78 protein-coding genes, 2 tRNA genes, 1 rRNA gene, 16 pseudogenes and 1 riboswitch (1 of these 98 cut by a window edge) are annotated in these 95,395 nt (G+C 64.1%); of the genes and pseudogenes, 50 read left to right on the forward strand and 47 right to left on the reverse strand.

Annotation, left to right across the window (positions count from 1 at the left end):
* The 3 genes from AB8Z38_RS26760 to AB8Z38_RS26770 all read right to left on the reverse strand — a co-directional run.
* A protein-coding gene (locus tag AB8Z38_RS26760) for a cyclic nucleotide-gated ion channel (protein ID WP_369720721.1) crosses the window boundary here: on the reverse strand, positions 1 to 209 show its 5' portion. 901 nt of this gene lie to the left of the window's left edge; the window shows 209 of its 1,110 coding nt (coding positions 1-209); its start codon is at positions 207 to 209; its stop codon lies beyond the left edge, outside the window.
* Positions 210 to 342: 133 nt separating this feature from the next.
* The gene (locus AB8Z38_RS26765) at positions 343 to 561 is read right to left on the reverse strand and encodes a hypothetical protein (RefSeq protein WP_369726617.1); all 219 of its coding nucleotides are present in this window, start codon (positions 559 to 561) and stop codon (positions 343 to 345) included.
* A gap of 115 nt (positions 562 to 676) precedes the next feature.
* Positions 677 to 2,122 (reverse strand): TAXI family TRAP transporter solute-binding subunit, encoded by a 1,446-nt coding sequence (locus tag AB8Z38_RS26770; protein WP_369720722.1) that lies wholly within the window; start codon positions 2,120 to 2,122, stop codon positions 677 to 679.
* A gap of 403 nt (positions 2,123 to 2,525) precedes the next feature.
* Here AB8Z38_RS26770 and AB8Z38_RS26775 point away from each other — a divergent pair, with 403 nt between their 5' ends.
* Together AB8Z38_RS26775 and AB8Z38_RS26780 are read left to right on the forward strand one after the other, a co-directional pair.
* Positions 2,526 to 2,873, forward strand: a complete 348-nt coding sequence (locus AB8Z38_RS26775) for a DUF3307 domain-containing protein (protein WP_369726618.1) — start codon at positions 2,526 to 2,528, stop codon at positions 2,871 to 2,873.
* Between the two features lie 219 nt (positions 2,874 to 3,092).
* Positions 3,093 to 3,491 carry a hypothetical protein gene (locus AB8Z38_RS26780; RefSeq protein WP_369720723.1) on the forward strand — a complete coding sequence of 133 codons (399 nt, stop codon included), beginning with the start codon at positions 3,093 to 3,095 and terminating at the stop codon, positions 3,489 to 3,491.
* Here AB8Z38_RS26780 and AB8Z38_RS26785 read toward each other — a convergent pair.
* The gene (locus AB8Z38_RS26785) at positions 3,488 to 3,811 is read right to left on the reverse strand and encodes a YkgJ family cysteine cluster protein (RefSeq protein WP_369720724.1); all 324 of its coding nucleotides are present in this window, start codon (positions 3,809 to 3,811) and stop codon (positions 3,488 to 3,490) included. The two genes, AB8Z38_RS26780 and AB8Z38_RS26785, sit on opposite strands and share 4 nt — an antisense overlap.
* 5 nt (positions 3,812 to 3,816) lie before the next feature.
* A complete protein-coding gene (locus tag AB8Z38_RS26790; RefSeq protein ID WP_369720725.1) occupies positions 3,817 to 4,515 on the reverse strand; it encodes a helix-turn-helix transcriptional regulator in 699 nt (232 codons plus the stop codon).
* A gap of 114 nt (positions 4,516 to 4,629) precedes the next feature.
* On the opposite strand from AB8Z38_RS26790, the gene AB8Z38_RS26795 reads away from it, so the two are divergent.
* Positions 4,630 to 4,992 carry a hypothetical protein gene (locus AB8Z38_RS26795; protein WP_369720726.1) on the forward strand — a complete coding sequence of 121 codons (363 nt, stop codon included), beginning with the start codon at positions 4,630 to 4,632 and terminating at the stop codon, positions 4,990 to 4,992.
* Positions 4,989 to 5,717 carry a glutathione S-transferase family protein gene (locus tag AB8Z38_RS26800; protein WP_369720727.1) on the forward strand — a complete coding sequence of 243 codons (729 nt, stop codon included), beginning with the start codon at positions 4,989 to 4,991 and terminating at the stop codon, positions 5,715 to 5,717. The genes AB8Z38_RS26795 and AB8Z38_RS26800 overlap by 4 nt, the downstream gene beginning before the upstream one ends.
* A gap of 279 nt (positions 5,718 to 5,996) precedes the next feature.
* Here AB8Z38_RS26800 and AB8Z38_RS26805 read toward each other — a convergent pair whose 3' ends face one another.
* The 9 genes and pseudogenes from AB8Z38_RS26805 to AB8Z38_RS26845 form a co-directional block, all read right to left on the reverse strand.
* Entirely contained in the window at positions 5,997 to 7,148 is a 1,152-nt protein-coding gene (locus AB8Z38_RS26805; RefSeq protein ID WP_369720728.1) for an ABC transporter substrate-binding protein, read from the reverse strand.
* An 89-nt stretch (positions 7,149 to 7,237) separates the two neighbouring features.
* Positions 7,238 to 7,657 (reverse strand): acyl-CoA thioesterase, encoded by a 420-nt coding sequence (locus tag AB8Z38_RS26810; RefSeq protein WP_369720729.1) that lies wholly within the window; start codon positions 7,655 to 7,657, stop codon positions 7,238 to 7,240.
* A gap of 9 nt (positions 7,658 to 7,666) precedes the next feature.
* Positions 7,667 to 8,428 (reverse strand): SDR family NAD(P)-dependent oxidoreductase, encoded by a 762-nt coding sequence (locus tag AB8Z38_RS26815; protein ID WP_369720730.1) that lies wholly within the window; start codon positions 8,426 to 8,428, stop codon positions 7,667 to 7,669.
* Positions 8,429 to 8,453: 25 nt separating this feature from the next.
* Positions 8,454 to 10,337 carry a feruloyl-CoA synthase gene (locus AB8Z38_RS26820; RefSeq protein ID WP_369720731.1) on the reverse strand — a complete coding sequence of 628 codons (1,884 nt, stop codon included), beginning with the start codon at positions 10,335 to 10,337 and terminating at the stop codon, positions 8,454 to 8,456.
* Positions 10,334 to 11,143, reverse strand: a complete 810-nt coding sequence (locus AB8Z38_RS26825; RefSeq protein WP_369720732.1) for a crotonase/enoyl-CoA hydratase family protein — start codon at positions 11,141 to 11,143, stop codon at positions 10,334 to 10,336. Before AB8Z38_RS26825 ends, AB8Z38_RS26820 begins: the two co-directional genes overlap by 4 nt.
* A gap of 253 nt (positions 11,144 to 11,396) precedes the next feature.
* Positions 11,397 to 11,858 carry a DUF3237 domain-containing protein gene (locus tag AB8Z38_RS26830; RefSeq protein ID WP_369720733.1) on the reverse strand — a complete coding sequence of 154 codons (462 nt, stop codon included), beginning with the start codon at positions 11,856 to 11,858 and terminating at the stop codon, positions 11,397 to 11,399.
* A gap of 209 nt (positions 11,859 to 12,067) precedes the next feature.
* Positions 12,068 to 13,388: pseudogene (locus AB8Z38_RS26835) on the reverse strand (TRAP transporter large permease).
* Between the two features lie 2 nt (positions 13,389 to 13,390).
* Positions 13,391 to 13,900 carry a TRAP transporter small permease gene (locus AB8Z38_RS26840; protein ID WP_369720734.1) on the reverse strand — a complete coding sequence of 170 codons (510 nt, stop codon included), beginning with the start codon at positions 13,898 to 13,900 and terminating at the stop codon, positions 13,391 to 13,393.
* A 194-nt stretch (positions 13,901 to 14,094) separates the two neighbouring features.
* Entirely contained in the window at positions 14,095 to 15,111 is a 1,017-nt protein-coding gene (locus AB8Z38_RS26845; RefSeq protein ID WP_369720735.1) for a TRAP transporter substrate-binding protein, read from the reverse strand.
* Between the two features lie 252 nt (positions 15,112 to 15,363).
* Between AB8Z38_RS26845 and pobA the strand changes: the two genes are divergently transcribed.
* Positions 15,364 to 16,533, forward strand: a complete 1,170-nt coding sequence (pobA, locus tag AB8Z38_RS26850; RefSeq protein WP_369720736.1) for a 4-hydroxybenzoate 3-monooxygenase — start codon at positions 15,364 to 15,366, stop codon at positions 16,531 to 16,533.
* A gap of 245 nt (positions 16,534 to 16,778) precedes the next feature.
* The gene (locus tag AB8Z38_RS26855; protein WP_369720737.1) at positions 16,779 to 17,198 is read left to right on the forward strand and encodes a PaaI family thioesterase; all 420 of its coding nucleotides are present in this window, start codon (positions 16,779 to 16,781) and stop codon (positions 17,196 to 17,198) included.
* Between the two features lie 3 nt (positions 17,199 to 17,201).
* Here the strand turns inward: AB8Z38_RS26855 and AB8Z38_RS26860 are convergent, their stop codons facing one another.
* Complete coding sequence (locus AB8Z38_RS26860; RefSeq protein ID WP_369720738.1) at positions 17,202 to 18,086, reverse strand: LysR family transcriptional regulator; 885 nt, start codon at positions 18,084 to 18,086, stop codon at positions 17,202 to 17,204.
* A gap of 119 nt (positions 18,087 to 18,205) precedes the next feature.
* On the opposite strand from AB8Z38_RS26860, the gene AB8Z38_RS26865 reads away from it, so the two are divergent.
* Positions 18,206 to 18,838, forward strand: a complete 633-nt coding sequence (locus AB8Z38_RS26865; RefSeq protein WP_369720739.1) for a pyridoxamine 5'-phosphate oxidase family protein — start codon at positions 18,206 to 18,208, stop codon at positions 18,836 to 18,838.
* Here the strand turns inward: AB8Z38_RS26865 and AB8Z38_RS26870 are convergent.
* Together AB8Z38_RS26870 and AB8Z38_RS26875 are read right to left on the reverse strand one after the other, a co-directional pair.
* Positions 18,835 to 19,920, reverse strand: a complete 1,086-nt coding sequence (locus AB8Z38_RS26870; RefSeq protein ID WP_369720740.1) for an AbrB family transcriptional regulator — start codon at positions 19,918 to 19,920, stop codon at positions 18,835 to 18,837. The two genes, AB8Z38_RS26865 and AB8Z38_RS26870, sit on opposite strands and share 4 nt — an antisense overlap.
* A 99-nt stretch (positions 19,921 to 20,019) precedes the next feature.
* The gene (locus tag AB8Z38_RS26875) at positions 20,020 to 20,307 is read right to left on the reverse strand and encodes a PsiF family protein (protein WP_369720741.1); all 288 of its coding nucleotides are present in this window, start codon (positions 20,305 to 20,307) and stop codon (positions 20,020 to 20,022) included.
* Between the two features lie 187 nt (positions 20,308 to 20,494).
* On the opposite strand from AB8Z38_RS26875, the pseudogene AB8Z38_RS26880 reads away from it, so the two are divergent.
* Positions 20,495 to 20,994 (forward strand): annotated as a pseudogene (locus AB8Z38_RS26880) (hypothetical protein).
* Between the two features lie 47 nt (positions 20,995 to 21,041).
* Here the strand turns inward: AB8Z38_RS26880 and AB8Z38_RS26885 are convergent.
* A pseudogene (locus AB8Z38_RS26885) lies at positions 21,042 to 21,246 on the reverse strand (TetR/AcrR family transcriptional regulator); the annotation flags it as partial.
* Between the two features lie 46 nt (positions 21,247 to 21,292).
* On the opposite strand from AB8Z38_RS26885, the gene AB8Z38_RS26890 reads away from it, so the two are divergent.
* The 3 genes from AB8Z38_RS26890 (at position 21,293) to AB8Z38_RS26900 (ending at position 23,141) form a co-directional block, all read left to right on the forward strand.
* Complete coding sequence (locus AB8Z38_RS26890; protein WP_369720742.1) at positions 21,293 to 21,676, forward strand: CidA/LrgA family protein; 384 nt, start codon at positions 21,293 to 21,295, stop codon at positions 21,674 to 21,676.
* Positions 21,673 to 22,395, forward strand: coding sequence for an LrgB family protein (locus tag AB8Z38_RS26895; RefSeq protein ID WP_369720743.1), 723 nt, complete (start codon positions 21,673 to 21,675; stop codon positions 22,393 to 22,395). The genes AB8Z38_RS26890 and AB8Z38_RS26895 overlap by 4 nt, the downstream gene beginning before the upstream one ends.
* An 86-nt stretch (positions 22,396 to 22,481) precedes the next feature.
* Positions 22,482 to 23,141: a DsbA family protein gene (locus AB8Z38_RS26900; RefSeq protein WP_369720744.1), complete on the forward strand. Its 660-nt coding sequence runs from the start codon at positions 22,482 to 22,484 to the stop codon at positions 23,139 to 23,141.
* 84 nt (positions 23,142 to 23,225) lie between these two features.
* Here AB8Z38_RS26900 and AB8Z38_RS26905 read toward each other — a convergent pair whose 3' ends face one another.
* Positions 23,226 to 23,432 (reverse strand): hypothetical protein, encoded by a 207-nt coding sequence (locus tag AB8Z38_RS26905; RefSeq protein ID WP_148751656.1) that lies wholly within the window; start codon positions 23,430 to 23,432, stop codon positions 23,226 to 23,228.
* Positions 23,433 to 23,594: 162 nt separating this feature from the next.
* Between AB8Z38_RS26905 and AB8Z38_RS26910 the strand changes: the two genes are divergently transcribed.
* A complete protein-coding gene (locus tag AB8Z38_RS26910; RefSeq protein ID WP_369720745.1) occupies positions 23,595 to 23,909 on the forward strand; it encodes a hypothetical protein in 315 nt (104 codons plus the stop codon).
* Positions 23,893 to 24,549 (forward strand): nucleotidyl transferase AbiEii/AbiGii toxin family protein, encoded by a 657-nt coding sequence (locus AB8Z38_RS26915; RefSeq protein ID WP_369720746.1) that lies wholly within the window; start codon positions 23,893 to 23,895, stop codon positions 24,547 to 24,549. Before AB8Z38_RS26910 ends, AB8Z38_RS26915 begins: the two co-directional genes overlap by 17 nt.
* Here the strand turns inward: AB8Z38_RS26915 and AB8Z38_RS26920 are convergent.
* Entirely contained in the window at positions 24,544 to 25,626 is a 1,083-nt protein-coding gene (locus AB8Z38_RS26920; protein ID WP_369720747.1) for a phospholipase, read from the reverse strand. The genes AB8Z38_RS26915 and AB8Z38_RS26920 overlap by 6 nt on opposite strands.
* A 21-nt stretch (positions 25,627 to 25,647) precedes the next feature.
* Positions 25,648 to 26,619 carry a S1C family serine protease gene (locus AB8Z38_RS26925; protein WP_369720748.1) on the reverse strand — a complete coding sequence of 324 codons (972 nt, stop codon included), beginning with the start codon at positions 26,617 to 26,619 and terminating at the stop codon, positions 25,648 to 25,650.
* Between the two features lie 233 nt (positions 26,620 to 26,852).
* Here AB8Z38_RS26925 and AB8Z38_RS26930 point away from each other — a divergent pair, with 233 nt between their 5' ends.
* From AB8Z38_RS26930 to AB8Z38_RS26970, 9 genes and pseudogenes are all read left to right on the forward strand, one after another.
* A complete protein-coding gene (locus AB8Z38_RS26930; protein WP_369720749.1) occupies positions 26,853 to 28,715 on the forward strand; it encodes an ABC transporter ATP-binding protein in 1,863 nt (620 codons plus the stop codon).
* Positions 28,716 to 28,933: 218 nt separating this feature from the next.
* Positions 28,934 to 29,146, forward strand: a pseudogene (locus AB8Z38_RS26935) (ABC transporter ATP-binding protein/permease); the annotation flags it as partial.
* Positions 29,147 to 29,262: 116 nt separating this feature from the next.
* Positions 29,263 to 30,594: an ABC transporter ATP-binding protein/permease gene (locus AB8Z38_RS26940; protein WP_369720750.1), complete on the forward strand. Its 1,332-nt coding sequence runs from the start codon at positions 29,263 to 29,265 to the stop codon at positions 30,592 to 30,594.
* Between the two features lie 118 nt (positions 30,595 to 30,712).
* On the forward strand, positions 30,713 to 32,131 hold the full coding sequence (locus AB8Z38_RS26945; RefSeq protein ID WP_369720751.1) for a M20 family metallopeptidase: 1,419 nt from the start codon (positions 30,713 to 30,715) through the stop codon (positions 32,129 to 32,131).
* 261 nt (positions 32,132 to 32,392) lie between these two features.
* Complete coding sequence (locus tag AB8Z38_RS26950) at positions 32,393 to 34,183, forward strand: peptide ABC transporter substrate-binding protein (RefSeq protein WP_369720752.1); 1,791 nt, start codon at positions 32,393 to 32,395, stop codon at positions 34,181 to 34,183.
* Positions 34,184 to 34,211: 28 nt separating this feature from the next.
* Positions 34,212 to 35,171 carry an ABC transporter permease gene (locus tag AB8Z38_RS26955; RefSeq protein WP_369720753.1) on the forward strand — a complete coding sequence of 320 codons (960 nt, stop codon included), beginning with the start codon at positions 34,212 to 34,214 and terminating at the stop codon, positions 35,169 to 35,171.
* A pseudogene (locus tag AB8Z38_RS26960) lies at positions 35,137 to 36,053 on the forward strand (ABC transporter permease). Before AB8Z38_RS26955 ends, AB8Z38_RS26960 begins: the two are co-directional and overlap by 35 nt.
* The gene (locus AB8Z38_RS26965; RefSeq protein WP_369720754.1) at positions 36,053 to 37,033 is read left to right on the forward strand and encodes an ABC transporter ATP-binding protein; all 981 of its coding nucleotides are present in this window, start codon (positions 36,053 to 36,055) and stop codon (positions 37,031 to 37,033) included. The pseudogene AB8Z38_RS26960 and the gene AB8Z38_RS26965 overlap by 1 nt, the downstream one beginning before the upstream one ends.
* A complete protein-coding gene (locus AB8Z38_RS26970; protein WP_369720755.1) occupies positions 37,030 to 37,998 on the forward strand; it encodes an ABC transporter ATP-binding protein in 969 nt (322 codons plus the stop codon). The genes AB8Z38_RS26965 and AB8Z38_RS26970 overlap by 4 nt, the downstream gene beginning before the upstream one ends.
* Before the next feature lie 24 nt (positions 37,999 to 38,022).
* Here the strand turns inward: AB8Z38_RS26970 and AB8Z38_RS26975 are convergent, their stop codons facing one another.
* From AB8Z38_RS26975 to AB8Z38_RS26990, 4 genes and pseudogenes are all read right to left on the reverse strand, one after another.
* Positions 38,023 to 38,688: an HAD family hydrolase gene (locus AB8Z38_RS26975; protein ID WP_369720756.1), complete on the reverse strand. Its 666-nt coding sequence runs from the start codon at positions 38,686 to 38,688 to the stop codon at positions 38,023 to 38,025.
* A gap of 98 nt (positions 38,689 to 38,786) precedes the next feature.
* Positions 38,787 to 40,692: pseudogene (locus AB8Z38_RS26980) on the reverse strand (diguanylate cyclase domain-containing protein).
* 178 nt (positions 40,693 to 40,870) lie between these two features.
* Positions 40,871 to 41,092 carry a dodecin gene (locus AB8Z38_RS26985; protein WP_369720757.1) on the reverse strand — a complete coding sequence of 74 codons (222 nt, stop codon included), beginning with the start codon at positions 41,090 to 41,092 and terminating at the stop codon, positions 40,871 to 40,873.
* Positions 41,093 to 41,236: 144 nt separating this feature from the next.
* Positions 41,237 to 42,487 carry a glycosyltransferase family 87 protein gene (locus AB8Z38_RS26990; protein ID WP_369720758.1) on the reverse strand — a complete coding sequence of 417 codons (1,251 nt, stop codon included), beginning with the start codon at positions 42,485 to 42,487 and terminating at the stop codon, positions 41,237 to 41,239.
* A 315-nt stretch (positions 42,488 to 42,802) separates the two neighbouring features.
* On the opposite strand from AB8Z38_RS26990, the gene AB8Z38_RS26995 reads away from it, so the two are divergent.
* Both AB8Z38_RS26995 and AB8Z38_RS27000 read left to right on the forward strand, forming a co-directional pair.
* A complete protein-coding gene (locus tag AB8Z38_RS26995; RefSeq protein WP_369720759.1) occupies positions 42,803 to 43,417 on the forward strand; it encodes a hypothetical protein in 615 nt (204 codons plus the stop codon).
* Complete coding sequence (locus AB8Z38_RS27000; protein WP_369720760.1) at positions 43,402 to 44,427, forward strand: hypothetical protein; 1,026 nt, start codon at positions 43,402 to 43,404, stop codon at positions 44,425 to 44,427. The genes AB8Z38_RS26995 and AB8Z38_RS27000 overlap by 16 nt, the downstream gene beginning before the upstream one ends.
* A 42-nt stretch (positions 44,428 to 44,469) precedes the next feature.
* Here AB8Z38_RS27000 and AB8Z38_RS27005 read toward each other — a convergent pair whose 3' ends face one another.
* From AB8Z38_RS27005 to AB8Z38_RS27030, 6 genes and pseudogenes are all read right to left on the reverse strand, one after another.
* Complete coding sequence (locus AB8Z38_RS27005; RefSeq protein WP_369720761.1) at positions 44,470 to 45,027, reverse strand: HNH endonuclease; 558 nt, start codon at positions 45,025 to 45,027, stop codon at positions 44,470 to 44,472.
* Positions 45,028 to 45,242: 215 nt separating this feature from the next.
* Positions 45,243 to 46,217, reverse strand: a complete 975-nt coding sequence (locus AB8Z38_RS27010) for a peptidyl-alpha-hydroxyglycine alpha-amidating lyase family protein (RefSeq protein WP_369720762.1) — start codon at positions 46,215 to 46,217, stop codon at positions 45,243 to 45,245.
* Positions 46,218 to 46,300: 83 nt separating this feature from the next.
* Positions 46,301 to 48,059, reverse strand: a pseudogene (locus AB8Z38_RS27015) (flavin-containing monooxygenase).
* Between the two features lie 151 nt (positions 48,060 to 48,210).
* A complete protein-coding gene (locus tag AB8Z38_RS27020; RefSeq protein WP_369720763.1) occupies positions 48,211 to 49,734 on the reverse strand; it encodes an acyl-CoA synthetase in 1,524 nt (507 codons plus the stop codon).
* 22 nt (positions 49,735 to 49,756) lie between these two features.
* Complete coding sequence (locus AB8Z38_RS27025) at positions 49,757 to 50,935, reverse strand: ABC transporter substrate-binding protein (RefSeq protein WP_369720764.1); 1,179 nt, start codon at positions 50,933 to 50,935, stop codon at positions 49,757 to 49,759.
* A gap of 33 nt (positions 50,936 to 50,968) precedes the next feature.
* Positions 50,969 to 51,942: pseudogene (locus AB8Z38_RS27030) on the reverse strand (NAD(P)H-dependent flavin oxidoreductase).
* 179 nt (positions 51,943 to 52,121) lie between these two features.
* On the opposite strand from AB8Z38_RS27030, the gene AB8Z38_RS27035 reads away from it, so the two are divergent.
* Entirely contained in the window at positions 52,122 to 53,009 is an 888-nt protein-coding gene (locus AB8Z38_RS27035) for a LysR family transcriptional regulator (protein ID WP_369720765.1), read from the forward strand.
* On the opposite strand, the gene AB8Z38_RS27040 is transcribed toward AB8Z38_RS27035, so the two are convergent.
* On the reverse strand, positions 53,006 to 53,659 hold the full coding sequence (locus AB8Z38_RS27040; protein WP_369720766.1) for a DNA-3-methyladenine glycosylase: 654 nt from the start codon (positions 53,657 to 53,659) through the stop codon (positions 53,006 to 53,008). The two genes, AB8Z38_RS27035 and AB8Z38_RS27040, sit on opposite strands and share 4 nt — an antisense overlap.
* Before the next feature lie 174 nt (positions 53,660 to 53,833).
* Between AB8Z38_RS27040 and gluQRS the strand changes: the two are divergent.
* Together gluQRS and AB8Z38_RS27050 are read left to right on the forward strand one after the other, a co-directional pair.
* Positions 53,834 to 54,705 (forward strand): annotated as a pseudogene (gene gluQRS, locus AB8Z38_RS27045) (tRNA glutamyl-Q(34) synthetase GluQRS).
* 104 nt (positions 54,706 to 54,809) lie between these two features.
* A complete protein-coding gene (locus tag AB8Z38_RS27050; RefSeq protein WP_369720767.1) occupies positions 54,810 to 56,114 on the forward strand; it encodes an ATP-binding protein in 1,305 nt (434 codons plus the stop codon).
* On the opposite strand, the gene AB8Z38_RS27055 is transcribed toward AB8Z38_RS27050, so the two are convergent.
* Positions 56,041 to 56,934 carry a YihY/virulence factor BrkB family protein gene (locus AB8Z38_RS27055; RefSeq protein WP_369720768.1) on the reverse strand — a complete coding sequence of 298 codons (894 nt, stop codon included), beginning with the start codon at positions 56,932 to 56,934 and terminating at the stop codon, positions 56,041 to 56,043. The two genes, AB8Z38_RS27050 and AB8Z38_RS27055, sit on opposite strands and share 74 nt — an antisense overlap.
* Positions 56,935 to 57,225: 291 nt before the next feature.
* On the opposite strand from AB8Z38_RS27055, the gene AB8Z38_RS27060 reads away from it, so the two are divergent.
* From AB8Z38_RS27060 to AB8Z38_RS27085, 6 genes and pseudogenes are all read left to right on the forward strand, one after another.
* A complete protein-coding gene (locus tag AB8Z38_RS27060; protein WP_369720769.1) occupies positions 57,226 to 57,420 on the forward strand; it encodes a twin transmembrane helix small protein in 195 nt (64 codons plus the stop codon).
* The gene (locus AB8Z38_RS27065) at positions 57,421 to 57,993 is read left to right on the forward strand and encodes a cob(I)yrinic acid a,c-diamide adenosyltransferase (RefSeq protein ID WP_369720770.1); all 573 of its coding nucleotides are present in this window, start codon (positions 57,421 to 57,423) and stop codon (positions 57,991 to 57,993) included. It abuts the gene before it with no gap.
* A gap of 124 nt (positions 57,994 to 58,117) precedes the next feature.
* Positions 58,118 to 58,867, forward strand: a complete 750-nt coding sequence (locus AB8Z38_RS27070) for an electron transfer flavoprotein subunit beta/FixA family protein (protein WP_369720771.1) — start codon at positions 58,118 to 58,120, stop codon at positions 58,865 to 58,867.
* Positions 58,867 to 59,811 carry an electron transfer flavoprotein subunit alpha/FixB family protein gene (locus AB8Z38_RS27075; protein ID WP_369720772.1) on the forward strand — a complete coding sequence of 315 codons (945 nt, stop codon included), beginning with the start codon at positions 58,867 to 58,869 and terminating at the stop codon, positions 59,809 to 59,811. The genes AB8Z38_RS27070 and AB8Z38_RS27075 overlap by 1 nt, the downstream gene beginning before the upstream one ends.
* A gap of 207 nt (positions 59,812 to 60,018) precedes the next feature.
* Positions 60,019 to 60,899 (forward strand): annotated as a pseudogene (locus tag AB8Z38_RS27080) (3-hydroxybutyryl-CoA dehydrogenase).
* Between the two features lie 179 nt (positions 60,900 to 61,078).
* On the forward strand, positions 61,079 to 61,273 hold the full coding sequence (locus AB8Z38_RS27085; RefSeq protein ID WP_369726619.1) for a hypothetical protein: 195 nt from the start codon (positions 61,079 to 61,081) through the stop codon (positions 61,271 to 61,273).
* Here the strand turns inward: AB8Z38_RS27085 and AB8Z38_RS27090 are convergent.
* Positions 61,270 to 61,940 (reverse strand): annotated as a pseudogene (locus AB8Z38_RS27090) (TlpA disulfide reductase family protein). The gene AB8Z38_RS27085 and the pseudogene AB8Z38_RS27090 sit on opposite strands and share 4 nt — an antisense overlap.
* Positions 61,941 to 62,061: 121 nt before the next feature.
* Between AB8Z38_RS27090 and argH the strand changes: the two are divergent.
* From argH to lysA, 3 genes and pseudogenes are all read left to right on the forward strand, one after another.
* Positions 62,062 to 63,459 carry an argininosuccinate lyase gene (gene argH, locus AB8Z38_RS27095; RefSeq protein WP_369720773.1) on the forward strand — a complete coding sequence of 466 codons (1,398 nt, stop codon included), beginning with the start codon at positions 62,062 to 62,064 and terminating at the stop codon, positions 63,457 to 63,459.
* A 91-nt stretch (positions 63,460 to 63,550) separates the two neighbouring features.
* Positions 63,551 to 63,841 (forward strand): lipoprotein, encoded by a 291-nt coding sequence (locus AB8Z38_RS27100; RefSeq protein WP_369720774.1) that lies wholly within the window; start codon positions 63,551 to 63,553, stop codon positions 63,839 to 63,841.
* A 23-nt stretch (positions 63,842 to 63,864) separates the two neighbouring features.
* Positions 63,865 to 65,131, forward strand: a pseudogene (gene lysA / locus AB8Z38_RS27105) (diaminopimelate decarboxylase).
* A gap of 168 nt (positions 65,132 to 65,299) precedes the next feature.
* Here the strand turns inward: lysA and AB8Z38_RS27110 are convergent.
* Together AB8Z38_RS27110 and AB8Z38_RS27115 are read right to left on the reverse strand one after the other, a co-directional pair.
* Positions 65,300 to 66,208 (reverse strand): NAD(P)-dependent oxidoreductase, encoded by a 909-nt coding sequence (locus AB8Z38_RS27110; RefSeq protein WP_369720775.1) that lies wholly within the window; start codon positions 66,206 to 66,208, stop codon positions 65,300 to 65,302.
* A 133-nt stretch (positions 66,209 to 66,341) separates the two neighbouring features.
* Entirely contained in the window at positions 66,342 to 66,722 is a 381-nt protein-coding gene (locus tag AB8Z38_RS27115) for a carboxymuconolactone decarboxylase family protein (RefSeq protein ID WP_369720776.1), read from the reverse strand.
* Between the two features lie 177 nt (positions 66,723 to 66,899).
* Between AB8Z38_RS27115 and AB8Z38_RS27120 the strand changes: the two genes are divergently transcribed.
* On the forward strand, positions 66,900 to 69,527 hold the full coding sequence (locus tag AB8Z38_RS27120; RefSeq protein ID WP_369720777.1) for a TIGR02302 family protein: 2,628 nt from the start codon (positions 66,900 to 66,902) through the stop codon (positions 69,525 to 69,527).
* 137 nt (positions 69,528 to 69,664) lie between these two features.
* Here AB8Z38_RS27120 and AB8Z38_RS27125 read toward each other — a convergent pair whose 3' ends face one another.
* Both AB8Z38_RS27125 and AB8Z38_RS27130 read right to left on the reverse strand, forming a co-directional pair.
* A complete protein-coding gene (locus tag AB8Z38_RS27125) occupies positions 69,665 to 70,033 on the reverse strand; it encodes a response regulator (protein ID WP_369720778.1) in 369 nt (122 codons plus the stop codon).
* Positions 70,034 to 70,079: 46 nt separating this feature from the next.
* Positions 70,080 to 70,957: pseudogene (locus tag AB8Z38_RS27130) on the reverse strand (MJ0042-type zinc finger domain-containing protein).
* Between the two features lie 178 nt (positions 70,958 to 71,135).
* On the opposite strand from AB8Z38_RS27130, the gene ftsE reads away from it, so the two are divergent.
* The 4 genes from ftsE to AB8Z38_RS27150 all read left to right on the forward strand — a co-directional run bounded on the left by ftsE (position 71,136) and on the right by AB8Z38_RS27150 (position 74,319).
* Entirely contained in the window at positions 71,136 to 71,795 is a 660-nt protein-coding gene (gene ftsE / locus AB8Z38_RS27135; RefSeq protein WP_200513240.1) for a cell division ATP-binding protein FtsE, read from the forward strand.
* Positions 71,788 to 72,756 carry a cell division protein FtsX gene (locus AB8Z38_RS27140; protein WP_369720779.1) on the forward strand — a complete coding sequence of 323 codons (969 nt, stop codon included), beginning with the start codon at positions 71,788 to 71,790 and terminating at the stop codon, positions 72,754 to 72,756. Before ftsE ends, AB8Z38_RS27140 begins: the two co-directional genes overlap by 8 nt.
* A 73-nt stretch (positions 72,757 to 72,829) precedes the next feature.
* Positions 72,830 to 73,534 (forward strand): YdcF family protein, encoded by a 705-nt coding sequence (locus AB8Z38_RS27145; RefSeq protein ID WP_369720780.1) that lies wholly within the window; start codon positions 72,830 to 72,832, stop codon positions 73,532 to 73,534.
* A gap of 11 nt (positions 73,535 to 73,545) precedes the next feature.
* On the forward strand, positions 73,546 to 74,319 hold the full coding sequence (locus tag AB8Z38_RS27150) for a lysophospholipid acyltransferase family protein (RefSeq protein ID WP_369720781.1): 774 nt from the start codon (positions 73,546 to 73,548) through the stop codon (positions 74,317 to 74,319).
* Here the strand turns inward: AB8Z38_RS27150 and AB8Z38_RS27155 are convergent.
* Positions 74,316 to 74,927 carry a gamma-glutamylcyclotransferase gene (locus AB8Z38_RS27155; protein WP_369720782.1) on the reverse strand — a complete coding sequence of 204 codons (612 nt, stop codon included), beginning with the start codon at positions 74,925 to 74,927 and terminating at the stop codon, positions 74,316 to 74,318. The genes AB8Z38_RS27150 and AB8Z38_RS27155 overlap by 4 nt on opposite strands.
* A 110-nt stretch (positions 74,928 to 75,037) precedes the next feature.
* On the opposite strand from AB8Z38_RS27155, the pseudogene AB8Z38_RS27160 reads away from it, so the two are divergent.
* A pseudogene (locus AB8Z38_RS27160) lies at positions 75,038 to 76,221 on the forward strand (DUF2125 domain-containing protein).
* A gap of 473 nt (positions 76,222 to 76,694) precedes the next feature.
* Positions 76,695 to 78,266 carry a hypothetical protein gene (locus AB8Z38_RS27165; RefSeq protein ID WP_369720783.1) on the forward strand — a complete coding sequence of 524 codons (1,572 nt, stop codon included), beginning with the start codon at positions 76,695 to 76,697 and terminating at the stop codon, positions 78,264 to 78,266.
* Between the two features lie 117 nt (positions 78,267 to 78,383).
* Here the strand turns inward: AB8Z38_RS27165 and AB8Z38_RS27170 are convergent, their stop codons facing one another.
* From AB8Z38_RS27170 to AB8Z38_RS27180, 3 genes are read right to left on the reverse strand one after another with little or no spacing between them, the layout of a single operon-like run.
* Positions 78,384 to 79,319 carry a prephenate/arogenate dehydrogenase family protein gene (locus AB8Z38_RS27170; RefSeq protein ID WP_369720784.1) on the reverse strand — a complete coding sequence of 312 codons (936 nt, stop codon included), beginning with the start codon at positions 79,317 to 79,319 and terminating at the stop codon, positions 78,384 to 78,386.
* Positions 79,316 to 80,413 carry a histidinol-phosphate transaminase gene (hisC, locus tag AB8Z38_RS27175; protein ID WP_369720785.1) on the reverse strand — a complete coding sequence of 366 codons (1,098 nt, stop codon included), beginning with the start codon at positions 80,411 to 80,413 and terminating at the stop codon, positions 79,316 to 79,318. The genes AB8Z38_RS27170 and hisC overlap by 4 nt, the downstream gene beginning before the upstream one ends.
* A gap of 35 nt (positions 80,414 to 80,448) precedes the next feature.
* The gene (locus tag AB8Z38_RS27180) at positions 80,449 to 81,297 is read right to left on the reverse strand and encodes a chorismate mutase (RefSeq protein ID WP_369720786.1); all 849 of its coding nucleotides are present in this window, start codon (positions 81,295 to 81,297) and stop codon (positions 80,449 to 80,451) included.
* A 215-nt stretch (positions 81,298 to 81,512) separates the two neighbouring features.
* A riboswitch (SAM riboswitch) is annotated at positions 81,513 to 81,592 on the forward strand.
* A gap of 91 nt (positions 81,593 to 81,683) precedes the next feature.
* Between AB8Z38_RS27180 and AB8Z38_RS27185 the strand changes: the two genes are divergently transcribed.
* Positions 81,684 to 82,886, forward strand: coding sequence for a homoserine O-acetyltransferase (locus tag AB8Z38_RS27185; RefSeq protein WP_369720787.1), 1,203 nt, complete (start codon positions 81,684 to 81,686; stop codon positions 82,884 to 82,886).
* 2 nt (positions 82,887 to 82,888) lie between these two features.
* Positions 82,889 to 83,550: pseudogene (metW, locus tag AB8Z38_RS27190) on the forward strand (methionine biosynthesis protein MetW).
* A 122-nt stretch (positions 83,551 to 83,672) separates the two neighbouring features.
* Here the strand turns inward: metW and AB8Z38_RS27195 are convergent.
* Positions 83,673 to 84,535, reverse strand: a pseudogene (locus AB8Z38_RS27195) (alpha/beta fold hydrolase).
* A gap of 200 nt (positions 84,536 to 84,735) precedes the next feature.
* On the opposite strand from AB8Z38_RS27195, the gene AB8Z38_RS27200 reads away from it, so the two are divergent.
* Positions 84,736 to 85,491: a TIGR02594 family protein gene (locus AB8Z38_RS27200; RefSeq protein ID WP_369720788.1), complete on the forward strand. Its 756-nt coding sequence runs from the start codon at positions 84,736 to 84,738 to the stop codon at positions 85,489 to 85,491.
* A 120-nt stretch (positions 85,492 to 85,611) separates the two neighbouring features.
* On the opposite strand, the gene AB8Z38_RS27205 is transcribed toward AB8Z38_RS27200, so the two are convergent.
* Complete coding sequence (locus AB8Z38_RS27205) at positions 85,612 to 86,433, reverse strand: MOSC domain-containing protein (RefSeq protein ID WP_369720789.1); 822 nt, start codon at positions 86,431 to 86,433, stop codon at positions 85,612 to 85,614.
* A gap of 258 nt (positions 86,434 to 86,691) precedes the next feature.
* Between AB8Z38_RS27205 and clpB the strand changes: the two genes are divergently transcribed.
* Positions 86,692 to 89,331, forward strand: a complete 2,640-nt coding sequence (clpB, locus tag AB8Z38_RS27210; protein WP_369720790.1) for an ATP-dependent chaperone ClpB — start codon at positions 86,692 to 86,694, stop codon at positions 89,329 to 89,331.
* A gap of 89 nt (positions 89,332 to 89,420) precedes the next feature.
* Here clpB and AB8Z38_RS27215 read toward each other — a convergent pair whose 3' ends face one another.
* The 3 genes from AB8Z38_RS27215 to AB8Z38_RS27225 all read right to left on the reverse strand — a co-directional run bounded on the left by AB8Z38_RS27215 (position 89,421) and on the right by AB8Z38_RS27225 (position 92,313).
* Positions 89,421 to 89,675 carry a hypothetical protein gene (locus tag AB8Z38_RS27215; RefSeq protein WP_369720791.1) on the reverse strand — a complete coding sequence of 85 codons (255 nt, stop codon included), beginning with the start codon at positions 89,673 to 89,675 and terminating at the stop codon, positions 89,421 to 89,423.
* 81 nt (positions 89,676 to 89,756) lie between these two features.
* Positions 89,757 to 90,119, reverse strand: coding sequence for an SPW repeat protein (locus AB8Z38_RS27220; protein WP_369720792.1), 363 nt, complete (start codon positions 90,117 to 90,119; stop codon positions 89,757 to 89,759).
* 139 nt (positions 90,120 to 90,258) lie between these two features.
* Complete coding sequence (locus tag AB8Z38_RS27225; protein WP_369720793.1) at positions 90,259 to 92,313, reverse strand: peptidoglycan DD-metalloendopeptidase family protein; 2,055 nt, start codon at positions 92,311 to 92,313, stop codon at positions 90,259 to 90,261.
* Between the two features lie 976 nt (positions 92,314 to 93,289).
* On the opposite strand from AB8Z38_RS27225, the gene AB8Z38_RS27230 reads away from it, so the two are divergent.
* The 3 genes from AB8Z38_RS27230 to AB8Z38_RS27240 all read left to right on the forward strand — a co-directional run bounded on the left by AB8Z38_RS27230 (position 93,290) and on the right by AB8Z38_RS27240 (position 95,151).
* Positions 93,290 to 94,778 (forward strand): 16S ribosomal RNA (locus tag AB8Z38_RS27230).
* 187 nt (positions 94,779 to 94,965) lie between these two features.
* Positions 94,966 to 95,042: transfer RNA gene (locus AB8Z38_RS27235), tRNA-Ile, on the forward strand.
* A 33-nt stretch (positions 95,043 to 95,075) separates the two neighbouring features.
* A tRNA-Ala gene (locus AB8Z38_RS27240) sits at positions 95,076 to 95,151 on the forward strand.
* The last annotated feature ends 244 nt before the right edge of the window (positions 95,152 to 95,395 follow it).

The raw sequence follows: 95,395 nt of genomic DNA on the forward strand, positions 1-95,395 counted from the left end.
CGGACCACCCATTCGAACACGAAATAGGCGAGACAGGCCCAGAGCAGGAGATCGACCCAGCGGTGCGCCGTCTCATAGGCCGGGTTGACCGTCAGCAGCACCATGCTGAGCACGCCGATCGTCACCGCCACATAGGCCGCCTTGGTCATGTTGCGGCCGGCCGTGGCGGCCACGAACTGGGCCAGAGCGGGAATCATCGGCTTGGGCATTCGGGATGGCAGCTCGGTCTTGGCTCTTGCGGTCCCGGCTGGGACTTCGGCGCCAAAGTGCCCGCCCGCACCGAGCCCGTCAACGACGAGGCGGCCGCCGGGGGCTGGGCTGACGCGCTAGCGGGCCGAATCGCTATTTGAAATGCGGGGGCTCGTCATAGCCGCGACGGCTGCTGAAAAAGAGCAACAGCATCAAGCCGATACCGACGATTAAGGAGAATCCCGCACCCAGAGCCAATGCGACGTAACCTTCCGTCGGGATCGGGTCGCCCGCGACCGACATTGCCGAATAGGCGAAGTAACCAGCCGCGACCAGCATTCCAAGCAAGATGATGAGAAGGAGCAGACGCATGGCCCGTTCTCCGGTTGTATCGTGAACCAACGGTTGCATGCCCGGACGGTTCCCCGGCCCGGCGGCGGCATTCACCGGCAATGCCGCTGGCCTGGTCGCCAGACCCATCGACAGCTCAGGCACTCTGAGCTGTCTTCACCACCACGACATTGGTGTTGTCGTCCGGGACAGGGGTGGGTTCGGGGGCAGCCTTCTCGGTCTCGGCGGCGTGCCGCTTCAGGTAGCCCCGCCGCATGTCAATCTCATCGCGCACGAATTCATAGCCGAGCTTGAACGTATCGAGCCCGTCGGTGCTGATCGTGCCGTCCCTGAGGCCAATGACCGCGCCACGCAGAATCCCCTCGAGTTCGTCCTGGAGACATTCGAGCTGATCCAGCGAATGGGCGTGCTCGATGCGTTCGCCGATATCGAGGATGGCGGTGGCGAGCTCGCTGGCCTTCTCCGGCGCGATCCGGGTGATCTTGGCGTAGATCGCGGCAAAGATCGAACCGATGACACTGAGCGCGCCGGCGCCCAGGTACATCAGGTCGCTATACTTATCCATGAACGACTTGGTGTCGTCATTGATGTAGTCGGCAGCTCCCTGATGCGCCATCACGAAAGCATCCTTCTCGACGGAAGCCGGCTCGATGTGCGTCGCGAAGCCGCTGTCGAGCCCGAGCGCGGACTTGTTCTCGTAGACGATGCGCGCGAGGTCGCCGGCGGTGGTCGCCGACATCTTGGATTGCGCGACCAGCAGCCATTCCAGCCCGATCGTATCGAGATCATCGTCAGGAATCTCTGGCGAGGCGGATAGCGTGCCCGCCGTCAGAGTCTCGTCGGAAATCCCGGGGAATTTGCGCGCCAGCGCCTTTGCTTCGTCGATCGCGTTGAGCGTGAAGCCGCCGCGTCGGGCGACCTGCTCATAGGCCTTGTCCCGTACCGCCCTGGAGGCGTGGACGATGGCGATCACCGCGCCAAAACCGCTCGATGGCGCGAACAGCTTGTCCAGGGTAGCGCCCTGCGGCGCCATCTGGATTTTCGCTGCGTCCGGGCCGTCGGGAATGTCGAGAATATTGCGGACGAAGGCAAGCGAGGACTCGGTCTCGGCGACCACTGCGACCTTCTTCTTTTTCAGCTCGGCGAGCGACTTGATCTTCTTGTTGCCGGGACCGAGCAGGAGCACGAGATCGTGCTCGAGGATTGCGAGCGCCCGTGCCCGCAGCGGCACCTTGGCATCAGTGCGCAGGACGGCAAGGTCGGCCTGCTTGCGGTCGAATTGCGTGGTCGCCTTGGCGTTGTCGGGAGTGTTGACGACCTTGATGCGGAATCGCGAGGCGTTGTTCTTCAGCACGGCCGCGAGCTTGGTCGCGAACAGCGCCTCGTCGCTGTTGGGGCTGCCGACGGCAAAGATCAGCGTCTCCGAATTGTGCAGCATGGCCCGGCCGGCCCAGACGGTCGCAAGCGACAGCAGTAGGGTCAGCACGACGTACAGCAGAACCTGCTGCTGATTGGTCTTGATCACCTTGGGACGCCGGGGCGGCGGGAGCTCGGTGGACGAGGTCGGGCCTTCAGCACTCATGGCAGCACTCTGGCCTTATTTCCGGGATGCCGGGCGGCGCGGTATCGCCGGCCGCACGCGCAAGAAAATTCGTAAGCGTCTGAAAAAAGAAAGCTATTTCTCTAGCTGGGGATGATAGCGCTCTGGCAATAGAATGCAAATTCCGCGCCGAAGGTAACCTTACTCAAGGCGACCCGGACGATGGGTCGTCCTATCACCGTTTAGTCACAGTTGCCGATTTTCCGGTTCCCCCCGGCTGCATTCCGCGGCAGGAGATGTCATAAATCCTCCGTCCGATCGTCTGATCGGCCCAAGAAGAAGTTGCGCTGAACGCTCCATTTTCCTTTCGAAGCCAATGAGGGCGTCAGCTTTGTCGTTTCCACCCATGTCATCGGCGATTCCGGTTGAAGCGCTCATTGGCTGGATGTTGCTGCTCACGTTCAAGCACATCATCGCCGATTTCGTTTTGCAAACCGCCTGGATGGCGCACGGCAAGGACCAGAAGCACGGCTGGGCCCTGCCGCTTTTGGTGCACTGCCTGGTTCACCTTGCGGTTGCGCTGCCGCTGATCCTGATCGTCGCGCCCAGATTCTGGTTCGTGGCGCTGATCGATTTCGCCATCCACATCACGATCGACCGGGCCAAGGGACTGGTCTCGGCCAATCTCGGCGTCAACCATGAGCATCCCTGGTTCTGGACCCTGATCGGCGTCGACCAGGCGCTGCATCATCTCACCGGCTTCGGGCTCTCGATCTTCATGGCCGCGAACTGAAGGACGGCGGCCCTCTGGGCGTAGGTCATCGTCCATCGGCATCCACATTCTTCGCGCCTTTCGGCTTTCCGTGGATGGCCCGGACAAGCCCGGCCATGACGCCGGGGGCGCGCACTGATTCGCGGCCAGGGCGCAAGCACCCCGGGTAACTACCGGCCGGGGTGGTTAACCTTTCATTAGAGAATTGCACTGCATCTTCGGCATCGAGGGAGAACCGCAATGTTTTCAAGCCGCGACGCCTATGAAAGCGATTTCTGCCCGGTCCGCGACGAACTCCTTGGCGAAATGTATCGCGCCAACGAGAGTGGCCTGCCGAGGCTGGTTGAGACTGTTTCCCCGGACGTCCGCGCCATGCTGGCGCTGTTCTGCTATCGCCGCAGCCATCTGCACTCGCTGGCTGTCGCGATCGCGGCGAGCTGTAGCGAACGCGACCTGATCGAGAACGGCGGCCGCGTTGGCTCGACGCTCTACGCGCTGTCGCGCGAGCGCACCGCCAAATCGTCGCCCTCGCTGTCGGGCGGCCGCAAGCCGATCACGCTGTCGACCAAGCCGCTCTCGGTGCTCGCACCGTTGGAGGACGAGATCGACGACGAGATCACCGAGGCCGTTCCCGCCTAAGCGACCTCGATCACCGGCAGCCCGAATTTGCGGCGCGCCATCGCGCATTCGGCGTCGCCCGGCATGCAGGTGCGGCACACCTCCGGCCGCACTTCGTAGATGCCGCAGGCGGTCTCTTTCCCGATCTCTCCACGCAATGCCGAGCAGCGATCGCCCTCGCAGCGCATGCCGGATTGCCGTTCGTTGACGAACTTGTCAGGGATCAACGCGAGCTCCTCGTCGCTCTCGATCGAGAAGCGCGGCCAGTTCGCCGAATAGCTGCAGCAGGCGCCGCAGCTCTGGCAGCAGCTCGACAGGTCGATGGGGATCGCCTCTTCCATTGTCGTCACGTGTCCTTGGGCGGGCCCCAGACCAGGCTCTGACGCCATTTCGCGCGCAGCACGTCGCGCCGCTCCGGATATCTCTCGTCGAGGTAGGTTGCCTCCACGACGCGATCGGTGCGGAAGCTGCGGAAGTCGCTGCGCAGCTCGCACCAGGCCGCGAGCAGACGCACGGCTTCGAGATAGCCGATCGAAATCGGCCAGATCATTCGCTCGCTGGCGCGGCCCTGCTCGTCGCGATAGCGCAGCATGATCTTCTTGCCCTCGTGGATATGGGTGCGCGTGCGCGCCATATCCAGGCGGTCCGGCTCCCTGTTCCAGCTCGGCCGCGCGCGGCTTGCCGGCTCCAGCACGAAGGGGCGCAGGCGCTCCGGTACCGTGTCGGCGATCTTGGCCATCAAATCTTCGGCCGCGCGGGCCAGCGTTGAATCGGCATGGCCCGCGACCCATTGTGCGCCCAGCACCGCCGCCTCGATCTCGTCGGGTGTCAGCATGAGGGGCGGCAGGTCAAAACCTTTTTCCAGGATGTAGCCCATGCCGGCTTCGCCGCGGATCGGCACGCGCTGGCCCATTAGCGTCGCGATGTCGCGATAGATGGTGCGCTTCGAGGTCTCGAGCTCGGCGGCGATCGCATCCGCGGTCAGCGGTTTGCGGGTGCGCCTCAGCACCTGGATGATCTGAAACAGCCGGTCGGCGCGTCTCATGACAATTCTCTTATCGGTGATCGATTCCAAAAACGTCGCGCGGCTGCTGACAGGATGTTGGCAGCAGGGGAGTTCTATACCGGGGACAACACATCGACTGAAGAGGATTTGTCCATGATCATTCCAACCCGTTTCGGCCCGGTTGGTCCGTTGTGGCCGGCCCAGGCTTTCGACGGCCAGACCTTCAATTTCAAGATCTTCAGGTTCAAGGCGTTCGACGTCAACGCCTGGCAGGCCTGGGCCTTCTGCCGTCTCGTATCCGCTGATCTCATCAGTATCGACCTCCGGGTTACGCTCGTGAGCGTCATGACCCGTTCACTGGTTCAGGCCATGGACGCACTGGTCCACCACGTCATGGGCCGCGCCTGGCGAGAGGGCCCGCTTCGCAGAAGATATCACGGCTGCTGCCACCATGGTGGCAGCAGCCCGGCACTAGGTTCCGTCAACTCTTTCCGTCGTTCAGGAGAGCTATCATGATTACGCTTTACGGCTTTGGCGCCGGCTTCGGCCTGCCGGAGATCAGCCCTTTCGTCACCAAGACGGAGGTGCAGCTCAAGATGGCGGAACTGCCGTATCGAAAGGAGCGGGCGATGCCGCCGGCCTCGCCCAAGGGACAATTGCCTTTCATCGACGACGGCGGCGAGGCGGTGGCCGATTCCACGTTCATTCGCGCCCATCTCGAGCGCCGCTACGGCTTCGATTTCGACGCCGGCCTCTCCTTGCCGGAACGCGCGCAGGCCTGGGCGTTCGAGCGCATGATCGAGAGTCACGTCTATTGGGCGCTGGTCGGCGCACGCTGGGTCGATCCGGTGAATTTCGCCAAGGGGCCTGCGCATTTCTTCGATGGCGCGCCGGAACACAATCGCGAGAAGTTGCGTGAGGATGCGCAATTCCGCGTGGCCGAGAATTATCTGCTCTCCGGCCTCGGCCGCCACGGGCCCGATGACGACGTTGATCTCGCCGTGCGCTCGCTGTTCGCACTCTCGGTTCAACTCGGCGACAAGTCTTATCTGATGGGCAACAAGCCCAGCGGTGTCGATGCGACCGCGTTCGGCGCGCTTGCCGGGATTTTGACGCCGTTCTTCGAATCCCGCCTGCGCGAACGTGCCGAGGGATTTCCAAACTTGATCGCCTATGTCGATCGCATGATGGACAGTTACTATCCGGAATTCGCCTGGACGCCGCTGCGGCGGGCGGCGTAGCCGCCAGGCTGCGTGGCGGTTGGTGCATCCGCAGGCTCGCTGCAACCTCTCCCGCTTGCGGGAGAGGTCGGCGCCAAGCGCCGGGTGAGGGCTCTCTCCGCGTTGGTATTTTTTCCGTACGTCCGACAGTCCCCGCGCGGAGGCAACCCTCTCCCCAACCCTCTCCCGCAGGCGGGAGAGGGAGCGCAGCGACATCTGGGCTACAACTCGATCACAAAGACAAAAGCAAAAGAGCCGGCCCCATGGAGCCGGCTCTCGTCTTCGAAATCGTCGCCGCGTTTACCTCACCAGCGCGTACTTGCCGTTCTTCACGGTGAGCAGGATGCGCGAGCGGTCGTCGAGGCCGTAGCGGTCTTTTTCGGTGAAGTTGTAGACGCCCTGGCTCGCCGCCATTTCCTTCTCCGATAGGAGCGCCTGCCGGATCGCCTCGCGGAATTCCGGAGTGCCGGGCTTGGCCGTCTTCAGCGCCACCGGAATGACGCGCTTCAGGATCTCGAAGGCGTCGTAGGAATGGCCGGCGAACTGGCTGCGGCTGTTCGGACCATACTTGCCCTCATAGGCGGTGTTGAGCGCGAGGCCCGGCTTCTTGGTCGCGGCCTCGTCCGGCTGGTCTTCCGGGTCCATCACCGGGCCGGACGCCATCAGCACGCCTTCCGCTGCCTTGCCGGCGATGCGGATGAAATCCATGCTCGCTGCGCCATGGGTCTGGTAGATCAGGCCCTGATAGCCGCGCTCGCGCAGCTCGGTCTGCGGCAGCGCGGCGGCGGTGCCTGAGGCGCCGACCAGGATCGCGTCGGGATTGGCGGCAACGAGCTTCAGCACCTGGCCGGTGACCGACGTGTCGGGCCGTGCGAACCGCTCCTCGTCCACAAGGGTCATGCCCATCGGCACGCCCTGGGCCTTAAAGTCGTTGAACCAGAGGTCGCCATAGGAGTCGGAATAGCCGATATAGCCGACCGTCTTCACGCCCTTCGACTTCATGTGCTGATAGAGCACCTTGCCCATGATCGGAATCGGCTGCGGCATCGCCACCGACCACTTCATGCGTTCCGGCGTGATCGGGAACGGCGCGAGGCCGAAATGCGGAATGCCGGCCTCGTTGGCGACGTTGGAAACCGCGATCGTCGGTGGAGTCAGCGCCGAGCCCATGATGATGTCGGCCTTGGATTCCGTGACGAAGCGGCGGGCGTTGGTGGTCGCGGTGGTGGGATCACCGCCGTCGTCGAGTACGATCACCCTCAGCGGCACGCCGCCGATCTCTTTCGGCACGAACTCCAGCGCATTGCGCTCGGGAATGCCGAGCGCGGCACCGGGGCCGGTCGTGGTGGTGGTGATGCCGATGGTGATTTCATTGGTTTGGGCCAGCGCGGGCAGCGCCGGCAGCGCAAGCGTAGCCGCAGCGATGGCGGCGGTCAGGTAAAAGCGTTTCATTTATTCCTCCCTTGTCGTGTTTCCTTGAAAGCAGAAATCGGGGGTAATTCAGCCCCCTCTTTTGGCGATGTGGCGATTTAGCTCCAGACCTAACTTCCCGTGAATTTGGCTACCATTTCCGCCGGGAACGGTGCCGATTTCAGCTTGTCGGGGTTAACGGGATCGCGCCCGACCAGGACGCGGGTCTCGAAACCCTCAATCGCGAGATCCTCGCCCTTATAGACATTGTGCTTCACCTCGAAGCTCGAGCGCTTGATGCTCTCGATCTTCGTCTCGATGGTGATCCAGTCGCCATAGGTCGAGGGGATGTAGAACTTGGCCCGCGTGTCGACCATCGGAATCCCCACCAGACCATACTTGCGGACCAGGTCCTGCTTCGAGAACCCGGCCACCTCGAACAGAGTCGAGGTGGAATCATCGAACATCGCGAAATAGCGCGGGTAGTAGACGATGTTGGCGGGGTCGCAATCGCCCCACTGGATCTGGACCTCGCGCCGGTTCACGAACATGTATCGGGCCTATTTCGGCGCCATGCGCAGCGAGCCGTCAAGCCGGACCACTTCGCCGTTCAGATACGAATTCTCGACCATGTGCAGGGCGAGCGCGGCGAACTCGTCCGCGTGGCCGAGCCGGCGCGGGAAGGGGATCGCTGCGGCGAGCGAGTCCTGGGCTTCCTGCGGCAGGTTGGCGAGCAGGGGCGTGAGAAACAGGCCCGGCGCAATTGTCAGCACACGGACACCGAATTGCGCGAGCTCGCGCGCGATCGGCAGTGTCATGCCGACAATGCCGCCCTTGGAGGCCGAATAGGCCGACTGGCCGATCTGGCCGTCATAGGCGGCGACGGACGCCGTGTTGATGATGACGCCGCGCTCGCCGGTCGCCTGCGGCTCGAGCTTCGACATCTCGGTTGCGGCGAGACGCAGCATATTGAAGGTGCCGATTAGATTGACCTTGATCACCTTGTCGAAATCGGCGAGGGCCATCGGCCCGTCGCGGCCGACGACCCGCTTGGCGACGCCGATGCCGGCGCAGTTGACCAGCACGCGTGCCGGGCCAAGGGCTTTCGTCGCCTGCGCGATCGCAGCTTCAGCGGACGCGGCGTCGGAGACGTCGCAGGTCACGGCTACGCCCTTGATCTCGGCGGCAACACTTTCCGCGAGCTTGGCATTGAGGTCGAAGACCGCGACCTTGGCGCCCTGCGCCGCCAGCTTCCGCGCGGTCGCCGCGCCGAGTCCCGATGCACCGCCGGTGACGATGGCTGCCTGATCCTTCAACAACATGGCGTTCTCCTGGTGCGATGGTTTCTTACCCGACCGATATCACACGGTCTGAGGGATTGGCAGCGTAGAGCTCGTCGATCAATGCCGCGCGATGTTCCAGCACCGCGCGCTGGTTGATCGAGCCCTTGTCGGTGACCTCGCCCTTGTCGATCGAGAGCGGCGTATCCAGCAGGATCGCGCGCGTGATCCGGGTGGAGGAGCCGGTGGCCGAGGCAAGGAACTGCGTCAGGCGCTCGCGGAAGGCGTCGCGCACCAGCCGGTCGCGGGCCGTGACGGTGAGATTGTCGGCGGGCAGCGTCGGGTTGATCAGCCGGCAGCCATCGAGATCGAGCAGCACGAGCGCGGAGACCTCGTCGCGATTGATGCCGGCGATGACGACGTCGCGCACCAGCGGCGCACAGCCTGCGACGAAACGCGCGCGCAACGGGCCGACGCTGACCCAGGTGCCGCTCGCAAGCTTGAAATCCTCACCGATGCGGCCGTCGAAATCGAAGCCGGCATTGAGATCATTGGGGTCGGCGGGCTTGAGCGCGTCGCCGAGCTTGTAGAAGCCTTCCTCGTCAAAGGAGTTTGCCGTGATCTCGGGCTGGCGCCAGTAGCCGGGCATGACGTTCGGCCCCTTGCAGCGCACTTCCAGCTTGCCGTTGTTCGGCACCAGCTTTGCGTCGTTCCCTGATACGGGTAGGCCGACATGACCGGAACGGCTGGTGCGCGGGTTGACCGACATGAAGAACGGCGCGGTTTCGGTCGCCCCTAAGCCGGTCAGCATCGGCACGCGATAGCCCTTCTCCTTGACCGCGAGCTCGTCGAGGCTGTCCCAGACGAACGGCGAGAGCGCCGCGCCGGAGAAGAACATCGCGTGCAGCCGGTCGAAGAACTTGGCGCGCAGGCCCTGGTCGTCGCGCAGATAGGGCAGCAGCGACTCGTAACCCTTGGGCACGTTGAAATACACCGTCGGCGAAATCTCCTGGAGATTGCGCACGGTTTCCTCGATGCCGCCGGGCATCGGCTTGCCGGCATCGAGATACATCGAGCCGCCATTGTAGAGCGTCAGCCCGATATTGTGGTTGCCGCCAAAGGTGTGATTCCAGGGCAGCCAGTCGATGATGACGGGCGGCTCGTCCTTGAGGAAGGCGAGCGTCTCGCGCAGCATCACCTGGTTGGCGCAGATCATGCGCTGGGTGTTGATGACGGCCTTGGGATTGCCGGTCGAGCCCGAGGTCAGCAGGAATTTCGCGATGGTGTCGGGGCCGATCCTGCCGTGGACGTCGTCGAGATCGCCGCGGACCGGCGCCGCCATCAGGTCGGCGAGCAACGTGACGTCGCGGCCCGGCACGCTGCCGTAGGACGCCGCGATCTCGGTGCCGAGCGAGACGTTGGCGGCAAGCGCGTCGGCGAATTTGTCGGCGTTCTCGGCGAAGACGAGGCCCGGCGTCAGCAGCTTCATCAAATAAGACAGCTTGCCGTAGTCCTTTGACACCAGCGAATAGGCCGGCGACACCGGGCAGAACGGAATGCCGGCATAGAACGCGCCGAAGGCCAGCAGCGCGTGGTCGATCGAATTGCCGGAGAGGATCATGACCGGCCGCTCGGCCGACAGGCCGCGCTGGATTAGGCTCGAGGCAATGTGCCGGGTCGCGGTGAGCAGCTCCGCATACGTGATCTTGCGCCAGCCGCGGCCGCCTTCGCGCTCCGCCATGAAGACGCGGTCGGGCGTGGTCGTTGCCCAATGGTGCAGGCGGTCGGTAATGCGAACGGGATAGTCGCCGAGCGGCTGTTTTGGTCGCAGGTAAATCGTGCCGTCGTCGCGCCGCTCGATGCTGACGGCGGGATCGCCGAACGAGATCGGCCGCAGCGGAGAAGGGCTCGCGCCGCGCTCTGTGCTGGAAGAGGACGGCTGTGCGTTCATGACTTCGGCTTTACCTTGGCGGTCTTGTGTTCGAGAAACTCGCGGATCCTGCGCTTTGCTTCCTTGTCGCTCTGCGCCACCGTCGCCATCAGCGATTCCATCAAGAGGCCCGTCTGCGGATTGGCCTCTGCGATCATCGGCAGTGCCTGGAGCACGGCGAAATTCGTCAGTGGCGCGTTGGAGGCGACCTTGGTCGCAAGCTCCAGCGCCTTGCTGAGGCCGTTGCCGGCCTCCGTGACGTATTGCGCAAAGCCGTACGAGGCGCCCTCGGTCGCGGAATAGACGCGCCCGGTCAGCATCATGTCCATCATCCGCGCGACGCCGATCAGCCGCGGCAGCCGTACCGAGCCGCCGCCACCGACGAAGATGCCGCGTTGTCCCTCGGGCAAGGCAAAGTAGGTCGAAGGCTCGGCAACGCGAATATGAGCGGAGCAGGCAAGCTCCAGCCCACCGCCGATCACGGCGCCTTTCAGCGCAGCGATCACCGGCACGCGGCTGTACTGGATGCGGTCGAACACCCGGTGCCACATCTGCGAATGCAGGAGGCCGCCCGTGGCATCATGGTCCTGGAGCTCCGACAAATCGAGGCCGGAGGAGAAATGATCGCCGATGCCGTGGATGACGACCGCGCCGATTTCCTCGGGGAGGGAGGCAAAGCACTCGCCGATTTCCAGGATGATGCCGTCGTTGAGCGCATTGCGCTTGGCCGGCCGGTTCAGACCCACGGTCAAGACCCGGTCCACCCGCTCGATCCTCAACAGCCCGGAGGCGCCCGCGTCAGCGGTCTCGGCGTTTCCCTGCGTCATTTGCGTCCTTGTCAGAATAGTTATGTTGTATAACGAATTTTGGGGGAGTCAAGGAGGGGATAGGGCTGGGTATGGCTCCGGCTGGCCTGGCCGGCTGGCGCCTACGCCGTGGTCAGGGGCAAGGAGCGCGTTGGGATGCGCGGTCGTCGCCACATCCTCCGTCATTGCGAGCACAGCGAAGCAATCCAGAATCTTTCCGCGGAGGGGCTCTGGATTGCTTCGCTTCGCTCGCAATGGCGAGGTGGCAGCCGCGTCACATCACCTGGTGCACGTCGATTATCACGCGATCCGCGTGCCGGGCGGCGGAGGCAACGAAGATGTGCTGCATCAGCCAGCGATACTTCTCATGTCCCGTCTCGAACTTCGGCACCGTGCGGAAATAAATCAGCTTCGGGTCCACCGCTTCGCCGCGCTTCAGCTTCTTCAGCAGGTCGACCGGGCCGAAACGGATGCCCTTGTTCTCGACATAGACAGTAGCGCCGTCGTCGGTCTCGAAGGCGTATCTCGCCTCGAGATCGATCAGCTCGTTGGGGCGGACGGTCTGAAAATCGGCGCCCAACGGCAGCACTTTTCCGATGATCGCGCCTTTCACCTCGCCGCCGATGATCGGAATGATCCGGCGAACGCCGATGCCGGTCTCGCCGGCGGTGACGACCTCGCCGATCTGGGCGGTGACGGTGAAGACGTATTTGGTCTCAAGCGTCGGTGCGGTCATCGCTTCACCTCCTATCTGTCGAGCTAGCACCGGCGCCCTTCCTTCTCCCCTTGTGGGAGAAGGTGGCGCGAAGCGCCGGATGAGGGGTCTCTGTCGACGAGCGAGTCCGCGGAGAGAGACCCTCACCCGTCTCGCCGCTGCGCGGCGAGCCACCCTCTCCCACAAGGGGAGAGGGGACGACAGTGCGTCGCGTAGCAGCCATTGCATTCTCAATGCGCCATCATCCGCGTTGGCAGCCATGTCGCCAGCAGCGGGCAGGCGATCAGGATCACCAATCGCACCAGGTCCGTTGCCACGAACGGGATCACGCCCTTGAAGATGGTGGAGAACGAGACGTCCTTCACCACGCTCTTGATGACAAAGACATTCATGCCCACCGGCGGATGGATCAGGCCGAGCTCGACCGTCATCACGATGATGACGCCAAACCAGATCGGGTCAAAGCCAAGATGCGTGATCACGGGGAAGATGATCGGCACCGTGAGGATGATCATCGCCATCGCGTCCATCAGGCAGCCGAGCACCAGATACATCACCATGATCAGCGCCAGCACGCCGTAGGGACCGAGGCCGAGGCCGGTCAGGAATTCCGTCACCTTCTGCGGCGTCTGCGTCACCGTCAGGAAGTAACCGAAGATCAAGGCGCCGATCAGCACGGTGAACACCGCGGCCGCGGTGCGCGTTGCCTGGAGCAGCGATGCAAAAACCTTCTCGCGGTCGAGCCGGCCTGTGGCCACCCCGATGATGAAGGCGCCGGTGGCGCCGACGCCGCCGGCCTCCGTCGGCGTGAAGCGCGGCAGGAACGGCAGGCCGTAGAGGCCGCCGATCACGAAGACGAACAGCAGCACCGGCGCCCAGATCTCCTTCAACCCGGCAAGGCGCTCGCGCCACGGCAGCACCTTGCCCTTGGGCAGGAAGTCGGGCCGGAGATAGCCGATCAGGAAGATCGTGATCATGTACATCGTCATCGCCAGCAGACCGGGGATGATGCCGGCGATGAAGAGCTTGCCGATGTCCTGCTCGGTGATGATGCCGTAGACCGCAAGCACGGTGGAGGGCGGCAGCATCGCACCCAGCGTGCCTCCCGCCGCGATCACGCCGGTGGCGAACGACTGCGGATAACCGAAGCGGCGCATCTCGGGATAAGCAACCGCGGAGAAGGTCGCGGCGGTTGCCACCGACGAGCCGCAGATTGCGGCAAAGCCGCCGCAGGCGCCGACAGTGGCGATGCCGAGCCCGCCGCGGAAATGCCCGACGAAGCCGTTGGCGGCGCGGAACAGCTCGCGGCTCATGCCGGAATTGCTGACGAAGGAGCCCATCAGCAAGAACATCGGGATCACGCCGAAGGTGTAGTCGGTGACCGTGCGCATCGAGGTCTGGCCGACCAGCTTCAACGCCGGTGTGGCGCCGACCAGATAGGTGAATCCGGAGACGCCGACGAGCCCCATCGCCATGCCGACGGGCAACGCGCAGCAGCATCAGGACAAATAGGGAAACGAAGCCGAGAACGGCGACGGCATCGGTGCTCATGATTACTCCGTCGCCTTCAGCTTGGGGTCGAGCATCTCTTCGGGATGGAAGATCAGCCGGTAAGTGCGGATCGCGATCAGCAGCACCGCGGAGACGTCGCCGATCCAGGCGATCGCGAAGAACGGCCATGTCGGCATGTGCATGTCGAAGGTCTGGACGTTGTCGTTGTAGGTGCCGCGCACCTTGTCGAACAAGGTCCAGGTCTGCACGGTCACGACGAACAGCAGCACCAGGGTCGCGAACACGTCGATCCAGCGCTGATAGCGCGGCCCGACATTGCCCCAGACCAGGTCGACCGTGATGTGCGTACCGCGATACGAGGTCGCGGCGATGCCCCAGAAAATGAGGATGCCGAGCAGCATGCGGCCGATGTCGAAGCTGTCGGGGATCGAATAGTTCAGCGTATTACGCAGCAGCACCGACAGGAAGATGTCGAGCGCGACGATGCCGACGAAGCCGGCCGCGATCCATTCGATCGCATCGATAAAGCGATCCATCCAGACGCGCTTCATGGAAGATCCTTCCAACGAGTTCGAGGTGCGCCCGCGAATGAGGTGCGCTCCCTCCCCGCTTGCGGGGAGGGCTGGGGGAGAGGGTGTCTCCATAAGGAGACAATCTCCTAGAGGAGAGAGCCCCCACCCGGCGCTTCGCGCCGACCTCCCCGCAAGCGGGAGAGGCGCAGCGAGTTCGCGGTCGCAGCTCGGCGTCACTCCGCCAGCGCGTTGTACTTCTTCAGCGACGCCTTCAGATCGGCCAGCGCCGCGTCCGGATCGGCGCCGGCCTTCCTGGCGCCGTCGGACCAGGTCTTGACCAGCGGCTCGGCGGCTTTCTTCCAAGCGGCGGTTTGCTCCGGCGTCAGCTTGTAGACCTCATGGCCTTCTTCCGCCTTCACCTTGTCGATGCCGGCATCCTCGAACTTGCCCCAATGCTCGCCGACAACACCGGCCATCTCGGTCGTGCAGTTCTTGTCGATCGCGGCCTTTTGCTTGTCGGACATCGCATTGTACTTGTCCTTGTTGATCACGAACACGAAAGTCGTGGTGTAGAGCGGCGCGTCCATGTCGTACTTCGTCACCTTGTCGATGCCGAACAGCACCAGTGAGCCCCAGGGGAAGGTGACGGCGTCGGCAACGCCGCGCTCGATGATGTCGCGCACTTCGGGCGCCGAGGACTGCACATTGGTGCCGCCGAGGGCGGTGACGAAATTGGCCATGGTGGCGTGCGCGGGACGTATCTTCAGGCCCTTCACGTCTTCCGGCATCACGATCTTCTTGGTGCGGGAGTGAAAGGAGGAGGGGGAGTGGACGAAGGCGAGACAATATTTGACGTCCTTCATCTGCTTCTCGGCATATTTGCGATACCAGGCGTCCAGTCCCATCGAGCCGCCCTTGGCGTCGGAGATCAGGAACGGCAATTCGCCGGCGCCGATGATCGGGAAGCGGCCGGGCTGGTAGCCGGGATTGACGTAGGTGACGTCGGCGATGCCGTCGCGCGCCATGTCGTAATGGTCGAACGCCTTGCCGAGCTGCTGGGCCGGAAACACCTTGCCCGTGATGGTGCCGCCCGAATCCTTGTTCACCGCGGCCACCCAGTCTTCCAGAGACTTTTGCAGCGGATGCGACGCCGGCACCCAGTGCGAGACCTTCAGGTCGACGGTCTTGTCCTGCGCGAACGCAGGGTTCACGCTTGCTGCCAGCAGCAAAGCCAGACAGGCTTTCCTCATCACGCGTCTCTCCCTCTTTGCGACGGCGGGCTTCGATGGCCCGGTCTCATTAATTAACATGTTATCTAATTGGCTGGCGTGTTCAAGCCGGAACTGGCGGGTGATCTACGTCAGCCATGTTGCATGGATCCGTCCCGGATCGGGCGAGCAACCTCCTTTTGCCCAAACCGTTATATGTTATAATTATCGTGGGCGGACCGACGCGACAAGCGGATCCGTGCCGCATCCTAACAAGATCGGGAGGAGCGCGTATTGCGGACAAAAGTCGCAATCATCGGAGCCGGGCCGGCAGGATTGTTGCTCGGGCAGCTGCTGCATGCCTCCGGCATCGATAACTTCATTCTTGAGCGGCAAAGCCCGGATTACGTGCTCGGGCGCATCCGCGCCGGCCTTCTCGAGGAAGGAACCGTCGCATTGCTCGATCAAGTGGGCGCAGGTCGACGCGCGCATGCCGAAGGCCTCCTTCACGAGGGTATCGAGCTCGCCTTTTCCGGCCGTCGTCATCGCATCGACATGAAAGCCGCGACCGGCAAGACGGTCATGATCTATGGCCAGACCGAGGTCACGTTCGATCTCATGAATGCACGCCAGGCGGCCGGCCTCACGACGATCTACGAAGCGAAAGATGTGCAGCCGCACGATTTCGACGGCGGTCACCCACGCGTAACCTGGGTCAAGGACGGCGTCACTCACGAGATCGAGTGCGACTTCATCGCCGGCTGCGACGGTTTTCATGGCGTCAGCCGCGCCAGCGTTCCGGCATCGGCGATCGAGGAATTCGAACGGATCTATCCGTTCGGCTGGCTCGGCATCTTGTCCGATACGCCGCCGGTCAGCCATGAGCTGATCTATTCCAACCACGCCCGCGGCTTTGCGCTCTGCACCATGCGCTCGACCAAGCGCAGCCGGCATTACGTGCAGTGCTCGCTCGACGATCGTGTCGATCAGTGGCCAGATGAGCGCTTCTGGGACGAATTGAAGCGCCGGCTCGACCAGGAGGCGGCCGACAATCTCGTCACCGGGCCCTCGATCGAGAAGAGCATCGCACCCTTGCGCAGCTTCGTCGCCGAGCCGATGCGCTTCGGCAAGATGTTCTTGTGCGGCGATGCCGCCCACATCGTGCCGCCGACCGGTGCCAAGGGCCTGAACCTAGCGGCGAGCGATGCGCATTATCTCGCGAGCGCTCTTCGCGAATTCTACGACGAGAGGTCGAACGCCGGCATCGATGGCTATTCGGCGAAGGCGCTGGCGCGGGTCTGGAAGGCGGTGCGCTTCTCCTGGTGGATGACCTCGATGCTGCACAAATTCCCCGACACCGGCACTATCGGCGCCCGCATCCAGCTCGCCGAGCTCGACTACGTCACGCAGTCGCAGGCGGCGATGACGTCGCTGTCGGAGAATTATGTCGGGCTGCCGTTTTGACGCTGGCTGTCATGCCCCGCGAAAGGTCCCGTAGGGTGGGCAAAGCGAAGCGTGCCCACCACTTTCGTATTTGCGGAGAGACGGTGGGCACGGCGCGATGCGCCTTTGCCCACCCTACGGGACTTGCGCTCGCGACGACGAGAGCCGTTTCAAACACCCGCGCAAATTCCGTTTAAAACTTTGTAGGTGGTGCATTTGTCACGTCCGTCGCGTTCAATGGCCGCAGCCACTAACGCGAGCAACACATGACCAGCACCGACATCCCCGCTGGCTTCGAGCCACATTTCCGCAAGGCTCCTCTCACCGATCCCTGGGAGCCGCTCTATTCGAAGAAGACCGACAAGGCGGTGAGCATCGGTCTGCGCCTGGCCAAACCGCACACCAATGCGCGCGGGTTGATCCATGGCGGCCTGATCGCGGCGCTGGCCGACGCCGCCATGGGCTACAGCTGCGCACAGGCGACGGGCTGGACCACGTCGTTGGTGACGATCTCGCTGTCCGTCGACTATGTCGGAGCTGCCGAGATCGGCCAATGGCTCGCGGTCGAAGGCGAGGCCATCAAGACCGGCAGCACGATTTGCTTCGCGCAGTGCCTGGTCAGGGCCGACGACACCCTGATCGCGCGGGCCAGCGGCACGTTCCGGGTGGTGCCGAAGAAAGGATAGTTGTCACCCAAACCGCCAGTCCGCCGTCTCGACCACGAGATCGATGAACGCGCGCACCTTGGCCGAGAGCAGGCGCGAGGTCGGGTAGACGATGTGGATCGGCAGCGCCGGCTGCTCGTATTTCGCCAGCACGATTTTCAGGCGTCCGCGCCTCAAGCCTTCGGCGGCCTGATAGGCCAGCACCCGCGTCACGCCGCCGCCGGCCTCGGCATATTGCAGGGCGGCGTCGGCACTGTTGCTGATGAAGCGCGGAGTCGGCGCGATCTCGATGTCGCGGCCGTCGCGCAGGAAGCGCCACGCGGTCGAAGGCCCGAACAGGATGGTCTGGTGCTCCAGGAGCGCCTCCGGCGTCTTCGGCTCGCCGTGGCGCTTGAGATAGCGGGGCGCGGCCACCACGATCCGCCGCATCTCGCCGACCTGGCGCGCCACCAGCGAGGAATCGGCGAGATGGCCGATCCGCACCGCGGCGTCGACGGCATCTTCCACCAGGTTGACGAGGTGGTCCGACAGCCGCAATTCGCAGGCGACCTCCGGGTAGCGCTTGAGATAGGCGGTCATGACAGGTCCGACATGGAGCCGGCCGAAGCCGACCGGCGCCGACACCACCAGCCGCCCGCTCGGCCGATTGCGTTCAGCGCGGGCCGAGCCGTCGGCATCCTCGACATCGGCAAGGATGCGCCGGGCGCGTTCCAGATAGCGCGTGCCGACGTCGGTCAGGGTCACCTGCCGCGTGGTCCGCTGCAATAGCCGCGCGCCGAGATGCTCCTCCAGCGCTGCGATCAGCCGCGTCACTACCGAAGGCGACAGCCGCAGCTTGCGTGCCGCAGGCGCAAAGCCGCGCAGATCGGCGACGGTCACGAAGACATGCATGGCTTCAAGGCGGTCCATGAGGGTTATTGCATATTCCGCAACGATGAAGTGTCAAGAGGGATGATTGTTCTGGCCGCTGGAAGGTCCATTTTACGCGGCGAAAGACGCAGATCTGCGCCGGACCAGGAGATGCTCCGATGACAATTGCAGCCCGTATCTATGCCAGCGACGTGGCCTTCACGCCCGCGGTGAAGGAGATACAGACCCGCAAGGGCTCGCGCGAGGCCTATGCCCGTGCCGAGCAGCACGGCTGGCGCACCGAAATCGACGAGAAATTGGCTGGGTTCCTGGCCGATGCCAACAGCTTCTGTTTCGCCACGGCCTCGGCGGACGGCCAACCCTACATCCAGCACCGCGGCGGCCCGAAGGGTTTCCTCAAGGTGCTCGACAAGCAGACGCTCGCCTTTGCGGACTATGCCGGCAACCAGCAATTCATCAGCCAGGGCAATGTCTCCGAAAATCCCAAGGCCTACATCTTCATCATGGATTACGCCCATCGCCGCCGGGTGAAGATCTGGGGTGAAGCGCGGGTGGTCGAGCACGACGACGCATTGATGCAGTCCCTGATGCCGAAGGGCTATCGCGCGCGGCCCGAGCAGGTGATCGTGTTCAAGATCGCTGCATGGGACACCAACTGCCCGCAGCACATTCCGCAGAAATTCGACGCCGCCGATGTCGCGGCGGCGCTGGCGGCACGGGATCAGCGCATTGCGGAACTGGAAGCGGAGCTGGCGGCGTTGAAGGGACGGACGAGCGGCGAAGCCAGCTAATCGTCAACGTCGTCCTGCGTGCGGCCGAACAGGTGCACGATGCCGGGCGTCGCGATCGTGACGAACACGAATCGCGAGAGGTGATGGGCGCCGACGAAGATGGGGTCGATGTGCAGCGTCAGCGCCAGCGCCAGCATGGCGTCCATCGCGCCCGGCGCGAAGGCGACGACGACGTCGGAGAACTTCACCTGTGTGGTGAGTGCCACGATGCCGACGAAAATGGCGGAGACGGCGATCGCCACGGTAAACGAGCCCAGTGCTGCGTTGATATGGCCGGCCAGCGTCTTGATCCGCATCCGGGCAAAACGGCTGCCGATCAGCGCACCGATACCGACCAGCGCGACGCCGCGCACCCAGTTCGGCAGGCCGCCTTCGACCCAGCCTGCGCCGTGCAGCACGCTGGAGCCGATCATCGCGCCGAACATCCAGCTCGCCGGAAATTTGATCAACCTTAGCAGCAGCGATGCCGCCAGCGAGGCGGCGACCAGCTCCAAAAGCTCGAGCGGCGAGGCGATCACGGTCGTCAGCGACGGCGCGACGGACGGCGCCACCCCTGCGATCGCCAGCACCATCGGCAGCGCCGCGGTGAGGATGATCACGCGCATGGTCTGCACCACCGCGATGCCCGGCAGGTCGGCGCCACGCTCAACCGCCAAAATCGTGATCTGGGACAGCGCCCCGGGACTGCCGGCGAGAAAGGCCGAGGTGCGGTCCCAGCCGTGGACGCGCTGGAGGTAATAGCTCGAGCCGAAGGTCGAGCAGAACGTCGCGAGTGCCAATAATCCGATGGTCAGCGGATAGGCGCTGACCTGCTGGATCAGATGCCGCGAGACGACGGAGCCCAGCGAAATGCCGAGCAGCACCAGTACGGTCTGGGTCAGGAGCGGCGGCAGCGCGAGCTGGCGTCCGGCGATCGCGGCTATGCCGACCGCGATCATCGATCCAGAGATCAAGCCGCCCGGCAGGCCGGCCGCCACGAACGCCAGGCCGCCGGCGGCGCCGATGGCAAGCGTCTCCACGGTGCGCAACAGCTTGGCACGGCTCGGCAATTCGAATGGCAGGGAGGCGGTGATTTGCTTCACACCACCTTATTGCAAATCAGCGAGAGGCGCACAATTGCGGCCAGCTCATGCCGCAATGCGCGCGCCTCTCGCCAAAAGAGCGGGACGATTGTGACGGATTTACTTCTTGTCGGCCGCGGGCGCAGCAGTGGTCCCGGCCTTGGCTTCCTTCATGCATTCGGAGCGGAATTTCTTGCGCTCCTTGCCGTGCAGGCCCTTGGCGTCGGCCTGCTTGGAGCATTCCAGCGACTCGGCCGAGTGCTCCTTCGGCGCCTTCTTGTCCATGGGGGCGGCAGTTGTGGTCTTGGCGTCGGCCTTGGCAGCCGGCGCGGCGGTCTGGGCAAAAGCGGTGCCGGTTGCGAACAGGGAGGCAATCGCGACGACGGCGAGGCGGGAGGCGAGGGTCATATGATGCACTCTTCTTGAGAGAATTGCGGAGGGACGGGAACGTCGGCCCGCGTTGCTGAACGCGACATGAATGAGCTGAACGGCAGGACGACTATATTTTGGCCCCGAACGTCATCGCTTCCTTGTCGGAAGCTCCCGACACGCTAGGATAGCAATCCTCGTTTTGCTTCCCTGAGGGAGACCAAGGATGACGGCTCGAATGAAATTATTGTGTGCGGTTGCGGTGTCGGGATTTGCGGCGTTGGTGGCAACCGCACCGGCGCAGGCCCTGACCTCGCAGGAGTGTAGCGCGAAATATCAGGCCGCCAAGAAGGACGGCTCGCTCGGCACCATGAAGTGGAATGACTTCCGCAAGGCCCAGTGCGGTGCCGACGCAACGCCGGCCGCTGCGCCGACGGCCGCTGCCCCGGCTGCGCCGGCGGCTCCCGCCGAGCCGAAGGCGGCAGCGAAAAAGAGGCGGCCCCCGCGGCCGCCCCGGCGCCGACCATGCCGGTGGGTAACGCGATCTTCCCGAACGCGGTTGATCCCAAATATGCCAAGGAAAGCGCCGGCAAGGCGCGCCTGCACACCTGCGTCGACCAGTACAATGCCAACAAGACGACCAATGGCAATGCCGGCCTGAAGTGGATCGAGAAGGGCGGCGGCTACTACAGCGAATGCAACAAGAAGCTGAAGGGCGCAGCCTGAGGCTTCGATGGGATGCGGTGGCCGGAGCAAAGCTCCGGCCATTTCGCTTAGCCCAATAGTTTCTCGGCCGATTTCGCCACGAGCTGGGAGCGCTTGCGCGGGTCGCGCTCGACGAACAACAGGCTCTGGCCGAAGATAAAGCAGTAGGACAGGAAGGCCCGTACGTCGGCCTCCCGCTGCCAGCCCGTTGGCTCCATAAACTTCGGCGACCTGCTTCAGCCGTGCCGCATCCACGCCCGCGACCGCATCCGCAGGGCGCGGCGATTGACAAGCCTGCCGGTGCATCCCTTGATGCGTCATGCTTGCGAGTCTCAGTCTCGTCCTGCTCTGCCAATTGATTGGCGAGGCCGTCGCCCGCGGTCTCGGCCTGCCGCTGCCGGGACCTGTCCTCGGCCTGCTCTTGCTCCTGATCTTGCTGCTCGCCCGCGACCGGTTTTCGCTGCTCGCGCGCGGACCGCTGCGAAACGATGCGGTGGAGACCGCTAGCAAGGGCCTGCTGGCCCACCTGTCGCTCCTGTTCGTGCCCGCCGGGGTCGGCGTGGTGCAGAAGCTCGATCTGCTCGCATCCCACGGCATCGCGATCATCCTGGTGCTCGCGCTCTCGGTGGTCGTCACGCTGCTTGCGACGGTGCTGACGTTTCGCCTGGTCAGTCGCCTGCTGCGGCAGCAGGACGCGCGATGACGGACAATCCGTTCTCGCTCTGGGTCTATCTTTCGCAATCGCCGCTGCTCTGGCTGACGGTGACGCTCCTGGTCTATGCGACCACGGACGCGGTGTCGCTGGCGACGCAGCGGCATCCGCTCGCCAATCCGGTGCTGCATGCAATGTGGATCATCGGCGCGTTCCTGCTCGCGACCGGGACGTCCTACACCACCTATTTCGCCGGCGCGCAGTTCGTGCACTTCCTGCTCGGGCCCGCCACCGTGGCGCTTGCCGTGCCGCTCTATGAGAACCGCAGGCGCGTCGTCTCCTCCATCGTGCCGATGCTGGTGGCGCTGGTCGCGGGCTCCGCCACGGCGGTGGTGTCGGTCGTGCTGCTGGCTGAACTCGCCGGGCTGCCGCGCGAGGTGGTGCTGTCGCTTGCGCCGAAATCGGTCACGGCCGGGGTCGCCATGGGCATCAGCGAATCCCTGCACGCCGATCCCTCGCTGACTGCGGTCTCGGTCATCCTCACCGGCATCATGGGAGCAATCATCGTGACGCCGCTGATGAACTGCACCGGCATCACCGATTTCCGCGCCCGCGGCTTTTCCGCCGGCCTTGCCGCCCACGGCATCGGCACGGCCCGCGCCTTCCAGGTCGACGAGATCGCCGGCGTATTCTCCGGCATCGCCATGAGCCTGAACGCCTTGGTCACCTCGTTCCTGGTGCCGATTGCGGTGACGCTGCTGGTGCGATGACATCGCGGCCGCGACACTCTATATGATCGTAACAATTCCCGGTCCTGAGCCGTATTGGTGGCGATGGGACCGAAACGGGACAAGATATGACTGGATTCAGGAATAGAGGTTTTGGCCCGACGCGGCGCGCGGCGCTGACCCTGATTGGGGCCGGCGCACTGGGGGCCGGTGGGATGTCCTTCGCGCGCGCGGCCACCGAGGATGACAACGTCCTGACCGAAACCAGGGTGCTGCGCGATCCCGACGTTCCCGTCGCGGGCAACCCCGCCGGCAATATCAGTATCGTCGAATGGTCCGACTACAACTGCCCGTATTGCCGCAAGCTCGAGCCCGAGCTGCGCCAGGTCATCCAGGACGACGGCAAGGTGCGGCTGGTGATAAAGGACTGGCCGATCCTCGGTCCGGTGTCGGTCACGGCGGCGCGGATCGCGCTCGCGGCAAAATTCCAGGACAAGTACCATCAGGCCCATGATGCCATGATGGCCGTGAGCTCGCGCTTGACCGAGCCGCGCATTAACGAGCTGCTTGCGGCCGCGGGCGTCGACATGGACCGCCTCAAGAATGATCTCAACGCGCGCGCCAAGGACATCGATGCCGTCCTCAAGCGCAACAACGAGCAGGCCGAAGCCTTCGGCTTCCGCGGCACCCCGTCCTTCATCGTTGGCAAGTATCGCGTGCCCGGCGTGCTCAGCATGGCCGAATTCGAGCAAGTCATCGCCGACGCCCGCAAGGCCAAGATGAACTGACGCACGAGAAGCATTGAGCGCAGCCAACACAAAGACGCCACCGCGGATCGCGACGGCGCTTTGTTCATTGCATTGCCGGGCAGATTACTTCGACGAAATCCGGACCCAGTCCTTGTGGGCGCGATCGCGCAATGCGTCCCAATCGGCCTTCGCCACATCCCAGTTCACGATGGTGCGATTGGCGGTGGCAACCTCGCCATTGGCAACCGAGGACGTCTGCATGGAGTCATAGACGTAGACGCCGCAGCCGAGCAGCAGCGCGCCCAAAATCATTCCGAAAAAAGTCTGCATGACGAACCTCCCGGTGACGGGCGGATAACGTCGGCCGCGGACGACAGTTCCGTTGGTCGTGGGCGCAAGGGATAGCTGTAACCTAGTCGCGCGAGGCAAATTTAGACCGGATCGGTCCTGTGATCATGGATTAGGCGGGACAGATTCGCTATATTCAGACCGATGACAGTCAACGCCTCCAAACGCCTGATCGACGAACTCGGCCGGAAATATCTGTGGTGGCAGCCCAACGATCGGCAGCCTTTCACCGAGGATCGCGTCATTGCCCAGATCATGAATCTCGCAACCTATGACGACACCCTCCAACTGGAAGCAACGATAGGGGCGGTGCGCCTGGCGCAAGTCATGCTTCAGGCCGAGCCAGGCTGGTTCAGCGATCGCTCCTGGGAGTTTTGGCGGGGGCGTCTGTCATTCGCTATCGGTGTCGCAATCCCTGAAACGGCGCCGCGAAGGGCTTTCGATGCAGCGACGCCTTGAGCCAAAACTCTCGATCCTGCCTGCCGCTCAGCGCGAAATCTGGCCGTGCCTCGCTCCCTCGGCCGACCTGCAATTTGTCCTGTACGGCGGAACAGCCGTCGCGCTTCGACTTGGACATCGAGAGTCGCTCGATTTCGACTTCTTTTGCTCCGCTCCGCTGGATAAGGACGAAGTCCGAGCGCAATTCGGCTTCGTCAAAGGCGCTGCGATCCTTCAAGATGCACCGAATACGTTGGTCGTTTCGGCCAGGATGCCGTCAGGCCCGGTGAAGGTTTCTTTCTTTGGACGCATTGGGTTTGGTCGTGTCGATGACCCGATGCAGACTGCCGATGGAACGATGTTCGTAGCGTCGCTCGAAGATTTGCTGGCAACCAAGCTCAAGGCAACGCTCGACCGTGCCGAGGCCAAGGACTATCGCGATATCGCCGAGATGATCTCCGCCGGTGGCTCGTTGCCACGGGGGCTGGCGGCGTTTAAAGGAATGTTCGGTGGGGAGCCTGCGCAGGTGCTGCGTGCGCTCGGCTTCTTCGAGGATGGCGATCTTCGCAGTCTCAGCGCGATCGATCGTCAGATCCTGCGGCAGGCCCGAGATCGCGTGAGCGCGTTGCCTGATGTGGCTCTCAAGCAGGGCCTGTTATGATGCCGCCAAGCCACCATTCAGCCATTGCAGCAGCTCCGCGTTGATTTCGCGCGGATAGGTGTGGCTGAGATCGTCGATTTCGCGATAGGTGACCTCGGCGCCGGCGGCCGAGAGCGTTGCCTGGGTCTGGCGCGCGGTCTGGACCGGAAACATCCAGTCGAGCTTGCCGTGGGTGATGAAGGTCGGCAGGCCCTGCAGGCGCCTGGCGTCGGCCATTTCCGCCATCAGCGGATGAAAGGTCGCCGACACCGGCGCAAGATGCGTGAATGGCGACGCGCCGTCGAGGCCGCTGACATAGCTGAAGGTGCCGCCGTCGCTCATGCCGGTCAGCAGCATGCGCGAAGTATCGATGGTCCAGCTGCTGCACACCGTTTCCAGGATCCGCATGAGATTGGGCGTGTCGCTGTCGTCGCCCATCAGTGCCCAGGTCTGGCCGGTCGCAGTTGGTGCCACCAGGATTGCGCCTGAACTGCGAGCGTCGCGTAGCCAGCTCCACAGAAAGCCGCGGCCGTTGCCACTGCCGCCATGCAGCGCCATCACCAAAGGCCAGCCGCGATCGGGCCTGTAATATTCGGGCACGTAAACCGAGAAGCCGCCGCGGCTGCCGGGCTCGTTGTGATCGTGGAAGATACCCGTGTGTTCGCTTGCACCCGTCTCCAGCCGCGCCAGCAAGCCTTCATTGCCGCGATTGGCGGCGTTGAGAAAGAAGTTGCTCACCGGCGGAAACTGGGTCGACAGCGGATACAGCGCTTCCTGCGCGCGGGGCACCTGGCGCAGCGCACGGAAGACCGCGACCAAGTCGCCATTGCCACGCTCGACCGCGCGGATGCCGGCAAAGGCGGCGAGTGTTTCGTTGCAGGCGCCATCGAGCCGGTTGCGCAACACGGCAAACTGCTCCGGCCAGTCCCCGATCGCCCCGCGTGCCGCTTGCAGCGCCTCGTCCGGCGCGCCGATCGCGTTGATCACGGAAGCGAACGCCGGAGGATGCAGGTGCCGGGCGAAGAAGCCGAGCGCTTCCAGCGCATTGAGCAATGGCGGCAGCACGGCCACGATGTCATCGACCACGGCCTCGGTCATTGCCGCTTCCTCTGCTTGGAGTCAGTGCAGCTTCGGCGCCTTCAACAGCTTGAAGCGGTCGGTCGACGTCACAGTGACATTGAAGGTGACGCCCTCATGATACACGGTGAGCGGCACGTCGACGCCGGCGGGGCCGAGCCCCCACATCTTCTTGTAAAAAGCCGTCTGGCTCGTGACTTTCTCGCCGTCCACCGCCAGGATGACGTCGTCGGTCTTGAGCTCGGCCCGGGCGGCGGGGCCGTTCGCGGAGGTCCCGATCACCACCACGCGATTGTCGATCTCGGTCGAATACAGTCCGAGCCAAGGTCGCGCCGGCTTGTTGACGCGGCCGAACCTGCGCAGATCCTCGAGGATCGGCTTCAACAGGTCGATCGGTACGATCATGTTGACGTGCTCGGCCTTGCCGCCGCGCTCACGTTCGAGCTGGAGCGACCCGATGCCGATCAGCTCGCCGCGCGCGTTGATCAATCCGGTGCCGCCCCAATTCGGATGGGCTGGGTGGGTGAACAAGGCCTCGTCGAGCAGATATTCCCAGGTGCCGGCGAACTCCTGCTTGGCTACGATCTGGCTGGCGACCGATCGCGTCCGCCCGCCGGCCCCGCCGAGCACGACGCGATCGCCGATTTGGATCTCCGCCGACGAGCCGAGCGGCAACGGCTCGATGTCGAGGCGGCCGAGCGCCTGCACCAGGCCGAAGCCGGTGACGGAATCGAAGCCCAGCACATGCCCCTCAACTACGCGCCCCTCGCCGAGATGCAGCCATACTGATTCCGCCTCGGTGATGAGATAGCCGATGGTGAGCACCAAGCCGTCATCGATCACGACGCCGTTGCCGGCGCGTTCGGTGCCCAGCGTCTCGGCACTGAAGGCGTCCGGCGGGATGATGGCGTGCAGGCCGACCACGGAGGCGAGCGCACGGTCGAGATCGAAGCCGTAGTCGCCCGCACGCGGCTGATTGGCCGGCGGCACTCTCCATTCGGTCAGGGCGGGCATGAGTTCTCCTGGACAATAACGCTGGTTCGGGCGCGGCCGCGAAACAGCACCAATCTATGCCGCGAAAGGCCAATTTTAAAGACTTGATCAATGGCAGTGTGGCCGCATGCAGCGGAGTTTCTGAGCGGCAGCACCCGCTACAAGCCGGTCACGGGCAGGCGTCGCGTCATCATCCGGGACGCGCGGACGACCAGCTGGAGGCTTTCGTCGATAGCGGTGAGTTCCATCTTCCCTTGCATCGAAAATCATTCTACGTGCCGGCCATGCCGCTCGCGAGCATGACGAAGCCAAATCCAGAACTGAATGTGCCCGGAACGCTGGGGCAGCTTCGGCGCCTGCATGCGGCCGTGCGGTTTGCCCTGCCGCAGCGGCATGCGATCATGCTGATCATCGCGCTGGTACTCACGGTCGCCTGCATCAATGCCTTTGAGCCGCTGGTGCTCAAATGGGTGTTCGACCAGCTCACTGATCTGCAAATGCCGGGCGTGATCCTCACGGGTATCCTGCTCCTGCTTGCCTTCGCCGTCGGCCGAGAAGCCATGGATGGCATTGCCAATTGGCTGACGTGGCGCACGCGGATCGGTTTGCAATATGCGCTGCTGGAGGCAACCATCGGCAAGCTGCACCGCATGCCACTCCGGATCCAGCGCAGTGAAGGCATCGGCGCGATCATGACCCGACTCGACCGCAGCATTCAGGGCTTTACTTCGGCCGTCACGCTGATCCTGTTCAGTGTCCTGCCCGCGCTGATCTTTCTCGTGATTGCCATCGTTATCATGCTGCGGCTGGAATGGCGCCTCGCGCTGGTCGTGCTCGTCTTCGCGCCGCTGCCGGCCTTCATCGCCGCCTTTGCCGGGGCCGAGCAAGTCCAGCGCGAGCGAACCTTGCTGGATCGCTGGGCCAAGATCTATTCCCGATTCAACGAAGTCCTTTCGGGCATCATCATCGTACGCAGTTTTGCCATGGAAGACGTGGAGAAGTCGCGCTTCCTGCGTGACGTCGCCGCCGCCAACAAGGTTGTGATTCAGGGCGTTGCAGTCGACGCCGGCTATGCTTCGGCAAGCAATCTCGTGGTGGCACTCGCGCGGCTCGGCGGTTTGGGGCTCGGCGCCTATTTCGTGGTGCAGGGCGAGATCACGGTCGGCACCGTGGTGGCGTTCCTCGGCTATATCGGCGGATTGTTCGGCCCTGTGCAGGGCTTGAGCGGCGTCTATTCGAGTTTGCGCAAGGCCTCGGTCTCGCTCGACGAGATATTCGGCATTCTCAACGTCCATGAGCATCTCGGCGATAGCCCGGGCGCCATCGACCTTGCCGAGGTCAAGGGCGAAGTCAGCTTCGACAACGTGCATTTCCGGTATGAGCAGCCGCAGCGGCCGCTGCTCGACGGCCTGACGCTGCATGCCTCGCCCGGAGAGACGATCGCCATCGTCGGGCCCAGCGGCTCCGGCAAGACGACGCTGATGGCCCTGTTGATGCGCTTCTACGATCCTCTGGAGGGCAGGATCACGATCGATGGCCAAGACTTGCGCCAGGTCAAGCAAAGCTCGCTGCGCCGGCAGATCGGCGTCGTGCTGCAGGACCCGCTGCTGTTCAACGACAGCCTCAAGGCCAACATTGCCTATGGCCGGCCCGACGCGACCGATACCGAGATCGAAGCCGCGGCAAAGACTGCTCACGCGCATGATTTCATCATGCGCCTGCCGGAAGGTTACGAGACGCGCGTCGGCGAGCGCGGCGGTCTGCTCTCGGTGGGGGAACGCCAGCGGATCACGATCGCGCGTGCACTCCTGAAGAATCCTCCGATCCTGATCCTGGATGAGGCAACCTCGGCGCTCGACGCAGAATCCGAAGAGGCGGTGCAGACCGCGATCGAGCAACTCGTGGCCGCACGCACCACCTTCGTGATTGCTCACCGGCTGTCGACGGTCGTCAACGCCGACCGCATCATTGTGCTGAAGGAGGGCCGCATCGCCGAAAGCGGAACTCATGGCGAATTGATGCGGCAGAACGCCTATTACGCCTCGCTGGTCCGCCGGCAGCACCGCGGGCTTATCGACAATGATGTTGACCCTTCGGCCGTAACGGCGCGCGACTAGCCCAGCCGGGCGCCACTTCCCTCCAGGAACTTACACGCTTATCGTACGTTGCAGCGCTCGTGGCTCCATTCAGGCAAGGGGGGTCCGTGGTCAACGTCGGTAGTGTGCGAAGGCCGGTGACGGCAAAGGCTCCGTCACGGTTGCGACGGTTTTGTCGGAGTGCGGGGGGATACTGGGTCGGCCGCGGCTCTGGCATTGCCTGGCTCGTCACGGTCAGCATGACGGCCGTGGTGCTGGTCAGCCTCGGCATCACCTACAGCCTGAATCTGTGGAACCGGCATTTTTATGACGCGCTCGGCGCAAAGGATGCCGCGGTCGCATTGCACCAGGCGCTCATCTTTCCTCTCCTGGTCGGACTCTATCTCGCCCTTTGCGTCTTCGCGATGTGGGTGCGGATGACCATGCAGCGCACCTGGCGCGCATGGCTGAATGCGCATCTCGTGCAACGCTGGCTCGCCCACGGCCGCTTCTACAAGCTTGAACTGACAGGGGGGATCACAAGAACCCGGAGCATCGCATCAACGATGATCTGCGTGTTGCCACCGAGATGCCGGTCGACTTCGTCTCCGGCTTTGTCACCTCGGTGTTGTCGGCCGCGACGTTCATCGTGGTGCTCTGGAATGTCGGCGGCGCGCTCCGGCTCGAGGTCCAGGGCCATGCTGTCTTCATTCCCGGTTTTCTCGTCATCGCGGCGGTGCTGTATGCATGCATCGTGAACGGCTCGATGCTGGCGGTGGCGTTTCGGTTCATTCCGCTCACCGAACAGAAGAACCAGGCCGAGGCCGAATACCGCTACGCCCTGACCCGCGTGCGCGAGAATGCCGAGAGTATCGCACTTCTAGGCGGCGCCACGGCCGAGGCCGGGCGGCTCGACCAGGGCTTTGGCACTGTGGTCGCGCGCTGGCGCGATCTGATGGTGCAGCACATGCGCGCTGTGATCGTGCAGCAGGGCAGTGCCCAGCTTTGCGGCGTGGTACCGGTGCTGTTGTGCACGCCGCGTTATTTCGACGGCAGCATGTCGCTGGGCGCCATCATGCAGGTCGCGTCCGCCTTCACCATCGTCCAGCATGCGCTGAGCTGGTTCATGGAGAACTACACCCGGCTTGCCGACTGGACCGCTTCGGCGCGACGCGTCGGCGCGCTGATGCTTGCGATCGACGAGCTTGAAGACGCGGAGAGCGGCCGAGTCGCGCACATCGAGCGCCGCGAGGGCAGCAGGGCGGCCGTCGAGCTGAACGACCTCGTGGTGGCGCTCGACAATGGCGCGCCGATCGTGCGCGGCGCCACCGTCAGGATCGATGCTGGCGATCGCGTGCTGATCGCAGGAGAATCCGGCAGCGGCAAGAGTTCGCTGGTTCGCGCGATTGCCGGCTGCTGGCCTTGGGGCAAGGGCAGCGTGACGCTCGCCCGCGGTCAGCGTGTCCAAGTGGTACCGCAGCGGCCTTACGTGCCGTTCGGTACGCTGCGCGGCGCCGTTACCTATCCGCTGCCGGAAGCAAGCATTGACCGCGCAGCCGTATCGAGGGCGCTCGCCCTGGCGGGGCTGGGGCAGTTCGAGAGCCGGCTCGATCAAGCCGCGGCTTGGGACCGCACCTTGTCCGAAGGCGAGAAGCAGCGCGTTTCGATCGCGCGATTGTTGTTGCATCGTCCCGATATCATTGCGTTGGATGAGGCTACCTCGGCGCTTCATGTGCAGGGGCAGGCCGAAATGATGGCGGTGATCGCGCGCGAGCTGCCGCAAGCCACCATCATCAGCGTCGGTCATCGTCCCGAGCTCGAGGCCTATCACGATCGCAAGCTGACGATCGCACGGCGGATCGATGGGGCGGTGGTTTCGGCCGACCAGCCGATCCGGCGTGGTCTCGAGGCCGCGGAGTAGATCGCGGCGTCGTCTCCGGAACACGATTGCATGGCTGATCTCCCGGCCGACGCTGGTCGGGTCGCAATGAAGCTGCTAACCATTGCCGCTTCGTTTGACCCAATCACGGACCGAAGCAATGGATAACCGCAGCGACATCTGGCGTGGTATCGACACCATCAAGGCGCGTTTCATCGACCTGAGCGACAGGGTCTGGGGCATGCCCGAAGTGTGCTACACCGAGGCGCGGTCCGCGGCCGAGCATCTCGCCGAATTGCGTCACCAGGGTTTCCGCATCACCGAGAACCTCGCCGGTATTCCGACCGCCGTGATGGGTGAGTGGGGCGAGGGCGGGCCGGTGATCGCCTTCATGGGTGAATATGATGCGCTGCCGGGGCTGAGCCAGGAGGCTGGCATCGCCGAGCACCGTCCAGTCGAGACCGGCGGGCATGGCCATGGCTGCGGTCACAATCTGCTCGGCTCGGCCGCGCTGCTTGCCGCGACCGCGGTCAAGGACTGGCTTGCCGAGAACAAGGTGCCGGGCCGGGTGCGCTATTACGGCTGCCCTGCTGAAGAAGGCGGCGCGGCAAAAGCCTTCATGGTGCGTTCCGGCGCATTCGAAGACGCCGATATCGCCATCACCTGGCATCCGCACAGCTTCTGGGAAGTGGCGGTAACGCCGTCGCTCGCCAATACCCGGGCCGACTTCATCTTCACCGGCCGCACGTCGCACGCGGCGGCATCGCCGCATCTCGGCCGCTCCGCCCTCGACGCGGTGGAATTGATGAATGTCGGCGTCAACTACATGCGCGAGCACATGCCGAGCGATGCGCGCGTGCATTACGCATTGCTCGATACCGGCGGCATCGCACCGAACGTGGTGCAGGCCCATGCGCGGGTGCGCTACTCCATTCGCGCCCGTGATCTGCCCGGCATGAACGAGCTGGTCGGGCGCGTGAGCAAGATCGCAGAGGGCGCGGCGCTGATGACCGAGACCAAGGTCGAGATGAAGATCATCTCCGCGGTCTCCAACATCCTGCCCAACACGCCGCTCGAGCAGGCGCTGCACCGGGTCATGGAAGAACTCGGACCGCCGCATTTCGACGATGCGGACAACAGCTTCGCGAGCCAGATCCGGGCCACGCTGAGCGACAAGGACATCTCGTCCATCTACTACGCCATCGGCATGGAACCGACCGATCGACCGCTCGCCGACTTCCTGGTGCCGCTGGATGCCAAGCGCAACCCGCTGGTCGGCTCGACGGATGTGGGGGACGTGAGCTGGGTGGTGCCGACCGTCCAGGTCCACGCACCGACGGTTGCAATCGGCACGCCTTTCCACACCTGGCAGGTGGTGGCGCAGGGCAAGAGCGCACATGCTCATAAGGCGATGGTGCAGGCAGCCAAGGCCATGGCCGGCCTCGGCATCAAGGCGTTGAGGGAGCCGGAGCTGATCAAGGCTGCGAAGGCGGATCTGACGAAGCGGACGGCCAGGACGCCTTACGTCTGCCCGCTGCCGGATCATGTCGCGCCGCCGCTCGACATGTCCTTGGTGTAGAATTTCGTCTCGATACTTCGTCTGATCCGGCGAACAAATTTTCCGCATTGCAATGCGGAATCCGGCGCGTTTTGACGCCGGAATGCCGAAGGCTTGGGCTGCGGAACGCAGTTTTGCCCAACCGACAGCCAGAAGACCGTTTGCATACATACGGTCGCAGTTGACGTCTGCCCTATTCAGTGTGCCATCTACCGCCAGCCAAACTCGGCGGCCGCATCTCGCGGCCGCTCGCATCCATCCGGGAACCAGACGGGGACCACCATGCTGGATAAAGAACTGCGTTCGATGATCGGTGACGTGAAGGACGGGCGGATGGATCGCCGCGCCTTCATCCAACGCCTTGCCGCCGTGGGTCTCACCGCGCCGTTGGCGAACCAGATCCTGGCGCTTGGCGGTGTTGCGATGGCGCAGAGCCCCGTCCCGTATCCTCCGACCAAGCGCGGCGGCGGCGGCCCGCTGAAGCTGTTGTGGTGGCAAGGGCCGACCTTGCTCAATCCGCATTTCGCCACCGGTACCAAGGATCAGGACGGCTCGCGCCTGTTCTATGAACCGCTGGCGAGCTGGGATGCAGACGGCAATCTCAATCCGATCCTTGCGGCGGAAATTCCCTCGGTTGCGAATGGCGGCCTAGCGGCCGACGCCAAATCTGTGACCTGGAAGATCAAGCCCGGCGTCAAATGGCATGACGGCAAACCCCTGACGGCCGACGATTTCGTGTTTACCTGGGCCTATGCCAGCGATCCCGCAACTGCGGCCGTCTCGATCAGCACCTATGCCGACATGACGGTCGAGAAGGTGGACGACCTCACCATCCGTATCCTGTTCAAGAGCCCGACGCCTTTCTGGGCCAATGCGTTCGTCGGCGCCTACGGATGTGTTATTCCCAAGCATCTGTTTGCCGAGTTCAAGGGATCGAAATCCCGCGAAGCTGCGACCAATCTCGCCCCCGTGGGCACCGGCCCCTACAAATTCGTCGAGTTCAAGCCGGGCGATCTCGTTCGCGGCGCGCTCAATCCCGACTACCACATGCCCAACCGCCCGTATTTCGACACCATCGATATGAAGGGCGGCGGCGATGCCGTCTCGGCGGCACGGGCGGTGATCCAGACCGGTGAGTTTGATTTTGCCTGGAACATGCAGGTCGAAGACGACGTGCTGTTGCGTCTCGAGAAGGGCGGCAAAGGCAAGACCGTTTACGCCGTGGGCGGCGACATCGAGTTTATCGCTATCAACTTCACGGACCCGAACACCGAGGTCGATGGCGAGCGGTCCTCGATGAAGACCAAGCATCCGATCCTCTCAGATCCGAACGTTCGCAAGGCGCTGTCCCTGCTGGTCGACCGCGAGTCCGTCAAGAAGGCGATCTACGGTCGCGCCGGTCGCGCGACGGCCAACTACCTCAACGGTCCCGAGAAGTTCGTGTCCAAGAACACCTCATGGGAGTTTAGCGTCGAGAAGGCGTCGAAGATGCTCGACGAGGCCGGGTGGAAAGTCGGCGCGGACGGCGTCCGCGAGAAGGACGGAAAGAAGCTGAAGCTCCTATACCAGACCTCGACCAACGGTCCGCGCCAGAAGACCCAGGCGATCGTCAAGCAGGCCTGCCAGAAGGCCGGCATCGAGGTGGAGCTGAAATCGGTTGTCGCCTCGGTGTTCTTCTCTTCCGACGTTGCCAACCCCGACACCTACCCCAAGTTCTACGCGGACATCGAGGAATTCCAGATCCCGATGACCCAGCCGGACCCGGCTCTGCACATGCGCCGCTACATCTCCGCCAACGTGGCCACCAAGGAGAACAAGTGGCAAGGCCAGAATTTCCCGCGCTATGTCAGCAAAGATTATGATGAGGCCATTGCTGCGGCCGAAACCGAAACCGATCCGGTCAAACGCGCCGCGCTCTACATCAAGTGCAACGACCTGTTGTGGCAGGACACGGTGTTCATTCCGGTGATGCATCGCCTGAAGGTGGAAGCCGCGTCCAACTCCCTGCGGCCGGCGATCAGTGGCTGGGCGAACGAGACGGACAACATCCAGGACTGGTACCGGGAGGCGTGATCGCAGGCCTAGACGGGAATCTTCCCTGATGAGTCAATATGTCCTGCGTCGGCTTCTGGTCGCCATTCCGAGCCTGCTGGCGATTTCGCTGGTGCTGTTCGTGGTGCTGGCGCTTGCCCCCGGCGATCCGTTCTCGGAGCTGGCGACCAATCCGAATGTGCCGCCCGAAGTGCAGGCGGCGCTTCGGGCCAGGTTCGGCCTCGACGATCCGATCTACCTTCGGTACCTGCACTGGCTCAACGCCATGCTGCACGGCGACTGGGGTTTCTCCTTTGTCAGCCGGATGAACGTCGACACGCTGATCCTGCAGCGCCTGCCGGCGACGCTCTACGTGATCGGCTCCGCGCAAATCCTGGCGCTGCTGATCGCGATTCCCGTCGGCGCCTATGCTGCGACGAAGCCCTATTCGCTGTTCGACCAGATCGCAAACACGCTCGCCTTCATCGGCTTCTCGCTGCCGACCTTCTTCACCGGCCTCCTGTTCATCCTGATCTTCTCGGTGACGCTGGACTGGCTGCCGTTCGTCTATTCGACCGACATCAAGGCCACCGGCATCCGCTGGGTGCTGGAGATGATCCGGCAGGCGATCATGCCGGTGGCGGTGCTCGGACTATTCCAGGCCGCATCGATGACGCGCTTCGTGCGTTCGGCGATGCTGGACGTGATCCGGCTCGATTACGTCACCACGGCGCGCGCCAAGGGCCTCGGCCAGCGCCGCGTGATCATCAAGCACGTGATGCGCAACGCCATGATCCCGGTCGTCACCCTCATCGCGCTGCAAATGCCTGCGGTGTTCGGCGGCGCCATCATCACCGAGCAGATCTTCCGCATCCCCGGCATCGGTTCGCTGCTGATTTCCTCCATCCTGTCCAACGACACGCCGGTGGTGATGTCCGTCACCTTCGTCTTCGCGTGCCTTGTGGTGCTTTTCAATCTCATTGCGGATGTGCTGTATGGCTGGCTTGACCCTCGCATCTCCCTCCGCTGAGCGGGGCGTCTACTCGCCCGGGCGCGAGATGTGGCGGCGCTTCAGCCGCCACAAGCTCGCCCTTGTCAGCGCCTTCCTGCTCCTCATTCTGATTTTGGCGGTGGTGATCGGCCCCTTCCTCTGGCGCGTCTCGATCAACGACATCGACGTCGTGGCGGGCCTGCAGGGGCCCTCGCTGGCGCATCCCTTCGGCACCGACGATCTCGGTCAGGATATTCTGGCGCGCATGATCTATGGCGGCCGCATCTCGCTTGCGGTCGGGCTCGCCGCGATGCTGGTCTCGGTGTTCATCGGCACGCTGATCGGGGCGCTGGCCGGCATGTCGCGCGGCGCGCTCGGGCACGGATTGATGTGGCTCACCGACCTCTTCCTGTCGCTGCCGCAGCTGCCGCTCTTGCTCCTGCTGATCTACCTGTTTCGCGATGGGCTGAAGGCCGCGTTCGGGCCCGAGGGCGGCATCTTCATCCTGATCGTGCTGGTAATCGGCGGGCTGCGCTGGATGCCGGTGGCGCGGCTCGTGCGCGCGCAGTTCCTGTCGATCCGCGAGAAGGAATTCGTCGAAGCCCGCGCGCGCTGGGCGCGAGCCCGGTGCGGCAGGTGGTGCGCCATATCCTGCCCAACGCGCTCGGTCCGGTGATCATCGCCGGCACTATCGATGTTGCCGCCGCGATCATCGCGGAATCGACGCTGTCGTTTCTGGGCCTCGGGTTTCCGCCGGATACCCCGACCTGGGGCCGGCTGCTGTTCGATGCCAAGGACTTCCTCGACATCGGTCCGCACTGGGCGCTGTTTCCGGGCGGCGCGATCTTCATCGCGGTGGTCGCCATCAATTTCATCGGCGACGGTCTGCGTGACGCGCTCGATGCGCGACGGGTGATCTGATGGCGCCGCTGCTCGAGATCAAGGGGCTGAAAACCCATTTCTCCACCGACGACGGCATCCTCCAGGCAGTCGACGGCGTCGACATCTCCATCAACCGCGGCGAGACGCTCTGCGTCGTCGGTGAGTCCGGCTGCGGCAAGACCGTCACCGCAATGTCGATCCTGAAGCTGATCGCGATGCCGCCCGGCCGCATCGCGGCGGGCGAGATCATCTTCGAGGGCCGCGATCTGGTCCCGTTGACGAGCAACCAGCTCGATGACATCCGGGCCAAGGAGATCGGCTTCATCTTCCAGGAGCCGATGACCTCGCTCAACCCGGTGCTCACCGTCGGTGAGCAGATCTCCGAGAGCCTGCGCCGGCACGAGAACGTCACCCGAAAGCAGGCGCTCGAGCGCACCATCGAGATGCTGAAGCTGGTGCAGATTCCCAATGCGGAAGGCCGCGTGCACAACTATCCGCATCAGTTCTCCGGCGGCATGCGCCAGCGCGTCATGATCGCGATGGCGCTCGCCTGCAAGCCCAAGCTGATCATCGCCGACGAGCCAACCACCGCACTCGACGTCACCATCCAGGCGCAGATCCTCGATCTGTTGCAGGACATGAAGGAACGCTTCGGCATGGCGGTGATGCTGATCACCCATGCCATGGGCGTCGTCGCCGAGACCGCGCAGCGCGTGGTGGTGATGTATGCCGGCAAGGTGGTGGAGGAGGCGGATGTCGACGACCTGTTCGCCCATCCCGGCCACCCCTATACCCAAGGCCTGATCCGCTCGATTCCGCGCATCGACCTCGCAGCCGAGCACAAGATCCGGCTCGAGGCGATCGGCGGCTCGGTGCCGATCCTGATCAATCCGCCGGTCGGCTGCCGCTTTGCGCCGCGCTGCCGCCACGCCATGAGCATCTGCACCGAGAAGGAGCCGCTGTTGCGCGAGATCGCGCCGGGCCATCGCATGGCCTGTCATCTGGGAGACGCGGCATGAGCGAACCTTTGCTGCGCGTCTCCAACCTGAAGAAGCATTTCCCCGTGCTCGGCGGCCTGATGTCGCGCCAGGTCGGCAGCGTCTATGCGGTCGACGGCGTGTCGTTCTCGGTCAATCGCGGCGAGACGCTCGGGCTTGTCGGCGAATCCGGCTGCGGCAAATCGACGACGGGCCGCTGCGTGCTGCGCCTGATCGAGCCGACCGACGGCGAGGTCACCTTCGACGGCCAGGACGTGCGCAAGCTCAGCGGCAACGATCTGCGCGCGATGCGGCGGAACATGCAACTGGTGTTCCAGGATCCGTTCGCCTCGCTCAATCCGCGCATGACGATCGGCTCCATCCTCGGCGAAGCCCTCATCATTCACAATCTCGCGTCCTCCGCCAAAACGCGCGAAGAGCGGGTCGCGAGCCTGCTCGTGAAAGTGGGCCTCAAGCCAGAGCACATGCGCCGCTACCCGCATGAATTCTCCGGCGGGCAGCGCCAGCGCATCGTGATCGCGCGCGCGCTTGCGGTCGAACCAAAACTGATCGTCTGCGACGAGCCGGTGTCGGCGCTCGACGTGTCGATCCAGGCGCAGGTCATCAACCTGCTGGAAGATCTCCAGGCCGAGTTGAATCTCACCTATCTCTTCGTTGCACATGACCTGTCGGTGGTCGAGCACATCTCGGACCGCGTTGCGGTGATGTATCTCGGTCGCATCGTCGAGCTAGCCAAGGCCAGCGACCTTTACCGCAATCCGCAGCATCCCTACACCAAGGCGCTGCTCTCCGCCGTGCCGGTGCCGGATCCCAAGCTCAAGCGTGCCCGCATCCGGCTCAAGGGCGATGTGCCGAGCCCGATGAAGCCGCCATCAGGCTGCCACTTCCACACCCGCTGCCCGATCGCCGAACCGCGCTGCGCGGAGAGCGCGCCGGAGCTGAGGGAAGGTGCTGGCGGGCACTTCGTGGCGTGCCATCTCGCCTGATGTCGAACCAGGCGGGACACGCGTTCATCTCTCTGAGCACAGGCCGTGCTCGGACAAGGCCTTGCTGAAAGCCTCTAGCGACGTGTGATGATACGCAAAGAGGCCAGCCTCGCGTGCGCCGGTGACGTTTTCCGCGAGGTCGTCGACGAACAGGACGGTCTGCGGCGCCACCTGTAGCTCCGACAGGCAGAGGCGATAGCAGTGTGGATCCGGCTTGGCCGTCTTGAACTGGGCCGAGGTGTAGATTCTGGAGCCGAACAGCGGCCGCAATTCCGGCAGCAGCGTGTCGATATGGTCGGTCACGAGCGTGGTGTTGTTGGTCAAGACCGCAATATCCACGGTATCGCGCAAGCGGCCGGTAATCTCCAGCATGGCGCGATCGGCCGTCATCGAACGGCGCCGCGCCTCCACCCATTCATCGAGGGACAGCGGATAACCGATGCGTTCGCCGAAGCCCCGCAAATAGTCCGCGGCATCGAGCGCGCCGGAATCGCCGAGAAGTTCGAACCCGGCTTCCCAGATCGCCTTGTGGACGAACTCGCTGGTGCAGCCCGCAAGCTCCGCCAGAAATGCGACGCGCTTTTCCCTGTCGTAGTCGCAGAGGACATTGTCCATGTCGAAGAGGACAAGCTTGATCCCGTCAGTCACCAGCACACTCTCGGCCTGGCCGAGACATCCGGCCGTGGGCACAGTCATATCCGGTCGGAACGCATTCCACAAACCTTGCTGCGAGGGGCGAACGTGTGATGGCCGATGTCGACCGCCGCGGAGGGTTGCAGCCGATTTGGTCAGGCGCTTTTTGCCGGCCAGGCCACGACCTGACCCGACATCACCAGCCGGTCGCGGCCGCTGTCCTTGGCGGCGTAGAGCGCGCGGTCGGCGGCTGCCACCAGCGCATTACAGTCGGTCGTGGTCTGGGATGGAAACCCCGTCGCGGCGCCGACGCTTACCGTGACGAGCCGCGACGGCAGATTCTGCGCATGCAGCATGGCGAGGTCGCGCAATGCGCCGCGAATTTCCTCGCCGACTCCGGCGCAGCCACCCGCGTCGATGTTCGGCAACAGCACCGCGAATTCCTCGCCGCCGTAGCGCGCCGCAAGATCGGCCGGGCGCTTGGCATGGGCGGACAGAATCCGACCCAGCACGCGCAGGCAACCGTCGCCCGCCAGATGCCCGTAGTGGTCGTTGAACGACTTGAAATGATCGACGTCGATCAGCAGGAGGGAAAGCTGCGTGCCATCGCGCCGGGCGCGTGCCCATTCGTCCGCGAGGCGCTCGTCAAATGCGCGCCGGTTGGCGAGCCCGGTCAGACCGTCGGTCGCCGCGAGCGAGGTGAGCTTGTCCTGCAAGCCCTTTTGCTCGGTCATGTCGCGCACCACCGCCACGACACCATCGATCTCGCCGCTGTCGGAGGCTCGCGTCACGTGCAGAGCCGCCTCGACCCAGATCTCGCCCTTCTCGCGATGGCGCTGACGATAGACAAGCCTCGCCTCCTCGGCCTCGCCCTTCTTCAGCGCGGCAATGGTCTGCGCGACCCGTTCCATATCCTCCGCGTGGATGCCGGCCACGGACGACGTGCCCACGAGTTGGTCGGGAGACCAGCCGATGATGCGCGCGCATGACGGAGAGATGTAGAGCAGCCGGTCGTCCAGGTCGATCCGGGTCACCATGTCGCTGGATTGCTCGGCCAACAGGCGGAAATGGGCTTCGTTGGCGGCCAGGACCTGTGCCGTGCGCTGGCGCTGCAAGAGCTGGCGGACTAGGTAGAAGCCGATCACCGCGATCAGCAGCACGAGGCCAAGGACGACGCTCATGCGTACGAGCGCCGCGCGTAGCCAGGGAGCCAACACCTCATCCTGCGACTTGCTCGCGAGCACCATCAGGGGATATCGGCTGCTGCGCTGGTAGTAGCTCAGCCGCTGGACGTTATCGAGCGGCGATTTGAAGTAGTAGACGGACGCGGCCGGCCGGCTTTCCCATTGCTTGAACAATGGTGCATTCGACAGGTCGCGTCCCACGAAGGCGCCGCTGTTGTCGCCGCTGCGCGCCAGCATAATGCCGTCATTGTTCAGCAGCGACGTCGAGCCGTTCGAGCCGACGTCGAACCGTTCGTAGAACCTGACGAAATAGTCGACGTCGATCGTGAGCAGGGCCACGCCGGCGAAGCTGCCATCGGGATGGTTGATCCGCCGCGACGCGGTGATGACCCACTGGCCGCCGGCGCGGCTTTTTGACGGGCCGCCCGATCAGCGTGCCCGGATCCGGCGAGTCGCGATGACGCTGGAAATATCCGCGGTCGCTGTTGTTGAGCTTGGAGAAATCGACATGCTCGGTGGTTGCAAGCCATCGGCCGGTCTCGTCGTACACGAAAATGCCGCGAACGCGGTCCGATGATTTGCGGGTCGGCAGATAGGCCTGCAACTTTACGATCGTGTCCGGGCCGGTTCCATCGAGCTCAAGCCGATGCACCAGACCGATGAGGAGCGTATCGACCAGCTCGAACGTGTCGTCGGCATGCTGGACCAGCGATTGCGCCAGATTGGCGACGTCGATCTCGGCGTTCTTGAGTTCGGTAGCGCGCGCTTCCCATTCGCGCCAGCCACTCAGGCCGAGGATCGCGGCGCAGATCAGCACCACGAATCCCGCTGCCCAGAGCGGAAGACGCGTCCTGCCGAATTCGCGGCCCGTGATCATCAGGCTTGCTCCGTTCGGCGCAAACCTCTCACTTTGGCCTTAATGGGCTATTGCATCATCCGCGCGCATTGTGCGAACCCGTATTCGGCCGGACGCAGCCCCGTCGACATTTCGACGGGTTACGCTCGGAGGATGTTAACCATGCCGGTCCGCACCGGCGTCGCTCGCCGCTGCTGCCTCATCCTTCCAGCGTGAACCCGACGCGCAGCGTCACCTGATAGTGGCGCACGGTGCCGTTTTCGATGTGGCCGCGCGTCTGCACGACCTCGAACCATTTCATCTCGCGAACGGACTTGGCGGCGCGGCTGACCGCATTTTTGATCGCATCCTCGATCGAGTTCTCGGACGATCCGACCAGTTCCAGAATCTTGTAGACGTGATCCTGCTCGGTTGTGGGCATGGTGAGCTCCCTCGGTTGCGCCGCGGCACACGCCGCGTGGGCCTCCCAGCTGAACGAGCGCCGGGCTTTCCGGTTCCGTGATCCGCATGGGCCGCATACGCCAGCGGCATGACCACTCAGGGCAAGTGCGCGACGTGCGTGAAGTTACGCGGGCTCACTATGCAGGCGGACCGCCGCCGGTTTGGCGTCGCGCAGCAGCAAGCACAATAGCATCGCCAGCACGGCCATGAGCGCGAATCCGCCGACGGCCGGGGTCATGTAGCGCTGCAAGTCGCTGGAGCCGACCTTCTCCGCGGCCAGCCGCGCCGATTGCAGCAGCCCGTAGGCATTGGCCAGCAGGATGAGCCCATAGATCGCGCCGCGTTCGCGCGGGCTCGCCAGTGTGACAAGGTCGGGAAGCAACAATGCGAGACCGATCCCCACGATCGGCAGGTCGTAGTCGTAGGCGTAGGGGCTGATCATCACGGAGGCGACCGCGGCGACGCCGAGCGCGAAGCGGTGCGACGGTCCGCGCGCGACGGCGAGTGCGATAGCGAAGAGCGCCAGACCCGCCATCGCCATCTGCCCCCAGAACGCTCCGGCAGCGGGGACGCCGGCGTTGTACAGTGCTGCATAGGCCGATATCATCCGAAACAGCTGGTACCGGCCCTCCTCCAGATAGTCTGCAGCTTCCCGGATGCTGCCGAGCCAGGCGATCCAGATCTGCGGGCCGAAGGCGAGCGTGCAGAGGAGCGAGCTCGCGACCACCACGGCCGCGGCGGTCAGGACCGTCGGCCAGCGGCGCGTCAGCAGCATGTAGGCGCCCGCTGCAATGGCCAAATGTGGCTTGATGACCATCACGCCGAGCGCGAGGCCCGCCAGAACCGGGCGCCGTTCCGCGTTGATGCAGATCAGTCCGATCAGCGCTCCCGTCAACAGGCCGTTCTGGCCGCAGGCTATCGCGATCGCGATCGCCGGGAAGACGACGACGAGCACCTGCGCAAAATTGTTTCCCGCTACGGCACGAAGCGCCATCAGATAGGCTGCGAGCGTGACCGCCGTGAAGACAAAATAGGCGGCCCAGCCCGGCAGGAATGCGAGCGGTGCGAGAAGCAGGTCGAATTGCGGCGGGTAGGTCCACGGCATGACGTCAGCCGGGCCGCCGGCCGCCGCGTGCTGCATCTTCAGGAACGACGAGAACTGATAGGTCAGGTCAAGATCGCCAACCCAGATCCGTTGCGCGACAATATGGAAGGCCGCAAAATCGACGGTCTGGCCGCCGTACCAGAATCCTGCCTCGAGGAACCGGAAGGTCTTGATGACGAGCATGATGGCCAGCAGCGTGACAATGACGCAGACATAAATCGTCCGCTTGCGTGGCGACGCCTGAATCTGCTCCAGCGTTGAGGTGAGCATGAGAATGAAGCGACCTGGCCAATTGACGGAGGATCGAACAACGGGAAGCGCGGTTGCGCGTGGTGCAGAGCTTGCCGCCTCAGGCTTAACGGACGGTAACGGGTCGTTCGTGCAGCTCAGAAACGTGTTGCCCGGGACAGTAAGGCCAGGAGCTCATCGTCGTTAACGAATGCTGACGCAAAGGGTCAGGCATGCCTTGTGATCAGGCATGCTTGGCGATCAGGAATGCTTGGCGGAAATCCGTGATTAAACTCTTGCTCGTATAGGGTGCGATGGACGAGGGCTGGGTTCGGCTTTGGGTCCCGGGAGAGCTCTGTGACGGTTGCCGTGAACGATTGCGATCGCCTGAACCAGGCAGGCGGGTTGTCGTCCGCGAGCTCCAGCATTCGCGTGTGGACACGCCCCTCAACCGTTGCCGTGCTGATCTGGTTCTGGCTGTTTGCCGCCGAGTTCGTCGCCAGCTTGGCGCAGTGCGACTTCAGGCTCGTCTTCACCCTCGATGACGCCTATATCCATCTCGCCGTTGCCGACCAGATTCTCTCCGGCGGATATGGCGTCAATGCCGGTGAATATTCATCGCCAAGCTCCTCGATCATCTGGCCTTATCTTCTCGCGCTGACCGAGGCGCTGCATCTCGGCGCATTCGGCCCGCTGCTGATCAACGGCGCTGCCGCATGTGCGACAGTGTTTGCTCTCCTGCGTGCTCTGGAACAGAGCGGGTTGTTCGATGACGCTAGCGATCGTCCGTTCGGCTATCTGATCGCGCTGATCCTGATATTCAACGTCAGCGCCGTGGCGCTGCCCATGACCGGCATGGAACACAGCGTTCATGTGTGGGCGTCCGTCGTAACCTTCGTCGGCTTGATTGGGCGGCTCGCGGAGGCACGCCAACGCCGCTGCACTTTATTGCTCTGGTGCTGCTTCCCCTGATCCGGTTCGAGGGGGCCGCGTTTGCCTGTGCGGCCATTGCCGGCTTCGCGCTGCTCGGTCATCGGCGGTTTGCCGCCAGCGCCGCGCTCGTTATCGTCATGAGCTTGGCTGGCTATTTCGCGCTGATGGCGTCGCGCGGTCTTCCGCTGCTGCCGAGTTCTGTGCTGTTGAAAGGCTATCTCGCCAATCTCGACGAGTCCGCGGGCAATTTGCCCGCGCTTGTCAAGAACATGATGCGGAGCATAACCAGTTCCTATGGCCTGCGGCTTATTCTGCTCGGCCTTGCGCTGGCCGGTTGCGCCTCCTGGCTGCGTACCGAACGCAAGGCGGTGGTCGTCTGTCTGACCGTTCTCGCAGCCATCGCCGCGCATCTAGTGTTCGGTCAATATGGCTGGTTCAACCGGTATGAGGTCTACATCATGGCACTTGCGGCGGCAGCGTTGCTTTGGGCCATCGCGCAGCTCAGGCCGTGCTTGTCCGCGTTGCAGTGGTCCGTCACGAAAGTCGTGCTGGTGGTTGGGCTCGGCGTTGCTGCGATGCCTTACGCGACCACCGCGCTGGTCACGCCGATCGCTGCGAGTGATATCTACGAGCAGCAATACCAGATGGCTCGTTTCGCCCAATCGTTTTACAGGCGCGCGGTTGCGGTCAACGATCTCGGGCTGGTCGCCTACGGCAATCGTCACTACGCGCTGGATCTCTGGGGCCTTGGTTCGGAACAGGTGCGGAAGGCAAGGACCGCGGGGCAGTATGGACCTGCGGAAATGGCAGCGCTTGCCAGCGATCACGGTGTCGGCCTGGTGATGATCTACGACGCCTGGTTTCCGAAAGGTGTGCCGTCGACCTGGACAAAGGTCGCCGTGCTGCGAACGACGACGGTGAGCCTGTCGCAACGAGATGTCGCCTTCTACCGCACGTCGTTGGCCGATGCCGCGGAGGTGACTGCAGCGCTCGAGGCATTCAAAGCGACCATTCCGCCGCGGGACAGGCTGGACATCATCGCGCCGTAACCAGCTCCAACACCGAGCAGCACGACGCGAAGTGCGCCACCGCTATGGATCCAGCTCCGTATCCCAGTACAGATAGTCCAGCCAGCTCTCGTGCAGATAGTTTGGCGGAAACAGGCGGCCGTTGCGGTGGAGCTGGTGCACCGTCGGGGCGAAGGCGTGCTGGCGCGGAAACATCTTGGCCTGGACCGGGGTCAGATTTCCCTTGCGCAAATTGCAGGGCGAGCACGCCGCAACCACGTTTTCCCAGGTGGTCTGGCCGCCTTTGCTGCGCGGGATGATGTGATCGAACGTGAGGTCCTCGGGCGAGCCGCAATATTGGCAGGCGAAGCGATCGCGCAGGAAGACGTTGAACCGGGTGAAGGCGGGGTGGGTGGTCGGCTTGACGAAGGATTTGAGCGAGACGACGCTCGGCAGCTGCATTTGCAGCGTGGGACTATGAACCGCCTGATCGTAATGCGCGACGATATTGACGCGTTCGAGGAACACCGCCTTGATCGCGTCCTGCCACGACCACAGAGACAGTGGATAGTAACTCAGCGGCCGGAAGTCCGCATTCAGCACCAACACCGGCCAACTGCCTTGCGAGACATGTGCGTTCAAGTAACGCTCCCGGCCTCCATGTACGCTGCGAAGCAGCATGTACAGACATACTACATGCAGCGTGACGGGATTGTGAAGCCCGTTGAGCGACTTATTCAGGCGCATGCAATACGGCGGCTGGGTGGCAAAAGGGCTCAAAAACGCCGGGATCCGGCGCGGGTCCAGCCGACGCGGAACTATGTTGCCCCAGCCATCTCCGGCCTTGCGCCTGAGGGTTATTCGCGCACCCGCTCCAGCTTCTGCAAGCAGCGCGTCGCGCGCACCACCGCGGGCATCTCCTGGTTCGGAAAGCTGGTGTCCCAGTTGGTGACGCCGACCTCTCCGACATAGATGTCGCCCCTGGAATCCAGCGCGATACCGTGTGGCGCCAGAAACTTGCCGCTGGCGATGCCCGGGCCGTCTTCACCGCCGAGCCGCGCAATGCGCTTGCCATTTGCGTCCACGATCGACAGCCGCGGGCCGATATTGGGCACGTTGCGGTTGATGGCGAGGCCTGGACCGAGTTCACCGATCACGAAGGTCGGTGTCTTGCCGCCGCAACAGCACAGCGCGCAGGGCCGGTGTAGATTGTTCCACTGCGTCTCGTACTTACCCTCGCCGTTGAACACCTGCACACGATGGTTCTCGCGGTCGGCGACATAGACCCAGCCGTCGGCATCGGTCGCGATGTTGTGCACGATGTTGAACTGGCCGGGATCGGTGCCGGGCTCGCCCCAGCTTTTGATCAGCTTGCCGTCCGGCGTGAACTTGTGCACACGGGCATTGCCATAGCCATCGGAGACGTAGATCTCGCCCTTCGGCGACAGCGCGGTGTGTGTGCAGCGATGGAAAGGCTCGCCGCTCATGAAGGCGGCCGGTTTTGCCGGGATCCCGATCGTCAGCAGCACCTTGCCGTCGGTACTGCATTTGCGCACCGTGTGGTCGCCGTCATCCGTGCAATAGAGATTGTCGTCGGCGTCGATATGCAGGCCGTGCGCGCGGGAGAACAGGCCTTCGCCAAAGCTGCGCAGGAAATTACCTGCGCGGTCGAGCACAACCATCGGGTGGGCACCGCGGTTGAAGACGTAGACCTGATCCTTGCTGTCGACCGCGACCGCGGCGACGTCGGTCAGCGTCCAGCCGTCCGGCAGCTTTGCGAAATTTTCGACGACGCGGTAACGGTGCTCGCCGCTGCCGAGAATGGCTGGCATATGTGGTCCTTTCCTTTGATTGTCTCTGTTGCGCTCGTCCGCTTCCGGTGTTGCTCAAGCGGTGCGCGTCGGTGCAGCCCAGGCTACTCCAAAATCCCTTCCTCAATCGCCTTGATCTGCAGCGCGAGATATTTCGAGTTGATCCGGCATTGTGCGAGGCTGCCGGCGATGAACCACAGGCCCGGCTGCCCGGTGCGCGCATACATGTTGCGCAGCTCGAGGCCGTCGCCAAAGCCCCAGATCGGGCCGACGCGATCGGCGACCGCGTCCCCGAACAGCTTTCGCACCAGATATTCCTGCGGCTTGTAGCCGGTCGAGAGCACGATGAGATCGGCGGGGAGGATCGCTCCATCGTTCATCCGCGCGCCATCGGCGACGAAGCTGTCGATGTCGGCGAACTGGATGAGCTTGATGGCGCCCTCGGCGATGAGGTTGGAGCAGCCGACGTTGAAAATAATAGCCGCCGCCGCGGGTGAGGTATTTGAACTGCCAGCCCGTGCCGGCCTCGCCAAAGTCGAGCTTGAAGCCGACGCGGCGGAGACCGTCGAGAAGCTCGTTGTCGAGCTCCTTCGATTGCTCGGTCAGCATCACATGGGTCTTCCTGGCGAGCGGCGTCGGCATCGAGGTCGCGATCAGATCGTTGTCCTCGAGCGTGCCTTCATTGTAGGTCGCGTAAGCGAGTTGCGCCGACGGCTCGATATTGGTGACCAGCGTCGGCGAACGCTGCACCAGCGTCACATCCGCGCCACTGGAACAGAGATCCTGCGCGATGTCGTGGCCGCTGTTGCCGGTACCGATGACGATGGCGCGCTTGCCTCGCCAGATCTCGCCGTCCTCGTAGCGGCTCGAATGCAGCAGCGTGCCGTTGAAATTCTCCAGGCTCGGAATCTGAGGGACGTTTGCGATACCGCTGACGCCGGTCGCCATTACCACATGGCGCGGATGCATGGTGTGCCTGCTGCCGCCTGCGCGTCGCAGCGTGACTGTCCAGTGGCCGTCCGCCTCGCTGTAGGCACCTGCCTCGAATTCGGTGCCGGTCCAGAAATTCAGCTCCATGGCGTCGACGTACGACTCGAACCAGTTCGCGAGCTTGTCCTTGGGGATATAGACCGGCCAGCTCGGCGGAAACGGCATGTAGGGCAGATGGTTGACCTGCACCTGGTTGTGCAGGGTCAGCGCGTGGTACCGCTTGCGCCAATTGTTGCCGATCCGGGCCTCGCGATCCACGATCAGCGTGTCGATATTCAGCTGCTTCAACCGCGCCGCGATCGCAAGCCCGGCCTGGCCGCCGCCGACCACCAGCACGGTGGGATCGCGCTCACAGTACTCGCGCGAGGCATTGCGCAGGTCGAGCCAGTTCGGCCCGCGGAAATCGCGCGAATAGGCCTGCCCCCGCGGCCGCGACGTGCCGAGCTGCTCCTCAAAACCTTTCAATTCATCGAGCGCGGTGAGCAGCGTCCATGCCTTCAACCGGTCGCCGTCGGCGGCATCGGGCACGAGCCGCAGGATGCCGCTGCCACGCCCGAGCGCGGTCTCGAACTGGAAGATGGCCTCAATCGTGTTGGTGCCGGCGCGGGCGACCCAGCGCGGCGGCGCGCGGTTTGTCGCGATCTTGAAATGGCTTGGCGCCGCCTTCGGTGCGAGCGCGGGCAACGCATCCACGATCGCAGCGCGGCCCGCGATCGTCTGCAGGTTCCAGCTCAATGCCAGCACATCGCGCCAATAGCTGTCGACCGCGAACAGCCGGTTCAGCGCAGCGCCATCGGATTGGCCAAGCACCCGCTCGAATCCATCGAGCCAGGCTTGCGCGGATGCGGAAATGTCCTTGGTCCTGTCCAGCATACGCGACCTCGTGCCGTCTTCGCGGCGTTCCCTCTGAGGTCGACGGTATACCGTTTCGCGATACGCAAAAAGCCGCCGATCCAAGCGGTGCAGGCATGTGGGCTTGCTCGGGCGGCATGCGGTCCGGGCTTCCGCTTCCGCAAGCGCCAGCTTACGCGCCGGGACTCACGCCCGCCCAATACGGCTCCCGCAGCTTGCGCTTGAAGATTTTTCCGGTGGCCTCGCGCGGCAGCGCGTCGCGGAATTCGACGTCCTTCGGCACCTTGAAGTTGGCGAGCCGCTCGCGCAGGAACGATTGGACGGCCGCGGATGAAAGTTCGGCACCCGGTTCGGGCTCGACATAGGCGCACAGCCGCTCGCCAAATTCGGCATCGGGTATGCCGAACACGGCGCAGTCGCGCACGCCCGGCATTCCAATCAACGCGTTCTCGATCTCGGCGGGGTAGATGTTGACCCCGCCGGAGATCACCATGTCGCGCTTGCGGTCGCACAGAAACAGGTAACCGTCCTCGTCGAGATAGCCGACGTCGCCGACGCTGACCAGGCCGTCGCGGCCGGCCTCGGCGCGGGCCTCGGCCTTGCCGTGATAGTCGAAATCCGGGACCGAGGTCTGCCGCATGTAGATCTCACCGGGCTCCTTCACGCCGCACAGTCGGCCGTCGCCGTGGAAGATCTTGACGATGCCGCCTTCGATGGCGCGACCGACGGTGCCGGGCTTCTTCAGCGCTTCGGCAGCGGAATGCCACACCGGAATCCCGGTCTCGGTCGAGCCGAAATATTCGTTGATGACCGGCCCCCACCAATCGATCATCGCCTTTTTCACGTCGGGCGGGCAGGGCGCCGCGCCGTGGACCACGAAGCGCAGCGAGGACAGATCATAACGCCGCTTCACGGCGTCGGGCAGCCGCAGCAGGCGCACGAACATCGTCGGCACCATATGCATGTGGGTGACGCGATGGCGCTCGACCAGCTGCAACAGCTCTTCCGGATCGAACCGGGCCTCCAGCACGATGGTGCAGCCGCTGCGATAGGCCAGCATGCCGTAGGAGTGCGGGGCGGAATGGTACATCGGGCCGTTGATCAGCACGATCTGCCCCTCTTTCGGCTTGATGCCGTAGGCGATCGCGCCGACGCGTTCGGAGGCCGCGACCTGATCGGGGCGCATTGGCATCCGTCGCACGCCCTTCGGCATGCCCGTGGTGCCCGAGGTGTAAAACATCGGCGCGCCACGCTGCGGTGGCTGGGCCAGTTCCGTCTGGCCGTCCCGCCACTTGTCCCAATCGGTCAGTCCGTCCGGAACTTCCGTCAGCGCGGGCGGGATGTCGAAGGCCATGGCGATCTCCGGCGGCGTCGGCACCACCATGAGCGTCAGGTCGTCCGGCAAGCCGTCGCTGATCTGCGGCAGCAGGTCGGCATGGCAGATCAGAATGTCGGCGTCGCTGTCGGCAAGGATGTAACGGACTTCGGCGGCCTTCAGGTGCCAGTTGATCGGCACCACCGGTCTGCCGAGCGCGGCTGAAGCTGCGATCACCTCGAACAACGCGAAATCGTTGCGCAGCATCATGGCGACCGGCGTGCCCTCCCGTCCGCCGAGCGCGCTGAACCCGCCCGCCGCACGTCTGATCCGTGCATGGAGGTCGGGATAGTCGATCCGGCGTTCACCGCTGATGATCATGTCGCGTCCTTATCCGTCAGGCCTAGCGGTCGTCCAGCACGTCGCCAAAACTAACCCAGCTCTTGCCGTTGAAGCGCCGCAGCTGAAGCTGCTGGAACGGCAGATAGTCGTCCGGGGCGGTCGTGACGGTCATGCCCGGCAGCAACAGCGGCAGCTTCACGTCCTTGAGCGAGGCCGCCTGGCGCATGATGTTGTCGCGGCTGAGGTCATCCTTGCACGCCTTGAGCACCGTCATCAGCAGCGTGGCATAGTGGTAACCGGCGGCGTAGTTCGAATTGGAGAGATCCGCGGTCGGCATGTACTGCTTCATGAACGCGAAATACTCCTTCGCGCCGGGATCGTCGGCCCATTGCGGGTCCATCGTGTCCTTCTGGTTGCTCGACGAGATCAGGCCGACCGCATTGTCCAGCCCAGCCGGCTCCAGGAACGAGATCGACGAGGCCGAGGTGGGCACGAAGAACAGGTCCGGCTTCCAGCCGATCTCGGCCACGCCCTTGACCATCTGCGAGGTGAACTTGCCGAGCACGACGCCGAACAGCACGCCCGAGGCCTTGAGCGTCGACAGCTGCGAGCTGATCGTCGGCGCGCTGGTCTCGTAGCTCGCCTCCGCGATGATCATGCCGGCCGCCTTGGCCCCGAGCGCGCGTTTGAAGCCGGCGACATAGTCGCGGCCGAAATCGTCATTCTGCGACAGGATGGCGATCCTGGCGTCGGGTTTGGTCTGCAGAATGTACTTGGCATAGACCACGCCTTCGGATTCGTAGGCCGCCATGCCCGGCATGGTCCACGGGTTCTTCTGCGGATCGGCCCATTTGGTGGCGCCCGAGAGCACGAACAGCTGCGGCACCTTCTTGGCGTTGAGGTAGCGCTGCACGGCGCTGTTGGTGGCGGTGCCGAGCGAGCCGAACATCATCAGCACCTCGTCCTGCTCCACCAGCTTGCGGGTTTGCTCGACCGTCTTCGGCGGCGAATAGGCGTCATCCAGCGTGATGAACTTGATCTTGCGTCCGTTGATGCCGCCTTCGGCATTGACCTTGTCGAAGAACGCCTCCTGGGTCCGCCCGATCGCGCCGAAGCCTGAGGCCGGACCGCTGTAAGGCAGGGTCTGCCCGATCCGGATCTCGTCGCTGCCCTCGGCGCAGGCGCTCCCGGCGGCGAGCGTCAGCAAGGAAATGCCGATTAGTACAGCTGCAAGCTTCATGGTGTCCTCCCGGTGTCTTGTCAGTCTGAAAGGTCAGGCGCTGGCGCGGATCAGCAGATCCTGCCGGGCCTGATCGAATTCCGCTTTCATCCGATCGACCAGCTCGGCGACCGGCGGCGCGTCGGTGATCTGGCCGATGCCCTGGCCTGAGCCCCAGATATCGCGCCATGCCTTGGATTTCGTGTTGCCGCCGGAACCGAAATTCATCTTCGTCTTGTCGGCGACCGGCAGATTGTCTGGATCGAGCCCGGCGGCGGCGATCGAGGGCCCGAGATAGTTGCCGTGCACGCCGGTGAACAGATTCGTATAGACGATGTCGTGGGCGGCATGCTGAACCAGCGCCGTCTTGTACGCGTCGGCGGCGTTAGCCTCCGCGCTCGCGATGAAGCGGGTGCCCATATAGGCGAGATCGGCCCCGAGCGTCACGGCGGAGGCGACGCCGTAACCGTCGCTGATCGCGCCTGACAGCAGGATGGTGCCCTTGAACCATTGCTTGACCTCGCGCACCAGCGCGAACGGCGACAGCGTGCCGGCGTGGCCGCCGGCACCGGCGCACACCAGGATCAGGCCGTCGACGCCTTGCTCCGCGGCCTTGCGCGCATGCTTGACGTTGATGACGTCGTGGAACACCAGCCCGCCATAGGAGTGCGCGGCCTCGACGATCTCGGCCGGCGGCCGCAGCGAGGTGATGATGATGGGGGCCCTGTGCTTCACGCAGGTCTCCATGTCCTTCATCAGCCGGTCGTTGGAGGCATGGCAGATCTGGTTGACCGCGTAGGGCGCGACCTTTTTCCGGGATAGCGCGACTTGTATTCGCCGAGCTCATCCTCGATGCGGCTCAGCCATTCGTCCAGCTTCTCGACCGGGCGGGCGTTGAGCGCGGGAAACGAGCCGACCACGCCCGCCTTGCACTGCGCGATCACCAGCTCCGGTCCGGAGACGATGAAGAGCGGCGAGCCGACCACCGGCAGTTCGAGACTGTCTTTCAAGAGAGCGGGCAGCGCCATCATGTCCTCCCGGAAACGAGCCCCGCGGGCGTGCGATGGGGGAGGGCGTTTCCTGTTGATCGTCGCCGGCGGCTTGCCGGCCGCATTCGCGGATTTGAAGCCACTATAGGGGTTGGCGAGCGGGTCCTGATCGTTCAATGTTGAACGGCCGACCATTCAGGTTTGAACAGGGGCTGAAGGTGGATTGGGACCTTTGCAAGACCTTCGTCGCGGTGGCCGAGACCGGCAGTTTCACCGCGGCGGCACGCCGGCTGCACACCAGCCATCCGACCGTCAGCCGCAAGATCGCGGCGCTGGAAGCCCAGCTCGGCACCAGATTGCTGGTGCGCGCCGCCGAAGGGCTGGTGCTGACAGCCGATGGCCGGACGCTGCGTGAGCATGCCGAGACGATGGCGGCGGCAGCGCTGCGGGCCGAGACGGCAGTCGCGGCGGGAGGGCACAAGGCGCGCGGCACCGTCAAGCTGTCGATCGGTGCGACGCTGGCGTCGCACTGGCTGATGCCGCGCCTGCCTTCCTTCCTGCGCGCGCATGATCACATCCAGCTCGAGATCATCACCCATCCGTTTCCGGCGAGCGTACGCCGGCGCGAGGCGGACGTGGTGCTGCGCCCCTTCGACAGCGGCGAGGAAAATCTGGTCGGCCGCAAGATCGGCCGTCTCGGCACCGGATTTTATGCTTCACGCGACTATGCCGGCGCACGGTCATTGCCGGAGCGGCGCGGCGAGTGGAAGGGCCACAGTGTTGTGGGGTTCGCCGACCAGACCTCCAATGTCCAGCTTGCGCGCTGGAGCGACGTCGTCACGCGTCAGGCAACGGTCGTGATGCGTTGCTCGTCGCAGGGCGACATGCTGGCGGCGGTTCGCGCCGGGATCGGAATCTCCGCGCTCTCGTGCTTCGTTGCGGAAAGCTATCCAGATCTGGTGCGCGTTGCGCCGCAGAAGCTCGCGAGCGTGGCGGACCTCTGGCTGTTGGCCCATCCCGACCTGGTCGAACTGCCGGCGGTGCGCGCCGTCGTCGATTTCGTCGCAGAATGCGCCCGAACCGATCGCGCGAGCTTACGCGGCTAGGTTTGCCCGGCGATCACGCCTTCGCGCTTCTTCACCGCGCGGTAATAGCTCCACCACAGATGCGCGGCGGCACCGCGCAGCGGCCGCCAGGGCTCGGCGAGCGGCGCCATCTGCTTTTCCGTCGGTCGCCCCGGCAAGCCGAGCCCGATGCGGATGCCCTCCTGCACGGCGAGGTCGCCTGCAGGCCAGGCGTCGCCATGGCCGAGACAAAACAGAAGATAGACGTCCGCGGTCCACGGTCCGATGCCAGGCAGCGCGATCAATGTGTGATGGGCAGCATCGGCGTCTTCTTCCGCGAGCACGTCGAGATTCAGCCGCTCCGCCATGATTTCGCGCGCGAGATGCTTCAGCGTCTTGATCTTGGCCGCGGACAGTCCGAGCCGCCCCAGCCGGTCGGCGCGCGCGCGGCGCACCGCATCATGGTCGAACGGATCGAATGCGGCGGAGAGCCGCCCCCAGATCGCCGCGGCGCTCGCCGTCGAGAGCTGTTGCCCGCAGACGATATGGGCAAGCCCCGCAAAGCCCGGCTCACGCCGCCGCAATGCCGGCATGCCCGCGATCTCGAGTATGGGCTTGAGGCGCGGGTCGCGCTTGATCAGCGTGTGGATGGCGTTTTCGAGGTCGGATTGGGTTTCGAGGTGGATGGTCATGGTGGCCTAAACTCATCATGCACGGGCTTGACCGCGTACCGAATATCTTACTCCGTCATTCCGGGGCGGTGCGAAGCACCGAGCCCGGAATCTCGAGATTCCGGGCTCGTTGCTGCGGACCGCCCCGGAATGACAACCGCGACGGTCAAGCCCGGCCATGACGAGTTCTTTCGCATGACGCCACCCATTTTCCGATTTGCCCCCAGCCCGAACGGCCTCTTGCATCTCGGCCACGCCTATTCTGCGCTGCTGAATTCCGACCGTGCGCGCGAGACTGGCGGGCGATTGCTGCTGCGCATCGAGGACATCGACGCCACACGCTGTCGGCCCGAGTTCGAGACCGCGATCTACGAGGACCTCGCCTGGCTCGGCATTGCCTGGGAAACAACAGTGCGGCGGCAGTCCGAGCATCTCCCGGATTATCGCGCCGCGCTGGAAAAGCTCGCCGCACTCGACCTCGTCTATCCCGCCTTCGAAAGCCGCGCCGAGATCGCAAGGCTCGTGGCCGCGCGCGAGGCCGAGGGGCCTTGGCCGCGCGATCCCGACGGTGCGCCGCTTTACCCCGGCGAGGCGAGATCAATGCCCCCGGTGAACGGGCGCGGCTGATCGCCTCCGGCGCGCCTTATGCGCTGCGGCTCGACATGGCGGCCGCCTGCGCCCGCGTTGCCGGCCTGACCTGGAACGAACTCGGCGAAGGTCCCGGCGGCGAGCGTGGCGTCGTTCCCGCGCGAGCCGAGGCCTGGGGCGATGTGATCCTGGCCCGGAAGGAGACCCCGACGAGCTATCATCTATCTGTGGTCGTGGACGATGCGCTCCAGGAGGTCAGTGAGGTGGTGCGGGGCCAGGACCTGTTTCATGCCACTTCGGTCCACCGCCTGCTGCAAGTCCTGTTGGGCCTGCGCGAGCCCGCCTACCGCCACCACGCCCTGATTCGCGACGGCGAGGGGCGGAAGCTGTCGAAATCGAGCCGCTCGACGGGCTTGCGGGAGCTGCGCGCTGCCGGAGCCACACCTGCAAGCATCCGCCATCTGGTGGGATTAGGTTAAGTTTCTCTGGGGGTTAGCAAAACGCCGCCGTGACTCCGGGCATTCCGCTGTGCCATGCTCGCCAACCAGCCCGGGGTTCGAAGCGGATACTTCGAAGGGGATTTATGGCGGCGAATACGCGCTCAGCGCGCACCACGCGGACGCCCGGGCAATCGCCTCGGAAGCGATCCGGGACGGCCGCTAAGCTGCGCAAGCGCAGCACCCCGGCCGAACCGGACGTGGTCCAGGCGGCGCTCGCTGCCTTTGCCCACGAGGTTCGCACCCCTCTGACCGGGATCCTGGCGATCAGCGATCTCCTTGCGACCTCCGATCTCGGCGAGCGGGAACGGCGCTGGGCCGACACGATCAAGGCCGGCGCCGAACACCTTGCGAACCTTGCCACCCTGTTTGTCGACGCCGCCAAAACCGGGAGAGGTGGCGGGAACGGCGGAAGCTCGCTGCGGCAGGACCTGTTCGACCTGCGGGCGCTTGCCCGCAGCACCGGTGATTCCCTCGCCGGGCGCGCCGCAGCCAAGGGCCTTCAGGCCGAAGTCGATATCTCCGAAAATCTCCCCGGTCTCGTGGTCGGCGATTCCGTCCGCCTGCGCGCGGCGCTCGAGAACCTGATCGACAACGCCGTGAAGTTCACCGACCAGGGCGGCGTCGCGATCTCGGCCATGCCTTGGCGACCTGCCAATGGCAGCCGAAGTGGCGAGGCCAACGATAAGGCCAAAGACAAGATCAAGGACAAAACCAAGCGCAGGGTCGGCGTTGCCTTCGCGGTGTCCGACAGCGGTATCGGCCTGACCATGGCCGAGATCAAGCGGCTGTTCCGTCCCTTCACGCAGGCCAATGTCACCATTGCCTCGCGCTTCGGCGGCGCCGGCCTGGGGCTGTGCTCGGTCAAGCAACTGGCGCGCGCGATGGGCGGCGACATCACGGTCGCACCGCGGCACGGCGGCGGTGCCACGTTCACGCTGACGGTCTCTCTCGATGCGGCGGGACCGGTGAAGTCCCGCAAATCGGGCGCCAGCGAAACGGATGCGCTGGTGCCGTTGCGCGTGCTCAGCGTCGAGGACAATCCGTTCGGGCGCGTCGTGCTCAACACCATCCTGACCGAGCTCGGCCATCATGCGGAGTTCATCGGGCGCGGCGAGGACGCGGTCAACCGGCTCGCGCAGGGAGCATTCGACGCGGTACTGATGGACATGGTCTTGCCGGGCATCGACGGCGTCGAGGCGATCAGGCAAATCCGCAACATGCTGACACCGCTGGCTCAAATCCCCATCATCGGGGTCTCCGGCCGCGGCGAGGACGAGGCGGCGTCGCGCGAAGCCGGCGCCGACGCCTTCCTGGTCAAGCCTGTGTCTCCGCGGGCATTAGCGACTGCGCTGCTTGAAGCGACACGCCGTGAGGAAGCCGCGATTTGATGATCGCGGCGTTGAGCTCGCCGCCGTACACGAAGATCGCGGCGATGAAGTACAGAAACACCAGCGCGATGATCACCGAAGCGAGCCCCGCATACATCGTCACGTAATTGTTGGCGAAGCGCGCCAGGTACTGTCCGAACACGATGCCCGAGATCAGCGAGGCCACAATGGTGAAGACGATGCCGGGCAGGATCTGGAGGAAGCTGCGCCGGCCCGCCGGCAGCCAGGTGTGCAGGATGATCAACGCCACCACCAGAGCGCTCACGGTGATGCCGTAGCGTAGCCAGGTGAGGATGCTTTCGTTGGACTCGACGAACAGCGGAATATGGCTCCGCGCAGCCTCGATGATCAGCGGGCCGAGCACGATCAGAAACGCCATCGCCAGCGCGGTGAAGGCCGCGATCAGCGTGTAGCCGATCGATTCCAGCCGCAGCCAGTACCAGCGCCGCATCTCCACCACCGCGTAGGCGCGGTTGAGCGCAACCCGCAGCGCCTCGACGCCGTTCGAGGCGAAGTAAACCGACAGCACCGCGCCGACGGTGAGCACCCCGGAACGCGTGGTGGTCAGCACATCGTGCACTTCGCCCGAGATCGAATCCGCGACCTGCTTGGGCCAGACCTGGAGCATCAGGCTGGCGGCCTGGTCGGCGAGCTCCTTGGAACCGAAGAAGCCGGCGAGCGAGGTCAGCACAATCAGGAACGGAAACAGCGCCATCAATGTCGACAGCGCGATATGGCTCGCGATCGCCCAGCCGTCATCGGCCAGGAACGTGTAGAACGCATCCATCACCACGACGTAGATGTAACGGATTGCTTTCACGCGCCACCTACCCCGCTGGTGCCAGTCCCTCGCCCCGGGTGCGAGGAGAGGCGAAGAAGAAAGGCAATTGGCGCAAATCGGAAATCATCCCCTACCATCTGATATTATTGGGCTAAAAGCCAGATCGCGCAGCGCCCCTTTGTCATTCCGGGCGCGCGAAGCGCCAACCCCGAATCCATCCAGCGGCGGCGCAGGTGCTGAGTATCGATTCCGGGCTCGATGCCTCGCATCGCACCGAACGACCGGATTGAGGCGATGGCGCATCCGCAAACACGGTGTTATCTACGGCGAATGGCATCCCTTTTGAGTACCTTCATCCTTCCGGTGGCGGCCGGCGCCGTGGCGATCGTGCTGCTGCTGGGTCTGGTCAACATGATGCGCGGCGGCTCGCCCAACACCTCGCAGAAGCTGATGCGTTGGCGCGTGCTGCTTCAGTTCGTGGCGATCGTCATCGCCATGCTCGCGGTCTGGGCGATGGGGCACTAGATGGTCAGGTTGAACCGCATCTATACGAAAACCGGTGACGATGGCACGACGGCGCTCGGCTCCGGCGAGCGCCGTCCGAAATATGATCTGCGCATCGCGGCCTATGGCACCGTCGACGAAACCAACGCTGCGATCGGCGTGGTGCGGCTCCACACAAAGGACGCGCCTGAACTCGATGCAATGCTCGGCCGCATTCAGAACGATCTGTTTGATCTCGGCGCCGACCTCGCGGTGCCCGAGCGTGAAGGCAAAGCCGAACGGCTGCGGGTTGTGGCAAGCCAGGTCGAGCGGCTCGAGCGCGACATCGACGCGCTCAACGACAAGCTGGCGCCGCTTACCTCTTTCGTGCTGCCGGGCGGGACTCCGGCGGCAGCCCACCTTCATGTCGTGCGTACAATTTGCCGCAGGGCGGAACGCGTCATGGTGGAACTGGCGGCCCAGCCGGGCGAGGCGGTGGGCGCCGCTGGCATCCAATATATGAACCGCCTGTCGGATCTCCTGTTCGTGGCGAGCCGCGCGGCTAACCAGAATGGCGCCGGCGACGTGCTCTGGGTTCCGGGCCAGAATCGCTGACCCATCGAGATCAGCATTTCAGGGGCTAAATTTAGGCCCCTTCGCGCGTTGACCGGGCCGGATCAGGCCTTTAGGTTCCGCGCCAGTTGATAACCCCCTTCCCAAATTGAGTGAAAGAGGATCGATGAAGGTCTTAGTGCCGGTAAAGCGGGTGGTCGATTACAACGTCAAGGTCCGCGTCAAGAGCGATGGATCGGGAGTTGAACTCGCCAACGTCAAGATGTCGATGAACCCGTTCGACGAAATCGCGGTCGAGGAAGCGCTGCGCCTGAAGGAAGGCGGCAAGGCCACAGAGGTCGTGGTGGTCTCCATCGGACCGGCGCAGGCCTCGGAGACGATCCGCACCGGTCTCGCCATGGGCGCCGATCGCGGCATCCTGGTGAAGGCGGAAGGCGCAGTCGAGCCGCTCGCCGTGGCCAAGATCCTGAAGAAGATCGCGGAAGAAGAGCAGCCTGGCCTGATCATCCTGGGCAAGCAGGCGATCGACGACGACAGCAACCAGACCGGCCAGATGCTGGCCGCACTGCTCGGCTGGTCGCAGGCGACGTTTGCCTCGAAGCTCGAGGTTGAAGGTTCAGACTTCAAGGTCACCCGCGAAGTCGACGGCGGCTTGCAGACCGTCAAGCTCAAGGGACCGGCGATCGTCACCACCGATCTGCGTCTCAACGAGCCGCGCTATGCGTCGCTGCCCAACATCATGAAGGCCAAGAAGAAGCCGATTGCGGACAAGACCGCCGCCGATTACGGCGTCGATCTCACTGCGCGCCTCGAAGTTCTCAAGACCACGGAGCCCGCGGGCCGCAAGGCCGGCGTCAAGGTCAAGGACGTCGCCGAGCTGGTCTCGAAACTCAAGAACGAAGCCGGGGTGCTCTGATGACGACGCTTCTGATTGCCGAACACGACAATGCGTCGCTGAAGGATGCGACCAACAAGGCCCTGACCGCGGCCGCCGCGCTCGGCGCGGATGTCGAGGTGCTGGTCGCCGGTGAGAACGCCAAGGCCGCGGCGGATGCTGCCGCCAAGCTCGCAGGCGTCAAGAAGGTGCTGCTCGCCGACGGCGCGCTTTACGCGCACGATCTCGCCGAGCCGCTGGCCGCGCTGATCGTCGCGCTGGCCCCCGGCTATGATGCGATCGTCGCGCCCGCGACCTCGCGCTTCAAGAACGTGATGCCGCGTGTCGCAGCCCTGCTCGACGTGATGCAGGTTTCGGAGATCACCAAGGTTATCGCCCCCGACACCTATGAGCGTCCGATCTATGCCGGCAACGCCATCCAGACCGTGAAGTCGAAGGACGCCAAGAAGGTCATCACGGTCCGCACCTCCACCTTCGCGGCGGCTGCCGAAGGTGGCAGCGCGCCGGTCGAGACCGTCGCAGCTGCGGCCGATCCGGGCCTGTCGTCCTTCGTCGGCGAGGAAGTCGCCAAGAGCGACCGCCCCGAGCTGACCTCGGCCAAGATCATCGTCTCCGGCGGCCGCGCCATGCAGAGCCGCGAGAACTTCGCCAAGTACATCGAGCCGCTCGCCGACAAGCTCGGCGCCGGCGTCGGCGCCTCGCGCGCGGCGGTCGATGCCGGCTATGCGCCAAACGACTGGCAGGTCGGCCAGACCGGCAAGGTGGTGGCTCCCGAGCTCTATGTCGCGGTCGGCATTTCCGGCGCGATCCAGCATCTGGCGGGCATGAAGGATTCCAAGGTCATCGTCGCGATCAACAAGGACGAGGACGCGCCGATCTTCCAGGTCGCCGATTACGGCCTGGTCGCCGACCTCTATCAAGCGGTTCCTGAGCTCACCGAGGCGCTCGGCAAGCTCGGCAAGTAAAAACGCAGTAAAAACACCGGCCGGAGTGCTATACTCCGGCCGGTGTTTCTTTGCGGCGTTTTCTTGGGCGTGGGGCACGCCGGGGAAGCGATCCAATCTAGGTTTCGAGCCGAGATTCTGATTAAATCATGCTTCTGATAAAATCAGGCCTCCCGGCTCAGGGGATTAGGCAGGCGCGATCTGCGCGCCGTTCCGGTGGATGACATTATGGCGGCAGTGATCAAGAAGGTCGGCGTGATCGGCGCGGGGCAGATGGGCAGTGGCATCGCGCATGTCGCGGCGCTGGCCGGCTTCGACGTGGTCCTCAACGACATCTCGGGCGATCGCCTCAAGTCGGGCATGGCCACCATCAACGGCAATCTGGCGCGCCAGGTCTCGAAGAAGGCGGTCACCGAAGACGACAAGGCCACGGCGGTCGGACGTATCAAGCTTGCCGAGAAGCTCGACGACCTTGCCGACTGCGATCTCGTGATCGAGACCGCGGTCGAGAAGGAAGAGGTCAAGCGCAAGATATTTCACGAGCTCTGCGCGGTGTTGAAGCCGGAGGCGATCGTCGCCTCCGATACGTCTTCGATCTCGATCACGCGGCTTGCCGCCGCGACCGACCGGCCCGAGCGCTTCATCGGCATTCACTTCATGAATCCGGTGCCGCTGATGGAACTGGTCGAACTGATCCGCGGCATCGCCACCGACGATTCGACCTTCGAGGCGTCCAAGGAATTCGTCGCCAAGCTCGGCAAGCAGGTCGCGGTCTCCGAGGATTTTCCGGCCTTCATCGTCAACCGCATCCTGCTGCCGATGATCAACGAGGCGATCTACACGCTGTATGAAGGCGTCGGCAACGTCGAGGCGATCGACGCCGCGATGAAGTTGGGGGCGCACCATCCGATGGGCCCGCTCGAGCTCGCCGATTTCATCGGCCTCGATACCTGCCTGTCGATTATGCAGGTGCTGCATGAGGGCTTGGCCGACTCAAGTACCGACCGTGCCCGCTGCTGGTGAAATACGTCGAAGCAGGCTGGCTCGGCCGCAAGACCCAGCGCGGCTTCTACGACTACCGCGGCGCCAAGCCGGTTCCGACCCGCTAAGGCAAGCCTGCCGCGGGGGGACAAAGGCGCAAAGCGCCGGTGTCCACCATGTCTCTGCAATCGCCATGACGATCGGTGAGCACGCTTCGCTTTGCTTTGCCCACCCCACCGCGCTTCCCGACAATTCATGCCGCGTTAACCGCACGCCGGTAGCTTACCGCTCGCAAGAGGGTTTGCGTATGGATACGATGGCGATGGTCAGCACCATGCTGGCCTCTCAGCAGGGCGCGCTGCAGTCGAATATCGCGGCGACGCTGATGAAGCAGAATGCGGATGCGGAAAAATCCGCGGTTCTGACGCTGCTCGGCGCCGGCCAGCCCTCGCTTGCCAATGTCGGCGCGAGCGTCGGCGGTAATCTCAACGTCACTGCCTAAAGTGCGGCTGCGGCCGGGCCCAGCGCGGCGCGGATCAGCTTGAGTGCGTCGTCGCTCCCCCATTCCGCCGGTCCCGCGATCGTCGCGATCTCGCAGCCCTGCGGATCGACCAGCACCGAGGTCGGCATGCCCAAGGCCCGGCCTATGGCCTTAAGGTCCTGGAAAACCTTGGCTTTCTGGTCATTGAAATAGCCGAGCCGGGTCAGGCTGGCCTCCTTCAGGAATTTTTTCGGCTTCTCGGGGTCGCGGGTGTCGATATTGATCGCCACCACCTCGAAATTCGGCCCCGCGAGCTTGGCCTGGAGTTGGTCCAGCGCCGGCATTTCCTTGCGGCAGGGCACGCACCAGGTGGCCCAGAGGTTGACCAGCAGGGTCTTGCCGCGGAAGTCGGACAGCTTTTTCGGCTTGCCGTCGGCATCCTCGAAAGCGAGGTCCGGCAGCTTCAGGGGCGTGCTCGCCATTGTCAGCGCCGCCACCTCGCCGCGGGCGAGTGGGGCGATCTTCTGGGCCGTCGCGACCGCCGCCCGGCAGATCGGATCGCCCCCAGGGGCCGGCTCAGGCCCAGCCCATACAGCGCAGCGAAGGAGGCCAGCCCCCCGACCACCACGGCGGCGACGACGAGGGGGATGCGGCGCGTGGCCGACCGGGCCCTTCGCTGGTCGAGCATATCGTTGGGGTCGAGCATATCGTTTGTCATCCGGTCGCAGATATGGCTATCAGGGGCCTCTTAATACGGCTGGCTCCCGCCAGCAAACGTGCGGCGACCAGCAAGGCGTGAGCAGGGGATCATGAGCAACAAGATGTGGGGCGGCCGGTTCTCGGAACGCCCCGATGAGATCATGGAAGAGATCAACGTCTCTATCGACGTCGATCGTCACCTCTACGCCCAGGACATTGCCGCGTCCAAGGCCCACGCCGCGATGCTTGCCGCGCAAGGCATCATCACGGCCAGTGATGCGAAAAATATCGGCAAGGGTCTAGACACGATTTTGTCAGAGATCGGCAAGGGCGGCTTCGAGTTCAAGCGCGCGCTCGAGGACATTCACATGAATGTCGAGAGCCGCCTGTCGGACCTGATCGGCCCCGCGGCCGGCCGCCTGCACACGGCGCGCTCCCGCAACGACCAGGTCGCGACCGATTTCCGTCTCTATGTCCGCGACATCCTCGACGAGACCGACGCCGCGCTCGCCACGTTCCAGGCGGCGCTGGTCAATCGCGCGCTCGAACATGCCGCGACCGTGATGCCCGGCTTCACGCATCTGCAGACCGCGCAGCCCGTCACCTTCGGCCACCATCTGCTCGCCTATGTCGAGATGGCCGCACGCGACCGCGGCCGTTTCCAGGACGCGCGCAAGCGGCTCAACAGATCCCCGCTCGGCGCCGCCGCGCTCGCCGGCACCTCGTTCCCGATCGACCGCCATGCGACCGCAAAGGCGCTTCTGTTCGACCGCCCGATGGCGAACTCGCTTGACGCGGTCTCCGACCGCGACTTCGTGCTGGAGACGCTGTCGGCAGCCTCGATCTGTGCCGTGCACATGTCGCGCTTTGCCGAAGAGATCGTGATCTGGACCTCGCCGCTGGTCGGCATGATCCGGCTCAGCGACAAGTTCACCACCGGCTCCTCGATCATGCCGCAGAAGCGCAACCCGGACGCCGCCGAACTCGTGCGCGCCAAGACCGGCCGCGTCATCGGCGCGCTCAACGGCCTGCTGATCGTGATGAAGGGTCTGCCGCTCGCCTATCAAAAGGACATGCAGGAGGACAAGCAGGGCACCATGGAGGGCTTTGCCGCGCTGTCGCTGGCGATCCGCGCTATGACCGGGATGGTCCGCGATCTCGTCCCCGACGAGGCCAAGATGAAGGCGGCGGCGGGCGAGGGCTATGCCACCGCGACCGATCTCGCCGACTGGCTGGTGCGGACGCTGAAGATGCCGTTCCGCGAAGCTCACCACGTCACCGGCCGCATCGTGGCCAAGGCCGCCGAGGGCGGCGTGGCTCTGCATGAGCTCCCCCTCAAAGAGATGCAGGCGATCGAGCCCAGGATCACCAAAGACGTGCTCGGCGTGCTCTCGGTCGAATCCTCGGTGAAGAGCCGCACCAGCTTTGGCGGCACCGCGCCGAAGAACGTGGCGGCTCAAGCCAAGGCCTGGGTGAAGCGGCTGGAAAAAGAGCGAAAATTGGGCTGAGGGCAAAATTTCGCTTATGTTTCATGGTCCTCCGGCTCTCGCCAGCGCGCGCCAATCTCTGTATGGTGCGCTCCGTAATGGGGATTTCGTCGTGACGTCAAAGTTTCGCCCGGCCGGCTCGGGGTGGGCCATTATTGTCTTGAGCCTGAGCGCGCTCGCGCTTGCCGGCTGCGGCCGCAAGGGTCCGCTCGACCTGCCGCCGACCGCCTCCAACGCGTCCACGGCCAACATCGCAGCGCCGACCGACACCGAGACCGAAGCCCAGAAGACGCCGAGCCTGTTCAATCCCAGCTATGGTGTGGACGCGGCGCCGGCGGCAAGCAAGGGCAGGAAGAAATCGTTTATCCTCGACCCGCTCCTGGACGACAAACCCGGCAGATGAGCCGGCGCAACTGAGCCAACGCCATGAACCATTTCGACTACCGCAACGGCGTGCTGCACGCCGAGGCGGTGAACCTGTCCGAGCTCGCCGCAACCGTCGGCACGCCCTTTTATTGCTATTCGACCGCAACGCTCGAGCGGCACTATCGTGTCTTCACCGACGCCTTCGCCGGCGAGAAGGTGCTGGTTTGCTACGCCATGAAGGCGAACTCCAACCAGTCGGTGCTGCGCACGCTGGCCAAGCTCGGCGCCGGCGCCGACGTGGTCTCGGGCGGTGAACTGAAGCGCGCGCTGGCCGCCGGCATCCCCGCCACCAAAATCCTGTTCTCCGGGGTCGGCAAGACGGAAGACGAGCTGCGCGCCGCGCTTGCTGCCGACATCCTCTGTCTCAACGTCAGAATCCGAGCCTGAGCTCGATCTGCTGTCGCGCATTGCGACCGAGATGGGCAAGACCGCGCGCATCTCCATCCGCGTCAACCCGGACGTCGATGCCGGCACGCACGCAAAGATCTCGACCGGAAAGTCCGAGAACAAGTTCGGCATCCCGATCGCGCATGCCCGCGAGGTCTATGCGCGCGCCGCCAAGCTGCCGGGCATCCAGGTGACCGGCACCGACGTGCATATCGGCAGCCAGATCACCGATCTCTCCGGCATGGAGACCGCGTTCCGCATCCTCGCCGAGTTCGTGCAGACGCTGCGTGCCGACGGTCACGACATATCGCATGTCGATTTTGGCGGCGGCCTCGGCATTCCCTACTACATGGACCGCGAGGCGCCGCCTGCGCCGGACGTCTATGCCGCCATGGTCAAGCGCGTCAGCCACAATCTTGGATGCACGTTGATGTTCGAGCCGGGCCGCATGATCGTCGGCAACGCCGGAATTCTGGTCGCCAAGGTGATCTATGTGAAGCATGGCGACGGCAAGAATTTCGTCATCATCGACGCCGCCATGAACGATTTGATCCGGCCGACGCTGTACGAGGCGCATCACGACATCCTGCCGGTGACGCAGCCGGCGAACGGCGCCGCCACGATCACGGCCGATGTCGTCGGTCCGGTCTGCGAGACCGGCGACTATCTCGCACTCGATCGCACTTTGCCGACGCCGAAGCCGGGCGATCTCATCGCCATCATGACGGCCGGTGCCTACGGCGCGGTGCAGGCCGGCACCTACAATACGCGGGCGCTGGTACCCGAGGTGCTGGTGAAGGGCGACCAGTATGCGGTGGTGCGTCCGCGTGTCGAGGTCGAGCAGTTGATCGCGATGGACAAGCCGGCGCCGTGGCTGTGAGGGCGATACCGCGCTTCAACTAATTCGGTGTCGTCCCGGCGAAGGCCGGGACCCATAACCCCGGGCAGAGCTTGTGGCGCGATGCTGGCAAACGCGAGTCTTCGTCAAACTCCTCCCTGTGGCTATGGGTCCCGGCCTTCGCCGGGACGACCAGGAGAGTGTGGCGCGCTACTTTCCGGCCGATCCACCGCTCTTCCCGCCCACAACCACGCCCGCCTTCTTCTCGATCGGCTTGATCGCAGCGGTGAAATCGGACTCGGCGCCTTCCGCACTGATCACGGTCTCCCAGAGACGCCCGACCGCGTCGGCGACCTCCATCGACAGCCCGAGCTGCTTCATCTCCGCGAGCGCCAGCCGCACGTCCTTCACCATCAATCCGGTCGCAAAGCCGAAGTCGAAGGTCCGCGGCAGCACCGAGCGCGGAAACTTGTCGCGGCTCGCGGTGTTCATGCCGGAGCCGGAATTGATGACGTCGATCATCACGGCCGGATCGAGTCCGGCCTTGACGCCCATCACCACGGCCTCCGATGTCGCCACGATCGCGGTCGCGGACAGGAAATTGTTGGCGAGCTTCATCGTCTGCGCCGCGCCCGGCTTCTCGCCGATGAAGAATACTTTTCCGATGATTTCGAGCGCCGGCTTGAGAAGCTCGAACTCCGCCTTCGGCCCGGACACCATCACCGCCAGCGTGCCCTTCTCGGCGCCGCCGACGCCGCCGGAGACCGGGCAGTCGATCTGCACGATGTTTTGCTTCGCCAGGAGGCCGTGAATCTTCGACGCCATCTGCGAGCCGACGGTTGACAGATCGACGAAGCGTTTTGCGCGGCTCCCCTCGATCACGCCGTTCGACCCGGTTGCGACCTCGAGCGACGCTTGCAGCGACGGCAGGCTCGCCATCACCGTCTCGACCTGGTCGGCGACGTCCTTCGGCGACGTTGCACTTTTTGCGCCGCGCGCCACCAGCTTCCCGACGACCTCCTTGCGCGTGTCGAATACGACGAGCCGGTGGCCCGCCTCGATCAGCCGCCGCGCCATCGGGAATCCCATGTTTCCGAGGCCGATGAATCCGATGTCCATGGTGGTTTTTTCCTCCCGCCGTCATTGCGAGGAGCGAAGCGACGAAGCAATCCAGGAATGTTTCCGCGGAGGGATTCTGGATTGCTTCGCTTCGCTCGCAACGACGGAGCAATGCGTTGAAGCTAACCGTGCTTTAGTCCTTTTCGAGCTCGGCGAACACCTCGCGCGCGATTCGAAAGCTGTCGACCGCCGCCGGCATGCCGCCGTAGATCGCGACCTGCATCAGGATCTCGCGGATTTCGTCGCGCGTCACGCCATTGGTCAGCGCACCCTTGAGATGCGCGCGAAACTCGTGCTGGCGATTCAGGATCGCGATCATCGCGATGTTGAGCATGCTGCGGGTCTTGCGCGGCAGCTCGTCACGGCCCCACACCGTGCCCCAGCAATATTCGTTGAGCATCTCCTGGAACGGACGGTTGAAGTCGTCGACGTTCTTCAGGGCATTGTTGACATAGGCTTCTCCCAGCACCGCTTTACGGACTTGCAGGCCCTTGTCATGCATCTTCTTGTCCATGGTGTTCCCTCTATTCCGTTGCGTTTTCCTTGAATGGCGCCGCGGAAACTACGGGGTTGGGCCGGAGCAGTCACGTCCTCGTGTTATGCGGGAAAAGGGGGATGTCCCGTACAGGAACGGATGCCTCAGTGCTGCCGTTGTGATACGCTCCACTCACCGGGCAACCTGGAGAGTTGATTGAACGGCGTCATCCCCGACCCGTCAGACCCGATCCGTGACGACGACGCTGTGTCGCGGCTGAAGCTGGCGCAGGCCCTCGACCGGGCCACTTATGCCATCGCATGGGAGCGTGCCTGGCCGAATCTGGCGCGCGTTCTGACCGTCGCCGGCCTGTTTCTGGTGGTGTCCTGGGCTGGTCTCTGGCTGGCGCTCCCCTCCATTGCTCGCGCGATCGGCCTCGTCGTTTTCGCCGGCATCGCTGCGGCCGCCCTTTTCCCGCTGATTCGCTTTCGCTGGCCGCGCCGCGAGGAGGCGCTGGCTCGGCTCGACCGTGGCTCGGGCGTCCGCCACCGCCCCGCCACCACGCTGACGGACACGCTGAGCTCGCAGGACCCAGTTGCGCGGGCGCTGTGGCAGGCCCAGCGCGAGCGCACCTTGGCCTCGCTCACGCGTATCCGCGCCGGTTTGCCCAAGCCGCGGCTCGCGATCCACGATCCCTGGGCGCTGCGTGCGCTGGTCATGGTGATGCTGGTCGCCACCTTCTTCGCCGCCGGCGACGAGCGCGCGATGCGGCTGGGCGCTGCTTTTGACTGGAACGGCGTGCTGGCGCCCACGAATATTCGCGTCGACGCCTGGGTCACCCCGCCGGTCTACACCGGAAAGCCGCCGGTGATCCTGTCGGCGGCCAACAAGGAAGCCGCGGCACTGCCGGCGTCGGGCCCGCTCGCCGTGCCCGCCGGCTCGACCCTGATCGTGCGCTCCTCCGGCGGCAGCCTGGATGTCGCCGTCTCCGGCGGCCTCAAGGAGGTTGCCCCCGCTGAAGCCACGCCCAAGGGCACCAACGAGAAGCATTTTACCATCACCGGTGACGGCACCGCCCATGTCCGCGCGCCCTCCGGCCAGCCGCAATGGGCGTTCGCGGCGACACCGGACCGACCGCCGACGATCGCGCTCGCCAAGGATCCGGAGCGCCAGGCGCGCGGCGCGCTCCAGCTCGTCTACAAGATCGAGGACGATTACGGCGTCACCGGCGCCGAAGCGCAAATTGCTCCGCGTTCCAGCGACGCAAAAGACGCCGGCAAGGACGGCGACAGCAAGACCGCCGCGCGGCCACTGTTCCAGCCGCCGCAGTTTCCGCTGGTGCTGCCGAATGCGCGCACCCGCAACGGCGTCGGTCAGACCGTCAAGGATCTCAGCGAGGATCCCTATGCCGGCGCCGATGTCACGCTGACGCTCACGGCCAAGGACGAGGCCGGCAACGAGGCCAAGAGCGAGCCGTTCAACATGCGCCTGCCCGAGCGGCTGTTCACCAAGCCGCTGGCGCGCGCGCTGATCGAGCAGCGCCGCATCCTCGCGCTCGATGCCAACAGGAATTCGGACGTCTACACCGCGCTCGACGCGCTGATGATCGCGCCTGAATTGTTCACCCAGGAAACCGGCCAATATCTCGGCCTCTACAACGTCGCGCGCCAGCTCGAGGCGGCGCGCACCGATGACGCCATGCGCGAAGTCGTGGCGAGCCTGTGGGCGCTCGCGGTGACCATCGAGGACGGCAATATCTCCGACGTCGAGAAGGCGCTGCGCGCGGCGCAGGACGCACTGAAGCAGGCGTTGGAGCGCGGCGCCAGCGACGAGGAGATCAAAAAGCTCACGCAGGATTTGCGCGCGGCGCTGGACAATTTCATGCGCCAGCTCGCCGAGCAGTTCCGCAACAACAAGGATGCGCAAAATCTCGCGCGGCCGCTTGATCCGAACACGAAGATCCTGCGCCAGCAGGATCTCCAGAACATGATCGACCGCATGGAGCGCCTGTCGCGCTCCGGCGACAAGGATGCGGCCAAGCAGCTGCTCGACCAGCTCCAGCAGATGCTGGAGGGTCTTCAGATGGCGCAGCCGGGACAGTCCGGCGAGAGCGACATGGAGCAGGCGCTCAACGAGCTCGGCGACATGATTCGCAAGCAGCAGCAGTTGCGCGACAAGACCTACAAGCAGGGCCAGGACTCCCGGCGCGACCGCATGCGCGGCAAGCAGCAGCCGGGCGACCAGTCGATGTCGGATCTGCAGCAAGACCAGCAGGGCCTGCGCGACCGCCTGAAGAAGCTCCAGGACGAAATGGCCAAGCGCGGCCTCGCCCAGAAGGGCCAGAAAGGTCAGCAGGGACAGAAGGGGCAACAGGGTCAACAAGGCGACCAGGGCCAGCCCGGCCAGAACGGCGATCAGGACGCCGACCAGGGCGATGACGACGGCGGGCTCGACGCCGCCGACGGCGCCATGGGAGACGCCGGCAGCAAGCTCGGCGAGGGCAATGCCGACGGCGCCGTGGACTCTCAGGGCAAGGCGCTCGAGGCGATGCGCAAAGGCGCGCAGAAGATGGCCGAGGGGATGCAGCAGGGTGACGGCGACGGCCAGGGCGATGGCCCCGGCAATCGCGCCGGCCGGCAGCAGAGCGGCGGCAACCAGACCGACCCGCTCGGCCGTCCGCTGCACGGCCGCGAATTCGGCGATGATTACACGGTCAAGATCCCCGGCGAGATCGACGTCCAGCGCGTCCGCCGCATCCTCGAGGAACTCCGTCGCCGCCTCGGCGATCCCTCGCGCCCGCAGATCGAGCTCGACTATATCGAGCGGCTGCTGAAGGATTTTTGACACCATACTCAGTGTCATCGCCCGCGCAGGCGGGCGATCCAGTACTCCGTGACGGTCGTCGTTCAACCGATAGGCTGCGGCGTACTGGATGCCCCGCTTTCGCGGGGCATGACAGCGGAATACGTCGCCGCCGCCCGCTACCCCTTTTTCAGCGCGTCCGCGACCGCCGTGCGGATGTCGGCGACCGAGAATGGCTTTGTCACGACGTCATGCACCAGCGCATTGAGGTTCGAAGCGCGCTCGCGCTGGTCGGCATATCCGGTCATGAGCAAAATCGTCAGCTCGGGAAAATCGCGCGCGGCCGAGAGCGCCAACGCGATGCCGTCCATCACCGGCATCTGGATGTCGGTGAGCAACAGATCGAACGCACCGTCCTCGCGGGTCAGGATCTCCAGCGCCTCGGCGCCGTCCTGCGCGGTGACGATCTCGTGGCCGTCCATGGCGATGGCGCGCGCCACGAGCTGGCGCATCGAATCCTCGTCGTCGGCGATCAAGATTTTCGGCATGAGATCAACCTTGGGACCAACTCTCGTGCGACACCCTCGGCACGGATTATACGCTACCGCCGGCAATGTCGCGGCGGTTGAAGAAACGAACGTCGATATTGCGGCCTTCCGGCGGCGGCGAAGCCAGGCGCGACCTGAAGAAGGCGCGCTCGCCGGGCTGCAACACGGTCTGTTCCAGCACCGTATTCCATGCGTAGATTTCGGCGCCCTGCGCGTCGCGTACGGCGAAACGCAGGCGCGGGATATCGAGCGCCTTCTTGCCCTGGCCGACGATCACGCCCTCGATCACCAGCACCTGCTTGCCATCCACCGTCTCGCTCGAAAGCTTGACGTCCTTGAAGGCCAGCCCGCGCAGGTTCACATCAAACCCGACCATCTTGTAGAACGCCGCCGTCTGCGGCAGCAGCCGCACCGTGTCGACACGCCATATGACCAGTGCCAGCACCAGCGCACCCATGGCGGCGCAGGCGGTCGGCAGGCCGACATGGGATTTGCGCCTCGCCGGGGTCGCGGCCGGGCGGCTGATCCGTGCGCCGCGGCGGGGAACAGGCTGCGGAACCAGGACTGGTGCTGCTCGCCGATGTTGTCGTCCTCATCGGAGGAGGGCGCTGCCGACCAATCGTCGTCGGTCTCCTGAGCGTCCTCGGCAGGCCAGTCGCCGGCGATCGAGGGGCTCTCGACCATCGGGGTCTCGGCCGCGCCGTCGTCCTGGGCGTAGGAGTTCCACTGATCGGCGAGGTCGGACTGGTCGTCGGCCTGGCTCGCGGCCGCCAGGGCCGGCACCGCCGCCTCCTCGATCGCATCCTCGGGATGCGCCATCCAGGTCTCTTTGCAGCGGGAGCAACGGACCGTCCTCCCGTTGGCCCCAAGGCTCGCAAGCTTGATGGCGTAGGATGTCGTACAATGAGGGCAGACGATATGCATGGACGAGCCTTGATGCATGGAGAATCTTGGCAATGACCCAATCGCGCAAGACCGGGCGTCCTGGATGCTACAAGGCGACCGTTAACGAACCGGAAACCATAACGGTCGCACAACCCGTTGATCGCATGCGGCGAAACTTCGCGGCGGGCGCCGTCTCCACCCTCGAACGGAGCTGAGCTTGGTTCGGTTCGAAAATGTCGGATTGCGTTACGGCCTGGGGCCGGAGATCCTGCGCGACCTCAATTTCCAGATCCCGGCGCATTCCTTCCAGTTCCTCACTGGCCCGTCCGGCGCCGGCAAGACCTCGTTGCTGCGCCTGCTGTTCCTGTCGCATCGGCCGACGCGCGGCCTCGTCAATCTGTTCGGCCACGACATCTCCCAGCTTGGCAAGGACGAGATCGCCGATTTGCGCAAGCGCATCGGCATCGTGCTCCAGGATTTCCGCCTGCTCGACCACATGACGACCTACGAGAACGTGGCGCTGCCGTTCCGCGTCATGGGCCGCAGCGAATCCAGCTATCGCAAGGAGGTGATCGACTTGCTGCGGTGGGTCGGGCTGGGCGAGCGCATGGACGCGCTGCCGCCGATCCTGTCCGGCGGCGAAAAGCAGCGCGCCGCGATCGCGCGCGCGGTGATCTCGCGGCCGCAGCTGCTGCTCGCGGACGAGCCGACCGGCAGCGTCGATCCGACGCTCGGGCGACGCTTGCTGCGGCTGTTCATCGAACTCAACAAGTCCGGCACCGCCGTCATCATCGCGACCCACGACATCGCGCTGATGGACCAGTACGAGGCGCGCCGCTTCGTGCTGCACCAGGGACGGTTGCACGTTTATGAATAGGACCGACGAGCGCGGCGTGCTGGTCGATCTCGGACAGGAACGTCCGCAGCTTCCGCCGCGGGCGCGCAACATGTCGCCGATCGTGCCGCGCGCCTCGATTCATGGCCGCGCGCTGGTCGCCGTCGTCGCCATCATGACCTTCCTCGCCTCGATGACGACCGGCACGGTGCTGCTGGTCAGCGCCTCTGCCGCGGAATGGCAGTCGGATGTCGCGAGCGAGATCACTATCCAGATCCGCCCGCAACCGGGACGCGACATCGAGCGCGACACCGCCGCCGTCACCGAAGCGATGCGGGCGCAAACGGGCATCGTCGAGGTCAAGCCGTTCACCAAGGAGGAGAGCGGCAAGCTGCTCGAGCCCTGGCTCGGCACCGGGCTGTCGATGGACGACCTGCCGATCCCGCGGATGATCATTGCCCGCGTGCAGCCGGGCACGGCGCTCGATCTCGGCGCCTTGCGCGCGCGTGTGACGCAGGTGACGCCAAGCGCCAGCGTCGACGATCATCGCGCCTGGATCGAACGGATGCGCTCGATGACCAGCGCCACCGTACTCGCGGGCATCGGCATCCTCGCCCTCGTCATCGTCGCGACCATCATCTCGGTCTCGTTCGCAACCCGTGGCGCCATGGCGGCGAACCGTCCGATCGTCGAGGTCCTGCATTTCGTCGGCGCCGGCGACCGCTATATCGCCAACCGTTTCCTGCGGCATTTCCTCAGGCTCGGTCTCGAAGGCGGCGTGATCGGCGGCGGCGTCGCCATGCTGGTGTTCGGCTTCTCCGAGTCGATCGCCGGCTGGTTTTCCGGTACCCCTGTCGGCGACCAGTTCGCGGCCCTGCTCGGCACCTTTTCGCTGCGGCCGTCGGGCTATGTCGTGCTCGCGGTGCAGGCGGTGCTGATCGGCGCGATCACCGCGGTCGCCTCGCGCCAGACGCTGTTCGCGACACTGAATGACGTCGATTGAGCCAAAAAAACCAGACTCCACTTCGCCTTAAAACATCTTAAAATCACCCCGGGGAAGGGATCACCGACATCGCATGACCTCGCCGACCGACGATCAATCGCCGAACCTGCCGCGCGGCTGGCTGCGCGCGGCCGTCGTGTCGGTGGTCGCGTTGGTTTTCGTCGGCGCGGCGGCGGGCTTCTTCGCGTTCCTGTCGCAATTGCGCGGTGCCGAGATCGCGCCGGGCCGCAAGGCGGATGGCATCGTGGTGCTGACCGGCGGCTCCTCGCGCGTATCGGACGCGATGGAGCTCTTGGCGGCCGGCTATGGCAAGAGGCTCCTGATCTCGGGCGTGCATCCGGCCTCGACCGCAGGCGACATCTCCCGGACCCTGCCGGAGAACCAGTCCTTCATGACCTGCTGCGTCGATCTCGATCGCACCGCGCTCACGACCCGCGGCAACGCGGCTGAGGCGCGGCGCTGGGCCGAGGGGCGCGGCTTCAAATCGCTGATCGTGGTCACCTCGAACTATCACATGCCGCGCGCGCTGGTGGAGTTCTCGCATGCGATGCCGGGGACGGTTCTGGTCCCATTCGCGGTGGTCGGCGACAAATGGCGCGATGAGCCGTGGTGGACCTCGTCCTCCACGCTCCGGCTGTTGCTGTCGGAATATGTCAAGTACATCGCTGCCGAGCTCAGGATCCGGCTGGAGGATTTCGGGATTGACCTTTCGCCCGAGATGTCGGAGCAGCCAGCGGGCCTGCAACCAAAGCGGCCCGCCACCGCACAGGCCAATTGATCGGATTGTGGATGTTGCTGATTTTCCTGCGCTCGCTCGTGTTCAACGTGCTGTTCTACGCCGTGCTGGTTTGCCTTGCGATCGTGGCGCTGCCGACCTTCGCGATGCCGCCGCGCGCCCTGCTGACGGTCGCGGGATGGTGGGCGAAGGCGACGCAGTTTCTCATGCGCGTGATCTGCGACATCAAGGTGGAATTCCGCGGCGTCGAGAAGATTCCGTCGGGTCCGCTGGTGGTGGTCGCCAAGCACCAGTCGTTCTGGGAAACGTTCGCGCTGATGCCGTTTTTCGATCACCCGATCTTCATCCTCAAGCGCCAGCTCATGCACATCCCGGTGTTCGGTCAGTTCCTGGCAAAAATCGGCATGATCTCGATCGATCGCGGCGCCGGCGTCAAGGCGCTGCTGGACATGACGCGGCGGGCGCGCGCCGCGGTGCGCGGCGGCCGCCAGCTCGTGATCTTCCCGGAGGGCACACGCCGTCCGGCCGGTGCGGCGCCGGACTACAAGACCGGCTTTGCCCAGATCTATTCGGCTTGCGGCGTGCAATGCCTTCCGGTCGCACTCAACTCCGGCCTGTTCTGGCCGCGCCGCACCTTCATGCGGTATCCCGGAACGCTGGTCGTGGAATTTCTCGATCCGCTGCCGCCGGGACTTGCGAAGGACGAGTACATCACGCGCGTGCGCGACGAGATCGAGGGCGCGAGTGAGCGCATCATCGAAGCAGGGCGGAAGGAGCAGGAGCGATTGATCGGCTCCGCCCCGAGCTATGCGGGCTCTGGGGGCTAGCGATTTTCCCGATTGTCAGTCGGCGCCGCTGCGTGGAGCGAATGCGCGTCGCCATGCAGCATCGCCGCGAGCCGATGCAATTGCGTGTCGCGAAAGCCTTCGGCCTCGATCGCCTTTACCGTCGCTGTGACATAGTCGCGGTTGGCGCCGGACTGGCCGTGGCCCTGGAGCACGTGGCGGTGCTGTTCGGTGAGCGACAGCCGTCCGGCATATTGGACATGGCCGCGATCGACGACATAGGCGAGGGCGGAGACGCGCTCACGCGCGTCGTTCTCCAGCCACACCGAGCGCATCACCTCGCGATAGACCGACGTCACCTGCTCGCGCGCCCGCAAATAGGCGACGACCTCGGCGCGGTTCTGCTCGGCGACGCGGAAGGCAATGCCGCGGCAGGCGCCACCGCGGTCGAGCCCCAGCACCAGGCCCGGCTGCTCCGGCGTGCCCCGGTGCACGAACGAATAGACGCAGAGCGCGCGGTGCTCGCCGACCAGCCGCGCCGGGACGCGCTCCTCGAATGCGAAGCCCGGCCGCCACATCAGCGAACCGTAGCCGAACACCCAGAGGTCGCCTTTGGCGGTGGTGACGGAGGGGAGGGTGATTTCCGACATTTCGGGCACGGCTACCAGAACCGCGCCCGCAAGCGAAGGGAATTCTCCGCCTTTCGTCGCACCCGAACCTCGCTTACATTTGCCATCATCTGGGGTCAAAGGGTCGCCGCATGTCCGATATGACCGTTGCCGCAGGCCGGCGCTCCCGTTGGGGCCTCTTCATTGCTCCCGTCCTCCTGCTGATCCTCGCCGTCGCCTGGAGCGGCTTCTGGTTCTATGCCGCCTCGCAGGCCGAGATCGCCGCGGACGCCTGGCGCGCGCAGGAAGCCAAATCCGGCCGCATCTATGATTGCGCCAAGCGCTCGATCGCGGGCTTCCCGTTCCGCTTCGAGGTCCAGTGTTCGGGCGCCAGCGTGGCGCTGGTCTCGCAGAATGCGAGCAAGACACCGTTCACGGCCAAGCTCGACAACATTCTGGTCGTCGCCCAGGTCTATGATCCCAGGCATGTCATCGCCGAATTCTCGGCGCCCGCGACCCTGACCGATGGCGTCAGCCAAAACACTTTCGTGGTGAACTGGAGCAAGGGCCGCAGCAGCGTGATTGGCCTGCCGGCGATCCCTGAGCGCGCCCTCTCGTGTTCGACGATCTCAGTGTCAACCGGCTCGATGGCGGCGTCCAGGTGCCGCTCGCGCGCGCCAAGCAGGTTGAGCTGCACGGCCGCCTCGCGGACGGATCGCCGTCCGACCATCCCGTCATCGAGACCGTGCTCCACGTCGCGCAGGGCAGCATCCAGGGTGTGCATCCGCTGCTCGCCGAACCGTTCGAGGCGGACACGCGTGCGAAGATCACGGGCCTCTCCGATCTCACGCCAAAGCCGTGGCCGCAGCGTTTCCGCGAGATCCAGGCCGCAGGCGGCCACATCGAGATCGTGCAGTCGCGGATCCAGCAAGGCGAGATGATCGCGGTCGCGGCCGGCACGCTTGGACTATCGGCCAATGGCCGACTCGACGGCGAATTGCAGATGACGGTAACCGGCCTCGAGCGGGTGATCCCGGCGCTCGGCATCGACAAGATGCTGGAAGAGGGCGTGCCGCAGGCGACGCTCGACCGTGTCGCACCTGGCGTGAAGTCGCAGGACCTCAACAATTTGTTCGGCGCGCTCGACCGCGCCGTTCCCGGACTCGGCAAGGTCATCAAGCAGAATGCCAATGCCGGCGTTGCCGCCGGCATCAATTCGATCGGCACCGAGAGTACGCTCGAGGGCAGGAAGGCCCGCAGCTTCCCGCTGAAATTCGTCGACGGCGCCGTGCTGCTCGGCCCGGTGAAGGTCGGCCAGATCCCGCCGCTGTATTAGCTGTTGCTTCTCCCGTAGCCCGGATGGAGCGCAGTGCAATCCGGGGCTCTTGATCAAGGCTGATACTGTCCCGGATTGCGCTGCGCTCCATCCGGGCTACAGGTGCCGTATTTGAGACGCGGTCACGACGCCTTCGCGCCAACGCGATCGCGTGCCGGGAATGGGGCGCCGCAACTCTCTCTCTCTCTCTCTCTCTCTCTCTCTCTCTCTCTCTCTCTCTCTCTCATGTCGGGGGCACGATGGCCTCGAGCCCTCCGCGAATCGCCGCGCCTAACGGTAATCCGCGCGCGCGTGCGGATCGGCCCGGCAGCGAAAATATTCCGAACATGACCGTCAGTAAAACGTGATGCAGAAGATGCGTGTCGCCGCGAATAAGCACGGCCTCATTCACATCACTCCACATCAGGGAAGCACGCACGCGCCGGAGGAGGCGCGACGAACATGACCTGCTTCTCCAGAGGAGGGAAGTTCACGTGCGGATCATCAATTGCGGACTGATGCTGAGCATTCTCGCTGCCTGTTCGGGGCAGGCGCGTGCCGACGACAATGTCACGACCGAAATCCAGGCGCTCAAGACCAAGCTGAAGGAACTCCAGCAGCGCGTCGATTCGGAGGCGCGCAAGACGCATCAGGTCGCAGTGGCGCAATCGAAAGCCGCGCCACTGCCGGCGACCTACAAGGCGCTTCCCGTCGATCCATGTGCGGCCGGAAAGGTCTGCTACAAGGGCGTGACGCTGACATTCGGCGGCTGGGTCGATCTCACCGGCATCTACCGGTCCCGCAACATCGCCTCCGATACCGGCTCGGTCTACAACTTCATCCCCTACCAGCAGAGCCACAATTTTGATGTCCCCGAGACGCGGTTCTCCGCGCGCCAGAGCCGCTTCTCGGTGCTGGCCGAAGGCAACGCCGATCCTGATACGCATCTGGCCGGCTACGGCGAAATCGATTTCGAAGGCGCGGCGCAAACGGCGAGCTCAGTTGCCACCAACTCCTTCAACCCGCGGATGCGGCAACTCAGCCTCGAGCTCGACCGGACGGATCTCGGCGTTCACTTTCTCGCGGGACAATCCTGGTCGCTCAACGCGCCGACCAGGTCCGGCATCGATCCTCGCGCGGTCGATGCGCCGGGCGTGATCGACTTCGAATCCGTTCCGGGATTCCTCGCAGCACGGCAACCCGGCATTCGCGTGTGGCAGGACATCGGACCCGAGTTCAGGCTGGCCGCCTCGGTCGAAAATCCGCAGACCGCGTTCTTCGGCGGCAACGTGCCGACGGTCGGCACGCCCGCGGTTGGCCCGCAGGGCGTGCTCAACCCGAACCTCCAGGTCAATCTGACCGGGCCGGGCGGCAGCTTCTTCAACAACCTCAACAATGTCAGTCTGAACCAGGTCCCTGACGTCACCGTCAAGGCGGCCTGGGATCCAAGGCTTGGACCCTACAAGCTGCATGTCGAGGGCTGGGCGCTCTACCGCCAGCTGCTCGATCGATTCAACTCCGCCAACCACAGCTACGATACGGGGAGCTTCGGCGGGCACGTCTTTGCCGAGCTGATTCCGAAGACCCTCGACCTTCAGCTCTACGGCGCCCACGGCGTGCTCGGCCGCTTCACGGCGACGCCGTTCCCCGATGCGGCGGTGGCGCAAGATGGCACCGTGCTTCCGCTGTCGATCACGGCGGCCGCGGTCGGGCTGATCTGGCACGCAACGCCGAGCCTCGACGTCTACAGCTATGCAGGTCTGGAAAAAGCCAAGGCCAATTTCGCCAACGTCGGAACGGTGCCGTTCGGCTACGGCAACCCGCTCTACAACAACACCGGCTGCTTCACTGAAAACACGCCGGCTGCGAGCTGCAACGGCAATACCAAGGAGGTTCGTCAGGTCACCGCCGGCGTCTACGACACTCTCTACCAGGGCAATTACGGCACGCTCAAAGCCGGCGTGCAGTATTCCTACACCCAGCGCATCGCCTTCGCCGGTGTCGGTGGCGCGCCGAAGACGGACGACAACGTCGTGATGACGCAGATCCGCTACTATCCGTTCTAGCTCTCTCGTGCGAAACGCGGGTTCGTAGCCTGGATGGAGCGAAGCGCAATCCGGGAGTCTTGCCTCAAGCGAAGGCGTCCCGGATGACGCTTGCGCTCCATCCGGGCTACTCGCGCGCTACGGCTTCTTCAGCGCGGCGTGCGGGCGGCCGAAGTCGGGCGCCGCCGAATCCTGGCCGATCTCGACAATGCCGCGGCGGATGGCGCGGGTGCGCGTGAAATGCTCGAACAGCGCCTCGCCGTCGCCGCGACGGATGGCGCGGGTGAGCTTTGCGAGATCCTCGGTGAAGGTGCCGAGCATCTCCAGCACAGCCTCCTTGTTGGCGAGAAAGACGTCGCGCCACATCGTCGGATCGGACGCCGCGATGCGGGTGAAGTCGCGGAAGCCGCCGGCGGAGAACTTGATGACTTCTGATTCCGTCACCTGCGCCAGCTCGTCGGCGGTGCCGACGATGGTATAGGCGATCAGATGCGGCAAATGGCTGGTGATCGCGAGCACGAGATCGTGATGATCCGGCGTCATCACCTCGACCTTGGCACCCATTGCCGTCCAGAACGCGCGCAGATGCGCGACGGCAGCAGCGTCGGTGCCTTCCGGCGGCGTGAGGATGCACCAGCGGTTGATGAAGAGCTCGGCGAAGCCGGAATCGGGTCCGGAATGCTCGGTGCCTGCGACCGGATGCGCCGGTACGAAATGAACACCCTGCGGCAGATGCGGCGCCATGTCTCTGACGATGGCGCCCTTGACCGAGCCCACGTCCGAGATGATCGCGCCCGGCTTCAGATGCGCAGCGATCTCCTGCGCCACCGGACCGCAGGCGCCGACCGGAATGCAGAGGATGACGAGATCGGCGTCCTTCACCGCTTCCGCATTGGTCGCGACGACGTGGTTTACGATGCCGAGCTCGAGCACCCGCGCGCGCGTCTGCTCCGAGCGCGCGGTGGTGACGATCTCGGAAGCCAGGCCCTGGAGCTTCGCAGCGCGCGCGATCGAGCCGCCGATCAGGCCGAAGCCGATCAGCGCGACGCGCTGGAAGTGCGCCGCCGCCTTCATCTGCCGGCCACGAAGTCGCGCAAGGCCTCGACGACGAGGCGGTTGGCCTCCTCGGTGCCGATGGTCATGCGCAGCGCATGCGGCAGGCCGTAGTTCTTCAACGCGCGCAACACGAGACCGCGTTTGGTGAGGAACGCGTCGGCGTCATCGGCGGTCTTGCCCTTGTCGACCGGGAACTGGATCAGCACGAAATTGGCGACGCCCGGCGTCACTTTGAGCCCGAGCTTGCTGATTTCCTCGCTCAGCCAGTTGCGCCAGGTCTCGGTGAACTGCTTCGACATCGCCTGGTGCGCAGTGTCCTCGATCGCGGCGACGGCCGCGTACATCGCCGGCGTCGACACATTGAAGGGACCGCGGATGCGGTTCACGGCATCTATGACGTGTTCAGGGCCGAACATCCAGCCGACGCGCAGCGCCGCGAGGCCGTGGATCTTGGAGAAGGTGTGCGTCACCACGGTGTTTTCTGTGGTGGCGACGAGCTCGATCCCCATTTCATAATCGTTGCGAGAAACATAGTCGGCATAGGCGGCGTCCAGCACCAGTAGGACATGCGAGGGCAGGCCGGCGCGCAGGCGCTTGACCTCGTCGAATGGCAAATAGGTGCCGGTCGGGTTGTTGGGATTGGCGAGCCAGACCAGTTTTGTGCGCGGCGTCACGGCTTTCAGGATCGCGTCGACATCGGCGGTGAGGTTCGTCTCCGCCGCAACGACATTCTTGGCGCCGACCGCCATGGTCGCGATCGGGTACACCAGGAAGCCGTGGGTAGTGGAGATCGCCTCATCACCCTGGCTGAGATAGGTGTGGGCGAGCAGATTGAGGATCTCGTCCGAGCCGGCGCCGCAGATGATGCGGTTGGGATCGAGCCCGAAAGAACGGCCGATCGCCTCGCGCAGCACGCGCGAGGTGCCTTCCGGATAATCCTCCAGGTGATCGGCCACGTGCTTGAACGCCTCGATCGCCTTCGGTGAGGGCCCGAACGGCGTCTCGTTGGCCGAGAGCTTGAACACCTTGCGGCCGGGCTCGGCCACCGGGCTCTTGCCGGGCGTGTAGGGCGCAATATCGAGAATGCCGGGATTCGGCACGGGGCGGGACATCTTCAACTCCGGATAGGCTGGTCGAGGTTCGCGATTTAGGGTTTCGACCCGATCGGGGGCACCGTATAGCGCGTTGCGTGGCTGCCGACGAGGGCCGTGGAGCGCACCGATGCCCCCGCTTCGATCAGGGCAGCCTTGATCTTGTCGAGGCTGCTTGCTGCGGTGACGGAGACCAGCAGGGCCGCGCCGTCGAAGGCGGTATCGGGCACCGCCACGATCTCGGCCAGCGGCGACAGCGCCCGTGCGACCTCGGCATTCCAGCCCGAAACGCGCACGCTGAAGGTCTCGACCTCCGTCACCAGGGCGCTGTCGGCGACGCGCGAGACCGCGAACACGGGCAGCGCAGCCGGATGGTCGGCGCGCTCGACGAAGGGCAGCCGCGCGATGATTTTTGGCGCACCTTCCTGCTCGAGCAACAGCCACCACGGCGTGCGGCTGGAGGTCGCCGAGACCAGCGCCAGATCGCCCTTGGATTTCGCCACCGCCTCGACTGCGGCCTGCGCGCTGAAATGCGCGACGTAGGGCACCGTGAAGCCGAAATGGAATCGCGCGGAATCGCGCATCGCGGGCTCGCTTACCGAGATGTCCGCGTGCACCGCGAACGGCGCCTGGACGTAAGTGAAGGTCGAGATGATGACGCGCCAGATGCTCTCGACCGTGTCGAGCGGCAGGATGCCGCGATGACGCTGCACGAGGTCGCGCATCATGGCGGCCTCGCGCGCCGGGCGGAAGGCGGAGCCGACCTCCTGGGTCTGCTTTACCTGGATCAGGCGGTCGATGATGTCGCCGCGCTGCATCAGCAGGCGATGCATGCCCTCGTCGATCGCGTCGATCTCCTTGCGCAATTCCTGCAGCGATGGTGGCGCGGGCGGACGTTGAGACATATCTGACAGCGGCTATTGAGAGGCGTTCCAATACGGATCGGACGAGGAGACCAGCAAGTCCGGATCCGCTGCGATCGACCTCTGATTAGGCAGGATGGGCGGTGAAAGCAAAGAGAAATGCAAAGGAAAATAGGGCCTGTTCGGCTGAGGATGCAGAGTGGAATGTGGCTGATCCGGACCGTGACTTGACGAAAACCGCCCAAGCCGGTAGGTTTTGCCTGTTCCGTGGTCATTTGAGCCGGCCGGCTTGCAGCCACGTTAAAAAACTCGCTAAACAGGCCGGGGACGCTTTCGATCCCGGCCGAACCTATCGTTCAGGCCGGGTTTTTTATGGCCTGATGTCAGTAGCGATCTGAAGTCCGATCGCAAACGAGGTCGATGGTCAGATGGTTGGCGTCAAGTCGATTCCGAGTCCCGCGATCAGTGCCGACGACCGGTCGCATGAGGTGGATCATCCGAGTTCGCCGGTCGCGCATTTCGGCGCCGATCAGCCGCTGCGGCTCGATTGCGGCATCGATCTCTCTCCGTTCCAGATCGCGTATCAGATCTATGGCGAGCTCAATGCCGATCGCTCCAATGCAATCCTGATCTGCCATGCGCTGACGCTCGACCAGCACGTTGCCAATGTTCATCCGCTGACCGGCAAACCGGGCTGGTGGGAAATCATGGTCGGCCCCGGCCGCCCGCTCGATACCGACAAGTACTTCATCATCTGCTCGAACGTGATCGGTGGCTGCATGGGCTCGACCGGCCCTGCCTCGACCAATCCCGCAACCGGCAAGGTGTGGGGGCTGGATTTTCCGATCATTACGATCCCCGACATGGTGCGGGCGCAGGCCATGCTGCTCGACCGCCTCGGCATCGAGACGCTGCTCTGCGTTGTCGGGGGGTCGATGGGCGGCATGCAGGTGTTGCAATGGACCGCGGCCTATCCGAACCGCGTGTTCTCCGCGCTCCCGACCGCATGCAGCACGCGTCATTCGGCGCAGAACATCGCCTTCCACGAGCTCGGCCGGCAGGCGGTCATGGCCGATCCGGACTGGCATGGTGGACGCTATGTCGATCAGGCGACGCATCCGCATCGCGGCCTCGCCGTGGCGCGGATGGCCGGGCACATCACCTATCTCTCGGACGCGGCGCTGCACCGCAAGTTCGGACGGCGCATGCAGGACCGCGAGCTGCCGACCTTTTCGTTCGACGCTGACTTCCAGGTCGAGAGCTATCTGCGCTACCAGGGCTCGTCCTTCGTCGAACGGTTCGATGCCAACACCTATCTCTATCTGACCCGCGCCATGGACTATTTCGACATCGCCGCCGATCATGGCGGCGTGCTGGCAAAGGCGTTCGCCGGAATCCAGACCCGCTTCTGCGTGGTCTCCTTTACCAGCGACTGGCTGTTTCCGACCTCGGAATCGCGCGCGCTGGTGCATGCGCTGAACGCGTCGAGCGCGCGGGTGTCGTTTGCCGAGATCGAGACCGATCGCGGCCATGATGCCTTCCTGCTCGACGTGCCCGAATTCTTCGATATCTCGCGTGCTTTCCTGCAATCGGCCGGCAAGGCGCGCGGGCTCAAGGATAAGGACGGCTAGCGATGTCTGTACAGGAAGTGCTGCCGCTGGGCGGCATTGCGACCGGGCAGCCCAGTGATTTTCGCGCGGACCATGTGCTGGTCGCCGAGATGGTCAAGCCGGGATCGAAGGTGCTCGACGTCGGCTGTGGCGAGGGCGATCTGCTGCAGCTGCTGGAAACCTGCGGCGTCGATGGCCGCGGCATCGAGCTGTCGCGGGAGGGCGTCAACCGCTGCGTCGCCAAGGGCCTCGCGGTGGTGCAGGGTGATGCCGATACCGACCTCGTCAACTATCCCGATGACGCCTTCGACTACGTGATCCTGTCGCAGACGCTTCAGGCGACACGGCAGCCCAAGGTCGTGCTGGAGAATCTGCTGCGCATCGGCCGCCGCGCCATCGTGTCGTTCCCGAATTTCGGCTTCTGGAAGATGCGGCTTCAACTGCTGGTGGGGGCCACATGCCCCGCACCGAAAACCTGCCGGCAAGCTGGTACGACACCGCCAACATCCATTTCTGCACCATCAAGGATTTCGTCGAGCTCTGCGACGCCATCGGCGTCAAGATGGAGCGCGCCGAGGCGCTCGACCTCTACGGCCGACCGCTGCGGCTGCGGATGCCATGGTGGGTGTGGAATTTGTTCGGCGAGCAGGGGGTGTTTTTGCTCACGCGTGGCGGCGGGAAGTAAGATTACCGTAGCCCGGATGAAGGGCAGCGCAATCCGGGATTCTATCCGCGGACGCGAAGGCCCCGGACTACGCTGTCGCTCCATCCGGGCTACGCGATGGAGTGCGAGGCGGCGCCTTCGCGCTAATGCGCCGCCACTGATCTCGGATCTCGCACCGGCCACCGTCCCGCTTCCACCAACGTGACAAACCGCTCCACCGTCGCGTTGAACAGTGCCGGCTCCTCCAGATTGAGCACGTGGCCTGACTTCGGAAACATCGCGAGTCCCGCGGCCGGCAGCTGCTTCTTCAGAAACAGGCTCGCGCTCACGCACGGATCGTCCTCGTCGCCGCAGATGATGAGTGCCGGCGTCGAGACGCGTCCGATCGCGTCCGTCATCGTAAAGATCGAGGGGCGGCCGGCCTGGAAGCCGCGCATTGTCCGCGCCGATCCCTTGGCATCATGCCGCGCCAGCGCCGCATAGAAATCAGCGTGGCCGCGCGGATCCTTGACCAGGAAGGAATCCGGCTCGGCGCCTCGCGCGTTGCTCTTGCCACCTCGGCGGCGCCGAGCGTCTCGAACTGCTCGGCATTGGCCCGGCACTGCTCGCGCCAGGCGTCGAGAGTCTCGATCTCCGAGCCGGAGCCGACGCCGGCGAGCGTCATCGACAGCGCGCGCTGCGACGCATTCAGTCCGATCTGCAGCGAAGAGTAAGCGCCCATCGACAGACCGACGAGATGCGCGCGATCGATTCTGAGATGATCGAGCACGGCGAGCGCATCGGTGTAGAAATGGGTGTAGCTGTAGACCTCGCCCGCCGGCACGTCCGACGGTGTGTAGCCCCGCGCCGAATAAGTAATGCAGCGGTGGCCGCGCGAAAAATAGCGCATCTGCGGCTCCCAATTGCTGTAGTCGGCTGCGAACTCGTGCAGGAAAATGATCGGCGTGCCGGTGCCGGCCTCTTCGAAATAGAGGCGGCAGCCATCCTTGCTCACGGCGTGGGGCATGCAATTGTCCTCCTTTACAACTGTGGCATTGGAATGCGGCTCTGCGGTCTGCGCATGTGAGCCTAGCACCTGTTAATCACCTTCCAAAATCTCCGCCAATGCGTCTTGATCTCGCCACATCAGGATTGTGATACGCCACGCGGATGTCGGCCGCCCCACGGGCCGATGGGGAATTGGGGGGTGTCAACCAAGGATGAAGAATGTTCGAGTTGTTTGCGTCTCGCCTGTCGCGCTGTGTCCTCGCGCTGGCTCTCTTCTTCGCGGCGGTTGCCGCCTTCTCGTCGCCGGCATCAGCGCGGTCTCATCGCCATCATAGCGCAGAGCGGCACGCTTACGTGCATCACGCAGCGCGCTACGCCAGCAGACATCATCATTACCGCAACTATGCGCGCAGCTCGCGCTTCGAGCGCAATGCGGCGCAATTGCAGGCGAGCGGGTTCGGCAACAGCTTTGCGAGCTATGATCCGAACGCCAATGGCGGCGGCATGGCCATGAACGCGAGCGGCGCAATGTCGATCAACGGTCACGCGCCAGCAGCCATGAGCCGCAGAGGCGGAAGGGCTATCCGCGATAGCAGCGGAACGGCGACGAGCGCGGGCTTCGGTGGCGGATCGGGGCTCGTCTCCGAGGCGCGCCGCTATGTCGGCGGCAATCCGACCGGCCGCGGCAGCCTGTGGTGCGCGCGCTTCATGAACATGGTGCTTGAGAAAACCGGCCACCGTGGGACCGGCTCCGACATGGCGAACTCGTTCGCGCACTACGGCACGCGTGTCTCCGGTCCGCAGGTCGGCGCCATCGCGGTGATGTCGCGCGGCGGCCGGGGCGGTCATGTCGGCATCATCACCGGCGTCGACGCGCAGGGCAATCCGATCATGATCTCCGGCAACAACGGCAACCGCGTCCGCGAGGCCCCTGTCTCGCGCGGCCGCATCTATGCGTATGTGATGCCGAACTGAGGCGAGTGCTCGTCATTGCGAGGAGCGAAGCGACGAAGCAATCCAGACTGCCTCAGCGGGGAGATCTCTGGATTGCTGCGCTCCGCTCGCAATGACCGAGTGTGTTGAGGCGGCGCTCCGTCACACCAGCTTCGGCTCTTCCACCGCAACCTGATCACCGAGGCCGATCTCGCCGTCGGCGATCACCTCGGCGTAGATGCCGCACTCCATGTGGCCGAGGTTGCGTGAGAGCGTGGGCGGGATTTCGAGATCGCGCCTGGCGGTCTGCGGATCGACATTGGTGGCCGGACAGCGGACGATGCGCTTGACCACCTTCAGCCGGGCCTGCCCGATCGCGAGCGTCTCGCCGACGAGGTCGAGCTCGGACCAAGCCGGCCAGCCCGTGACATAGAGGTTGGCGCGGAAACGCAGCGGATGCACGGCGGCGCCGCCGAGCATGGTCTCGATGGCGCGGACGCTGTCCAGATTGATGATTGACACGACCTTGCGGGCGACGTCGGAGAAGCTGTGGTCGCGGCCGGACAGCAGCTTCGGCGGGCCTTTCAGCTCCGGCTGAAAGTTCTCGCTGAAATAGCGCTCGATGGCAGCGCGCCCGGCTTCGGTCTCGAGATCGCTACTGGCGGCGATCTGGCCGTCCTTGCGAATGGTCAGGCGGTTGGTCGCATCCTCGAAACGGCTGTCGAGGGAAGCCAGCCGCTCATTGCGCGCGAGCATCAGAAACTGGATTTTCGGCTTCCATGCCGGCGCTTCGGGATCGAACCCGCTTGGGCCGTTCTCGATGGCGTAGCGGCGATCGGCGGGCAGGGTCTGGCCGACCCGCAAGGGGACGCGGGAGAGGGGCTCCGGCGTCAGGCCCTTGATCGGGTAGCGATAGAGAGAGGTGATCTCGGCGGCCGGGGTGGATCTGTCGGCACTTCCAGATGGCTTGGCACTTGATGTCATGTCGCTACTTAAGGGATTCCGCCGGGCGGCGCCAAGCGACCCGATCCGGCTTGCGAATTTTCAGCGCACGAAATTGTGAAGTGGCCTCTTCCGATCCGCGGGCCCGCTTCCCACATCTGGGGCAGGCCGGCGCCAGCGCCGGCTGATAACGACCGTTGCCGGTTGAGAAAGCTCAATGCGGCCAGCGGAAACCCAATGAAGATGCCGTTTGGAGTGCCTTCGAGGGCTCCAGGGGCAGGCCGAGGGAAAGACCACGATATGAACATCGAAAAATATACCGAACGATCCAGGGGCTTCATCCAGTCCGCGCAGTCGCTCGCGATGCGCGAGGGGCACCAGCAGTTTTCGACCCTGCACCTGCTGAAGGTCCTGCTGGACGATACTGAGGGACTGGCTGCCGGTCTGATCGACCGTGCCGGCGGCAATTCCCGCGCAATTCTGAAGACGACCGAGGACGCCCTGAACAAGGTGCCGAAGGTCAGTGGTGCGGGCGCGGGGCAGATCTATCTGGCCCCGGAACTGGCTCGCACCTTCGACGCGGCCGAAAAGGCCGGCGAGAAGGCTGGCGACAGCTTCGTCACCGTCGAGCGGCTGCTGCTCGGGCTCGCGCTGGAGAAGAACAGTGAAGCCGGGTCGATCCTGAGCAAGGGCGGCGTCACCCCGCAAAATCTCAACGCCGCGATCGAAGCGCTGCGCAAGGGCCGCACGGCCGACAGCGCCACGGCCGAGAACGCCTATGACGCGCTGAAGAAATATGCTCGCGACCTCACCCAGGCGGCGCGCGACGGCAAGCTCGATCCGGTCATCGGCCGCGACGAGGAGATCCGCCGCACCATCCAGGTGCTGTCGCGCCGGACCAAGAACAATCCGGTCCTGATCGGCGAGCCCGGCGTCGGCAAGACCGCCATTGCCGAGGGCCTGGCGCGGCGTATCGTCAATGGCGATGTGCCGGAGAGCCTCAAGGACAAGAGGCTGCTCTCGCTCGACCTCGGGTCGCTGATCGCGGGCGCAAAATACCGCGGCGAGTTCGAGGAGCGGCTCAAGGCCGTGCTCCAGGAAGTGACTTCGAGCGACGGCAATTTCATCCTGTTCATCGACGAGATGCACACGCTGATCGGCGCCGGCAAGGCCGATGGCGCGATGGACGCCTCCAACCTGCTCAAGCCGGCGCTCGCCCGCGGCGAGCTGCATTGCATCGGCGCGACCACGCTCGACGAGTACCAGAAGCATGTCGAGAAGGATGCGGCGCTGGCGCGGCGCTTCCAGCCGATCTTCGTCAGCGAGCCTTCGGTCGAGGACACCATCTCCATCCTGCGCGGGCTGAAGGACAAGTACGAGCAGCACCACGGCGTGCGGATCACCGATTCCGCGCTTGTTGCCTCCGCGACGCTGTCCAACCGCTACATCACCGACCGTTTCCTGCCCGACAAGGCGATCGACCTGATGGACGAGGCTGCCGCGCGGCTGAAGATGCAGGTCGATTCCAAGCCGGAAGAGCTGGATTCGCTCGATCGCGAAATCATCCGACTCAAGATCGAGCAGGAAGCCCTGAAGAAGGAAAGCGACCTCGGCTCCAAGACCCGCCTTCAGGCGCTGGAGAAGGAGCTCGTCGAGCTCGAGGAGAAGTCGGCGGCGCTGACATCGCGATGGAGCGCGGAGAAGAACAAGCTTTCCAATGCCCAGAAGCTGAAGGCGGAGCTCGACGGCTTGCGCGTCGAGCTTGCCAATGCCCAGCGGCGCGGCGAATTCCAGCGTGCCGGCGAGCTGGCTTATGGCCGGATCCCGGAGCTCGAGAAGCAGCTCGCCGATATCGAGGCGCGTGAAGGCTCCGGCGAGATGATGGAGGAGGCGGTCACCGCCAACCACATCGCGCAGGTGGTCTCGCGCTGGACCGGCGTGCCCGTCGACAAGATGCTCGAAGGCGAGAAAGACAAGCTCCTGAAGATGGAGGACTCGCTCGGGAAGCGTGTTGTCGGCCAGGCCGAGGCGGTCCACGCGGTCGCGACCGCCGTGCGCCGTTCGCGCGCGGGGCTCCAGGACCCGAACCGGCCGATGGGCTCGTTCATGTTCTTGGGCCCCACCGGCGTCGGCAAGACCGAGCTGACCAAGGCGCTCGCCGAGTATCTCTTCAACGACGAGACCGCGATGGTGCGTCTCGACATGTCCGAATACATGGAGAAGCACTCGGTCTCGCGCCTGATCGGCGCGCCTCCGGGCTATGTCGGGTACGACGAGGGCGGCGCGCTCACCGAAGCGGTGCGGCGCCGGCCTTACCAGGTGGTGCTGTTCGACGAGATCGAGAAGGCGCATCCCGACGTGTTCAACGTGCTGTTGCAGGTGCTCGATGACGGCCGCTTGACGGATGGCCAGGGCCGGACCGTCGATTTCCGCAACACGCTGATCATCATGACCTCGAACCTCGGTTCGGAGTTTCTGGTGAATCAACCGGAAGGCGAGGACACGTCTGCCGTGCGCGAGCAGGTGATGGGCATGGTGCGGGCGCATTTCAGGCCGGAGTTCCTGAACCGCGTCGACGAGATCATCCTGTTCCACCGTCTCCAGAAGAGCGAGATGGGTCGGATCGTCGAGATCCAGTTCGGCCGTCTCGAGAGGCTGCTGACCGATCGCAAGATCGTGCTGACGCTCGATGCCGCGGCGCGCGACTGGTTAGCTGCCAAGGGCTGGGATCCCGCCTACGGCGCGCGGCCGCTGAAGCGGGTGATCCAAAAGTATCTGCAGGATCCATTGGCCGAGATGATCCTCGCAGGTGAGGTGAAGGATGGCGACACGGTCGCGATCTCGTCCGAAGGCAACGTGCTGACCTTCAACGGCAAGGCGCCGCAGACCGCGGAGATCACCCAGTTCGACGCGCCGGTGCCGAAGCGCAAGCTGAACTGATCGTCTTTGCTGGCTGCAAACAATGAACCGCCCCGGAGAGGCCTCGCCGCTCCGGGGCGGATTTTGTCGTACCGGTCTAACTTGCCAGTCTAACTTGCCGTGCCGACAGGGCCGGGGGCCTCGTCCTCGCTCTCGTCGAGCTCGGATAGGATATCCACCACCGCGCGGACCCGTCCCTGCGCCAATGGCCTCAAATCATTGATCATGGGCTCGTCATTGGCGAGCCAGGCCTGGGCTTCGGCGAGTTCGTCGATCGTTGCGCCCGTCCCGATGATCTCCGCAATGGTGGCATCATCGGCGCCGCCGATCGCCTTGCTGACGTCGCTATGTGTCAGGCGTGTCACGGCTCTCTCCCTCGCTCGAGTGCAGGACCCGTCCGCACCGGGCGGACGGGTTGTTGCATTGGCCATCTCAGGGTCGAGATCTCAACGGCCGGTGGTCAGCCGCGGCGGGTTCTGGGACATGATCCAGAGCTCGATCGCGGCCAGCACAGCGACCGCTATACCGACCACCACGTGGATGGTCATCGCCGTCCTGGCGCCCTCGAATCCGAGGACCCAAGGCGCAATGAGCGTCCACAGGCCGACGATCAGGTTCAGCCATTCTTCCCATACGGCGAACGCGGCAAGCGCCGCGATGGCCAAAATTGCGATCACGATGCCGGCGATATGTGCGTTCTGGGAAGCTTTTCCGGCGTCGAAGCCGAAGATCCACGGCGAGAGAAACAGGAATGCGCCGAGGACCAGGTTTGCGACGTCGCACAATTTTGCGTTCGTCCAATTCTCCATGGCATGCTCCGTAAAGCCCTGCCCCTGGTAGCGAAACAACAGCCGTGCTGCCCGCCAGGTTCCAACGAAATGAAGCAAGGAAATCGAAAACAGGGCGGCGCGCGGTTGCCGATTGCCTGCTGTCGGGGGCTCGTCAGACCTAGCGGTTGGTGACCTGGAGCGGCCCGCCGGTGGCGTCCGAGATCCGGGCGATGGCGCCGCCCCGGCCGCTCATCATGCCGTCGAGCCGGTCGCGCTCCTTCTCGAAGCTCGTGAGCATCGGGCCTTCCAGCGAACGGCCGCGCGGCAATTTCACGCGCATTGGGTCGACGAAGCGGCCGTTGACCAGGATCTCGTAGTGGACGTGCGGGCCGGTCGACTGGCCGGTGGAACCGACAAAGCCGATCACCTGGCCCTGGCGCACCTTTTTGCCCGGCTCCATGCCCTTGGCGAAGGCCGACATGTGGCCGTAGGCGGTCTCATAGCCGTTGTTGTGCTTGATACGGACATACTTGCCGTAGCCGCCCTCGAGCTGGGCCTTCTCGATAACGCCGTTGCCGGCGGCGAAAATCGGCGTGCCGTAAGCGGTGGCCCAGTCGACGCCGGTGTGCATCTTCACATAGCCGAGGATCGGGTGGCGGCGGCCGCCGAAGCCGGAGCGCATGATGGCGCTGTTGACCGGTTTCCTGACCAGAAACTTCTTCGCGCTCTTGCCGGTCTCGTCATAGTAATCGACGACGCCGTCGTCGGGGCTCTGGTAGCGATAATATTTCTTGGTTTCGCCGCCGACCGTGAGCGAGGCGAACAGAACGTCGTTCTTTTCGCTCGCCGTCACGCCTTCGTCCTCGCCGGCGTAGAACACGTCGAAGGAATCGCCCGGCTGCACCTTGCGCTGGAAATCGACGTCGTAGGAGTAGATCTTGATCATGTCGTCGATGACCGGCATCGGCACCTTGTTGCGTATCGCGGTCTCGTAAATGCTCTGGTAGAGCCGCACGCCGGTGCCGTCGTCATCGTCGTCATCGTCGCTGTTGGTGCTGGCCGCGGCATCAGCGACAGTGTTCATGCTGGAGACGTCGACCGCGACGTATTTGCCGAGATCGGACAGCGCCGCGATCGCCTCGACCATGGTGTCGTTGGCGACGATGACGCGGTAGGGCTGGAGTCTTGCGCCTGGGCTTGCGGGCGCCATCAGGATGCGGAGTTTTTCGCCTTCCTTCACGCCGCCATCGCGGCCGCGCGGCCCGAGCGTGGCGGTGATCGCCTTGATCTCGTCCGGCGTGGCGCCGAGATCGCGCAGCACGGAGGAGACCGAATCGCCCTTCTTGACGACATGGACGCGCTCGCCGTTGGGATTGCCGCCGGTGATCTGCTCCTTGGTCTTCGGGAGCAGCGTGACGTTTTCCGGCACCACGCGGGTCTCGAAGCCGGCATAGGGATCGGACGGCGACACTTCGGTGGCGTAGGCGCTTCTGATGTCGGATGCCCCGGAGACGTCGGCGGTGGCATTGGCGAGCGCGGCGTAGCGCACCCCGCCATTGCCGCGCCAATTGGCGGCGTCGCGGACCCGCATCAGGATGTCGTCGAGCGCCACCACCGCGGAAATCTTGGCCTTCGGCAGCACCGGCGACAGGTCCTTGGTGACGAAGGAGACCTCGGCGTCGGGCTCGACCGCTTCCGGATTGTTCGGATCGTCGGCGGCGGCCTTGGGGTCGGAGCCGACGTCAGTGAGCAGCCGCTGTGCGTTGAACGGCGGGATCTTCGCCGACAGATCGCTCGTCGTCATCGACAGATTGCCGGCGATCCGGATGAAGGGACGCACCCGCATCACGTCGCGATTGCCGACGCGGGCGACGGTGGAAACGCGCACGATGTTGCGCGAGGCCGTGGATTCATTCGGCGGCGGCAGGCGGTCGCTCTTGTGCAGCGTGGCCGCGCGATCAGCTGCGCCGAACGCGCCGCGCAGCGCGCCCTCGACCCGCTCCGGCACTTTGGCGAAAGTCATTTCGCCGTCGAGAGATGCGAAAACGGCGCCGCCAATCAAGGCTGCGCCGCAGAGTCCGGTCAGAATTGTCCCGCTGAACCATTGCACCGAGACGCGACGGCGATCGATGACGGCGGCCTCGGAACCATCGACGGACAGCGGCGGCTCGTGGCCGAGATCGATGATCCCGGTCTCACGCCCGTAAGCGCCGCGTGACGTCCTGTGGCTCAACCCAAGTCCCCCAATCAACGACCCGAAATGCCTTGTCCTGCACTCCTCCCGTTTCGCCCTCTTCCAGGGGAATCGCGGGAAAAGCCGTGCCGCATAGGTGTTCGCGCTCAGAAGGCCCTGATGGAGGCCCGGCCGAAATTACGAACAGCGAAGCGGGTAAAGGTCTCTCGATGTCTCTCGAATGTCCAAGGAAGGCCGCGTCATCGTAAGATCGCCTTCCTCTGACCCCGTGAAATCGCGGGCAGCCCCCACTGGCATCCCGCGATTCAAGCTTGTCTCTTACCAGAACGCCGCGGGATTGTGGCTCTAGTACGGCGTCCCATGGGGAAAAGTTTCCTGAACGGGCTGGCGCCAGAGCCTTCCCCGGGGAGGGCGCCAGAAGCCGCCTCAGGAGCCCCCACGAGCCCAAACTTTTTTGGATTTTTTCATCGACTGGTCCCGACCCGACCGCTCGACGTTCGTCTAATCGTCTGGAAACACGTGATTTTTTCGGACAATCCACTGTGCGACGATTTGTTGACAATGGGCGTTGACAATCCGGAGCGAGGGGGCCTATAACCCGACCACTGAGCGCGGCGCCGCCGGGTCAACGACCACGGCGAGCGGACGTGCCACTGATGCTCCTCACCTTGTTGAGTGACACAACGATCGACGCAAGTCGGTTGGAGTTCATTCATCGTCGGTAAGGGTGTCGGAACCCTTCCTCTAGGGAAGGATGGGGCCTCCTGGGTCCCGGGCTGTTTGACAAGTGAAGATGAAGAAAGAGAAACGTGGACGGCGGAGTCCTTGCGGGTCTCGCATTTGAAAGGCTTCGGCTTTTCGGATCGGGACCGGACGAAAGACTTCGGCGGTACACGTTTTAAGGTTACACCATCGTTGCCAGCGATGTGAATCGCAGGCAGCTCGTCGACTTCGGTCGGCGAAAAATGGTGGGACCTCGTCAAACGTTGTGATCAGCCGGTTCAAAGTTCAAGTCCAACTTGAGAGTTTGATCCTGGCTCAGAGCGAACGCTGGCGGCAGGCTTAACACATGCAAGTCGAGCGGGCGTAGCAATACGTCAGCGGCAGACGGGTGAGTAACGCGTGGGAACATACCTTTTGGTTCGGAACAACACAGGGAAACTTGTGCTAATACCGGATAAGCCCTTACGGGGAAAGATTTATCGCCGAAAGATTGGCCCGCGTCTGATTAGCTAGTTGGTAGGGTAATGGCCTACCAAGGCGACGATCAGTAGCTGGTCTGAGAGGATGATCAGCCACATTGGGACTGAGACACGGCCCAAACTCCTACGGGAGGCAGCAGTGGGGAATATTGGACAATGGGGGCAACCCTGATCCAGCCATGCCGCGTGAGTGATGAAGGCCCTAGGGTTGTAAAGCTCTTTTGTGCGGGAAGATAATGACGGTACCGCAAGAATAAGCCCCGGCTAACTTCGTGCCAGCAGCCGCGGTAATACGAAGGGGGCTAGCGTTGCTCGGAATCACTGGGCGTAAAGGGTGCGTAGGCGGGTTTTTAAGTCAGGGGTGAAATCCTGGAGCTCAACTCCAGAACTGCCTTTGATACTGAAGATCTTGAGTCCGGGAGAGGTGAGTGGAACTGCGAGTGTAGAGGTGAAATTCGTAGATATTCGCAAGAACACCAGTGGCGAAGGCGGCTCACTGGCCCGGTACTGACGCTGAGGCACGAAAGCGTGGGGAGCAAACAGGATTAGATACCCTGGTAGTCCACGCCGTAAACGATGAATGCCAGCCGTTAGTGGGTTTACTCACTAGTGGCGCAGCTAACGCTTTAAGCATTCCGCCTGGGGAGTACGGTCGCAAGATTAAAACTCAAAGGAATTGACGGGGGCCCGCACAAGCGGTGGAGCATGTGGTTTAATTCGACGCAACGCGCAGAACCTTACCAGCCCTTGACATGTCCAGGACCGGTCGCAGAGATGTGACCTTCTCTTCGGAGCCTGGAACACAGGTGCTGCATGGCTGTCGTCAGCTCGTGTCGTGAGATGTTGGGTTAAGTCCCGCAACGAGCGCAACCCCCGTCCTTAGTTGCTACCATTTAGTTGAGCACTCTAAGGAGACTGCCGGTGATAAGCCGCGAGGAAGGTGGGGATGACGTCAAGTCCTCATGGCCCTTACGGGCTGGGCTACACACGTGCTACAATGGCGGTGACAATGGGACGCTAAGGGGCAACCCTTCGCAAATCTCAAAAAGCCGTCTCAGTTCGGATTGGGCTCTGCAACTCGAGCCCATGAAGTTGGAATCGCTAGTAATCGTGGATCAGCACGCCACGGTGAATACGTTCCCGGGCCTTGTACACACCGCCCGTCACACCATGGGAGTTGGTTTTACCTGAAGACGGTGCGCTAACCAGCAATGGAGGCAGCCGGCCACGGTAGGGTCAGCGACTGGGGTGAAGTCGTAACAAGGTAGCCGTAGGGGAACCTGCGGCTGGATCACCTCCTTTCTAAGGATGGTTCTTCAGAAGCTTGCTTCTATCGAACCGTTTTAGAAACATCAGTGGCCAACGGTCGTCAGGATCGTTGAGCTGCATTGGCGGGATTTCGCCGTCTACGTTTCTCTTTCTTCGCGGACGAACACGCGCTGGGCCTGCATGCGCAGGATCCCATGGTCCTTAACGGGATATGCGTTAGGGGCTTGTAGCTCAGTTGGTTAGAGCGCGCGCTTGATAAGCGTGAGGTCGGAAGTTCAAGTCTTCCCAGGCCCACCACACTCATCGAGTAAGCATTCGTCTTCTGGTTACGGGGCCATAGCTCAGCTGGGAGAGCGCGTGCTTTGCAAGCATGAGGTCGTCGGTTCGATCCCGTCTGGCTCCACCAGATGGTTTGATTGCCGACACGTTGTGTAACTCAATCGTCCGCGAAACATCACTTCGCACCCACTAGTCCGGATGGACGGTGAGGTTGCGTGATTTCTGACATCGTAAAGAGGAGATCGATCCGAGTTGGATCGTGCAGCAAGCAATTGCTATGCGATACTTCATTATCTCCGGATCATTTCGGCGCTCACGCGTCCTTCAAGGTCAAACTTGAAAGACGGGCGAGTTGTAAATGATCCTTTTAG

Source organism: Bradyrhizobium sp. LLZ17, assembly GCF_041200145.1.
Classification (GTDB): Bacteria; Pseudomonadota; Alphaproteobacteria; order Rhizobiales; family Xanthobacteraceae; genus Bradyrhizobium.

Coding starts and splice junctions, on each gene's coding strand:
- AB8Z38_RS26860 (WP_369720738.1), bottom strand. CDS start 18,086: ATGGACCGCCTTGAAGCCATGCATGTCTTCGTGACCGTCGCCGATCTG.
- AB8Z38_RS26825 (WP_369720732.1), bottom strand. CDS start 11,143: ATGACGCAGGGAAACGCCGAGACCGCTGACGCGGGCGCCTCCGGGCTG.
- AB8Z38_RS26985 (WP_369720757.1), bottom strand. CDS start 41,092: ATGCCCACAACCGAGCAGGATCACGTCTACAAGATTCTGGAACTGGTC.
- AB8Z38_RS26990 (WP_369720758.1), bottom strand. CDS start 42,487: ATGCTCACCTCAACGCTGGAGCAGATTCAGGCGTCGCCACGCAAGCGG.
- AB8Z38_RS27115 (WP_369720776.1), bottom strand. CDS start 66,722: ATGGACAAGAAGATGCATGACAAGGGCCTGCAAGTCCGTAAAGCGGTG.
- AB8Z38_RS26845 (WP_369720735.1), bottom strand. CDS start 15,111: ATGAGGAAAGCCTGTCTGGCTTTGCTGCTGGCAGCAAGCGTGAACCCT.
- AB8Z38_RS26865 (WP_369720739.1), top strand. CDS start 18,206: ATGACAATTGCAGCCCGTATCTATGCCAGCGACGTGGCCTTCACGCCC.
- AB8Z38_RS26950 (WP_369720752.1), top strand. CDS start 32,393: ATGCTGGATAAAGAACTGCGTTCGATGATCGGTGACGTGAAGGACGGG.
- clpB (WP_369720790.1), top strand. CDS start 86,692: ATGAACATCGAAAAATATACCGAACGATCCAGGGGCTTCATCCAGTCC.
- AB8Z38_RS26875 (WP_369720741.1), bottom strand. CDS start 20,307: ATGACCCTCGCCTCCCGCCTCGCCGTCGTCGCGATTGCCTCCCTGTTC.
- AB8Z38_RS27110 (WP_369720775.1), bottom strand. CDS start 66,208: ATGGACATCGGATTCATCGGCCTCGGAAACATGGGATTCCCGATGGCG.
- AB8Z38_RS26910 (WP_369720745.1), top strand. CDS start 23,595: ATGACAGTCAACGCCTCCAAACGCCTGATCGACGAACTCGGCCGGAAA.
- AB8Z38_RS26790 (WP_369720725.1), bottom strand. CDS start 4,515: ATGAGACGCGCCGACCGGCTGTTTCAGATCATCCAGGTGCTGAGGCGC.
- argH (WP_369720773.1), top strand. CDS start 62,062: ATGAGCAACAAGATGTGGGGCGGCCGGTTCTCGGAACGCCCCGATGAG.
- AB8Z38_RS27125 (WP_369720778.1), bottom strand. CDS start 70,033: ATGCCGAAAATCTTGATCGCCGACGACGAGGATTCGATGCGCCAGCTC.
- AB8Z38_RS27150 (WP_369720781.1), top strand. CDS start 73,546: ATGTTGCTGATTTTCCTGCGCTCGCTCGTGTTCAACGTGCTGTTCTAC.
- AB8Z38_RS26920 (WP_369720747.1), bottom strand. CDS start 25,626: ATGACCGAGGCCGTGGTCGATGACATCGTGGCCGTGCTGCCGCCATTG.
- AB8Z38_RS27155 (WP_369720782.1), bottom strand. CDS start 74,927: ATGTCGGAAATCACCCTCCCCTCCGTCACCACCGCCAAAGGCGACCTC.
- AB8Z38_RS26955 (WP_369720753.1), top strand. CDS start 34,212: ATGAGTCAATATGTCCTGCGTCGGCTTCTGGTCGCCATTCCGAGCCTG.
- AB8Z38_RS26775 (WP_369726618.1), top strand. CDS start 2,526: ATGTTGCTGCTCACGTTCAAGCACATCATCGCCGATTTCGTTTTGCAA.
- AB8Z38_RS26810 (WP_369720729.1), bottom strand. CDS start 7,657: ATGTTCGTGAACCGGCGCGAGGTCCAGATCCAGTGGGGCGATTGCGAC.
- AB8Z38_RS26785 (WP_369720724.1), bottom strand. CDS start 3,811: ATGGAAGAGGCGATCCCCATCGACCTGTCGAGCTGCTGCCAGAGCTGC.
- AB8Z38_RS26970 (WP_369720755.1), top strand. CDS start 37,030: ATGAGCGAACCTTTGCTGCGCGTCTCCAACCTGAAGAAGCATTTCCCC.
- AB8Z38_RS26915 (WP_369720746.1), top strand. CDS start 23,893: ATGCAGCGACGCCTTGAGCCAAAACTCTCGATCCTGCCTGCCGCTCAG.
- AB8Z38_RS26895 (WP_369720743.1), top strand. CDS start 21,673: ATGACGGACAATCCGTTCTCGCTCTGGGTCTATCTTTCGCAATCGCCG.
- AB8Z38_RS27025 (WP_369720764.1), bottom strand. CDS start 50,935: ATGAAGCTTGCAGCTGTACTAATCGGCATTTCCTTGCTGACGCTCGCC.
- AB8Z38_RS27220 (WP_369720792.1), bottom strand. CDS start 90,119: ATGGAGAATTGGACGAACGCAAAATTGTGCGACGTCGCAAACCTGGTC.
- AB8Z38_RS26815 (WP_369720730.1), bottom strand. CDS start 8,428: ATGTTGTTGAAGGATCAGGCAGCCATCGTCACCGGCGGTGCATCGGGA.
- AB8Z38_RS27185 (WP_369720787.1), top strand. CDS start 81,684: ATGGTTGGCGTCAAGTCGATTCCGAGTCCCGCGATCAGTGCCGACGAC.
- AB8Z38_RS26770 (WP_369720722.1), bottom strand. CDS start 2,122: ATGAGTGCTGAAGGCCCGACCTCGTCCACCGAGCTCCCGCCGCCCCGG.
- hisC (WP_369720785.1), bottom strand. CDS start 80,413: ATGTCCCGCCCCGTGCCGAATCCCGGCATTCTCGATATTGCGCCCTAC.
- AB8Z38_RS27180 (WP_369720786.1), bottom strand. CDS start 81,297: ATGTCTCAACGTCCGCCCGCGCCACCATCGCTGCAGGAATTGCGCAAG.
- AB8Z38_RS27065 (WP_369720770.1), top strand. CDS start 57,421: ATGGTCAGGTTGAACCGCATCTATACGAAAACCGGTGACGATGGCACG.
- AB8Z38_RS26795 (WP_369720726.1), top strand. CDS start 4,630: ATGATCATTCCAACCCGTTTCGGCCCGGTTGGTCCGTTGTGGCCGGCC.
- AB8Z38_RS27040 (WP_369720766.1), bottom strand. CDS start 53,659: ATGACCATCCACCTCGAAACCCAATCCGACCTCGAAAACGCCATCCAC.
- AB8Z38_RS27140 (WP_369720779.1), top strand. CDS start 71,788: ATGAATAGGACCGACGAGCGCGGCGTGCTGGTCGATCTCGGACAGGAA.
- AB8Z38_RS26800 (WP_369720727.1), top strand. CDS start 4,989: ATGATTACGCTTTACGGCTTTGGCGCCGGCTTCGGCCTGCCGGAGATC.
- AB8Z38_RS27170 (WP_369720784.1), bottom strand. CDS start 79,319: ATGAAGGCGGCGGCGCACTTCCAGCGCGTCGCGCTGATCGGCTTCGGC.
- AB8Z38_RS26780 (WP_369720723.1), top strand. CDS start 3,093: ATGTTTTCAAGCCGCGACGCCTATGAAAGCGATTTCTGCCCGGTCCGC.
- AB8Z38_RS27200 (WP_369720788.1), top strand. CDS start 84,736: ATGTTCGAGTTGTTTGCGTCTCGCCTGTCGCGCTGTGTCCTCGCGCTG.
- AB8Z38_RS26940 (WP_369720750.1), top strand. CDS start 29,263: ATGCCGGTCGACTTCGTCTCCGGCTTTGTCACCTCGGTGTTGTCGGCC.
- AB8Z38_RS26855 (WP_369720737.1), top strand. CDS start 16,779: ATGACCAGCACCGACATCCCCGCTGGCTTCGAGCCACATTTCCGCAAG.
- AB8Z38_RS26945 (WP_369720751.1), top strand. CDS start 30,713: ATGGATAACCGCAGCGACATCTGGCGTGGTATCGACACCATCAAGGCG.
- AB8Z38_RS26900 (WP_369720744.1), top strand. CDS start 22,482: ATGACTGGATTCAGGAATAGAGGTTTTGGCCCGACGCGGCGCGCGGCG.
- AB8Z38_RS27060 (WP_369720769.1), top strand. CDS start 57,226: ATGGCATCCCTTTTGAGTACCTTCATCCTTCCGGTGGCGGCCGGCGCC.
- AB8Z38_RS27205 (WP_369720789.1), bottom strand. CDS start 86,433: ATGACATCAAGTGCCAAGCCATCTGGAAGTGCCGACAGATCCACCCCG.
- AB8Z38_RS26965 (WP_369720754.1), top strand. CDS start 36,053: ATGGCGCCGCTGCTCGAGATCAAGGGGCTGAAAACCCATTTCTCCACC.
- AB8Z38_RS27145 (WP_369720780.1), top strand. CDS start 72,830: ATGACCTCGCCGACCGACGATCAATCGCCGAACCTGCCGCGCGGCTGG.
- AB8Z38_RS26805 (WP_369720728.1), bottom strand. CDS start 7,148: ATGAAACGCTTTTACCTGACCGCCGCCATCGCTGCGGCTACGCTTGCG.
- AB8Z38_RS27010 (WP_369720762.1), bottom strand. CDS start 46,217: ATGCCAGCCATTCTCGGCAGCGGCGAGCACCGTTACCGCGTCGTCGAA.
- AB8Z38_RS27075 (WP_369720772.1), top strand. CDS start 58,867: ATGACGACGCTTCTGATTGCCGAACACGACAATGCGTCGCTGAAGGAT.
- AB8Z38_RS27020 (WP_369720763.1), bottom strand. CDS start 49,734: ATGATCATCAGCGGTGAACGCCGGATCGACTATCCCGACCTCCATGCA.
- AB8Z38_RS26765 (WP_369726617.1), bottom strand. CDS start 561: ATGCGTCTGCTCCTTCTCATCATCTTGCTTGGAATGCTGGTCGCGGCT.
- AB8Z38_RS26820 (WP_369720731.1), bottom strand. CDS start 10,337: ATGAACGCACAGCCGTCCTCTTCCAGCACAGAGCGCGGCGCGAGCCCT.
- AB8Z38_RS27050 (WP_369720767.1), top strand. CDS start 54,810: ATGGCGGCGAATACGCGCTCAGCGCGCACCACGCGGACGCCCGGGCAA.
- AB8Z38_RS27085 (WP_369726619.1), top strand. CDS start 61,079: ATGGATACGATGGCGATGGTCAGCACCATGCTGGCCTCTCAGCAGGGC.
- AB8Z38_RS26905 (WP_148751656.1), bottom strand. CDS start 23,432: ATGCAGACTTTTTTCGGAATGATTTTGGGCGCGCTGCTGCTCGGCTGC.
- AB8Z38_RS27070 (WP_369720771.1), top strand. CDS start 58,118: ATGAAGGTCTTAGTGCCGGTAAAGCGGGTGGTCGATTACAACGTCAAG.
- AB8Z38_RS26840 (WP_369720734.1), bottom strand. CDS start 13,900: ATGAAGCGCGTCTGGATGGATCGCTTTATCGATGCGATCGAATGGATC.
- AB8Z38_RS26925 (WP_369720748.1), bottom strand. CDS start 26,619: ATGCCCGCCCTGACCGAATGGAGAGTGCCGCCGGCCAATCAGCCGCGT.
- AB8Z38_RS26830 (WP_369720733.1), bottom strand. CDS start 11,858: ATGACCGCACCGACGCTTGAGACCAAATACGTCTTCACCGTCACCGCC.
- AB8Z38_RS26890 (WP_369720742.1), top strand. CDS start 21,293: ATGCTTGCGAGTCTCAGTCTCGTCCTGCTCTGCCAATTGATTGGCGAG.